Below are 111,695 nucleotides of genomic sequence, written 5' to 3' on the forward strand. Positions count from 1 at the left end.
ATCGAACGGCGGATCGCCCAGGCCGGTAGCTATGCGGCCTGCGTAAAGTAGCGACGTTCGCCGGCATAACCATTCCCTATGCCTTTTCGACATTTTCATATTGGGCCGGTGTGTTGAAAAGCGGCTAGAATCGCTGCGCCTGGTTGGAGAGGGATGTCGCCGCCAGAGCCCGAAGAGCGTTCAGCTCTCGGATTTGGGAGGGAAGTTACAATGCAGCCGTTTCGGACACGGTTAAGCTTGCTCGCCGCGAGCGCTCTGGCATTCGTCCTGCCGCAATTCGTCCTGCCGCCTGCGGCTTCGGCGGACCCGGTTTCGGATTTCTATGCGGGCAAGGTCGTGACCATGCTCGTGCCGGCCAGCGTCGGTGGCGATGTCGATGCGCGCGCCCGCCTGATCTCGCGTTATATGGGCAAGTATATTCCCGGCCATCCGACGATCCTGCCGCGCAATATGCCGGGCGCCGTGGGCTTGCAGGCGGCGAACTGGCTCTACAACATCGCGCCGCGCGACGGCACTGTTCTGCACGCGGTCATGCAGAGCATGCCGACGCATCAATTGCTCGGTGGCCAGGGCGTGCAATTCGACGCCAGCAAATTCATCTGGATCGGCAATACGAGCGATGAATCCAACACCATCGTGTCGTGGGCGGCTTCGGGGGTGAAATCCTTCGCGGATCTGAAGGACCGCGAGGTGACTGTCGGCGCGCCGGGCACATTCACCAACTGTGTCTACTATCCGTTGCTGATGAATGCGGTGCTCGGCACCAAGTTCAAGATCATCTCCGGTTATCCAGGTGGCAATGAAGTCAACCTGGCGATGGAGCGCGGTGAAGTGAGCGCGCGCGCCTGCCAGGCCTGGTCGGCCTGGGCAAGCACGAAGCCTGACTGGCTGGCGGACAAGAAGATCAACATTCTCGTCCAGGTGCGCCGGGAAGCGAGCCCGGAACTACCTGGTGTTCCGTTGTTGGCCGATCTCGCCAGCAATGAGGAAGACAAGATGATCCTGCGGTTCATGTCGATGGACAATTCCTATGGCCGACCGTTCGCGACCACGCCGGATGTGCCGAGCGACCGCGTGAAAGCGCTGCGCCAAGCCTTCGACGAGACGATGCGCGATCCCGATCTTCTGGCTGAGGCGGTGAAGTCCGATATCAAGCTGACGCCTTCGAGCGGTGAGGACGTGCAGCGCCTGATTGCGGAGCTGTTCGCGACGCCCAAGAGCGTCATTGAGAAGACCAAGGCGATCCTGGCTGAAACGGCCCATGTCGCGCGGGTCAAATAGGCTAAAGCTGGGATTTCGGAGAGTCATATGAACGAACATGCCATCCGCGCGCCTGGCGCAGAGGGGGAACTTGCCGATCGGGCACCGCAGCTGCCGCGTGGCAGTTGCGACTGTCAGCTGCATGTCTATGCGCAGGACCGCTCCGCCTATCCGATCCGGCATAACAGGCCGTTGTATGATGCGCCGGTCGCCGAATTGTCCGATGCCCTCCGCATGCACGAACAGGTTGCTCTGGATCGTCTCGTGCTCGTGCAAGCGACCGTCTACACGACCGACCATGCCTTGCTGCTCGACTCCTTGGCGAAATTGACGCCGGCGCGGGCACGTGGCGTCGCCATCATCGATGATAGCGTGACGGATGATGAGCTGAAGCGCCTCGACGCGGCGGGCGTGCGCGCCGCGCGTTTCAATTTTCAGCCGCGGCTTGGGCTTGTTCCGAGCCTCGATATGTTCCGGCGATCGGTCCGCAGAGTTCAGGATCTGGGCTGGTTCATCAAGATCTTTGGTGGTCCGAGCGAGCTAGCCGAGATCGCTGATGAGATCAGGCGATGCGAAGTTCCTGTCGTCATCGACCATATGGGCCATCTGAATCAGGGCGGCGCCATTCATGAAGCCGGTTTGAAGCTGCTGCGTTCGACCCTCGAACAAAAGGATCGCTGGGTGATGTTGTCCAATGGTCATCGTCTCTCGGCGCGCGGCTATCCTTGGGATGATGCCGTCGAGGTCGGGCGGCTGCTTTATGAGACTGTGCCCGATCGGTGCATCTGGGGCAGCGACTGGCCGCATGTGGGGTCTTTGGGCGGGCCCATGCCTGATGACGGGGATCTGGTGCGCCTGCTGCTGCGCTATCTGCCAGACAATGAGGCGATTGAGCGGGTGCTGGTGACCAATCCGACGAAGCTGTTTGGGTTCTGAGCTCTAGATCTAGATCGCGGACGATGCGGCCTGGAACTGCTCCCATTCTATCAAGTTTGGATTTTTCCAAATCACATTCAAATTGGTTATGGTAATCTGGCTTCGCCCATAGCGTTGGATTTGGCGGAAACGCCAAACAAAGACGCGTCAAAACAAAACCAAGGGCAAAGGTGCGTTTCAAAACGCAATTTGTTTTAGGGAGCGGAGCCACAATGGATCTTAGGCATCTCAGAAATATGCTGGCTGTCATCGAGGAGGGCAGCCTGGGCAAGGCGGCGCAGCGTCTGAATATTTCACAGCCGGCTTTGACGAAGAGCATTCAGCGGCTTGAGGAGCATCTGGGCGTTAAGCTGTTCGAGCGCGTCAGCCGCGGCATGAAGCCGACGTTTTATGCGCAGAGCCTGCAGGGGTATGCGAAAGCCGCCTGCGTCGGCATGGCGGAAGCACAAAGCCGCATCGCCTCCCTGCGTAATGGGACCGAGGGCCTTATCACGGTCGCAGCGCCGCCGCAGATCGCGACAGAGCTTCTGCCGCGGCTGCTTGTGCGGCTGGCGCGGGAACGGCCGAAGCTGCATGTGCGGATCGTCTCGCAGAACAAGGATTTGTTCCTGGACTTGCTGGACGGGCATTTCGATGTGGTCATCGCCATGATGTACAACGAATTTCCGAACGAAGGTTTGGAGCGCGAATGGCTGTTCGACGATAAGCTGGTGCTGGCGATGCGCGCCGATCATCCACTTAGCGAGAAAGCCAATCTCCGGCCGGAAGACCTGCTCGATCAGAAATGGGTGTTCGCGGACAGCAACACATGGAACCAGCATCGTCTGCGGCTCTATTTCGAACAGCTGGGACTGCCGGTGCCCGTGGCGCAGATGGAATGCCGTGACCCGGCCGTGCTCAAAGCCGTGGTTTCGACGAGCGACTATATCAGCGTCATCGCGAATCTCGGCATCGAGCGCGAGGTGAAACGCGGTGTACTGCGGGCGATGGAAATTCCCTCGCCATTAATGCAGCGCCCGATCGGCATCATCCGACGCTCGGGCGAACAGATGTCGCCCGCCATCAAATCCTTTGTCCAAATCGCCCAGGACATGTGCGGGACTCACGCTGTTGCCGCTCATTGAGCATAGATCATAACCTCGAGTTATGAGGCGAAGACATCAAGTGACTAGTACGGCTTGGCCTCGGCGATGCATGATGGCCCAGAACACTGAATATCAAATCAAGAGGTTCTTGGGAGGATAACTGCATGACTGCGTCGGGCACGGATAAGGTGCTGCCCCTGCGTGAGCCCAGTGTCACACTGGCGCTGCCGCGTGGATCAAGCATCATCGCGCAAGTGAAGAAAGCCAATGTTCAATATGTGCTCTCGGTCCCCGACCAGCACACGTCTGTTGGATTGTTGCACCCCATCGCCGCGGACCCCGACCTGAAATTGGTGCGGGTGTGTAAGGAGGACGAGTGCTTCGGCATTGCGGCCGGTCTCACCTATGGCAACCTCCGCTCCTTGATTCTGGTGCAATACACAGGCTTCCTTTACGCGGTGAATGCCGTTCGCGGCGTCGCGGTCGAACAGAAACTGCCGATGTGCTTCATGGTCGGCATGCTCGGCAAGGAGCCTGGCGTGCCGGCCATGGAAGCGAAGAAATTTGGCCTGCGTCTCGTCGAGCCGATTCTCGATGCGATGGGCATTCAACACACGACCATCGAGACCGAAGATGACGTACCGAAAATTTCGGGACTTATCGAGGCCGCATGGCGTGATTCACGGCCGCAGGCCATCCTTCTCGGCGGGCGTCCGGAGGCAAAATGATCAACCGTAAACAAGCTCTTCAAGTGCTGGCCGGCAAGGTCACCGATCAGATCGTTGTGGCGACCTATAGTTCGGCGACCGATTGGCTCGATATCGTCGACCGTCCTCTCAACTACTTCTCATCCGGTGCCATGGGACTTGCCTCATCGCACGGCCTCGGCCTGGCGCTGGCGCGCCCGGAACGCCGTGTTATCGTGCTCGATGGCGACGGCTCGCTGTTGATGAATCTCGGTACGCTGGTGACGATCGCCCAGGTGGCGCCACGCAATCTCACCCATCTGGTATTCCAGAACGGCACCTATGAGGCGAACGGCGGTCATCCGATTCCCAATCAGGGTGTGGATTTCGAAGCGCATGCGCGCGCCGCCGGCATCCGCGATACATTCACGGTGTTCACCTTGAAGGATTTCGAGAGCCGGATCGATGCGGTCCTCTCGGCGGACAATCTTCTGTTTGGCTGCGTCAAGATCGAGCAAGGGCCGCTGGGGCCGCGCAGCTATAAGGACATGTACCGTCATGAACGCCGGGCGGCGCTCAGGGAGGCTTTGGCGCAGTAAAGCGCGCGCGCGCGTCGCGCGGCGGCGCCAGTCTTCATCGGTCTAACCCTCCCTCCGTGATAGACCGATCCTAGACTGGCGCCGTCACTCCCTACTATAGTGAGCCGGGTTTCCGCGTTCTGTGACCATGATGTGAGATGATGCGATATGGCCCTCAGATATAAGATCGGCGATATCGAGATCGTCTGCATCAGTGATGGGATGCTGAGAAGTTCCCTCGACTATGTGATCGGGCTGGAACGCGGGATTGCCCGACGCATTTCCGACGCGCCGGCGGATGATGTGCTGACCATCCCGGTCAATAATTTTGTTTTCGAACGCGAAGGCGCCCGCATCCTCATTGATGGGGGATCGGGCACCAAGATGCAGGCAACGCTCGGCCGTTTGCCGGCGGAATTGCGCGAGGCCGGATATCCGCCTGAAAGCATCACTCACATCATCCTTACCCATCTGCATCCCGATCACGCCGACGGGCTTATCGATGATGAGCTGAATGCGGTCTTCCCGAATGCAGCGCTGCTGCTGCATGAAAAGGAATTCGCCTTCTGGATGGGCGAGGCCGGCGCGGCGGAAAGCGATCACGTCAAGCGGCGACGCGCCCGCAACCAGGCGGATGTGAAGCCTTATCTCGATCGCATTCGATTGATGCGGGATGGCGAAAGCTTTCTCGGCTGCTCGCCCATTCTGGCGCCGGGGCATACGCCAGGTCACACCTGTTGGCGCATCGAAACCGGGGCGCAGGATTTGATGGCCTGGGGCGATGTCGTCCACTTTTCGTCGATCCAGTTTCCGCTGCCGGAGACGGCGGTGAAATATGATCTCGATCCCGATCTCGCCAGAGACACCCGTATGCGGCTGCTCGATCTGATCGCCACGCAAGGTTCGATCATCGCCGGTGTTCATGTGAGTCCGCCAGGGATCGGCACCATCGTTCGCGACGGTGCGGGTTATCGCTTCGTGCCAGCGCGGGCGTCTTCGATTTAGCGGCTTCACGCCGTTCGCATTCGGGAAGCAGGCCAACGTCCACAGTGCCTGTACCCAAAGGGAGAGGGTAATGATGCGTTTGATCGGACCCATCGCTGGGGCGATGGTGAGTTTGCTCGCTTGCGATATCGCGGCTGGACAGACGCTTGCTAAACTCAAGATCGCCATCGGCGGCAAGGGGCTTGGCGAATCGGCGGTGTCGGAAGCTGGCCAGAAGGTCGGGATCTTCAAGAAGCATGGGCTCGAACTCGACATCCTCTACACCGCTGGCACGGGCGAAACGCAACAGGCGGTGATTTCCGGCAGCGCCGATATCGGCATTGGCGTCGGCGTGCTTGGTGCGCTGGGCGCCTATGCCAAGGGCGCGCCTCTTCGGGTGATCGGCGCCAGCTACACTGGCGATTCAAACTTGTTCTGGTATGTGCGGGCGGACTCGCCGATCCGCGAACCGAAAGATGCGGCGGGAAAGACTGTCGCTTATTCCACCACTGGGTCTTCCGGCCACAATGTGGTGTTGCAGATGCAGAAATATCTTGGCGTTGCCTTCATGCCCACGGCAACCGGATCGGGAGCGGCAACCTATACGCAGGTGATGAGCGGGCAGATCGATGTCGGCTGGTCGGGTGCGCCCTTCGGCGTGGAGGCGTTGGAAGCAGGCAAGATCCGCGCGGTGTGGCGCGCTTCGGATGTTCCGATTCTGGCGCATCAGACATCGCGCGTGATCATCGCCAATGCATCGTTTCTTCATGCGCGTGCCGACGCGGTGAAGCGCTATATGGCGGCATATCGCGAGACGGTCGATTGGATGTATGCGACGCCGCAAGGCGTTGAGGCCTATGCGGATTGGGCGTCGATTCCCGTAGAAATCGCGCGGCTGACGATGAAGGACTTCGTCACCAAGGACGGGATCAATCCGGATAAGGTTTCCGACCTCGAAGGCGCCATGAAAAGCGCGGTGGAATTCCGTTATCTGCCGGCCCCGCTGAACGCGGCGCAGATCAAGGATTTCGTTCAGCTCCCGCCACGGGATTGATGTTGAATTCTCGTGTCGGCGGACCGGTCAAAGCCGGCGGGGGAAGGAAACATGAAAAGCAGAAGCCTGATTGTTGTCGTTCCTATGGTCGGCCTGTTTCAGGGGCTGGCCGTGGCGGCTCTCGCGCAACAGAGCGCGGAGGATTTTTATCGTGGCAAGAGGATCGACATGATCGTCGGCTATTCGCCCGGCGGCACCTATGATCTCTATGCCCGGCTGGTGGCGCGCCATCTGGGCAATTATCTGCCCGGCAATCCGTTGATCGTGCCGCGCAACATGCCGGGCGCCGGCAGCCGCACGGCGGTGTCCTGGGTCTATAGCGTGGCGCCGCGTGACGGCACGGTGCTGGCCACCGCCGATCAATCGCTTTCGGTCGAACAGGCGATGGGCGACAAGCAATTGCGGGTGGATGCGCGCGAGCTGATCTACATTGGCAATCCGAGTGCGGACAACAACACGACGGTCACTTGGCACACCAGCCCGGTGAAGACGGTTGACGATGCCAAGCGCATCTCGGTGCCGCTGGGTGCAACCGGCGGGACGACATCGTCGCAATATCCAAAGGCGATGAATGCGCTGCTCGGCACGAAGTTTAAGATCATCGTTGGCTATCCGGGCGGCAATGATGTCAGCCTGGCGATGGAGCGCGGCGAAGTCGCGGGGCGCGGTTCGAACGCCTGGGGCGCCTGGAAGGCGACGCGGGCCGATTGGCTGCGCGACAAGAAGATCAACATCCTTGTTCAGATCGGGCTGACGAAGGCGCACGATCTGCCGGATGTGCCGTTGCTGATGGACCTGGCCAAAAACGACGACGACCGCGCCGTGCTGAAACTGCTTTCCGCCTCGACGACGATCGGCCGGCCGATCTTTACGACGCCGGCGGTGCCGGGCGAGCGGGTGAAGGCGCTGCGCGAGGCTTTCGAGCGGATGGTCGTCGATTCCGTCTTTCTGGACAGCGCCAAGAAGGAAAACCTCGAAATCGAGTCCGTGTCCGGTGAAAAGCTGCAGAAGATCGTCGCCGACATTGTCGCCACGCCGAGGCGGATCGGCGATCGGCTGCAGGAGGTCATCGGCGGCGCTGACTAGGCGCCGAACAGTCCAAACCGGGCTGTAAAAGGCGCCTGAAGGGCGCCGGCGGCCGGCGCTGTTCGCCCATCCCCTTTGGATCGCGTTTCCGTCCCTTTTCGAGGGGCGTGGATGGCTGCCCCCTTGACTGTTGCCATTTCATGCATAAAAATAATTTTTGTGCGTACAGGATGACGCGCGACAGAGGCAGGGCCCATGTACACGATCGCCGCAACTTTCGACGTCAACCCGCCGGGGGAGCCCGTCATCATCAGCCGAGAGCAGATGTGGAAAGGGCTCGTCCAGAAGGCGGAATATGCGGTGCCCTTCGTGCCGGCCATGGACGACTGCCGGATCATCGAGCGTTTTGAGGATGGTTTTATCCGCGAGATTCATCTGCGTGGCACGGTGATGCGCGAACGCATCGTGTTTACGCCGAATGTGCAGGTGCATTTCCAGCGCATCGATCCTGCCGACGGCGGCTGGATCGCCAATATCATGAGTGAATCCGAACATGGCCTGCTGCTCACCTTCCTCTTCGCTTTGACGTTTCCGGGAGTGGCAGCCGGATCAAGCGAGGAGAGCCGTCGTGGCGATGAGGTGAAGGCGAGCTATGTGGAAGCCATTACCGCGACGATCGCCGAGACCCGGCGGCGGGTCAGAGAGGGCGTAGTTTAGCGCTGGCTTCGGCATTTTTCGATGGCTGCGGATGGATGAGCGAGCAAGAGCGCAGAGAATGAGCACGGTTGACTCTGATATGGTCCGAAATCCTTCGGCTGAACGGGGCGATAAAGCGCCGCCGCTGTCAGAGCAGGCTTTTCGCATTCTCCGGCATCAGATTCTGCGCGGCGAAATCGCGCCCGGCGAGAAGCTGCGCATCGAGGTTTTGCAGAAAGAATATTCGTTCTCGAGCAGTCCTCTGCGTGAGGCGCTGAACCGCTTGGTCGCCGAAGGGCTGGTGACGGCCGATGATCACCGTGGCTTTCGCGCCGCCGCCATGTCGCAGTCCGACCTTCAAGACATCACCAATTTTCGCCTGGTGGCGGAGCCTGCTGCCTTCGCTCAGTCCATTGCTGCCGGCACCGACGAATGGGAAGGGCGTGTCGTCGCTGCCCATCATCAGCTGGAGCGGATCGAGGAAAAGATTGCCCGCGAAGAGGCGCATTGGAACGAGGAATGGACCTTGCGCCACAAAGGCTTTCACATGGCTTTGGTGTCGGCTGCCGGCTCGGTCCGGCTGATCGCCACCTGCTCGAGCCTGTTCGATCAAGCCGAACGCTATAGGCGCTTTTCCGCGCGCAATCGCATCAAGCCGCGCAACACCCAGGACGAACATCGCCGGTTGATGGAGGCCGCCATCGGCCGCCAGGCCGAGCTCGCGGTGGCGCTCCTGAAAGAGCATCTGACCTTGACCACCCGCAATGTGATCGACCTTCAGAGGGGCGACGGGTGAGTTAGACGAGCTATGATTGCATGAAATGATATTTTCTGCATAAAATAGGGAACGACGAGAGGGAGGACGGCATGTGGCATTTCAAGAAGCACCTCATTGGGGGTGCCTTTGCGGCGCTGGGCGCGCTGGCGTCTTTTTCTGGCGCTTCGGCGCAGACGGTTAAAGTCGGGGTGATCGGCCAGTTCACCGGCCCCTATGCGCTGGCTGGAAAGCAGCTGCGCGAGTCGATCGATTCCTACGTGGCCCAGCACGGCACCAAGGCTGGCAGCCAGAACATCGAGTTCGTCTATAAGGACATCGGCGGGTCGAACCCGGCGCTGGCGAAAAGCCTGGCCGAACAGCTGATCGTCAAAGACGGCGTGTCGATCCTCACCGGTTTCTTCCTGTCGCCGGAAGCAGCGGCCGTGGCGCCGGTGATCAATGAAACCAAGACGCCGTCGGTTCTCTCGGTGGCCGCTTCGCCGCCGTTGCTGAAGATGTCGCCATGGTTTGTCCGCGCCGGCCAGAACCTGTGGCAGCCCGCCATCATCCAGGCCGACTTCGCCGCCGACAATGGCAAGAAGCGCGCCTATGTCGCGGTGGCTGACTATGCGCCGGGGCATGATGTGCAGGAGGCTTTCGTCAAGCGTTTCAAGGAGCGCGGTGGCGAAGTTGTCGCGGTTGATCGCATTCCCCTCAACACCGTTGATTTTGCCGCCTTTGCCGAGCGCATCGCCAATGCCAAGCCGGATATCGTCGCCACCTTCCTGCCCAATGGCGCGCCGGCGATTGGCTTTTTCAACGCGCTGGCGGCGCGTGGTGTGACCAAATCGGCGATGATCATTGGCATCGCCGAGACCGATGATCCGGATCTGCCGTCCTACAATGACAATATCGTCGGCGTTTACACCGCGATTTTCTATGCGGGCGGCCTCACGAACCCAGAGAACGTCGCGCTCAAAAAGGTCATGACAGAGAAGTTCGGGGCCAATCATGCGATCGGCGTCAACAACGTCTCGCCCTATGACGGCATCAGCCTGATCTATCGCATGGTCGAGGTGCAGAAGGGCAAGTTCGATCCCGAAGCGGCGATGACTGCGGTGAAGGGCTATGCCTGGAACAGCCCGAGCGGCCCCAAGCAGATCGATCCGGAAACCCGCGAGATGATCCACAATATCTATGTGCGGCAGGTGCAGAAGGTCGACGGCAAGCTGACCAATGTCCTGGTCAAGACCTACGAAAAAGTCGGCGTTCCTAAGCTGTAATGTGATTGGGCGGTGCCTCGCGCGGGCATCGCCCATTCTTTTTGATGCGTTTCATTCCATCCCTTGATGACCGGAAGGCACGATGGATTATTTCGTTTCGTCGCTGACCTTCATCGCCATCTATGGCGTCTCCTATGGGATGGTGATCTTCCTGATCTCGGTTGGGTTGGTCATCACCATGGGCCTGATGCGCGTCATCAATCTCGCCCATGGCGCTTTCGCGGCGATTGGCGGCTATGTCTGCACCGCACTGGTGTCTTCCTATCAGCTGAATTTCTACCAGGCCGCCATTGTCGCGACCTTGATCGTGGCAGCGCTGAGCCTGATCATCGAACGTGGGATCTATCGACAGATCTATCGCAAATCCGAACTCGATCAGGTGTTGCTGACGATCGGTCTGGCCTTCATCACCGTGGCCTCGCTGAATTTCCTGTTCGGCCCCAATGTGGTGCCCTCGCAACTGCCGCCGTCGCTGTCGGGCACGGTTGCGATGCTGGGACGTGACGTCCAGATGTATCGGCTGTTCGTGGTCGCCGTCGGCCTCGTCGTCGTCGCGGCGCTGTGGGTCCTGTTCAATTGGACGATGTTTGGCGCCAGCCTGCGTGCCGCCGTCGACAATCCGTCGATGGCGCAAGCGGCGGGCATCGACGTCTCGCGACTGTTCACCATCGCTTTCGCATTAGGCAGCGGCCTTGCCGCCCTGGGCGGCGCTGTCGGCTATGGCATGTTGCCCTTGGAGCCGCTCTATCCGTTCAAATATCTCATCATCATCATGATCGTGGTGGCTCTGTCGGGCTTCGGCAATATGCGCAGCGCGGCGGCCGTCTCGATCGCGGTCGGCGTTGTCGATACGGCCGGCCGCTACTTCTTCCCGACCTATGGGGCCTTCATCATCTACATCTTCGTGATCCTTTATCTCCTGGCCCAGATCGAAGGCAGTCCGCTGCGGAGAAAGACGTGACCATGGATCGTGCCTTCTACAATGTCGCGGAACGCAACCGGTTTGGGCTGCTGGAGATTCTATTCTGGCTCTGCCCGATCGCCGCTTTCTTTCTGTTCCCGACCAGTCTCTCCTTCGCCACCCATGTGCTCATCATGGCGTTGTTCGCCATGTCGCTCGGGTTGATTTTGAGCTTCGCCGGGATCGTCACGCTTGGTCATGCGGCCTTCTTCGGTCTCGGCGCTTACGTGACGGCGCTGCTCTCCCTGGCGGGATATCAGGAGCCGATCAGCGCCACCTTTCTGGGAGGCGCCGCCGCCGCCGTGCTCGCCTTCGCGATTGGGCCATTGCTGCTGCGCCTGACCGGCTTGCCGCTCATGATGGTTACTTTGGCGCTCGGCGCGGTCATGTTCGAAGCCGCCAATAAACTCGGCTGGCTTACCGGCGGGGAGAATGGCCTTGGTGATCTCAAGTACCAACCGGTCCTGGGTCTATTTCGCTGGTCGATCTATGGCCAGACCGCCTATTTCTACACGCTGGCGTGGCTGTTCGTTCTATTCCTGCTGACGCGCTCTCTCGTTGCCTCGCCTTTTGGCCTGGCCCTGCAGGGCATTCGCGAAAACCCGCTGCGCATGCATTTGATCGGCGCGCCGGTCACGCGCCATCTTGTCCGCGTCTATATGATCAGCGCCTTTATCGCAGGTATCGCCGGGGCGCTCTCGGCGCAGGCCACCGGCTTCGTCGGCCTCGATGTTCTCTCCGTCGATCTCTCGATCAATGCGCTGGTCATGCTGGTGCTCGGCGGTGTCGGCAGTATCTATGGTGGTCTAGTCGGCGGCGCGCTTTACATCGTGCTGCGCAATCTTGCCTCCGATTGGAATCCCTATCACTGGATGTTTGTCATCGGCGCCTTTCTGGTGATCGTTGTTCTACTGGGTCAGAATGGCGTGATCGGCATTGTTGAGCGCATTTCGAGCCTGATCACAGGGAGGCGCAAGGAAGCATGACAGCGCCAGCTCTCACCGTCCGGTCGCTCTGCAAAAACTATGGTGGCATCGCCGTGACGCGTCATGTCGATCTCGAATTGCCACGCGGCGCGCGCCACGCCTTGATCGGCCCGAATGGCGCCGGCAAGACCACATTGGTTGGATTGATGTCGGGCGCTATTTCAGCCGACTCCGGAACCATTGAACTGTTCGGCCGCGACATCACAACGATCTCCGCCGCGCAAAGAGTTAAGCTGGGGCTCGTGCGCACCTTCCAGGTGAACAGCCTCTTCCCGCATTTGAGCGTGTTTCAGAACGTGTTCCTGGCGTGTAGCGAGGCTGATGGCGTGAGCCGGCGGATGCTGCGCCGGACCTCTGGGCAGAAACAGGTGATCGAGCAGGTGAATGGCATTCTCGATCGGCTTGGGCTGCTCCCAGATGCCGGTCGCCCCGTCGCCACCATTGCTTACGGACGGCAAAGGCTGGTTGAGCTGGGGATTGCTCTGGCGCTGGAGCCCAGCGTGCTGCTTCTCGATGAACCGGCGGCCGGCGTGCCGAGCGTCGAAGTGCCGTTGTTGATCAACGCCATCGATCAACTCGGCGATGACATTACAATCCTGCTGATCGAACATGACATGCAGATCGTGCAACGTTTCGCCCGCACGATGACCGTGCTGGCCGAAGGCGAGGTGATCGCCAGCGGCTCGCCCGACACGGTGATGGCATCGGAAAAGGTCCGTTCGGTTTATCTCGGCAAGTCCGGGCAGCAACGTTTTGAATCCGGGAAAACCGATGCTTGAAGTGGCCGCACTCACCGGTGGCTGGGGACAGACCACCATCGTTGAAAATCTGTCGCTGAGCGTGCCGCGTTCGATCAGCCTCGCCATTCTGGGGCGCAATGGCGTCGGCAAGTCGACCTTGTTCGAACTGCTGGTGGGGCGAGCCAACCGCCGTTCCGGCTCCATCGTGCTCGATGGCGAAGACCTGTCCGCGCGCTCGATCCATCAGCGTGCCCAGGCCGGGATTGGCTATGTGCCGCAGGCGCGTGAGGTGTTTCCGAGCCTGTCAGTGCGCGAGAACATTCTCGTGGCGGCCCGCAAGGGCTTTTGGAGCGAGAAGCGCATCTTGGAATTGTTTCCCTCCCTGGGGCGGCGGATCAACAATCCGGCCGGCAAACTGTCTGGCGGAGAACAGCAGATGCTGTCGATCGCCCGCGCCTTGAGTGCCAACCCGAAGCTGTTGCTGATGGACGAGCCCTCGGAGGGCTTGGCGCCGATCGTCGTCGAGCAGTTGGTCGACGCTATCAAATCGCTGGCGACGAGCGGCAATCTCGCCATTGTCCTCGTGGAGCAGCGCGCCGATATCGCCCTCAACCTGTCCGACCGTTGCATCATCATGGACCGCGGTCAGATCGTTCATAGCGGCGCGAGCGCCGATTTGGCTGCCGACGAGCAAGCGCTGACGGCGCTGATGGGCTTGACGGCGCAAAGTCATCTGTAAGGAGTTTTGGTGATGACGGATCATTCCCGCAGTGCTGAAAATCCGCAGCCGATTGATTTCGGTCGTCTGTCGTTGCAACAGGGATTTCGTCTCGTCGTTGTCGGCAGCAATGGCGGCATTGGTTCGGCCTTGTGCCAAAATGCCTTGGCGCTGGGCGCCGATGTTGTGGGACTGGATACGGCGGCGGCGATCGCCGAGCGTCCGCTTCCGGGAAAGGTGTGGTCGCTCCCCGTCGATGTCCTCGATCCAACCTCGATCGCGACGGCCTTCACAAAGATCACCGAACGTTTTTCCCAAATCGATGGGCTTGTCTATGTCAGCGGCATTGGCGAGCGGCCGATGGCGGCCTTGGCCCATTCGGCCGAGCAATGGGACAGGACGCAGGACGTCAATCTGCGCGGTGCTTTCCTGGCGGCAAAGGCGGCCGCGCCCATTCTGCAGCCGTTTGCAGGTTCGATCGTTTTCATTTCCTCCGGCCTCGCCGTGAATGTCGAGCCTGGCTTTGCCGCTTACAGCGCCTCCAAGGCGGGGCTGATCGCCTTCGCCAAGGTTCTCGCCAAGGAATTGGCTCCAGCCGTTCGCGTCAATGTGGTGGCGCCGGGTCTGGTACTGACGCCGTTTCTGGCGGGCGGAACCGGCAGTGGTGCGGCGGAGGCTTCGGCTTCCGTGACCGATTGGTTCGGCAGCCCCGAGCGCGGGCAGGCGATGCGGGACGCTATTCCCCTGAAGCGGATCGCTGTGCCCGACGACATCGTCGCGCCGATCTTTTTCCTGCTTGGCTCAGGCGCGCGCTTCGTCACCGGTCAGACCCTGCATATCAACGGTGGCCGCTATCTGCCGTGATGGCGGGCGTCAGATCTCAATTCTTCGAAGATTGAGCGATCATAAAAATATTATCGACTTTAAATTTTTAGTTTCTAGGGGATATAGCCCGCGCCGGTATGATGGCTGCTCCTGCCAGGATCGATCGCTTCCGCTCCGTAAGGCAGAGGGAGGGGTAGAAATGGGGCTGAGCAGAAGGGCGCTGATCGCCGGTGGAATGGCCGTATCAGCGAGTGGGTTGGCGAAGCCAGCGCTGGCTCAGTCAAACGTCATCAAGGTGGTGTATCCTTACGCGGCTGGTGGCGGGGCCGATACTATCGCGCGCTTTCTCGCCGAGCAGCTCAGAGTAGCCTTCAATGAGCCGGTGATTGTCGAGAATCGCGTTGGCGCAGATGGACGCATAGGTGTCCGCTCCGTCGTTGATGCGCGGCCGGATGGGCGCACCTTTCTCTTCACGCCTTTTGCCGCGATTGCCCTGCATCCGACCGTTTACGACAATCTGCCTTACAATCCTCTTGTTGATCTGGCGCCTATCGCCCAAGCCTGCGTTTTCGATTTCGCCCTTTCGACAGGGCCGATGACGAAGGCGCGCAACCTCGAAGAATTGGTGATGTGGCTGCGTCAAAATCCAGACAAGGCTGCCTTCGGTTCACCAGCGAGCGGTTCGATTCCGCATTTTTCCGCCATTCTCTTCGCCCAGGCGGCGAAGGTCGAATTGCGTCATGTGCCGTTCCGTGGTCCTGCGCCCGCGCTCGCTGATCTCGTGGCGGGGCAGATTGCTCTGGCCTCGACATCGGCATCGGATGTGATGGAGTTGCACAAGAGCGGCAGTCTGCGGGTTCTGGCGACGACAGGCAGCAAGCGAACAACCGGCATGCCGGACGTGCCGACTTACAAGGAGCAAGGCTACGACATCGTCGCCGAAGGTTGGTATGGCATGTACGCGCCGGCCAAGACGCCTCAGGCCATTGTCGATCAAGTTGCTGCGGTTGTGGCCGACACGGTGAGGAAGCCGGAAGGCCGGGATTTGATGTTGCGGCTCGGCCTCACGCCGTCCGGTCGCCCGGGTGCGGAGTTGGCTGCGATCCAACAGAGAGATTTCGAGTTCTGGCGCGGGCCGATCAAGGCCTCTGGCTTCAAGCCGAGCGACTGAGAGTTTAGCTTGAAGTTCTCTTGATCAGCGAGCGGGAAACGATAAGCTTCGGCATGTGATTTTAAATTTCCTCTCTGGGATATCGCCGTAGTGCGGCAGACGGCTGGAACCGAACCGACTTGGATGCGGCGGTTGAAGATCCGCCATCTTGAGGTGTTCGTCACCCTTGTGGAAACGGGGAGCCAGAGAGCGACCGCGACGCTTCTCCATGTCACGCAGCCAGCGCTTTCCAAATGGCTGCGTGAACTCGAGGAGGACATTGGCGCGCCGCTGTTCGAACGTGGGCGCCGCCTTAAGCCGACCTCCTATGGCGAAGTCGTGTTGCAATACGCGCGACGGGTGCTGGGCGACACGGCTCGCATGGGCGACGAGCTGCAGACGTTTCGATCCGGCCAGTCGGGGTGTGTCCGTGTTGGACTGCTGCGTTCGGCCGCCGCGGAGCTGATTCCGAAGGTGATTGCGGCCTATCGCCAGACGAGCCCGGATGTCCGTATTTCACTGTTCGAAGATACGCTCGACAATCTGTTGCCGCTTCTGGAGCGCCGGGAGTTGGATTGTATTGTTGGTCGATTGCAAGGCAAGGTGCTGTCGGCCGAGATTTTTACGGAAGCCCTCTACGACGAGCCGGTGTGCGTTATCGCTCGTGCCAAACATCCTCTGCTGGGTAAGCGAAATATGACGTGGCGAGATGCGCTCGCCTTTCCCTGGATTGTGCCGCTGCCCGAGACGCCGATGCGCCAGCTGTTGGATGCGGAACTGGGAACGATGGGTCTGTCCTTGCCGCCGACAACGATCGAATCTTCCTCGTTTCTCGCTATCGAACGTTTGCTGCAGACAACGGATATGCTCAGTTTCGTCTCTCGGCAGCTGGCTCTCTATCACACCAAGACAAAGTCGCTCGCAATTCTGCCGCTGGTCTTGTCGCATGCCCGGCTTGGGCCGCTAGGCCTCTTGTGGATCGATGCTTATCCAACCGTTGCGGTTCAACGCTTTCTTGATCTGGTGCGGCAGGAGGCGGTGCGCTTTACGCAGGCCAGGCCGGCGCGCAAACCCGCTAGCCGCAGGAAGCCGCGTTAACTGGCGGGCAGTTCTTAAGCGCGATGTTAAGCGCTTGGTCCGAGCCCCATCAGGCGCAAGGCGGCGCGGCCGAGTACGCCATAGGGATTGCCTAGCGTCTCGGCGATTTCGAAGTGATTGTAGTGAGGCGCTACGATCAGCTCGACCGGCTTGCCGGTCGCTTTGACGGCGGCGGCGAACTCTTTTGTCTGGCGGATGAATTCCGGTGATTCATTGGTGCCATACACCAGTATTACCGGGCAGGAGAGCCGGTCGAGATGGCGCATCGCCGACAGTTCGTTCTCGGTGGCGTCGGTGAACTTCACATATTCGGACCGCTTCGAGAGCCGCACCGGCGCCAGCTCATACATGCCGCTGCACAGCAGCGCGCCCTTGATGAAAGTCTGCGGCAGGCCGAAGCGGTTCCAATCGGTGGTCAGCATGCAGCCGCCGAGATGAGCGCCGGAGGAGTGGCCGGTGAGATAGATATGATCGGGATCGCCGCCGAAGCTGGCGGCATTCTTGCCGACCCAGGCAACGGCGCGGCGCACCTGTTCTGCCATGGCGAGCAGATCGCCGTGGTGCTCATCGATATTGTCGAAGTCGAGCACGGCAAGGTGAGCGCCGGCGCGCGTGAACGTTTCGGCCAGTGCGGCGAAATCGGCGGCCCGGCCGCGGCGCCAGGCGCCACCGTGCACGAAGATCGCCACAGGCGCATTGGCGACATCGGCTTTATAAATGTCGATCTTTTCGATCTCGGCGCTGCCATAGGCGACACGCTGTGGCGGCGGAATGAGCCCTCGTGCTTCGGCGCTGAGTGATTGGCGACGATCGGCCAGGATCTGCTGATTGGGCGCCCAACAGGCCTGGTCATAGGCGGCATCGAGCGCCTGCTGATCCATATCGCCCCAAACCAGAGGGCCCTTGGTGCGGGCGTCCGCTATCGCAGTCATGATTGCCTCGTTGAAAGTTGTGCTCGGAGTTTCAGGATCCTGTCGTCGCCAGCTGGTCGCCGATGCCGTCGAGACCGATCATGAAATCGGTGCCGGCGCGGATGACATGTTCGGCGGCGAGTTCGGCGGCGGCGCGTTCATCGCCGGCGACGATGGCCCGCAGAATGGCGGCATGTTCACTCCAGGAGCGGGCCTGGCGGCCGGGATCGCGCGGTGCAAACAGAGTCGCCGTGCGGTCGCGCAGGTTTTGCAACATGTCGCCGAGCACGCGGTTCTGTCCGGCATTGGCCAGTTCGGTGTGAAACTGCTGGTTCAGATCGAAGAGCTGATCGTATTGCTCGGCGGCAACGGCCTTGTTGCCTTTGTTCAAAATGCTCTCGATCCGCTTGATGGTTTCCTTGTCCTGGCGGCGTGCGGCCAGGCGGGCGTTCTGCCCTTCAAGAAGGGCGCGGACCTCGACCATCTCGCGCGCTTCGCGGTCGGAGATGGAGGCGACCGAGGCGCCCCGGCGGGCCGTCACTTCGACAAGGCCTTCGGTGGCAAGCGCCCGGATGGCTTCGCGCACCGGATTGCGGGAGACGCCGAGCTCTTCGGCAAGCCGGCCTTCGACAAGCCGCTCGCCTGGCTTCAGCCGTCCGGTGAGGATGGCCTCGCGCAGTTCTGAGATAACTTGCCCGTGCAGCGACGAATGTTCCTCGCCGACGCGGCGTTTGAAAGATCCGATGCCCGAAGCCATGACCAATACCCGCTGAAAACCCAAATCGTGTGACTAGGCCTAGCGCTACCACCCTACAAAGCCAAGCGAGTCAGATGTGGCGATCCGTCTCAACTTTGCAATGGATCAAAGGCGTTTACGTAAGTGTTTCACCTGTTTGAGACATCTCTCCATCAGGTTCCGATAACCAAGGGCGCCGTCAGCTTGCGCAGAGCGGCGATGACCGAGAGGGCCGTGATACGACCGGTTGCCGGGTTCTCACTGGGGACGTTCTCCATGGTCATGGAGAAGCTTGCCGAATCGGCCGCCACCCGGATCTGGTGGCAATTGCGTGTCAGGGTGGGGTCGGCCCAGACCTCCACCAGAGTGCGATCGGGGCCGATGCCGGCAAGCGACAGGGCGGCGACCACATTGACGTTGGATGGGAAAGCCACGGCCGCCTGGCGCGCCGTGCCTTTGAAAACGCAAGCGGGCTCGGTCAAGCCATCGATCTGGATGGCGTTCTCGACCAGATAGGGTGCGCCGACCAGCCCCTTGGGCGGCTTGCGCGTGATGATCTCGACACTGTGGATCACGCCCTGCGCGGCAGCCGACACCGCGTCGAAGCCGACGAGGGCGCCGGTCGGGACAATGATCTTGCCGCCGGTCGAGCGGGCGAGGTCGACCAGATCGGTGCATGGCAGCAGAGCGCTGGCGCTGAGCACCATCACCTGCTTGCCGGCCTGCAGCATCGGCGTGACGATCTGGTCAAGAAGCGTCGGCGGCGCGCATTCGATTGCCATGTCGGCCATCCGCGGCAGGGCGTTGAGGCTCGTGAGCGGGCAGTCGATGCCTTCCTGGGCGAGCCAGGCCCGGGCTTTTTCGTGATCGCGCGTGGCGATGGCGGCAAGGGTCAGGCCGGGAAGGCCGTCGGCGAGTTTGCGGGCGACGGTGCGGCCGACGGCGCCGAGGCCGGCGATGGCGATGCGCATGGCTTATGGCTCCGTCGCGGCCGGCCGGGCAGCAGGGCGGCGCTCGGCGAGCGGCACCCAGGAGACGCTGACGTTGCCGTTCAGAAAAGTCTGGCAGGCCATGCGATAGCCTTGCTGCAGATCTTCCTCGGTCAGATGTTTGCGTTCCTTCGGTTTGACGGCATCGGTCTGGTCAAGGCCGCTTTCGATCCGGCAGCGGCAGGTGCCGCAGATACCGCCACCGCATTTGAACGGAATGCCACCTTTTTCGCGCAGCGAGACGCGCAGCAGATTGCTGTTCTCGGGCGCGTCGACCGTCTTGTTGTCGTTGGTGATGAAGGTGACCTGAATCATCTTGTGCCTGCAAATGAACTGGAATCAGCCGGCCGAAACAGCGGTCTTGCGCAGCACCGTGTCCATCTGGCCGAATGTGGTGAGATGTTCGAGCTCCTTATAGGCGCGCTCGGTGGTTTCGAATTTTTCCAGAAATTTCGAGGGCACGTCGTTGACGACATCGCTGCCGTCTTCGATGACGCGAATACGGGCGCTTTCGTTCGTCAGTTCGGCGATGACGAAATGCGCTTTCTTCTGGCCGTAGTAGAAATAGTCATAGGCTTCCAGCGGGCGCAGCCCTTGGCCGATCTCGGTTCTGAACTGTCCGGGCTTGCTGGTCAGGATGACATACATGGATGGATCCCCTCCGTTGGGGTGGGGTGATTAGTCCGTCGCCTGTGGCGGCTCGTCTGTCTTGTCGTTCTGCCCGAGCGCATCAGCGGGCGCGCGTGGCAGTGGCAGCAGCGGCGCTGTGGGTTGATCGAGCTCGATGTCGTGGAACAGCCAGAGCTGGCAGATTAGGCGGAAGCCATCGTTCAGCCGCTCGTCGCCCAATTGCTTCTTTTCTTTCCAATTGGGCTCGGGCAGATGCTCGGCGCCCTTGAGCACGCGGCAAGCGCAGCGGGCACATTTCCCCATGCCGCACCCATAACGCAGGTTAGGGTAGGGGAATTGCCGGATGCCGGCCTTGACGACGAGGTTGGTGTTTTCACCGACCTCGCCTTCAAAGGTCTTGTCACCGCGATGTATGATGACGGTCGGCACGATCAGGCCGCTTTACGCTCGATCGCTTCCAGTTCCTCGATCGGGATTTCCTTGGCGACATAGTCCCAATAGAGCGCGGTGGTGTAGAGCAGACGCATCTGGGCGCCGATCTCACAGATCTTCAGGCAGCGCTGCTGCAACTCGACCGTATTGGCGTGTTCGAGCACGATCTGATAGCCGCGTTCGCCGTGGATTTCGTCGGAGACGATGTGCAGGTCGAAGAATTCGACTTCCTCGTCGGTGAACTTGTATTTGTCGCGCAGGGTCGGGGTCTGCTTGCGATAGATCGAGGGCACCTGCGATTCCAGGCCGACGACCAGGCCAGCCACCGCGACGATCGGATCTTCGCGCATCGCCACCGAATAGCACCAGCTCTGCAAGCCGCGTGTGGTGGGCGACATATTGTCGGGATCGACAACGCGTTCGCGTGTCGTGCCGCAGGATTCAGCGAAACGGATCAGGAGGTCGGTGTGGCGGTCGCCGCCGATCTCTTCCTCATACATATTGGCGAGCAGGAAGTCCTTGGCCTCGGTGTAACGCTCCGGCATGCGGGCGTAGATATAGGCCAGATAGTCGGCGAACGGGCCGACGTAATGGAAGTGATTTTCAGCCCAACGCGCCAGATGCGGACGGCTCAGCTTGCCGCTGGCCCAGGCGATGCTGAACGGGGCCTTGTTGGCGCTTTTGCCCTTGATGGCTTCTTCAAGGGCGGCTCGGAAATCAACGTGGTTCATTAATTCGGGCATATCGCGCTCCCTTTGCCGCAGGTTGACCATGGCGCGCTGGGCGGGATCGCCCCTTTCGTGCGCTAAAGATTGTATACTATATACAAATTTTAGCTGTCAACGGCAATCCGAAGGATGCCGTTATTTTCCTCTGTTTCTGCCTTAAGCAGAGCAATTGCTGATATTTTATGCGCCTCGATTTGGGGAGTTGACAAATTTCGGATTGTATAAAGTATACAAAATCGGGGCTAGGCCAATCTTTCTCGGCCAATTCGGAAGGGGAACATCATGGGACAGAGCGTAACGCTCACTGCGGCGCATTGGGTTTATGTCGTTGGCGTTTTGGCGGTCGTGCTGACAATGATCATGCGCGCCAATGTCGTCGTGCCGTCCATCCTCGCCACATTGGCGGTGACATGGGCCTGGACCGGCAGTCCGGTCACCGCGCTGAGCAGCATCTTCAATGCGAGCTTCGTGGCAGCCAAGGAGCTGTTCAACATCTTCCTGGTGATCGCCCTGATCACCGCACTCCTGAATGCGCTCAAGACTCTGCGCTCTGATGTGCGCATGGTGCAGCCGTTCCGGGTCATCATGACCAACGGCCATTCCGCTTATTTCATTCTCGCGGCGGTCACTTATGTGATCTCGCTGTTCTTCTGGCCGACGCCGGCAGTGCCGCTGGTCTCCGCCGTGCTCTTGCCGGCGGCTATCGCGGCAGGCCTGTCGCCGCTTGCCGGCGCCATGGCCATCGCCATCGCCGGCCAGGGCATGGCGCTGTCGTCCGACTATGTGATCGGCGTCGCACCCGCCATCAGCGCCAAGGCGGCCGGCATCGCCGTCAGCGCGTCGGCGGTGGCCGATCGTGCCCTGGCTCTCTCGTTGATCACCGGCGGCATTGCGCTGGTGCTGGGTTATCTCTCCATCCGCAAACAGATCCTGCCGGGCAGTGAGCTCCTGTTGGAAAAGTGGCTGGGGCAATCGTCCACCATGGATCCCAAGATCGAAGCCACCGGCAGTTTCGACAAGGCGGAACTGGCGCGGGGCACCAGCTACGCGCAGCCGTCGCGGATCGACAAGCTGCTGCGCCAGCATTTGCCGCTGGTCGGTGCAGGCCGCGAGTTCTGGTCGAAGCTCTTCGCGATTTTGACGCCGATCGGCTTTGCCGTGGTCATCGCCATCATGGTGCTGCCGAAGCTCGGCACCGGCCTGCCTGAACTGAAGGGCGGCGATGCGGCGGCCCTGGTCGGTGGCATGGGCGCCGTGCTGATGATCCTGGCGACTTTGGCGGCGGAAGGTTTTCGTAAAAGCCTCGACGTCTGCGCCGAACATATCACCGAGGGCTTCGTCTTCGCCTTCAAAGCCATGGGCTCCGTGCTCCCCATCGCTGGCTTCTTCTTCGCCGGTGCTGGCGGTGAACTGGCCGCTGGTGTTCTCAACGTGCCGGTCGGGCAGGCGCCGTCGCTGCTGTTTGAACTGATCAATGCGGCGCAGGCGTTTCTGCCACAGAACCATTATCTGGTCGCCTTCGGCGTCCTGATCGTCGGCATGGTCACCGGTATCGATGGCTCCGGCTTCGCCGGTCTGCCGCTCACCGGTTCGCTGTCGGGCGCGCTCGGGCCGGCGGTCGGTCTGAATGTCGCCACCCTCTGTGCGATTGGGCAGATGGGCGCGGTGTGGACCGGTGGCGGCACGCTGGTCGCCTGGTCTTCGCTGATTGCGGTGGCGGGCTTTGCCCGTGTGCCGGTGCTCGATGCGGTGCGCATGCTGTTGATGCCCGTCCTCGTCGGTCTTTTCGTTTCCACCTTATGTGCCGTCATCTTCTGGAGTTAGAGATGAGTCAGTCTGCATCGCTTCGCGCCACCGTCGCGCCGCCCGTCGAAGAGTTCAAGAATTATATCGATGGCGCCTGGGTGGCGGGCTCCACCGGCGAATGGCTGGATGACGTCAATCCAGCCGACGTCGAGGATATCGTCGGCCGCTTTCCAGCTTCCAGTGCGGGGGACGGGGAAGCAGCGGTGCGCGCGGCCCAGGCGGCTTTTGCCGCCTGGCGCAAAACGCCGGTGTCGGCGCGGGCAAAAATTCTCAACCTGGCCGCGGATCATCTGGAAGCCAACGCGGCGCGTTTCGCCGCCGAGATGACGCGCGAAATGGGCAAGCCCCTGGCGCTCGCGAAGGATGAGTTCCTGCGTTCGGCCCAGACCTTGCGTTTCTATGCTGTGGAAGGCCAGTCCTTCACCGGCGAGACCTATCCGCAAGACGACGTCAACATGACGGTCTATTCCGAGCGCGAGCCGGTGGGCGTGGTGTCGGTGATTACGCCGTGGAATTTTCCGGTCTCGATTCCGGCGCGCAAGATCGCGCCGGCTTTGATCACCGGCAATACGGTGGTTTTCAAACCGTCGTCCGATGCGCCGCTGTCGGGCTATCGTCTGGCCGAGGCTTTCGTTGTCGCCGGCGTTCCCAGAGGCGTTCTTAATTTTCTCAGCGGCCGCGCCGGCGATGTCGGCACGGCGATCACCGTGCCGCCGGTGGTGCGCGCCATTTCCTTCACCGGTTCGACGTCGGCAGGAGAGCATATTCACCGCTCCGTGAGTTTCACCACGCGCACGCAGATGGAACTCGGCGGCAAGAATCCGCTGATTGTCATGGACGACGCGGATCTCGATCAAGCGGTCGATCTCACCGTCAAGGGCGGCCTGTCGCTCTCAGGGCAAGCCTGCACCGGCACCAGCCGCGTTTTGGTGATGAACACGGTGAAGGCCGCTTTCACCGAAAAACTCCTTGCCCGGGTGAAGGCGCTGAAGATCGGCAGCGGCATGACGCCAGGCATCGACATTGGGCCGCTGGCGACAGCGCGCCAGCTCGACACGGTGCTGCGCTATATCGAGATCGGCAAAGGTGAAGCGACCTTGCTGTGCGGTGGCGAGCGTTTGAAAGGGCCTGATTTCGATCGTGGCTTCTATGTCTCGCCGGCGATCTTCACCGATGTGACCCAAGACATGCGTATCGCGCGCGAGGAAATCTTTGGGCCGGTGATCGCGCTGATCGAGGTGACGTCCTATGAGGATGCCATCGCCAAAGCGAATGACACCGAATATGGCCTGTCGGCTGCGATCGCCACGCGCAATCCGCGTTTGATGCATGCGTTCGCGCGTGACATCGAAGCTGGCACCGTCAAGATCAATCGCACCACCACGGGCAATCTGATCAACGCGCCTTTCGGCGGGCTCAAACGTTCGAGCACGTCGACTTTCCGTGAGTCCGGCCGTGTCGGGCTCGAATTCTACACCCAGATCAAAACCGTCTACCGTGGCGTCTGACGGACAGTTGAGGACATATTGATATGAGACAGACCATGAAGCTCGAACTTCCGGAAGCCAAGCGCATGGCCGAGGCCGCCTTGCGCAAGGCGGAGGAGCTGAAGGTGTTCGAGACCGTGTGTATCGCCGATGATGGTGGCTTTCCGCTTGTCATCGAGCGCATGAGCCGGGCGCGCGTCACCGGTCCGCAGATCGCCTGGAACAAGGCGTTCACGGCGGCTGGCCACAAGCGATCCACCCATCTGTTCAATCAAGCGCCCAATGGTCCGGCGCTGCCAGGCAATGAAGCTTTTGGCATTCAGCTGAGTTTCGAAGGCAAGTTCGCGGTCTTCGTCGGCGGCTTCCCGATCGTGGTCGATGGCGAGGTGATCGGCGGCATCGGGTTGAGCGGTGGCAATGGCGAGCAGGACACGGCCTGCGGCGTCGCCGCCATGCAGGCCCTGCAGGATTTCCTGGGCGCGGCTCACAAAGTTACCGTGCAGGCCGATATCAAGCTTTAAGCCATAGATCCGAGATTGGCCGTCGCTTCTGCTGGACGATTGTCCACCAGAAGCGGACGGCTGATCCGCGCGCGCGCCAGTTGGCGCGCTATTCTGGCCGCCACTCATGGGAGGCCAGAATGATCTATGCCGATGACGGTTCGCTGTCCGAAGAACAGCGCCTGATGCGCGACAGCTGCCGCGCCTTTGTCGATGACGTGGTCACGCCTTTCATCCGCACCCACTGGCAGAAAGAATGGGACATGTCGCCCGCTGGGCGGCTGCCGCCGTCCATTCTTGAAGGCGCCGATGCCATCGGCATCCGGACGCTTGGGGTGCCGGAAATCTTCGGTGGCGTGGAGCTCGATTCCCAAAGCGAGGTGCGCACGTTCGCTTTGATCGCCGAAGAGATCGCGCGCGGCGATTCCGGCCTGGCCGACAAGCTGGTGCAGAATTGGAAAGTCTCCATCGTTCTCAGAGAATTCGCGCCCAAGCACTTGCAGGAGAAATGGTTCCCGAAACTGGTGGGCGATCCGCAATTCCTGCTCGCCCATTGCCTCACCGAGCCGCGCGGCGCCTCAGATCGCTGGCTGCCCTACAACGTGCCGGAAGCCGCCATGCACACCAAGGCCGTGCGCGATGGCGACCATTGGGTGATCAACGGGCGCAAGCAATTCATCTCCAATGGGTATGATGCCAGCCTCTATGTGGTCTATGCCAATACCAATTCCGCCGTTGGCATGCTGCAGGGCACATCGAGCTTCCTGGTACCGCGCGACACGCCGGGCCTGACCGTCACCAAGTGCAATGAAACGATCGGCTGCCGTTTCATGAACAATGGCGAGCTGGTGTTCGAGGATTGCCGTGTGCCGGCCGATCATCTGCTGGTCGAAAGCAAGGGGCTACAGAGCGCCGGGCAATATTTCCGCGCCGGTAAGATCATCCAGGCGGCTAAGAACATCGGCGTCGGTGTCGCCTGTTTCGAGCGCACGGCGGACTATGTGCAGAACTATGTCCAGGGTGGCCGTATCCTGATCAAGCACCAAGCGGTGGCGCTGCGGCTGGCCGATATGGCCACCCGCATCGAGGCGGCACGTGCCTTGATCGAGCGTGCGTCCAAGGCGGTCGATGAGAACCATCCCGATGCGGACGTGCTGTGCAACATGGCCAAGGTCTATACGTCCGAGGAAATGATGAAAGTGGCGACGCATGCCATCGAACTGCATGGTGGCAATGGCGCCATGCTGGAATTCGGCGTCGAGAAACTGTTCCGCGATGCGGCGATCTTCCTGCATATGGACGGCACCGTCGACGTCAGCCGCATGAAGATCATCAAGGCGATGTTTCCGGCGACGGCCGGGAAATATGCAGGCCCTGAAAGCTGAGGGTTTGGCCTGCCGCCCCGGAAGGTGCGATAAGGGCTCAAGAGCCAGGCAAGGAGGCTTGGCAAGGGAGGCCAGATGGCGGGAAGGCAGGCGCTGCGGTCAGTCGAACGGCAGGGAAGGGCGGAAGCGCCGTTCCGCTCCTATGCGCCCGAGCGCAATGGGGCGCCGCGCTTCAGCATCCGCATCGTCGAGCGCACCGAGCGGCTCTATCCGGCCCATAAGCACGATTACTTCCAGATTCTCTATTTCATGTCGGCGGCGCCTGTCCTGCGCATTGGCCTGACCTCTCATAAGCCGAAAGCCGGATCGATTTATTTTGTCGCGCCGATGGTGTCGCATCAGATCCGTTTCGATCAGCGCACCCGCTGCATCGTTGTCTATTTCGATCTGGATTTTCTGCATCCAGGCCTGTCGCGCTCCTATCCGATTTCGGAACTGGTGCGCCTGCTGCCCGAACTGATGCCATTCGCCTGGCAGAACTATGTCGATTTCAACGCCCGGCGGAAACAGGCCGATCGGATCGAAAGCCTGATCACCTCGATGAACCGCGAGAACGACTCAGGCGGCATGTTCGCGCAGGAAATGATGCGGGCGGAACTGTCTTTGTTGCTGGCGTCCATCTGCAAGGATCACGAGGCGGAGTTTTCTCGGCTGACGACACGTCTGCCGGCTGTTGGTCGCGACAGCGGCCATATGCGGCGCATCTCCGCCTTCATCGAAGACAATTATGTGCGCGGGCCGGGGCTTGATGAGGCGGCTAAAACCGTTGGCCTGTCCCGCAGCAGGCTCTGCGCCCTGATCCGGCAATATACCGGCAGCACGTTCAATCTGCTGATCCGCGACATGCGCATGGAGGATGCCTGCGAGCGGTTGGCGCTGACGAGCGAGTCCATCAGCCAGGTCGCTTACCGGGTCGGCTACAATGACGAAAAATATTTTTTGCGCGCCTTCAAGACGGCGATCGGCATGACGCCGTCGGCCTATCGCCTGAAACAAGGGACCAGAGCCGGCGTGGCGGGCGCCGAGATAATCGGGAAGTCCGCATAAGATCAAAGGCCTGCTCTCATCTACCCGGCGCGGATCAGTTATCAGGGTCACTGCAAATCAAACAGGGGCGCTTTCTGCCAAGCCCATGCCTGAAATAATTTGTTACACAGCGGCAATCGCCGGGATGCATCATCATCCCCATATGTCGAACTAGGTGACAGGTTCTGTCGCTGGGTGCTGGTTGTCTCGCTACCTCCTGATCCTCCCCGGGCCGCTCTGCGGCCGGACAGGATAGGAGGTGTTGGCGCGTCTCGGATTGAACTTATGCAGATTGAAGCCTCCCAAAACTTCGTGAACGACCATGGCCATATCGGCGTGGTCGATGACGACCCCCAGATACGTCTGCTCGTCACCCAATATCTCCGTCGCCACGGCTTTCAGGTGTCGGCGGCGGGAGATGCGAAGGCGGCGATGGAGCTTTTGCAGACGACGCCGGTCGATCTGCTGATCCTCGACGTGATGTTGCCCGGGCGCAGCGGTCTCGATCTCTGTCGGGAGATCCGGGCGACGCTGTCATTGCCCGTGATCATGCTCACGGCCCGTGGCGATGAGGATGACCGCATCGTTGGGCTTGAAGTCGGCGCCGATGACTACGTCACCAAGCCGTTCAGCCCGCGTGAACTGCTGGCGCGGATCCGGGCCGTGCTGCGGCGGATTCGCGGTGACGACAAGCCAGGCGCGATCGAGCGCGATGACGTTGTCCGCTTCGATGGCTGGAACCTCGATCTGCGCCGGCGCGAATTGGTGTCGCCGTCCGGCACGCTGGTCGATCTGTCCACCGGCGAATTCGATCTCCTCAATGCTTTCATTGAACATCCGAACCGCATTCTCACCCGCGACGCGCTGCTGGAATTCGCCAAAGCGCGTTCGGCGGATACGACGGATCGGGTGATCGACGTGCAGGTCAGCCGGTTGCGCAAGAAACTGGCACAGGAATCGGCCGACCGGCCATTGATCAAGACGGTGCGCGGCGTCGGCTATATGTTCGCGCCAGGTTCCCACGGTCCATGAAACGCCTCGCTTGCTTCTTTTTGCCGGATACGGTCGTTGCACGCGCGGTCGCCGTGCTGTTGCTCGCGCTGCTCGTGGTCAACGCGGTTGGTTATGTGACTTACCGCATGGGCATCGACGCGATTATCAGTGCTGCCCGCGAGCGGGAACTGGCGGAGCGTATTTCATCCATCGCGAAAGCCGTTAACGAGCTGCCGTCGGCCGCCGAACGCGATCGGGCGGCTCATGCTCTGTCGACCCTGACGCTCGAAGTGCATTGGGGGCATACCGCACCGGCGATCGAGAATCCCGAGCCGGATGCGATGGGTCGGTCGTTGGCGGAGCGGTTGAAGAAGCTTTTGGTGCGCAACAGTTCATCGCTGGCTGTCGGCTATGTGCCCCATGATGATCATGGTTCGGATGGAACGGGTCAGTTGAACGGGCCAGGGCGCAGTCCGGGGAGCGACCTGGGGGATACGTCCTACAATCTGCAGGTCTCGGTTCGGCTCGATGACAATTCCTGGCTCTGGTTTCTCTCCTATGTGCCGGGGACCGCACCCTATATTTCATGGAGCGCCCTGCTGGTGCCCCTCTATATGTGCGTGGCGATCATTCTCATCGCGGTTCTGTCGCTGCGCTGGGTGACGCGGCCGTTGCGGCTGTTCGCCGATGCCGCGGGCAAGTTCAATCTCGATACCGAAGCGCAGAAAGTGCCTGAATTCGGGCCGGTCGAACTGCGCACGGCGGCGCGGGCGATGAACGCCATGCTGGAACGCATTCAATTGCTGGTGCGGGAACGAACCGCGGCGCTGGCGGCGCTATCGCACGATCTGCGCACGCCCATCACCCGCATTCAGCTGCGCAACGAGCTGACGGAAGACGATACGTTGCGCGGGGCGACCGAGGCCGATCTTGCCGAAATGAACGAGATGATCCAGTCGACTCTCGAATATCTGCGCGTCGGCGCGGGCAATATGCCGCGCCGGGCGATCGATATCGGGGCGATGTTACACACGATTTGTGACGAGCAGGCGGATATCGGCCATGACGTGGCGCTGAATGCGCCGCCGAACATCCTGATGAGTGGTAGCCCCAATATCATCAAGCGTGCTCTCACAAATGTGATCGGCAATGCCTGCAAGTACGCCGACAAGGTGAGAGTCGATCTCACCACAAGAACTGGTTACATGCAGGTAACCGTGCGCGATGAAGGTCCCGGCATTCCTGAGCAGGATTTAGAACGGGTCTTCGAACCGTTCTATCGCGTTGAAAGTTCAAGAAGTCGGACGACGGGCGGGACAGGTCTTGGCCTCACCATCGCGCGCAAAGTGATCGAAGGCCATGGCGGTTCGGTGACCTTAACCAATCGCCCGACAGGCGGTCTTGAAGTCGTCGTGGCGTTGCCGCTGTGCTCAATGCCCCATGTCGCGCTGCCGGTGAAATAATTTGTAACAGAGCGGCAATGTCGTTGATACACAGCGATCCCATTTCCTCCTTGTGAAAGCGAAGATGCTTCGCTGGAAAAGGATGAATGTCATGACTAAATCGAAATCCGTCGCAGCCGCTCTGTTCGGTGTTGCCGTTGTCGCTCTTGCTGGTGGTTCGGCGATGGCGCAGTCCTATCGCACCGATGCTTATGCCTCGTCGTCTTATGATCAGGCCCAACAGCGCGCCAATGACGTGAAGGAACTCAACAGCGATTCGGGCCTCGCCGCTCATCGCGAGATCCTGAACCCGCGTTCGTTTGCGACCCAGGGCCAGGACAGCCGGTACATTGGCCAATACAATCGCGACTAATCGCTGATTGATTTGAATTGATGTTTTGAACATGGGCGTCCCGTCATGGGGCGCCCCAATCATTTTGACCTACAAGATTCAAGAAGGCGCCTGGTTCAACGGGCGCCTTTTTTCTTCAGGGTGCTGCGTGACACAATTTGTAATCGAAGGGCAAAACGGCGGATACGTTGCCGGCCTATGTTCTTTTTGTGAAGGCGAAATGCTTCACAGAAGATAAGGATCAAGATCATGACTAATTCGAAGACTCTTACTGCCGCCCTGTTCGGTGTTGTCGTTGCGGCTCTTGCTGGTGGTTCGGCGATGGCGCAGTCCTATCGCACGGATACCTACGCTTCTTCGTCCTATGACCGCGCCCAGCAGCGCGCCAACGACGTGAAGGAACTCAACAGTGATTCGGGCCTTGCCGCCCATCGCGATCTTCTGAGCCCGCGCTCGTTCGGCAACCAGGGCCGTGACAGCCAGTACATCGGCCAATACAACCGCGACTAATCTCGCGACCAATTTAAGTCTGATGTTTGAACTTGGGCGCTCCGTTTTGGGGCGCCCCAATTTTTTTGGCAAATGACATTCAGGGGATCCTGCAGGAGGATCCTGCAAAGGGGATCTTGCAAGGGTATCTTGTTTGCCGATCGCCCTTTTATCTTTAGAAGAGCGATCGATATAATTTGTAATCGTCGAGCAAAACAACGGATACGTGGAGGGACCATCTCTTCTTTGCGAGGGCGAAATGCTTCGCAAAAGAAGGATGAATGTCATGACCAAGTCGAAATCTGTTGCCGCCGCTCTGTTCGGCGTTGCCGTTATGGCGCTTGCCGGTGGTTCGGCGATGGCGCAGTCCTACCGCACCGATACTTACTCGGGTCTTTCGTCTTATGACCGCGCCCAACAGCGCGCCGATGATATGAAGGAACTCAGCAGCGATGCTGGTCTTGCGGCCCATCGTAATCTCTTGAGCCCGCAAACCTACGCGAACCAGGGTCGCGATCGGCAGTTCATCGGTCGTTACAATCAAAACTAATCTTGCATGGTTATTCGCGCGGTTCACTGCGTGATTGATCGAGTTTGGATTTGGAAGATCGGGCGCTCCGCACGCGGAGCGCCCCAATTTTTGCCGGATAGGGTCGGAACCAGGCGATACAATTTGTAATTGAGCAGCAAAACAGCGGATACGCAGGCTCTCCATCTTCATTCTTAAGGAAGCAACATGCTTCCATGCAGAGAGGATGAGGATCATGAATAGTTCGAAGCCGCTTTTTGCCGCGCTGTTTGGCGTTGCCTTTGTCACGCTTTCGGGTGCCGCGATGGCGCAGACGGTCAACGGCCATAGGTCCAGCGATCACACGTTGGATTCGACGAACCACCCCTACGAAGCACTCTATACCGATGTTGAGGTTCGCCAGCCCGCGACGAACGGCTTTACGACCATCTCGCCGCGCGACCGTGAATTGCAGCGGATCGACGATATCAAGCGGCAGAGAAGCGATGGCTTTGTTGCCAATACCGGTCCTCGCGGTTCTGAGCCGATTTTGAGCCCGCGTGATCGCGAGTTGCTGCGTCTGGGCGCGGAACGTGACCGTCTGATCGGCGGTTGATCCTTATCGCCGAAAAGGCGTCGGGCGCTTCGCTTCGGGGAGCGCCCGATGGCCCGCAGGGAAGGGGGAGCCGTTTCTGGAAAACCGGAGGGGGATTGATCATGGGTTCACATTTCTTTGACCGCTTTACCGGGTGTTTCGGACGGTATGGAAACGGTCACGATCGCCGCCATGGCGGTTCCATCAATGGCCAGACATCTCCGTCTCGGTCTTCCGAGGCTTGGTCGGTCGAGACGCGGCAACCGACGCGCATGTTGGTTTGTCCGCGATGCTGGGCTGATAACAAGCCGGATGCCCGCTTCTGCAATGCCTGCGGGTATGCGCTTGGTCAGGCCGATATCGTCTGCGTCGAATGCGGCCATGTTCTCGCGGTCGGCGCGAAGGTCTGTGCGTTTTGTGGCCAGGACGTCACTTGAGGTTGACGTCACCTGAGGTTTAGGCGGCGCATCTAGAAGCGGTTGGGATGTTCGGCCTCGCGCAGCGACTGATCCTCGATCTGGATCGTCGTATGGGTGAGGCCGAATTTTTCGTCCATCGCCTCGTTGGCGGCGATAAGGATCGGGCGGGCCTGGTTCATGTCTTCGACCACCAGATGGCAGGTCATGGCATCAAGGCCCGACGTCAATGTCCAGACATGTAAGTCGTGGACGACCGTTACGCCCTTGATGTCCAAGAGGGTCTTTTCCAACAGTGCCATGTCGACTTCCGGCGGCGTGCCTTCCAACAGGATGTGAACGGCCTGTTTCAGCAAAATCCAGGTGCGTGGCACGATGAACAGGCCGATGCCAGCGCCAATGATCGGATCAGCCAGCTTCCATCCGGTCAACATCACGAATAGAGCGGCGATGATGACGCCGAGCGAGCCGAGCATGTCGCTCAGCACTTCGAAATAGGCCCCCTTGACGTTGAGGCTTTCAGACGAGGCACCGGCCAAAAGGCGCATGCTGATCAGATTGACCGCAAGACCAGCCACGGCCACCACCAGCATGGGGCCGCCGAGAATATCAGGTGGGTTGAGAAAGCGCTGATAGGCCTCGTACAGAATATAGATCGACAGCACGAGCAGCACGACCGCGTTGGCCATGGCGGACAGCACTTCGGCGCGCACATAGCCATAGGTGCGCTGTGGCGTGGCCGGGCGTTCGGCGAAGCGGATGGCGATCAGCGCCAGGGCCAGGCCGCCGGCGTCCGTCAGCATATGGGCGGCATCGGCGAGCAGGGCGAGGCTGCCCGTCCATAGGCCGCCGATCACTTCCACCACCATGAAGCTTGTGGTGAGCGCCAGCGCCCAGCGCAGTTGGTTCTTGTGCTGCCCGGCTGCGGTGAGGGGAATCGCGCCGTGAGAGTGGCCGCCCGCCATATGGATCTCCGAATTCCGTGTTGGCACGCCAGAATATGCGGCTTGCGGACGAACACAATTACAGCGCGGCCCTGCACGGTCGATGGCGGGAACACGCTTTATGTTTTCTTTACGTGATGGCCCGGTTTCACCATGGAGATTTTATGGCCTTGTCGCCGTTTATGCGCGTCCGGCAGCCCAGAGCTGCCAATGCAGAAACGGAGCCGTGCCGTGAAACAAGAAGAACCTCCTTTGTGTAGTGCAGTTGTTTTTCTGGGCCGCGATCACAGCGGCCGTTGGATCGTGCGCGAAGAGAACAATGTGTTCGGCGGCATGTTCGTCAACAAAGCGACGGCACTGCGCTACGCCTTGTTCGAGAACGGGAATCATCCCGAGGCCATTGTCTCCTGCGCGGCACCTCTCGAATTCGAATGGCCGGCGTTGCGCCGGGCCTGATCGTGCTCCCAGTTCGATCACAACAGGATCCCTCCGTGCAGACGTTGCCTTGGCTCATGGGGTATATCCCCGATCTCCCGTCCCCGTTTGATCGACATGGCGCGCTTGATGAGGCAGCGTTTCGTCGGATCTGCACGCGCCAGATCGAGGCCGGCGCGAAGGCCCTTGTTGTCGGCGAGACGACCGGCGAATTTTCCACCCTGGCGCCGCAGGAGCATGAGCGGCTTGTGCGTCTGGCGGTCGAGGTCGCGGCCGGTCGGGCGGCGGTGATCGCGGGGGCTGGATCGAATGCGTCGGCGCAGGCGGTGGAGTTGGCGCGCAGCGCTTGGAAAAGCGGCGCGCAAGCGATTCAGTCGGTGACGCCCTATTATAACAAGCCGATGCAGGCCGGGATCGTCGCGCATTTCGAAGCGATCGCCGCTGCGGTACCCCTGCCGATCATCCTGCATGATGCGCCGGCGCGCAGCCTGCGGCCGCTAAGCGATGAAACGGTGGTGCGGCTGGCCGCTTCCACTCAGTTCGTCGGCTTAGCCGATTCTTCTGGCGATATTTCCCGTATCGCCCGGTTGCGTGCGTTGCTACCGGCGCGGTTCCGCTTGTTTTCTGCGGACGAGGCGACGGCGGTTTCGTTTTTGCTGCAAGGCGGCGATGGGTGCATTTCAGCGACGGCCAATATTGCGCCGGTCACCTGTCGCAGCCTCTATGCAAGCTGCCGCCGCCGCAATTTGCGCAGCGCTCTGGCGCTGGCTGCACGACTGGCGCCGCTTTGCGATGCCGTGCACTTCGATTGTGCGCCCGCGGCGGTGAAACATGCCTTGGCGATGTTCCATTTGCTATCGCCCGATGTTCGCCTGCCGCTCACTGAACTTTCAGGAGCCGCCAAAACAGCCCTGGAACTGACCATGATGGGCTTTGGCGCCAGCGAACACGTCTCCGTGGCTCCAGCGGTTCCTTCGCCTGGTGTGACTGGCTTGCGACGAGCCGTGCGTTAGGTTGTCAGCCGATGCTGCCGGCGAAACGCTCGGCCAGACGTTGCTCGCGGAATGCGTCGACGATGAAGTCGATGAAGGCGCGGGTCTTCGCTGGCAACAAAGTGCGATTGGAATAATAGAGCGAGATCGCACCGATGTCGGTGTACCAGCCTGGCAGAAGACGCAGGAGCGCGCCGCTTTCAAGATGCGGCAGGGCATCGGGCACGGAAATCATGGTGACGCCGAGCCCTAAAGTGGCGGCGTGGCACATGGCGGCGGGATCGCTCAACACGATGCGCTCCGGTTGCGCGAGCTGCATTTCCGTGCCGAAGGCATTGCGCATCAGCCGCTGCAACACGCGGCCCGTGACGGCCGAGCGCATGACGATGCCGTCGAGCTCCGCCAATCCCTCCGGATCAGCCGGTGGCGTGCGGCCTTTCATATAGGCGGGCGAGGCGACGGCGATGAGATGTGCTGGCGTCAGCCGCCGCGCGACAATGCCGGACGCGAGTTCAAAGCCGCCGCCGATCGCGGCGTCATAGCTTTCGGCGATGAGATCGATGGGGCGGCTTTCGAAGCGCCAATCGGCCCGGATCTGCGGATAGCGGGCGAGGAAGGCCGGCAGCATCGGCAGGATATGATTGATGCCGAAGGCGAGACTCATGCTGACCTTGACGACGCCTGTCGGTTCGCTGCGATCGGCGGCGACGCTGGCGATGGCCGCCTGCAGATCGGCGAGATTGCCCTGGATGGAGAGTAGGAAACGTTCGCCAGCTTCGGTCAGGGTCAATTTGCGGGTGCTGCGCTGGAACAGGCGCACGCCGAGATTGCGCTCCAGCATGGCGACGTTACGGCTCACGGCTGCGGGCGTGAGCCCCAGTCGTCGGGCAGCGGAGGAGAAGCCAGCGGCCTCGGCGCTGCGGACGAAGGATTCGAGATTGGCGAGGGTCTCCATGCCAGTATTCTAAAGCATTCATTGAAAATGAATCCAGCTATTTCCAACTAATTTTTGATCTATCGATCGGCAATAACCACTCCGTCGAAGCCGCTGGCCCTGCCGCCAGCCCAACAATCGGAGTGAAACATGTCGAGCGCCGCCCCCGCCAAGAACGGTCTGAATGCCCTGCTGACGCCCCAGGATTCGGTCGTGGTCCTGATCGATCACCAGCCGTTCCAGTTCGCCAATTTGCACAGCCACGAGCCGACGATGGTGGTGAACAATGTCATTGGGCTCGCGAAGGCGGCCAAGGTCTTTGGTGTTCCGACCATCCTGACGACGGTGCTGGAAGCGCGCGGCGGCCTGCTTATCAAGGGCCTGCAAGATGTCTTTCCCGAGCAGAAGCCGATCGATCGGACCTTCATCAACACCTGGGAAGACGCGCGCGTCGTCGACGCGGTGAAGAAGACCGGCCGCAAGAAGCTGATCCTCGCGGCGCTGTGGACCGAAATCTGCCTGGCCATGCCGGCGATCCAGGCGGCGGGCGAAGGGTATGAAGTTTACGCGGTCACCGATGCCTCCGGCGGCGTGAGCCGTGAAGCGCATGACATGGCGGTGCAGCGCATGATCGTGGCCGGGATCACGCCGATCACCTGGATGGCGGTGATGGCTGAATGGCAGCGCGATTGGGCGCGACAGGAAACGGCCGCGAACCTTGGTGACGTACTCTCCCCTTACGGTGGTGGCAGCGGCATCGCGCTCGCCTGGGAGCTGCAACTTCTCGCGACAGCGCCCGGCGGCGGCGTCTGATCATCCGGATCGTTGCCGGCGGATTGGTTCGGGGCCCTGCAATTAGGTCCGAAATCCGCCGGTGACGGTGCGCCGCCGAACCTCTCCCACAGTCTGAAAGGAAAGAGTCATGAGCAGCATTGGCATTATCGGTTCGGGCAATATCGGCGCATCGATCGCGCGGCTTCTCGGTCGCGCTGGCATCGCGGCGACGCTTTCCAACAGTCGCGGGGCGGAGTCGCTCCGCGAGCTGGTGCGGGAGCTCGGCCCTTCGATCAAGGCGGGCAGCCGCGCGGAAGCAGCACAGGCCGATATCGTCTTCGTTGCTGTCAATTGGACGAAGATCCCGGCGGCACTGGCGGGTCTGCCGGATTGGAAGGGGCGCATCGTCGTCGATGCCAACAATCCGATCGAGGGGCCATTGTTCAAGCCGGCTGAATTGAATGGTCGGGCTTCGAGCGAAGTGTTCGCCGATCTGGTTCCCGGCGCGCGCGTGGTGAAGGCCTTCAATCACCTCGTGGCTGCCGTGTTGGCCGGCGATCCGCACGCCGAGGGTGGCCGGCGTGTCCTGTTCTATTCGGGCGATGATGCGAGGGCGAAGGCCGAAATCGCCGCGCTGATCGACAGGCTCGGCTTTTTCGGCATCGATCTGGGCGGGCTCGCTGTTGGCGCCCGGCTGGTGCAATTTCCCGGCGGTCCTCTGCCGGTGCATAACCTCGTCAAGTTCGGCTGAACATAGCTGGCACGCGCTTGGGCATATCGACATCGGCCGGCTTTTCCATTGTGATGCCTTGATGATTGGGGCATCGGGTGAGGAAGGCCGGTCGAATGCGCGCGATCCAGACTGCATCGCATTGGGGTGTTTATGACGTGATCGCCGATGACAAAGGCGATCTTGTCGGGACCCAGCCGCATCAACGTGATGCCAATCCCTCTCCGCTGGCCTCGGGCCTGCCTGATATCGTGCGCGATCCATTGCGGATCGACAGGCCCTATGTGCGCGAAGGCTTTCTGCGCCATCGCGGTGCGGCGCGTGCCGGGCGCGGCGGTGACAGGTTCGTCGCCGTGAGCTGGCCGCAGGCGCTCAGCCTGGTCAAGGAGGAGTTGCTGCGGGTCAAGTCCGATCACGGCAATGAAGCGATCTATGGTGGCTCCTATGGCTGGGCCAGCGCCGGGCGGCTGCATCATGCGCCGAGCGTGTTGAAGCGCTTTCTGGGCTTGCACGGTGGCTATGTCGACAAGATCGGCAACCACAGTTTCGGCGCTGCCATGCATATCGCACCCTATGTGATCGGCCGTGGTGACATTCCGAATTTGCAGACCGCGTGGCCGGTGATGGTCGAACACACGCGGCTGCTGGTTCTCTTCGGCGGGGCGCATTTGAAGAACGCGCAGATCCATCCGGGTGGACACCCGCTGCATGATGTGCCGGATTGGTTCGAACGCGCGCGCCAGGCCGGGATGGAGATCGTCAACATCAGCCCGTCGCGCGCCGATGTCGGCCGTCATCTGACGACGCAATGGCTACCGATCCGCCCCAATACCGATGCGGCGCTGATGTTGGGCCTGGCGCATACGCTGGCGAGCGAGAACCTGCACGACCGGGCTTTTCTTGATCGCTATTGCGAAGGCTATCCGCGCTTCGAGGACTATCTGCTGGGCCGCAGTGACGGCCAGCCGAAGGACGCCGATTGGGCGGCTCAGATCACCGAGATCGATGCCGAAACCATCCGCGCGCTGGCGCGGCGCATGGCGGCGACACGCACATTGGTGGCCACAAGCTGGTCGATCCAGCGCGCCGATCATGGCGAGCAGCCGGTCTGGGCGACCATCGCGCTCGCTTCGCTGCTGGGACAGATCGGTCTGCCGGGCGGCGGTTTCTCGTTTGGCCTGGCAGCAACCGGTGGATTTGGTTTGCCGGCGCCAGCCAATCTGCCGAAGCCGACGCTCGGTCTTGGCCCCAATGCGGTGAAAACCCATGTGCCCGTGGGCCGCATCGCCGATCTGCTGCTGCGGCCGGGTGAAGAGCTGCAATACAACGGCCGGACGATCGTCCTGCCGGATATCAAGCTGGTCTATTCGATTGGCGGCAATCCGTTCCACCACAATACCAATCTCAATCGTTTCGTCGAAGCCTGGCGGCGGCCGGAGACCGTGATCGTTCACGAACCCTGGTGGAGCCCGGCGGCGAAATTCGCCGATATCGTTCTGCCGGCAACGACGACCTTGGAGCGCAACGACATCCAGGCGTCGGATGCGAGCCGGTTCTATATGGCGATGCGCCAGGCGATCGCGCCCGTCGGGCAGGCGCGTAACGACTTTGATATTTTCGCCGAGCTGGCCGACGACATGGGCTTTGGCGCCGATTATCATCTTGGTCGCGACGAGATGGGCTGGTTGCGGCATATGTACGACGAGGCGGCGCAGCGCGCCGGCAGCCTCGGCTACAACCTGCCGGACTTTGATCACTTCTGGGCGGAAGGCGTCTATGAATTTCCTCAGCCGGTGCAGTCGGCTCCGTTGTTGAAGGCTTTTCGCGACGATCCCGACGGCAACCGGCTGGCGACGCCGTCCGGCCGGATCGAGCTTTATTCGCAGACCATCGCCGGCTTCGATTACGACGACTGCCCAGCGCATCCGACATGGCTCGAACCCTCGGAATGGCTCGGCGGCGCTGAGAGCGCGCGCTATCCCATTCATCTGTTGTCGAACCAGCCATCGGTGCGCCTGCACAGCCAGCTTGATCCGGCGCCGATCAGCCGTGCCTTGAAGATCAAGGGGCGCGAGCCGCTGCGTATGAATGGCGCGGACGCGACGGCGCGGGGCCTTAAGAATGGCGATCTCGTGCGCGTCTTCAACGATCGCGGCGCCTGTATCGCCGGTGTGGTGATCACCGAGGACTTACGACCCGGTGTGGCTCAGATCGCCACCGGCGCTTGGTATGACCCCGAGAAGCCCGGTGAAAGCGGCAGTCTCGACAAGCACGGCAATCCGAATGTGCTGACCCATGATCAGGGCACGTCGCGGCTTGGCCAATCGTCGGCGGCGCAGACCGTGCTGGTCGAGATCGCGCGTTGCGACGAGCCACCGGCGCCCTCGGCTTTCGATCTGCCCCGACGCGGATAAACCGTCATTGCGAGCGAGCGACGCAATCCAGGAGTCAAGGTGTAGGATCTTGGGCGCAAATGGGATTGCACCACAGGTATTCTTGACACTCTACCGCGCGCCCCTGGATTGCTTCGTCGCTGCGCTCCTCGCAATGACGGTATGGCGCTCGGCGATTCCATTGATCTGAATGTCTATCTGACGAAACTATAAGACTTCGCGATGCGCTCGATCTGATGACAGTGCGCCGTCTTCTGCGATGTCGACATGTCCTTGAGTTCTTCATTGCGGAAGAACAGGGAATTGGTGAGTTCGGTGGGGAACTGCATGTCGTTGGCGGGCACCTGTTTGTCGATAAAGCGCCGGATCGCCTCCTGATTGTAGGCGAGATCGCACGGCGTCTCTGAGGCCAGCAGTGTTGCGAGCGATCTGGCCAAAGTGCTGCGCTCCGCTTCGTCCCAGGCGAAGGCCGTCCCGCAGAGCAGCCCGCACAGGCAGGTGGCCAGGAGCGGTTTCAAGAGCGGTTTCAAGAGTGGTTTGCAGCCTCGCTTCATCGTCACCTCAGCGTTCGCCGCCGCGCTGCCAGTCTAGCGGGTGCCGCCGTGCCAGCAAGTTAGCCAACAGGCTGAGAGCCGGCTCGCATCATCGCCTGCAGGATATCGGCATCGCCGATGTGCTCGGGCGGTTTATCGATGTGCAAAGAGAGCGTCGGTCGGTCCGGGATGAACAGCAACACGGTTGTCTGTGGTTCGGTGCAGGCGGGGGCTGCGCAATGGGCGTGGCTGATCGAGACGGCGGTTTCATCCGACAGGTGCAGGACATGGCGCACGCGGACTTTCAACGCGCGGCGCGCCTTGTCCGGATCTCCCGCGCGCCGCTTGCGGAGCCCTAAAGCGAACATGGCGGCCTCGAAATACGGGCGCTGAAAAGCGGACAGAGGACGGCGCAGAAGGCGCGCCGCCCGGTCGGGGCTTGGCGTTTGACATTGTCGTTGGCGTTTTTCCACCGGCTCTCAGGCCCGGCAAGGCTTGCCTGATGCGGCTGCTCTACGCGCCTTTCTGGCAGCTTTTCTCTGATTTCCTGCAAACTCCACCTCGTGGGGCTGGCCAGGCCCGCGTTGGCCTGCTAGATATGTTATAGTATAACATTACAGGAAAGCGCAATGGCTTTTGAAACTATCGCGGGCCGCCGGCTGCCGGTCACTGTTCTGTCGGGCTTTCTGGGGGCGGGGAAGACGACCCTGCTCAACCACGTTTTGAACAATCGCGAGGGGCGCAAGGTCGCCGTCATCGTCAACGATATGAGCGAGGTGAACATTGACGCCGATCTGGTGCGCGAGGGTGGCGCCGATCTGTCGCGCACCGACGAGAAGCTGGTGGAGATGACCAATGGCTGCATCTGCTGCACCCTGCGCGACGATCTTCTGTCGGAAGTCCGCAAGCTCGGCGAGAGCGGTCGTTTCGATTATCTCCTGATCGAGGGCACCGGCATCGCTGAGCCGCTGCCCGTCGCCAGCACGTTTTCGTTTCGCGACGAGGCTGGCGTCAGCCTGTCGGACATCGCCCGCCTAGACACGATGGTGACCGTGGTCGATGCGGCCAATCTGCTGCGTGACTATGGCTCCAATGACTTTCTGCGCGACCGCGGCGAGACGGCCGGTGCGGGCGATGATCGCACCCTGGTCGATCTCCTGGTCGAGCAGATCGAATTCGCCGATGTGATCGTCATCAACAAAGTGACTGACGTGTCGGCGGAAGGTCTGCGCCTGGTGCGCCATGTGGTGCGCGCCCTGAATGCCGATGCGCGGATCGTCGAAACCGATTTCGGCCAGGCGCCGCTCGATGCCATTCTCGATACGGGCCTTTTCGATGAGGAGAAGGCGCAGCGCCATCCGCTGTGGTTCAAGGAACTCTATGAGCCTGAAAAGCACGTGGCGGAGACGGAGGAATATGGCATCGGCAGTTTCGTCTATCGGGCGCGCCGGCCGTTTCATCCGCAAAAGTTCAAAGCGTTTATCGACAGCACGTGGCCGGGCCTGATCCGGGCCAAGGGTCACTTTTGGCTGTCGACGCGGACACGGTGGGTGGGGGAGTTCTCGCTCGCCGGCGCTGTCGCGCGCGTCAGTGGCCTTGGCTATTGGTGGGTAGCGGTCAATAAAAGCGAGTGGTCGCGCGAGCAGATCGAGGCGCTGCATCGCAATCCCCATTGGCATGAGATCTGGGGCGATCGTCGCCAGGAACTGGTGTTCATCGGCATGGAAATGGATGAGCGCGCCATACGCGCCGCGCTCGATGCTTGCCTCGTTGGTGCTGCCGATACGCAGCGCCTTACGAAGGCTGATTTCGCCGAGGCCTTCGACCCGTTTCCGTCATGGGAGCCTGCGGTGGAAACCGTCGACTAAGATAGCGGTTGTTCATGGATCATCGATGGCGGCCTGGAGCCGCCATCGATGCCTGGTCGTTCACACAGCCTTGCCGGCATAGGCGGCCTGCAGGGCGGCGACGTCGAGCTTCACCATTTTCAGCATCGCTTGCATGGCTCGTTGCGCCTTGGTGCGGTCGGGATCGCTCAGCATTTGCAACATGGCTTTGGGAACGATCTGCCAAGGAATGCCGAAGCGATCTCTGAGCCAGCCGCATTGTTCGGGTTTGCCGCCGCCTTCCAACAGTTTGTCCCACAGGCGATCGACCTCGGCCTGATCCTCGCAATCGATCTTGAACGACACGGCGTGGGTATATTCCACGTTCATGCCGCCGTTCAGCGCCATGAAGCTTTGACCGGCGACGACGAAATCGACCACCAGCACGGTGCCGTCCTTGCCGCCGGGTGTGTCGCCGACATTGTGCTGCACTTTGAGAATGCGGGAATCGGGCAGAAGCGACACATAGAAGTTCGCCGCTTCCTCGGCTTGGCCGTTGAACCACAAACAGGGGGAAATCTTCGACATGACGATTTTCCTTTGATCGGTTGTCGCGGTTTGGTTCAGGCGGGTTGAGTGCTCGCGGCGAGGAAAGCGTCGACATCCATCCACATCACCTCCCAGATATGGCCGTCCGGGTCCTCGAAGCTGCGGCCATACATGACACCATAGTCCTGCGGCGCGATCGGATCGATGGCGGCGCCGGCGGTCTTGGCCTTGGCGATCGTGCTGTCGACATCGGCGCGGCTGTCCTCCGACAGGCAGATCAGCACTTCGCTGTGGGTCTTCGCATCGACGATTTTTTTGCTGGTGAATTGGCGAAACTTGTCGTGGGTCAGCAGCATGGCGTGGATTGTGTCGGAAAACACCACGCAGGCGGCGGTGTCGTCGCAGAAACGCGGATCCTTGCGGGCGCCGATCGATTCATAAAAGGCGATCGAACGGGCGAGATCGGTGACTGGCAGGTTTACGAAGATCAACTTGGACATGGCACACTCCTTGGGGTGCTGCGGGGCACGCTCCTAGGACGAAGCGCCGGCCGGCAATCCGACAGGGTCGATGAAAAAATCTGTCGGCGGGGCCAGGCCGCGTGGTCGCTTAGTCGACAAGCTTATGATAGGACTTGGGTTATCGGCCCTCTGCGGACTGTCGGGGCGGCCACGCGCGATGGAGTTTCGCCCATGACTGGCTTGATTTTTCTGGGTCTGATTGTCGTCATCGCCCTATGGCTCATCGCCAGCTACAACAGCCTTGTCGGGCTGCGGCAGCGCACCAACCAGGCTTTCGCCGACATCGATGTGCAACTAAAACAGCGTCACGATCTCATTCCCAATCTGGTCGAGACGGTGAAGGGTTATGCGACGCACGAAAAGGGCACGCTCGAAGCGGTGGTCCAGGCGCGCAATGCGGCGCTGAACGCCACCGGCACGGCCCAGCAGGGCGCGGCCGAGGCGGCGCTGGGCGGGGCGCTTGGCCGGCTCATCGCGCTGGGCGAAGCCTATCCCGATCTCAAAGCCAATACCAATTTTCAGCAATTGCAGACCGAGCTGTCGGGCATCGAAGACAAGCTGGCGGCGGCGCGGCGCTTCTACAACAATGCGGTGAGCGAGTTCAACGCGTCGATCCAGGCCTTCCCCGCTGTGCTCTATGCTCGGTCGATGGGCTTTGTCGAGCGCACCTTCTTCGACGTCGGTGATACCGAGCGCAAGCAGATCGAAGTGGCCCCCGAGGTGAAGTTTTGAGTGAAGTTCAGCATGAACTTCTAAAAGCCTGGGGTCTGATCTCGCTTGCCGGAGCCTGAGCCATGATGCCGGTCTTCGGTCTCTACACCTATATCAGGGCGAACCGTATCCGATCGCTGTTTCTGATCGGGGCGCTGTTCGCGCTGATCTATGTGTTGACCTTTGCCGGCGCGCTTGCCGCCGAAGCGCTGCAGGCGGGCGATCTGCCGCTTGATCGCATTCTGGCGCGGGCGGTGGGTGATCTTGGCTCTGCTTTCCCGATCGTCACGCTCGTTACAGTGGTGTGGGTGTTTTTCTCCTACCGCTTCAACCAGAGCATTATCGGCCTGGCGCTGTCGGCCAATGCGGTGACGCGGCAGCAAGAGCCGAAACTCTACAGCCTCTTGGAAAACCTCTGCATCTCGCGCGGTGTGACGACGCCACGCCTGGAAATTCTCGAGACCGACGTACCGAACGCCTATGCGACGGGCGTCAACGACAAGCAATATACGATCACCGTGACGCGCGGCTTGATGAACCTGCTTGACGACCAGGAGATGGAATCGGTCCTCGCCCATGAACTGACCCATATCCGCAATGGCGACGTGAAGATGATGATCGTCGCCATGGTGGTGGCTGGTGTGGTGGCGTTTTTCGCCGAGATGTTCTTTCGTATGAGCCTTTCCGGACGATGGTCCTCCTCCTCGTCATCGAGCGGTTCGTCGGACAGCCGGGAGAAGGGCAAGGGCGGCGGCGCCGTGGCGGCGTTGGCGATCGTGGCGATGATCGTTGCGGCCGCCTGGGTGCTGTCGCTGATGATCCGGCTGGCGCTGTCGCGCTCGCGCGAATTTCTCGCCGATGCCGGATCGGTGGAATTGACGAAAAACCCCGATGCGATGATTTCGGCCCTGCGCAAGATCGACGGCAAAGGCGAGATCAGGAACGCGCCGTCGGGGATCATGGAAATGTGTCTCGACAATCCGCGCTCAGGCTTTGCCGATCTGTTCTCGACCCATCCACCGATCGAAGCGCGCATTGCCGCGCTGAAGAATTATGCCGGTGGGCGCGAAGAGATTGTCGACAATAGCCAGAGCCCGGCTGCGGCGCCACCTGTTCCGCCAGAGCCGGCCGCGCCGCCGCAAGAACGGCGCCGGGGCCCCTGGGGCTAAGACCGGCTCGAAGACTGATCGTTCGTAGATGTAATCACGGCAACGTGAGATGAAACGGTTACATTGGAACCGTCATCCTTTGTGAGTTACGCTCTCGCCGATACGGTCCGGAGAAGGAGAGCAACATGGATTCCACCGAGAAACATGTCACGACCGTTGAGGCGCTGATCAGCGCGACGAAAGACAGCGGTGTTAAGCGCATCGCGATCACCGGTCGTCTCAATCAAACGCCGTCCTTTCGGCTCTCCCCTGGTCAATCCCTGCGCGGCACGGATGAGAATGCTTGCATTGCCTTCGTACCTGGAAGCGATGGATTGCAACTCTCCACCGATAATCGTGTCCATAGCCTGCGTCTCGAAACCGCCATCGAAAAGCGCGCGATCTTTAACGATACGGGCGTCGATCATCTGGGGCGCATTGAACTGCGCGCGGTGACCACGGTGGGGCGCGTGCAGATTTTGGCGCGCGACAAGGTTCGTGGCGGTCATGTTGATGTCATCGGCCTCGATATCATCGGAGCTGACGCGCGTGGCGAAAGCGAGCGTCCGCAAGGCTACGGTGTTTATGTTTTGCAAGGGGCCTTCACGCTCTGGAACATGCAGAGCGACGAGGATGTCACGATCAGCGCTGATCTGGCTGGCCTCGGAGCCGGACGCGATGGCGCGCCGGTGCGCGGCAGCGGTATTTTTGTCAGTGGCGCCGGCGACAAGGGCGGCCGCCTCAATGTGCGGCGTCTCGAAACCGAGGCGGTCTATAGCGATGGCGGCATTGCGCTCGGCACGCCTGACCAGATCACCGGCGGCGTTTTCACGGTTTATGGCGCGCATGTCGATGTGGTGCGAAATCGTGGCCCGGTCACCACCTATGGCGTCAACGATATGGTGCTCGACAATTGGGGCATCGTCGACCGCTGGACCGCTGAAGAAAAAATCACCTCCCATGGCCCTAGCGGCATTGGCTTCGTCAATTTTGGCATCGTGCATGAGTTGAAGGTCAATAAGACGATCGAGACCTTCGGCAAGGGCGCACGCGGATTCAATGTCTATACGGGCACTGTGAATCTGGCTGAGTTCGACCGGGTGGTGACCCATGCCGACGGTGCGGTCGGGATCCAGGTCAGTCAACCGGTCGGACGTATTGTCGTACATCGCGGCATTGAAACATTTGGCGGCACGGGTGATTCTTTGGTTAAGGGTGTGGTGCTGAAGCTCTCCGCCATTGCGCTCAGCATCAAGCCGGGCGGCTCGGTTCGCGAGATCGAGATCGCCGGCGGTGTTAAAACCAACGGCCCCGGTATCGCGCCGATTGAACAACATGGCGCGATCGAAACGATGCGGGTCGCCGGCGGATTCGTCGCCAAGGGTGGCGGCTTCGATAAAATTTAGAGCGCGGCTTTATTTCGCCTCGAGACCGAGTTCGCCGGCCAGTTTGCGCATGTCGGCCTCGGTCTCAGCCACCACCTGCGCAAACTCTTCGACCGAACCCGCATAGGGCGTGACGCCGGTTTTCTCGACCACTTCACGATAAGAGGGCGAGGCGACCGCGCTGCGGACTTCCCGGTTGAGCTGGGCGATGATCGCCGCCGGCACGCCGGCTCCAGCGCATACGCCAAGCCAGCCGTTGTCGGTGATGCGAAAGCCTTGTTCGGACGCGGTCGGCACTTGCGGAAAAGCCGCCAGGCGTTCCGGACTGGTCATGCCGATATATTTGACCGAGCCCGCATCCAACAGCGGCTGGACGACGATCAGCGGCGCCACCATGAAATCGAGCCGGCCACTGGCGAGATCCATCGACGCTTCAGCGGTGCCCTTGTAAGGCACGCCGATCATCTTGATGCCGGCGGCCTGTTCAAACCGTTTGGCGACCAGCTCCGGCATGGAGCCCGCGCCGACATGGCCGTAGTTGAGCGCGCCAGGCCGGGCTTTGGCATGGGCGGCGAAGGAGGCGAGATCCTGCACCGGCAAGGTGGTGGGCACCGTAAAGGCATAATAGGCCCTGGTGATCTGCGAGATCGGCGCCAGATCGGCCAGCGTATAGCCCGGGTTCTTCAGCAGCACCGTATTGGTCGCGTCGATATAGGTGCATAGCGACAGCGCATAGCCGTCGCGCGGTTGCGAGAGCATATAGTCGAGCGCAATCTTGCCGCCGGCGCCCGGACGGTTCTCGACGATGATGGACTGGCCGAGGGCGCCGCGTAGTTTTTCAGCGACAAGCCGTGCCGGCGTATCCGTGGGGCCACCGGCGGTGAAGCCGACGATCAGTTTGATGGGGCGGTTGGGGTAGTTCTCTTGAGCCTGTGTTGCGGTCGCCGCAAGCACCAAGAGCATAGCAAAAGCAATTCGCGCGCAGCCCATCCGTATCCCCCCGTCAGGCACGACGCACATGCGTCAGCCAAGCCCCCATTGCTGCGGACGCTACAGACTTTCTTCGAGGTCAGTCAATCGGGCTATCAGGACTGGAACAGCATCAGGACGGCTGGCCCCGTCTTGGTCTCGACGATGCATTGGCCGCGAAAGCCGGCATTGCGATAGGCGTTGCGAGCGCGGACATTGTCGACGTCGGGATCGATAGCGATGGTGCCTGCGCCATCGCCGCGCAGGCGCAGCGCCAGCTGGCGCAGAAAGGCCGAGCCGTGGCCTCTGCCGATCATGTCGGGCTCGCCGATGAAAGCATCGATGGCGCACGCGTCTTGCGGCAGGCGGGTGAAATGCGGCTGCGGCCAGGCCTGCACCGGATAATGCTGCGCATAGGCGAAGGGGCGTCCTTCATGCAGCACCACCCACATGCTGATGTCTGGCTCATCGAGGTCTTCGTGCAGCAGCGCTTTCCGCTTGGCGGGATCGCCCCACCAACGCTTGACTTCGGGCGTGCTCAACCAGGCGCGCAAGAGTGAGAGATCGTCGCGCGTGGCCGGCCGGAATGTATAGGCGTCTGCGGACATGGACCGCAGAAGACAAGGAAATTTTGGCGATTGCAGGGCGTCAGTCATGTTCGAGCGACAAAGGTGGCGCGACACTCTCGAGTGGTTTGCGTTCGCTGTCGATGCCGAGCCAGGCTGCGAGAATGGCGGCGAGCGCCATCAGACCAGCGCCAATGAGATAGCCGATAAATACATGATCGCGCGACCCTGTCTCGATCAACAGACCGAAGAACCACGGTGCCACCACACCACCGATGCCGGTGCCCAGAGCATAGAAAACAGCGATGGCCAGAGCTCTGATTTCGAGCGGAAAACTTTCGGCGACGACGAGATAAGCAGCCGATGCAGCGGCCGAAGCGAAGAAAAAGGTGATGCTCCAGGCCAAGGTCTGGCTGCGCGCATCGAGTAAACCTTGCTGGAACAGGTAGCCTGTTATGGCGAGCAGCAAAGCCGACATGGCGTAGGTGAAGACGAGCATCGGCCGGCGGCCAATCGTGTCGAACAACCGACCGAGCAACAGTGGACCCAAGACGTTGCCCAGCGCGAAGGGGAAAATGTACCAGCCGACATCACTGGGCGACACGCCGTAGAAATCCGTCAGCATCATCGCATAGGTGAAGAAGATGGCGTTGTAGAAAAACGCCTGCGCGCCCATCAGACCTAGGCCGAGAACGGTACGGCGTGGATAAAGTTTGAAGAGAACGCGAAACACTTCGCGCAAAGGCGTCGAGTGGCGGGTGCGAATGCGCACGTGGTCTCGCACCTCCTCAAGACGATCGTGGCCGATATCGTCTTCGATCTTGGCGATGATGGTTTCGGCGCGAGCTGGCTGGCCGTGAATGATGAGCCAGCGTGGGCTTTCGGGGATGTAACGGCGCAGGAACAGGATGACGAGGCCGATGGCCGCGCCGCAGAAGAAAGCCAGTCGCCAGCCCATCTCCGGATCGACAATGCGGGGATCGAGCAGGATGAGCGAGGCGAAGGCGGCGATCGCCGCGCCGGTCCAGAAACTGCCGTTGATGGCGAGATCGGTCCAGCCGCGGCGGCGCGCCGGGATTAGTTCCTGGATGGCGGAATTGATCGCGCTATATTCGCCGCCAATGCCAGCGCCGGTGAAAAAGCGCATGAGCGCGAAACTCGGCAGATCCCAGGTGAAGGCCGTGGCAGCAGTCGCTGCGAGATAGACGATCAGAGTAACGCTGAACAATTTCTTGCGGCCGATGCGGTCGGTCAGCCAGCCGAAGAACAGCGCGCCGCTGACCGCGCCGGCGAGATAGGCGCTGTTGGCGAGGCCGACATCCGCGGCGGTGAATTGCAGGGTTGGGCTCTGCCGCAAAGCGCCGGCGATGGAGCCGGCGATGGTCACTTCCAGCCCGTCAAGACTCCAGGTGATGCCAAGCGCGAAAACGACGAGCCAATGAAAGCGCGTCCAAGGCAGCCGGTCCAGCCGCGAGGGAATGTCGGTTTCGATGATGGCAGGCGCGGCCGCTGGCCTGATCGGTGTTTCGCTCGGCCTTTGATCCACCCGGCGTTCCCCACCCTGTTCTCGTGCCGCTGCAGCACGTCAGGTGTGAAATGTCCCAGCCGCGCCTTTGGTTCCATCGCAGGCTGCGGAGGGGCGTGCTGATCCCGAAGGACGGGGATCAAACGTCGGGATCATCAATCGTGCTGACATGGGCAGCGACGATGCGCCAGCCTTCGGGCAGGCGCGCCCAGGTCTGCATCTGGCGGCCGACTTTGCCGGGAGCATTGCGGGGATGGTGATGCAGCGAGGCCGTCGCATAATCCTTGCCATAGGTGGTGATGATGAGACGGTCGAACGTGCGGGTGAAGCTGCCTGATTTGCGCGCCGCGCGAAACTGCTGGATGGCGGCGTAACCATAGAGGTTTTCGGCCGCGCCATAGCGCAGGGCGCGATCATCGTTCCAGAAGAAGCTATCGAGCGCTTCGACATCGTTGGTCGTGAGCGCCGTTTCATAGCGCTCGAAGGCGTCCGTGACCTCGCGCAGGGTTTCGGGATCGTTGATAACCACAAGATGTCCTTTCAAGCTTTGGCAAGCGGCGCGCGGGCGATGCCGGCGGCTTCGAGATGCTGGGCGACGCGCAGCACGATGTCTTCGCGCCACGGCGCGGCAACGATCTGTACGCCGATGGGCAATTGGGCGCCCTCAAGCCAGATGGGCACGGCGGCGACGGGCAGGCCGATGAAGGAGAAAGGCTGCGTGAACATGCCGAGATTGGCGCGCACCGGCATATCGACGCCAGCAAGCGTCATCATCTTCTGGCCGAGGCGCGGCGCGAAGCAGGGCGTTGCGGGCGCGATGATGACATCGACCGTTTCGAACAGCTTCAAGACTTGCGCGCGATACCAGGTGCGGAATTTTTGCGCCTGATTGATCCAGGCCGCAGGCACCATGGCGCCGGCGATGAGCCGGTCCTTCACTTCGGGGTCGAAATCGTCCTGGCGTTTGCGCACGCGATCGAGATGCAGGCTGGCGCCTTCCGCCATGGTGATGAGGAAGGCGGCGGCGCGGCCTCGGCCGGCTTCGGGAATGTCGATGCCCATCGTTGCACCCAGCGTCGCTGTCACGATATCGACGGCGCTATGGGCTTCCGGTTCGCCGCCCTTGTCGAAATAGCCGGTGGCGCGGGCGACGCGCAGGCCATCGAGGCCTTTCGCAAGAGTGGGAATGACCGGTTCGACGGGGCGATCGTTCTGGGCATGATCGGCGGTGTCGCGGCCTTGCATGGCCTCATAGGCAAGGGCGAGATCCATCACCGAGCGCGCCATGGGTCCCAGATGATCGAAAGCGGAGACAAAAGGATAGGTGCCGAAGCGCGATAGGCGTCCGTATGTCGGTTTGAGGCCGAACAGGCCGCAAAGCGACGAGGGCACGCGGATCGAACCATTGGTGTCGGAGCCCAAAGCAATCGGCGTCATGCCGGAGGCGACGGCTGTGCCGGAGCCGCCGGAGGAGCCGCCGGCCATGCGTTCGGGATCATGCGGATTGCGCGAGGCGCCATAATGGGCGTTCTCGCCGGTGAAGTCATAGGCATATTCGCCCATGTTGAGGCTACCGACGAGAATGGCATCGGCGGCTTCGAGCTTGCGCACCAAGGTCGCATCGGCGCCAGCCGGCAGATTGTCGGCATTGATCTTGGAGCCGGCCAAGGTCACCACCTCCTCGACATCGAAGAGATTCTTGACCGAGAAAGGAACGCCGGCGAGCGGCCCAAGCTGACCGCCGAGGCGACGGCGCGCATCGATGGCGTCGGCGCGGGTCAAGGCGCGTTCGGAGACGACCTTGGTGAAGGCGTTGAGTTTCGAGTTTTGCTGCGCGATGCGTACGAGACAGGCTTCGACGATGGCGCGCGCCGTTACTTTGCCTTCGACAACCGCCGCAGCGATCTCATGGGCGGCCATGGTTTCATAGGCGATGGTCATGCGCCAAACACCGGGGCTGGTTCTTCGCGTTCGTCGAGGGGGAAGTCGGCCACCAGTTTCGCCATGCGCGCGGCGACTTCCAGATTGGCGCGCACGATGGGGCGCGACGCTTCGCTGACGGTGATGTCCATAACTTTTGCCGAAGCGGCGATAAAGGCGTCCCAGTCGATGTTATCGTCCATGTCGCTGTTCCCGTGTTTCAGGCGATTTGGTTCAGGCGATTTGTTGCATATAGGCGCGCCAGCCGCCGTGGTGCGAAATATCGCGCGCACCGGCTGTCGCCTGGCTTTCAACGATAAAGCCTTTCGGTTGCGTGCCATCGGCAAGCAGCGTCGTGCCGATGCCAAGCGGCGCGGGAACGCTGTCGACGAAGGTGCCGAAGGACTCTGGTGTTAGCGCCCAGACTTCCGTCTCGATGGCATGGCCTTCTCCCGCTCCAACACGCAGGAGGCCCGGCCGATAGGGCGGGCCGCCCGGCAGGGCAAAGAGGCGATAGTCGGGCAGGGTTTTGGCGGTGCGCAGGAAGCGGGCGCCGCGTAATGTCAGTTCGCCGTTCAAAGCCATGCCGGAGAGATGGGCGCCGACGACGCAGAGTTCTATTTCATGAGAGAGCGCGCATGTCGTTGGCGTGGCGGCCGGTGGTTGTGGCTTGCCTGTCGCGCCAAGGGGTTGGCCGGTGATCGCCTGCAGGCGAGCGCCAAAGGCGGCGATGGTGCCATCCTGTCCGGCTGGTGCGATCAAGGTGACGCTGGAGGGAAAGCCATCATCGCGGAAACGAGATGGCACCGCCAGGGCGCAGAGATCGAGCAGGTTAACGAAATTGGTATAGGTGCCGAGTTCGCTATTGGGCGCGATCGGATCAGCCTCCAGATCGGCGATGCTGCACGGACGCGGATAGGTCGGCACCATCAGCATGTCGCAGCCTTGCCATGTCGGTGCCGTAATGCGGCGCAGCTTGGCCAGACGGTAGAGCGCATCGAAAGTGTCGGTGGCGGAAAATTTTGCCGCATTGCCGATGATGGCAGCGGTGACGGCGAGCATGCCTTTTGGGTCGCGTGCGATGAAATCGCGCACCGCATGATGACGCTCGGCGACCCAGGGGCCTTCGTAGAGAAGGCGGGCGACATCGAAGAAGGGCGTCAGATCGATTTCCTGGACGGACGCGCCGAGTGTGGCAGCGTCGTCCACCGTTTGCATAAAGGCGCGCTCGGATTGCGCGTCGTCCGCGAAGATCCGGCTTTTGGCATCGGGGATGGCGAGGCGCAGCTGGGGTGGCGGGCTCGTCAACGGGCCAAAGGTCCAGGGCCGGGCGTAGGAATCCAGCGGATCGAAACCGGCCATGGTGGAGAAGACGTCGTAAGCGTCGGCAACCGTGAGCGCGAAGATCGATACGCAATCGAGCGTGCGGCAGGCAGGCACGACGCCGCGTGTCGAAATCGCGCCGAGGGTTGGCTTGAGACCAACGAGATTGTTGAGGCCAGCGGGGACGCGGCCGGAGCCTGCCGTGTCGGTGCCCAAAGCGAAAGTGACGAGGCCCTGCGCGACAGCGATCGCAGAACCGGAGCTTGAACCGCCCGGCACCATTGCGGCATCGAAACTGTTGCACGGCACCGGATAGGGCGAGCGCACACCGACAAGGCCAGTGGCGAACTGATCGAGATTGGTCTTGCCGATGGGGATGGCGCCGGCGGCGATCAGGCGGGCCACCGCATGGGCATGCTCATCGGGCGCATAAGCGAAGCCAGGACAGGCGGCGGTCGTCGGCAGGCAGGCGAAATCGATATTGTCCTTGATGGCGAAAGGCACGCCCCAGAGCGGGCGCTGTGGATCGTAGGCGCCAAGCGCCGCGGCGAGGTCTTGAGCTTTGGTTTCCGGCAATAGCGAGATGAAAATGCCGGGATCATCGATGGTGGCTATGCGGCGATAGACTTCGCTGACGACAGCCTGCGGGCTGAGGCCCTGGGCATAGGCCCGGCGCAGGCTTGTCAGATCGAAACTGAGATTAACCAGAGAGGAATTCATACGAGCTTTGTCTCAGACGGGAGGGTGGGGAATCGCGTCGATCAATTCGCGCGTGTAATCGGCTGTCGGTGCTTCGAGCACCTGTTGCGACGTGCCTTCTTCGACGATGCGGCCGGAGCGCATGACGATGACCCGGTCGCAGAGTAGGCGCACCACGTGCAGGTCGTGGCTGACGAAGAGATAGCTCATGCCGAGCCGCACTTTCAGATCCTGCAAGAGATTGAGCACAACGGCCTGCACCGAGACATCCAGCGCCGCCGTCGGCTCGTCGAGGATGATGAGATCGGGATTGAGCGCGAGCGCACGGGCGATGCCGACGCGGGCTTTCTGGCCGCCGGACAATTGATGCGGCAGGCGATCAAGAAATTCGGTCGGCAGGCCGACCAAGCTGGCGAGTTCCTCGCAGCGGGCGCGCAGGGCGTCGTTGCCGAGCGACTTTTCGCTGCGCAGAATCGGATCGGCGATGGCGCGGGCGGCGGTGAAGCGTGGATTGAGGCTGTCGGTTGGATCCTGAAAGACCAGCTGAATGCGCCGACGCATGGGGTGCAAAGCGAAGTCGCGCGCCGGAATGGCGGAAATCTCTTCGCCGGCAAAGGTGATCTTGCCGCTGGTGGGATCGATCAGGCGCATCACCATCATCGACGTGGTGGACTTGCCGCAACCGGATTCGCCGACCAGGCCGACCGTCTCGCCGCGCTTGACCTCGAAGCCGATGCCATCGACGGCGCGGAACGGCGCCTCCGGCTCCTTGGCTGTGCCGCCGAGAAACTTTGGCCAGAGCAAGTCGCTGTTGGCGCGGGGATATTCCTTCACCAGATGTTCGACGCGCAGTAGCGTCTCGCTGGCCACCGCCTGTGTGGGCAGAACCGGCATCGCCGCCGCGACTTCAGCCGGCAGCAGATCGCGCAGCGTCGCACCTGGACGCGGCGTGGCGCGCATCAGCTTGCGCGTGTAGGCATGCTCCGGGCGGGCGAAGATGTCTTTCGATAAGGCGGTTTCCACCACCTTGCCTTTCTCCATCACGACGACACGGTCGCAATAGGTGGCGGCGAGTCCCAGATCATGAGTGATCAGGATGGTCGACATGCCCCGTGCGCGCGTCAGTTCGGTGACGAGTTCCATCACCGCCTTCTGGGTGGTGACATCGAGGCCGGTGGTTGGCTCGTCGGCGATGAGCAGCTGCGGCCTGCAGGCCAGCGCCAAAGCGATGACGACGCGCTGGCACATGCCGCCCGACATTTCGAATGGATAGGCGTGGTAGCGTTCTTGCGGCCGAGCGATGCGCACCTGCTCGAGAACTTCGATGGCTTTTTGCTTGGCCTCGGCGCGCGTCGTCTGCACATGTTGGAGCAGCACGTCCTCGATCTGCTTGCCGACGGGACGGATGGGATTCAACGCGGCGCGCGGGTTCTGAAAGATCATCGCCATTTCGCGGCCACGCAGATCGCGCAATTCGCGATCGCTGGCGGCCGATACGTCGATGCCGGAATAGATGATCGAGCCTTTAGCGATACGCCCGGCGCGGTCGAGAATGCGCATCACCGCATAGGAGGTGACCGATTTGCCGGAGCCGGATTCGCCGACGATGCCCAAGGTCTCGCCCTTGGCGAGCGCGATATCGATATGTTCGATGGCACGCACGGTGCCACGCCGGGTGGCGAATTCGACGGTGAGATCGCGCACATCGAGCAGGGATTGAGCGGTCATCTCAGCCTCACGTGCGGCGCAGGGGATCGACGATGTCACGCAGACCATCGCCCAGCAGGTTGAAGCAGAAGACGGCGAGCATCAACATCACACCCGGAAAGAAGGCGATCCACCATTCACCCGAAACGATGAAGGCGGCGCCTTCAGCCACCATGATGCCCCATTCGGGCGTCGGCGGGCGCACGCCAAGGCCGATGAAGGAGAGGCCGGCGGCATTGAGGATGGCGTAGCCCATGGTCAGCGAGATCTGCACCATCATCAGCGGCATGATGTTGGGCAGGATGAAGCGGAAGAGGATGCGCGGATCGCTGTTGCCCGAGAGGCGGGCGGCGTGGACGTAGCCGGCTTCGCGGCGGATGTTGGCCTCGCTGCGGGCCAGGCGGGCATAGAGCGGGAAATTGATGATCGCCGTGGCGATGACGATGTTGGTCACCGTATTGCCGAGCGCCGCGACAATGCCCATGGCCAGCACGAACAAAGGAAAGGCCATGATCGTATCGGAGATGCGGCCAACGATCCGGTCGGTCCAGCCGCCGTAAAAGCCCGCCGCTATGCCGGCTAGCCCGCCGAGCATGAAGACGAGAACGACCGAGGCGATGGCGATGATCATGTCGAGGCGGGTAGCGACGACGACGCGGCTGAAGATGTCGCGGCCGAGTTGGTCGGTGCCGAACCAATGCTGCGCCGAGGGCGGATGCAGGGCCGAAGCCGTGTTGCTGGCGAGCGGATCGTAAGGCACCAGGCTGGGGCCGGCGATGGCGGCGAACAGAAACATCACGAACAGGATGAATGAGCCTGCCGTGACCGGATTATCGGCGAGCACGTATCGGATATGACGTAGTTGCGCGCCAATCCCCTGCGCTGTTGTGGGCATGGCTGCAACGGGCTGAGAAGCGGGTTTAGGCTCGGAGAGGGCGGTCATGCTTCCACCTTCACGCGCGGGTCGATGGCGCTGTACAGGAGATCGATGCACAGATTGATCAGGACGTAGAGCACGGCCATGGTCAGCACGAAGCCTTGCACCGGCGCGAAATCCGACGCGATAAGCGCTTCGACCGCATAAGAGCCGATGCCAGGCCAGGCGAAGACTTTCTCGACCAGAACATTGGCGCCGAGCAGGAAGGAAAACACCATGCCCAGGGTGGTGATGACGGGCAGCATGGCGTTGCGGAAGGCGTAGGTCATGATGACGGTGGAGGGCTTGAGGCCGCTGGCGCGTGCGGTGCGGATGAATTCGGAGGCGAGCACCGCGAGCATCGAAGCGCGGGTGATGCGCGCGATCGGCGCCAGCGAGAAGACAGCGAGGGTGATGGCCGGCAGAGCGATCTGCGCCAAGGCGGCGCGGAAGGTCTCGAAGTCGCGCGCGATCAGGGCATCGATAAGGTAGAAGCCGGTGACGGTGGCGGGCGGCGACGTAAACACATCGAGGCGGCCAAGCGGCGCCGGCGACCAGCCGAGGATGAAGTAGAAGACATAGACGAAGATGAGACCGGTGAAGAACACCGGCAGCGAGACGCCGGCGGTGGCGACGATGCGGCAGGTGTGGTCAACCCACGAGCCCTGGCGCACGGCGGCGACAATCCCTAAGGGCACAGCGATCAGGAGCGCAAGGATCAGCCCGAACAGGGTGAGTTCGGCGGAGGCGGGCAGGCGCGCGGCGAGTTCGGTGACCACCGGCCGTCCGGTGGTCAGCGATGTGCCGAGATCGCCGCGCGTCAAGTTGCTTACGTAGCTGACGAACTGTTCCGGTAGACTGCGGTCAAGCCCGAGCTGCTTGCGCACTTCCTCTATCGCTTGCGGTGTCGCCGCCGGCCCGGCGAAGAACGAGGCCGTGTCGCCGGGCAGGACCCGCGTCAGCAGGAAGGTGACGACGATGACGCCGATCAAGCTCGGAATCGCGGTCGCAATGCGTTTGCCGATGGTGCGTAGCATGAGCCGTGCCTCGCAAGAACCATGCCGCTACCCTTTGACGAAGGCGCGATAATCGAGCCGGCGGTGGAACCAATATTGGTAGCCGCTGATATTTTTCTGCATCGCCACGTTGGAATAGGGCTGGAACAGCGGGATGCGGGGGATGTCGGTGAAGGCGAGGTCGATGAAGCCTTTGACGTCCTTCTCGTAAGTGGCGTCGTCGCGATTGGCGGCGGCCGTGCGGGCGCCATCGATGAAGGCGTCCATCTGCGGCGATTGATAGCTCATGGTGTTGAAGACGGAATTGGAGCCGTGATAGCACCAGAAGAAGAAATATTCCGGATAGTCGAGCCAGCCCGAGAAGACATTGGTGTAGAGCGGCATCACCTTCTTGTTCAACTCGGTGCGCCAGTTGGCGCCCGTCACCTTGTTGATGGTGGCCTTGATGCCGATCTGGCCCAAGCTCTCCTGGATCAGCACGCACAGCGGCTCGTTGACGACGGAAAATCCGAGATCGAACGATAGAGTGGTCTCGAAGCCGTTGGGATAGCCGGCTTCGCTCAGCAATTGCCGGGCCTTGGCGAGATCGAGATTGTAGGCGTGCGCCACCGGCCAGGCGGCCGGCGGCGGTGCGGTGGCGCCGAACAACGGCGTGCCGAGACCGTAGAGCGCCGCGTCCATGATCTTCTGATAGGGAATGGCATAGGCCACCGCCTGGCGCACCTTGAGATTGTCGAAGGGCGGCTGGGTGACGTTCATGCCGAGATATTGGCAGCCGTTGGAGAAGGGTGTCGAGACGACCGACAGCTTGCCGGAATCCTTCAGTTCGACGAAATCCTTATTGGGCAATTCATAGGAGACGTCGGCGTCGCCGCGTTCCAAAAGCGCCCGGCGATTGCCGGCTGAGGGCACCATGCGCCAGATCACGCGTTTGATCTTTGGCAGCGGGCCGTTCTTCCAGTCGTCGTTGCGGTCGAGCACCACTTCGGTGCCCGGTGTCCAGCGGCTCACTTTATAAGCGCCGCCGCCGGCAATGTTCTGCTTGGTATAGTTGAGGCCCCAGGGATCTTCGGCCGTGGCGTTCTTCTTGACCAGTTCGGAATTGTAGATGGCGGGCACGATGACGGCGAGATCGGGGATGGTGAGCTTGTCCTTGCGCAGGAAGTCGACCCGCACGGTGTTGTCATCGACGACAACGAACTGCTCGGACTTTTCCAGCGAGCCGGCCTTCATCTGAAAGGTCGGAAAGCCGCCGACGGTGACGGCGCGATCGAGCGACCATTTCACGTCCTTGGCGGTGATGGGCGTGCCGTCGTGGAAGATGGCGCCCTTGCGCAGGCGGAAGGTCGCCGACATGTCGCCGATGTTCATGTCATCGGCCAGTTCCGGCTTGAACTTGTCGCGATCGTAATAGGGCACGCCGTTGGGGCCCGATTTCATCTCATGGCTGATGAGCCGGTCGTAGCAGTTCCACGACACTTCATAGCCGGGCACATTGGTGCCGACGCCATGGATGTCGATGTTGTTGGGGCCGCTTTCGGAGACGACGAGCAGGGTTTCCTGCCGGCTCTGCGCCTTGGCGGGCGACCAGACGGCGGGGGCCGCGACGCTGGTCGCCACAGCGGTGGCGGCGGTGGATTTGAGGAAACCGCGTCGATCCAGATGTCGGGCCATTGATCATCTTCCGTGGTTGCCGCTCCCCAGGAGCGCTTGCATGTGATGTAGAAATATTGCATACAAATATTAGAAATTGCATGCCTATAGATTCAGCGGCGCTGCACAAATTTTGCTTGTCCTGCATCTGTGCTGTGCAGAATCGTTGTGAGATGAAAGTGGATCGGGCCGATGGCAGGTGACGGCAGAACCCGTTCGGACGTGCTCGCAGGGCAGATCGCCGACGAAATCCTGGCCGGTGGTTTCGTTCCCGGTATGCGGCTCGACGAACACATGCTGGCGGAACGGTTCAAGGTCTCGCGGACGCCGGTGCGCGAAGCGCTGCGTCAACTGGTGGCGACGGGTTTGATCGACATGCAGCCACGGCGCGGTGCGCATGTCGCCGCCATCACCGCCGATCGGCTGAGCGAATTGTTCGTGGCCATGGGCGAGGTCGAGGCGACTTGTGCCCGTCTCTCAGCGCTTTCCATGAATCCGATCGAGCGTCGTCGTTTGCAGGCCATGCATCAAGCCATGGCCGGCATGGCCGAAGCAGGCCATGAGGCTGATTATGCCGAGGCCAACCGGCAGTTCCATGTGGCGATCTACGCGGGCGCCCATAATGCCACCATGAATGATTTTGCCGTGGCGTTGCGCCGCCGCCTCGATCCGTTCCGCCGCGCTCAGTTTCGCGCGCCCGGCCGGCTGGCGAAGTCCCATGCGGAGCATGATCGGGTCGTCACCGCGATCCTCTCAGGCGATTCAGCCACCGCGCACGCGGCGATGCTCGACCACGTCAATCTCGTCGAGGATGCGTTCGAGCAGATGAGCCACGGTGCGCGCCGCACCGCCAAACGCTAGCGCCAATCTGCCCATTCTGGAGAGAGTGCTGAATTAGGCCGCGATTTCAGGCTCCCTGCTGGCCTGGTGGCGCCTGCTCCTGGCGGGGGCTATGAAAGAAGCGGGACCGGCGCTGGCCGGGGTCGGCGTGGGCATGAAGCTTGCCTGCCTGGCCAAGTACCGCAGCTTTTGGGAAATCAGCAGCTTGGCACTCAACGTCGCGCTCCATCACGCCACCAGCTACAAATATGACCGGGCGATTTCGCTGGGTCCGCAGGTCATCCGTCTGCGCCCGGCGCCCCATTGCCGCACGAAGGTCGCCAGCTATTCGCTGAAAGTCGTTCCCGAAAATCATTTCATCAATTGGCAGCAGGACCCGCACGGCAACTGGCTGGCGCGTTTCGTTTTCCCGGAGAAGACGACGAAGTTTTCCATCACGGTTGATCTCGTCGCCGAAATGGCGGTGGTCAATCCGTTCGACTTTTTCGTCGAGCCCTATGCGGAAACATTCCCCTTCGCCTATTCGGATGAATTGCAGGTTGAACTCGCTGCCTATTTGGAACTCGAGCCAGCAACGCCGCTGCTTGATCAGTTCATTGCCGGGTTGCCACAGGGGCGGACGCGCACGGTCGATTTCATCGTCGATCTGAATGCGCGGCTGCAACAGAAGATCCGTTATGTGATCCGCATGGAAGCCGGCGTGCAGATGCCGGAGGAGACGCTTGAACTGGGCACAGGCTCGTGTCGCGATTCCGCCTGGCTTCTGGTGCAGATCCTGCGCCGGCTGGGCCTGGCGGCGCGTTTCGTCTCCGGCTATCTCATCCAGCTCAAGGCCGATGTCGATCCGATCGATGGCCCTCAAGGCACGCAACAGGATTTTACCGATCTGCACGCCTGGGCTGAAGTTTATATTCCCGGCGCTGGCTGGATCGGTCTTGATGCAACGTCTGGCATGTTGTGTGGTGAAGGCCATCTGCCGCTGTGCGCCACGCCGCATTATCGTTCCGCCGCGCCTATCACCGGCCTCGTCGATCCCGCCAATGTCGAATTCCACTTCGACATGCATATCAACCGCATCAACGAAGTGCCGCGGATCACGCTGCCGTTCTCACCCGAAGCCTGGCAGTCTCTCGACGCGCTCGGTGATGCGGTTGATCGCGATCTCGTCGCGCAAGACATGCGCCTGACCATGGGCGGCGAGCCGACATTCATTTCAGTCGATGATTTCGAAGCGCCGGAATGGAACATCGCCGCTGTCGGCCCAACCAAGCGGGCGCTGGCGGATCAATTGATCCGTCGCCTGCAGGATCGTTTCGCGCCCGGTGGCTTCCTGCATTACGGCCAGGGCAAATGGTATCCGGGCGAAAGCCTGCCGCGCTGGGCTTTCTCGCTCTATTGGCGCAAAGACGGCAAGCCGCTGTGGGGCGATGCCAGTTTGATCTCGACCATGGACAATGGCGGGCGCGCCACGGTCGAGCAGGCGGCGAAACTCGCCGATGGTATTGCCGCGAAACTGGGCGTCGATCAGGCTTTCGTGCTGCCGGCATACGAAGACAGTGCGCATTGGATGGTGCGTGAAGGCAATCTGCCGTTCAATGTCGATCCGTCCGATCCGAAGATAGACGATGCGGAAGAACGTGCCCGCATGGTGCGCACGTTCGAGAGGGGTCTGTCGCAGCCAAGTGGTTTCGTGCTGCCGGTGCAGCGCTGGAATGCGCAGGCTGCACCACGCTGGCGCAGCGAGAAATGGGCGCTGCGCCGTGGCAAGCTGTTTCTGGCGCCAGGCGATTCACCGATCGGTCTGCGCCTGCCGATGGGGGCGCTGCCCTGGGTGCCGCCGGCGGCCTATCCCTATACCAATGAGCAGGATCCGCTGGAGCCGCGTGGACCTTTGCCTGATCCGGAGCATTTGCAGCAGGCGCTGGCGGTCGATAGCGGCGGTGGCGATCGGCAGACTGTTATCGAGCAATCGCCCATCGAAGGCGCCGTGCGCACGGCGCTGACGGTGGAGGTGCGCGACGGCCTGCTCTGCGTGTTCATGCCGCCAGTGGAAAAATTCGACGACTATGTCGAGCTGCTGGCCTCCGTCGAAGCGGTGGCGCGTGAGAAGCAGCTACCGATCCACATCGAAGGTTATACGCCGCCGTTCGATCCGCGCGTCAACCTCATCAAAGTGACGCCCGATCCTGGTGTCATCGAGGTCAACATCCATCCGGCCACCTCCTGGCGCGAGGCGACCGCGACGACGATGGCTCTGTATGAAGAAGCGCGGCTGACGCGGCTCGGCGCCGATAAATTTCTAACCGATGGGCGCCACACCGGCACGGGCGGCGGTAATCATCTGGTGTTTGGCGGCAGTACGCCAGCCGATTCTCCCTTCCTGCGCCGGCCCGATATGTTGCGCAGCCTGGTGCTTTACTGGCAGCGCCATCCGGCTTTGTCTTATCTGTTCTCCGGCATGTTCATCGGCCCGACCAGCCAGGCGCCGCGCGTCGACGAGGCGCGGCATGACTCGCTTTATGAACTGGAGATCGCGCTGGCCAATACGCCAATGCCAGGCGAGGGCGCCTTTCCGACCTGGCTGGTGGACCGGCTCTATCGCAATCTTCTGGTCGATGTCAGCGGCAACACCCATCGCGCTGAAATCTGCATCGACAAGCTCTATTCACCCGACAGTTCCACCGGCCGTCTCGGCCTGGTCGAGTTCCGCGCGTTTGAAATGCCGCCTGATGCGCGTATGTCGCTGGCGCAGCAATTGTTGCTGCGCGCGCTCATGGCTTGGTTCTGGCGCGAGCCGCAGCAGGGCAATCTCGTGCGCTGGGGCACGTCGCTGCACGATCGCTTCATGCTGCCGCATTTCATCTGGGAGGATTTTCTCGGCGTGCTGCGCGATCTCGGCGGCGCTGGTTATGAATTTTCGCCGGAATGGTTTCAAGCGCAGTTCGAATTTCGCTTTCCTGCCTATGGCACCATCGAGCATGGCGGCGTGACGTTGGAGGTGCGGCAGGCGCTGGAGCCTTGGCACGTACTGGGCGAACAGGGTGCATCTGGCGGCACGGTGCGTTTTGTCGACAGTTCAGTTGAACGCTTGCAGGCCAAGGTGAGTGGTTTCGTGCCGGGCCGGCATGTGATCGCCTGCAACGGCCGGCGTATGCCGATGACCTCCACGGGCGCTGCCGGCGAGGCCGTGGCTGGCGTGCGCTTCAAGGCGTGGCAGCCGGGCTCGGGCATGCATCCGACGATCGGCGTGCACGCGCCGCTGACCTTCGACATCATCGATTCCTGGAATGGCCGTTCGCTCGGCGGCTGTGTTTATCACGTGGCCCATCCAGGCGGTCGCAATTATGAGACATTTCCGGTGAATTCTTATGAGGCGGAGGCCCGGCGACTGGCGCGGTTCCAGGATCACGGGCATACTCCGGGGCGTGTCGAGCCGCCGCGCGAGGAAATTCCAGGGGAGTTTCCGATGACATTGGATCTGCGGAGGAAGATTGGCAGATGAGCTCCTGTCCCCCGTGCGCACGCCACAGCGCGCACAGGCGTGGACACAATCCTATGCACCGCTGCCAGGTATTCCCGATGAGTTCATAGGACCTGACGGGAAGCCGCGCGCTTATTGGCATGGCTTCCTCGACGCGCTCGGCCAGTTCGATCAGGAGGATCTTGATCAACGCTTGGCGACCGCCGAACGGCGCATGCGCGAAGGCGGGGTGTCCTATCGCATCCAAGGCGAGAGCCACGAACAGTCCTGGCCGCTGAGCGGATTGCCGCTTTTGATCTCGCAGGCGGAATGGAACGACATTTCCGCAGGCGTGGTGCAGCGCGCCACCTTGCTCGATCGTATCACCGGCGATCTTTATGGCGAAGGCCGGCTGGTGCGCGATGGCGCGTTGCCGGCTGCTGTGGTCGCCGGCTCGCCGGAATTCCTGCGGCCGATGGCAGGTACCAAGCCTTTTGGCGGACATTGGCTGCATTTCTATGCCGCCGATATCGGGCGCGGTCCTGACGGGCGCTGGTGGGTGCTGGGCGATCGCACGCAAGCGCCTTCGGGCTCTGGCTATGCGCTCGCCAACCGCCTGGTAACGTCGCAGGCTTTCCCCGGTCTTTATCGCGACATGAACGTGCAGCGGTTGGCGCCGTTCTTCCGCGCGCTGCGGGACGGGCTGGCCCATGCGGCTGAGCGCTCCGACCCGCGCATCTGTCTGTTGACGCCGGGCGCGTTCAGCCAGACCTATTTCGAACAGGCCTATCTGGCCCGCTATCTCGGCTTCCTTTTGGTCGAAGGCGCTGATCTCGTTTGTGCCGACGGCAAGATCTATGTGCGCACCATCGCAGGCTTGAAACGCGCCGACGTGATCTGGCGGCGGATCGATTCAGAATGGTGTGACCCACTTGAACTCAACGGCGCCTCGCGCCTGGGCGTGCCGGGTCTGCTCGACGTAGCCCGGCAGGGCAAGGTGACGATGGCGAATATGCCGGGCACTGGCCTGCTTGAAGCGCGCGCCTTCCAGGCCTTCATGCCGTCGTTGGCGCGCCATCTCTTGGGCGAAGATCTGCGCCTGCCCAATATCGCGACGTGGTGGTGCGGGCAGGAGCGGCAACGCCGCGAAGTGCTCGAGCAGATCGATAATCTGTCGGTCTCGGGCGCCTTCGCCAATCAATTGCCGGGATTCGATGGACGCCACAGCGCGCTTGTCGCCGAACTGCCGCGCGCCGAGCGCGACAGGCTCGTCGACGCGATAGCAGCGCGCGGCATGGATTATGTCGGCCAAGAAGTGGTGCGTCTGTCGACGACGCCGGCCTGGGATACAAGCCAGGGCCAGGCGCGTCTGGCGCCAAGGCCTTTTGTGCTGCGCGTGTTCGCGGCGGCGACGCCCGATGGCTGGCAAGTGATGCCCGGCGGCTTCTGCCGTGTCTCCGATCAAGCCGATGCGCGTGCCGTGTCGATGGATGCAAGTGTCCGTTCGGCCGATGTGTGGGTGCTGGCGGACAAGCCGGTGGAGATGGAAACCTTGCTGCCGTCTGGCGACGAGGTGCGCATCGTGCGCCTGCTCGGCAATCTGCCGAGCCGTGCCGCCGACAATCTCTATTGGTTTGGCCGTTATCTCGAGCGGGTCGAAGCGATCTTACGCATCGTGCGTGCTCTGGTGGCGAAGTCGCTGGATCCCGATGCATCAGCGCGAGTCGATCATGGCCCGGCGGAACGTTTGCAGCGGCTGCTTGTCTCCTGGGATGCGGCGCCGCGCGTTGTAGCAAGCAGTCTGTCTCTCGACATGGCGCAGGCGGCGCTGCATGACGAGAACAATTATGGCTCGGCCTTGTCGAACACGATCGCGGCACGGCGCGCGGCCTCGTCGATCCGCGAACGGCTTTCGCCCGATGTCTGGCTGTTGATCGCGCGCCTGGAGGCTATTCTACGTGCGCCCTTGAAGCAGAGCGCCGTCGAGGCAGGCGTTCTCGAGCAAAGCGAACTGGCCTTGCAGGTGATCGCCGCTATCGCCGGTTTTGTGAACGAGAACATGAACCGGGTGGCGGGCTGGAGCTTCCTCGATATGGGCCGCCGGATCGAGCGCGGCATCAACACCTTGCGTTTCGTCAGTCAGTTCGCCGGCGATGATGCCGATCTTGAATTGCTCGATGTGCTGCTTGACCTGATCGATTCACAGATCACCTATCGCTCGCGTTATCTCACTGGCGCCACACTGGCGCCGGTGCGCGACATGGCGATGCTGGATGCGTTCAATCCGCGCTCCGTGGCCTTCCAGGCCGGGCGGATCGAGGAACATCTCGCCGGCCTGCCGCTGCTGCGCGAAACCGGCATGCTCGAACAGCCGCGCCAGATCGCGCTGAAGCTGAAGAGCGATCTCGAGGTGGAGGATGCCCGGAACCTCAATGGCCAGGCGATTCATGACTATGAAAACCGACTCATCGCGCTCGCCATCGCCGTTGCCGATCGCTATTTTCTGCACGATGCCAGCGAGCCGAGCCCCGGCAAAGTGATAGGTCTCGCGTGATTTACGACGTCACTCACCTCACCAGTTATGAGTACGAGCTGCCGGTGGCCTCGGCCGATTTCATGCTGTGCCTGACGCCGCATGAGGGCAATGGCCAGCATGTGATCAACACGCGCATCGAGATCGATCCGCCGGCAATGGATTTGCAAGCGCGCCAGGATTTCTTCGGCAATCGCACGACGGTGCTGAAAATCGCCCGGCCGCATCAGGCGCTGGACATCCGCACCGTGTCGCGGATCCAGGTGGACCGGCCACAGGCGCCGGCGGCGGCTCTGACGCGCCCCTGGGAAAGAGTGGCGCAGGACGCGCTGAATGCGCCGTCGCTTGGCCCGCAATCGCCGGTGCATTTCCTCTATGCCAGCCGGCTGGCGCATCTCTATGCGCCGGCGACCCAGTTCGCGCGCGTCAGCTTCATGCCCGGCCGCCCGGTGCTCGAGGCTGGCATTGAACTGATGACGCGCATTCGCGACGAATTCCGCTATGTGCCGGGCACGACGGCGATCTCGACGCCGTTGGCGCAGGTCTTCGATCAGCGCAGCGGCGTCTGTCAGGATTTCGCCCATATCATGATCGCCGGCCTGCGTGGCCTTGGCCTCTCGGCCGCTTATGTGAGCGGCTATATCCGCACCATTACACCGCCGGGACGACCGCGCTTGCAGGGCGCTGACGCGTCTCACGCCTGGGTGTCGTTGTGGTGCGGCGCCGAATTCGGCTGGATCGGCCTTGATCCGACCAATGCCCTGTTGATCGGTGACGATCATGTGGAGGTGGCCACCGGCCGCGACTATAGCGACGTGTCGCCGGTGAAAGGCGTGTTCATTGGCTCGGGTCGCGACAGTCTGACGGTTAGCGTCGATGTGGCGCCGGTCTAAGTCTGAATAGTTTATATCTCAAGATGATCTGATCGAACGATCTCGGCCAAGCGATATGTCAAAGGATGATGATGCAGAGTTTTTCTTTAACAGAGCCAGCTACTATCTTCTGGCGTGACAATCTCGAAGAGATGAAGATTCGTCCTGAGTCTCGTTATTTTCCACAAGTTCAGGACGCAATAATCTGGGCGTTCGAAACTCTATCTACTGATCAGCGCTGGTCAGCTAAGTTGAGGCTTGAAAAGGATCAACGGGAACTTCCACTAACGGAGACTGAGGAAATCTATAAATCCTTCAAGTCGAACTAAGTGGCCATAAAGATGTTTCGTATTTGCGCAGGGCGCTAGAATCTGTAATCCCCGCGTCAGCAGGTTGAGCGCGCGGGGCGGCGGAAGCGAGAATGGCCAAGACTTCTCAAAACAAGACTTCTCAAAAGACCTATCGGCTGAAACTCGGGGAATCGGCGATCCATGGGCGCGGCCTGTTCGCCGCCGAGCGAATTCCGGCCGGCGCCTGGATCATCGAATATACCGGGCAGAAGATCTCCTTGGCCGAGGGACGGCGGCGCGACAAATTCTATAATTCCATCGGCTATACGCTGCTGTTCAAGCTCGACGGCCATTATGTCGACGGGCTCGTTGGCGGCAATGAGGCGATCTATATCAACCATTCGCTGACGCCGAATGCCGATGCGATCATGCACCGCGGTGGCGTCTGGATTCGTGCATTGTGCGATATCGCACGCGGCGCGGAACTGACTTACGATTATGGTTTCGATCCGGCCAATCCGCCGGGGACGAAGCGTCGGGGCAGCAAGCGTAAGAAGCCAGCCTAACGATTTCTCGGTGGGCTCTACGCTAAGGGACGGTGACACGTGATTGTTTCATCCTTGAGCGGCTTGCCGGCATTCGCTGCCTATCTGGTTGCCGCCATCGGCTTCTGCGCCTTGTTCCTTCTCATCTATACGAGCATCACCCCGCATCGCGAATTCAATTTGATCGTCGAGCATCACAATGCTTCGGCGGCGGTGGCGTTGGGCATGAGCCTCATCGGCTTCGCGCTGCCGTTGACGGCGGCGATCCGCCATTCGGCCGGCATGATCGATTTTGCGATCTGGGCGCTGGTCTCGCTGGTGGTGCAGGTGGCTGGCTATGGTCTGGCGCGCCTGGCGCATCCGAAACTGTCGCAGAGCATCGAAGAGAATTCGATTGCCTCGGCGATTTGGCTCGGGGCCGTCTCTTTGACGATGGGGATCGTCAGCGCCAGCAGCATGACGCCATGAGGCCGACATGAGCGCCGATCCCATCAAACCTTCCGCACAGCGCCCGATTAATCTGGGCAAAGCTGGCGCGCTCCCGTCCGGCCAGGTGGGCAAGCCGCGCATGTCGGCTGGGCGTAAGAGCACGCTCGCTGTCGGCCTCATTGCGGCCGGTGGCATTTCGATCTTTGCCTTCTTGCCGGGCGAGCAGTGTGAGGCCGATCCGGTGACCGGCCAGCAGCAATGCAGTTCGCGGAGTTCATCGAGTAGTTCGTCCCACGGCGGGGGCGGATCGTCTCACTCCTCGTCGTCTTCGGGATCAACGAGTTCGGACGCCGGATCGGGCACCAGCTCGGTCGCGCGCGGCGGTTTTGGATCAAGCGGTGGGCTGCATTTCTTCGGCGGCGGTTAGATGAGACGCCAGCGTATCGCGCCGCGTCCTGACTTCGCCGATTACGCGCAAAAAATCGGTTTCACCTATCACGCGGCCGATGGGCAGCCCTATTGGCAGGACGAAGCCTATTATGCGTTTACGCTCGATCAGATCGAGAACCATCTTGAAACGCCGACGCAGAATCTTGCGGCACTCTGCCTTGATGTGGTGAGCCGCATCGTCAGCAGCGAAAAGGATCTGACGCGGCTGCGGATTCCGGCCCATGCCTGGCCGCTGATCCTCGACAGCTGGCGTAAACGCCAACCTTCGCTCTACGGCCGTTTCGATCTGGTCTATGACGGACGCGGCCCGGCGAAACTGCTGGAATATAATGCCGACACGCCGACCTCGCTGTTTGAATCGGCAGTGGTGCAATGGCATTGGCTGGAGAATGGCCGCCAACGCGGCGCCTTGCCCGAAGATGCCGATCAGTTCAATTCGATCCACGAGGCGCTGATTGAGCGCTGGAAAGTGATCGTCGGCGCTGGCCATGTGCATTTCTCCTGCATGAAGAACACGCCGGAAGATGAAGGCACGATCGGCTATCTGGCCGATTGCGCGGCGCAGGCCAGGCTTGGCGTCTCGTCGATCTATATCGACGAGATCGGCAACGATGGTGCGCGCTTCGTCGATCTGGCCGAGAAGCCGATCGACTGGCTGTTCAAGCTCTATCCGTGGGAATGGATGCTGGTTGAGGAATTCGGCCGGGCGCCGGCGATGCAGGCCACCCGCTTTCTCGAGCCGCCGTGGAAGAGCGTTTTGTCGAACAAAGGCCTGCTGGCGTTGCTATGGGAGGCGGAGCCGGGCCATCCCAATCTGCTGCCGGCTTATTTCGCCGATGAGCCGGGCGCGGCGAAGCTCGCGCGCAATCATGTGCGCAAGCCGATCTATTCGCGCGAAGGCGCCAATATCGACATGGTCGATCGTGGCCGCACCATTGCCCAGTCCGAGGGGACTTATGGGGCCGAGGGTTTCATCGTGCAGGAGCTGGCCATGCCGCCGCGCTTCGATGGGCTCTACGTGACAACCGGCAGCTGGATCGTCGGCGACAAGGCCTGCGGCATCGGTCTGCGCGAGGATGCAACGCCGATCATCGGCAATATGTCACGCTTCGTGCCGCACGCGATCGTCGGCTGATCAAAACCCGCGACGCGTAAAGCGCCGCGGGCGCATTTCATTTGATCCGGTGATTACATCGCCGGCAGAACGGCCATGTCGCGGATCGTGCCGTTGACGCCTGTCAGCGCGCCGGCGCTGGTGGCCTTTGCCGTCGTCAAATCGACTTTATAGAGGGCATTGCCGGAGATGAGCCAAGCCTCGTTGCCACCCTTGCCATCGGAAGCGATGTCGAAGGCGGTCGCCTTCTCCGTCAGGCCGAGCTTGCCGATGGTGGTCAAAACGCCGTCATTCGGCGGTGCCTGCTTCACGAGGGTCCAGTCGGTGCTGTCGATATTGTAGAGAGTGGTTTCCTTGGCGCCCTTCATCGAGTTGACGTAAGCGCCGGCCACGACCTTCGGCGCCTTGCCTTTCATCGCGTCGGTTTCAGCGAAGTTGAGTGGCTTGTCGGTGGTGACTTTGCCGTCATCGACATTGGCGCGCAGATTCATGCCGTCCGAGCCGATGACGCGCAGGCGATCGGCAACCGGGTTGAAATCAACCGTCGCCATCGTGCCTTTTGGCAGCATCACGTCGAGCTTCGATTTCACGGTTGCCTTGCCGCTGGCGGTGTCGATGGTGACGACGGTGCCATCCTCGAGCAGTCCATAGAGCATGCCGTCGGCCGGCCGCACATCGATGCCGGCCAGTTTGCCGGTGACGCCGGAGACATTCCAGGTCTTGGCGGCCATCTTGCCGGAGGGATCTACGACCGTAATGGTGGCATCGCCGGTGAGGATGGCGACAGAGTTGGCGCCGGCTTGGCTGGCGAATGCCACGGAACCGAGCAGTGCGGCAGCGAAAAGCGAGGTTTTGTACGACGCATGGTACATGGGTGTCTCCCGTTTACAGAGGCAGCTTGAAGCCACACTCGCAGGGGATACCCACCGCGCAGGCGCGCCGATGCAGCAAACAGGGCAAGAATATTTTTTCTTTTCGCCGCATCCAATCGAATGTGCCGTGCGTATAAGCGCTTGAGCGGACGTGTGCGTTGAGTGCGCGCTTGGCTATGCAAGAGGCTTGCCTGTGAAAGAGGGAGTGTGCGGATGACGGTCTCGGTCGTCGTCGATCTCGATGAGCTGATCCAGGCCTGTGCTTCAGGCGACCGTGCCGCCTTGCGCGCGCTTTACGATATGGAAGCTTCGAAGATGATCGGGGTCGCGCAACGGCTGCTGAAGCGCCGCGCCTTGGCCGAGGAGGCCGTGCAAGAGGCTTTCGTCTCGATCTGGAATAAGGCCGATACGTTCGATGCGACGCGCGGCGGCGGGAGAACCTGGATCTATGCCATTTTGCGCCATCGCGCCCTCAATATGTTGCGCGGCGAACAGCGCCTGGAGTTTTCCGATGCCCCGGTGGGAGAGGAACAGGCCAGCGAGGATGATGATCCCGAAGTGATCGTCACCCGGCTCTCCGATACAGCGGCACTGCGCCGTTGCCTGCAAGGATTGGCGGCTGAGCGCCGCGCGGCCATTGTTCTGGCTTATGTGCATGGTCTGTCCCATTCCGATCTCGCGACCAAACTCAGTATGCCGCTGGGGACCGTGAAATCGTGGCTGCGGCGCAGCCTTATCTCCCTGCGGGAGTGCATGGGATGAGCGATCCGGTGGAAACGCCTGAAGAGGCCAGGGATGCTCTCGCCGCCGAATATGTTCTTGGCCTTGTCGACGCGGTTGATCTGCCACGTCTGGAGACGTTGATGGAGACAGATGTCGATTTAGCCCGTCGCGTCGGCGCGTGGCGGCAGAGGTTGGGCGCGTTGGACGAGACGGCTGTGCCTGGTCGCGCCAATGAGGCCCTGTGGTCGCGGATCGATGTGGCGCTCAATCCACGGACGGCGACGGCCGTTGCGCGTCGTCCCGTGGTGGCGCCATCGCGATGGGCGGCGCTATGGGACTCGCTGGCTTTCTGGCGTATGACGGGTCTTGCCGCTGTCGCGGCGGCCCTCGTGCTGGCGGTCGGCATGGGCTATTTCGCCCATCAGGCCGGTCAACAGCCGGTGCTGGTGGCCGTGTTGATGACCGATCAGAACGAGGCTGCCGCCGTGGTTCGCGCCTTCGCCAATGGCCGCGCCGAATTGCAGGCGATCAAACCGATCGCGATTCCTCCGGGCCGGGCGATCGAAATCTGGACCTTGTGGGATCGCACGGTCGGGCCGAAATCGATCGGCCTGATCCAGAACGTCTCGGGCAAGATCGATCTGCGGCTCGATGGCCTGCCGCGTCCAACAGCAGGCCAATTGTTCGAGATGACGCTTGAACCGGCGACTGGCTCGCCGATCGGCCGCCCCACCGGACCGATCCTTAACAAGGGCAACGCGGCCGTTGCCCTTTAGATTGGCGCGCGCTCTGGTGCTTTGCTGGCGAGTACCAGAGGCAGGCCAACGAGGACGACGACGATGCCGACAAGCGCACCCCAGCCGGTATAGGCCAGGCTCGAATAGAGCAGATAGGCGCAGATGCCGACGAAGATCGCCGGGGTCAGCGGATAGAGCGGTACTTTGAACGGCCGCACGCGCTGCGGCTCGCGGATGCGGAAGACGAACAGCGACAAGCCGGTGAGCAGCAGGAAGAACCAGAAGACCGGCGCGGTGTAGTCGACCATGGTGCTGAAGCCGTCACGGGTGATCGTTCCCAGGCCGACGAGGGCGAGCGAAATCGCGCCCTGCAACAGCAGCGCATTGGCGGGATTGTCGCCGCGTTCGCTCCAGACGCCCAGGCGCGCGATCAAAGGCAGATCGCGGCCGAGCGCGTAATAGACGCGCGCGCCGGTGAAGATCGTGCCGTTGAGGGTCGACAGCGACGACAGGCAGACGGTCAGGGCGAGGATGGCGACGCCGGTGCTGCCCAAGGCGATCTGCATGAGATCGGCGCCGGGCGCTTTGCTGGCGGCAATGCCGCCGATGCCGAAGGCTTTCAGGAGAGCGAGGTTGAAGGCGACATACAGCACGGTGACGACGGCCGTGCCGATCAGAATCGCGCGGGTCATGTCGCGCTTCACGTCGCGCAATTCGCCGGAGAGATAGGCGATCTCGTTCCAGCCGCCGTAGCTGAGCAGCACCAGCACCATGGCCAGGCCGAGCATGCCGCCGGCATTGGGGCCGGCGGGTTTGGCTTCCGCGCCGCCGACGGTGAAGCCAACGACGACGACCACGATGATGGCGAGGACAGTGCAGGTTTCGAGCAGTTTCTGCGTGCCAGCACCTGGCTGGGTTCCGGCAATGTTGACGGCGGTGAACAGGATGACGGACAGCGCTGCATAGATCGCCGGGCCATTGGGGCCGAGCGGCAACAATTGCTGGGCATAGTCGCCGAAGACGAAGCCGACGAGGGCGATGGCGCCGGTCTGAATCACCGTGCCGCGCGCCCAGGCAAACAGGATCGCGAGTTTGCGGCCATAGGCACGGGACAGAAACTGATATTCGCCTCCGGCATCGGGATAGGCCGCCGCCAGTTCGGCATAACAAAGCGCGCCGATCAGGGTGGCGAGACCGCCTGCAATCCAGGCGCCGATGAACAGGACTTCGCTGCCGGTGGCTGCGGCGACGATGGGCGGCGTGCGGAAAATGCCGACGCCGATGACGATGCCAACGAAAAAGGCGACGGCGTCGGTGACGGTCAGCACGCGGCGCGGGGCGGCCGCTGTTTCAGAAGTCATCGGAGATTCCGTTACTGGGGGATGAGAGGAGAGCGATGCGAGGGGGTACAAGGGTTGTCTATTTGGTGCGCGTGGCGCTCCACTCGCGGGCGACGTCGGTGGCTGCCGCCATGTCGAAACGCATTGCATCACCATCTACCTTGCCGAGGAAGATACGGTGGCGGCCGTCGGCTGGCTCAAGTGTGAAGCGGATGCGGTCGCCGATCAATTGGCCGCCGGTGACTTTCGCAGCGGCGCCATTGACCGTGGCGAGGCCATCGAACGTCTGGTATTTCTGCTTCAGGTCGAGCGTATAATTGTCATTGCCTTCGCGCACCGTCCATTTGCCTTCGATCGGCGCCGGCACGACCCAGAAATAGAAGTCGCGCACGCCCACCTGGCCGCGCTGGTCCGGTTCCCAATCGCCCATCATGAACGCATGGGAGACGATGCGCGAGCCAGGTTTCATTTCCTGGAGGATGCGCGGGCGCAGCTTCAGGTTGACGTCGGGCAGCAGATACATGGTCAGCACCGAGGCTTTGCCGATCGGCGTGTCGAACAGATTGCGGACTTCGAAAGTGACCTTGTCGGCGACGCCGGCTGTCTTGGCGTTTTCATTGGCCTCGAGGATGCGCTCGGGATTGATGTCGACGCCAAAACCGGCGGTGCCGAATTTTTTCGCGGCGGTGACGAGCATGCGGCCGTCGCCACAGCCCAGATCCATGACAAAGTCGTTGCCGGTCACTTTGGCCATGTCGAGCATGCGGTCGACCACCTCCTGGGGCGTCGGCACATAGGGCACGTCGAGGCGCGGGCGCAGCCGGGGCTCCTGCGCCTGGACGGGCAAGGCAGCAGGCAAAGCAGCAGCAGGCAGAGCGAGAGCTGTGCCGATCAGGCCGAGAGCGGTTCGTCTGTTCGGACTAAAGCCTGCTGCCTGCATGGTTTTCCTCGTTTTGCCGGGGCGGGCGAGCCCAGGATGGTTGATTGTTCTGGGGAGCATCGCCTGTGGCTCTTGTCCTGGCGTCGGTAATTCTACGGGGACTCACGGAAAATTCATCATTAGGGCGCTAAGCCTTGGCTATGACCGTCGTCCGCGCCCCGATCTTTGGACGCCGCGGCCAGAGAGCCGCCCCGGCGGTGCGGCCCCCGGTGGGCGCACCGGTCGATGGCGTGCCTTTTCGTCCCAAGCCCACGGATGAAAATTTCACCGTTCTGGCGCGGCAGATGCTGCGCGAGGGCGATAACGTGCAGTATTCCGCGGAGCGCCCGGGCGAGGTGCCGTGGTCAATGACCGCCGCCACGCTGGCCGGCGTCGCCGGCAGTTGCCTGCTGGCCGGGCTCTATATCGTTGCCGCCAAAGGGCCGGTCGAGATCATTCCCGGACTGAAAATGACACTTGGTGGCAGTTCGCAAATGCTGCTGCTGGCGATCGTGCTTGGGTTGTGGAACGGCGCGCAGATCGCCGTGACTGCGACGATGGTGAGCCATATGGCGATGCGCTTCGTCCAGATGACCAGCCCGACCGCCTATGCGATCGCCGGGGGCATCAGCGGCGCCGTCTATGATTATGGCATGGCGATGCTGACCGGGGAGTCCAGCAATGTTCTGGTCACCGCCGCGACCGGTCTGGCGGCGGGCTTTCTTTATCGGCGGTTCGCGGGCTTACGCTCCGGATAAAACCTGCACTGCTGACAAAAACTGACAGGATTGCGGCTTTTCCCAAGGCCTGACTCCCCCCATATTGCCGGCATGGCCAAATCACCCAGCAAGTCTCCGAAAAGCCCCGTGCGGCCGACGCGCGCCAAGGCGTCGCGTCCCGACGTCCAGCCGCTCGACGAGCATCTCGCCAGCCTGCTCAATCCAGCGTTGAACGAACCGCGCGGCGGCTTCGGCGAGGCGCCGCAAAAAGGCTTCGATGCCGGGACGGCCGAGGGCATCGATCCGACCCTGGCCAAAACCTTCCTGCCGCAGCCCACTGGTCGTTCGCGTTCGCGCAAGCCGGAACTGACCGGCGCGACGGCGACGGTCGAGTCCCTGAAGGAATTGCTCGAACAGGGCGATCCGAACCTGCGCGAGGAAAAGCCCTGGACGCCGCATCGCCCGGCCCGCCCGGAAAAATCGGAAGGCGGCATCCCTTTCAAACTGGTGTCCGAATATGAGCCGAAGGGCGATCAGCCCAGAGCCATCACCGAACTCGTGGCCGGTGTCGATGCAAGGGAACGCGATCAGGTGCTGCTCGGCGTCACCGGCTCGGGCAAGACATTTACGGTGGCGCAGGTCATCGCCCGCACCAATCGGCCGGCGCTGGTGCTGGCGCCCAACAAGACCCTGGCGGCGCAGCTCTACGGCGAGTTCAAGAGCTTCTTTCCCGACAATGCCGTCGAATATTTCGTGTCCTACTACGACTACTATCAGCCGGAAGCCTATGTTCCGCGCACGGACACCTATATCGAGAAGGAATCCTCGATCAACGAACAGATCGACCGCATGCGCCACGCGGCGACGCGGTCGCTGCTCGAACGCGACGATGTGATCATCGTCGCCTCGGTCTCGTGCATTTACGGTATCGGCTCGGTCGAGACCTATACGGCGATGACCTTCTCGCTGAAGCTCGGCGAGAAGATCGATCAGCGCCAGCTCATCGCCGATCTTGTCGCCCTGCAATACAAGCGGTCGCTTGGCGATTTCTCGCGTGGTCTGTTCCGCGTGCGCGGCGATACGATTGAAGTGTTTCCGGCGCATTATGAAGATCGCGCCTGGCGCATCGGCTTTTTTGGCGACGAGATCGAGACCATCGCCGAATTCGATCCCTTGACCGGACACAAGACGCAGGATCTCGAGTTCGTCAAAATCTACGCCAATTCGCATTACGTGACGCCGCGTCCGACGCTGATCCAGTCGATCGCCGGCATCAAGTCCGAAATGAAACAGCGGTTGGGCGAATTGTATAACGGTGGCCGGCTGTTGGAAGCGCAGCGGCTGGAACAGCGCACTATGTTCGATCTGGAAATGCTGGAGGCGACGGGGTCCTGCGCCGGCATCGAGAACTATTCGCGCTATCTCACCGGCCGCAAGCCGGGTGAACCGCCACCGACCTTGTTCGAATATCTGCCCGACAATGCGCTGGTCTTCGCCGACGAGAGCCATGTCACCGTGCCGCAGATTGGCGGCATGTATCGCGGCGACTTTCGCCGCAAGGCGACATTGGCCGAATATGGCTTCCGCCTGCCGTCGTGCCTGGACAACCGGCCGCTGCGCTTCGAGGAATGGGAAGCGATGCGGCCGCAGACCGTGCATGTCTCGGCGACACCGGGCAGTTGGGAGATGGAGCAGACCGGCGGCGTCTTCACCGAACAGGTGATCCGCCCGACCGGCCTGATCGACCCGCCGGTGGAGGTGCGCCCGGCGCGCGCCCAGGTCGATGATCTCTTGGGCGAAGTGAAGGAGACGGCGCTCAAGGGTTATCGCACGCTCGTCACCGTGCTGACCAAGCGCATGGCCGAGGATCTCACCGAATACCTGCACGAGAACGGCGTGCGCGTGCGCTACATGCATTCGGACATCGATACGATCGAGCGCATCGAAATCCTTCGCGATCTGCGCCTGGGCGCTTTCGATGTTCTGGTGGGCATCAACCTGCTGCGCGAAGGCCTCGACATTCCCGAATGCGCTTTAGTCGCCATTCTCGATGCCGATAAGGAAGGCTTCCTGCGCAGCGAGACCTCGCTGGTGCAGACCATCGGCCGCGCGGCGCGTAACGTCGACGGCAAGGTGATCCTCTATGCCGACAAGGTGACGGGCTCGATGGAGCGCGCCATGGCCGAGACGACGCGCCGGCGCGAGAAGCAGCTCGCCTACAATAGCGAGCATGGCATCACGCCGGAATCGATCCGCCGTGGCATTCAGGACATTCTTGGCTCGGTCTACGAGCAGGATCACGTCACGGTCGATACCGGCGTGGCGAAGATCGCGCTGGTTGGGCACAATCTCAAGGCGACATTGGCCGATCTCGAACGCGAGATGCGCGAGGCAGCGTCCAATCTCGACTTCGAGCGTGCGGCCCGCATGCGCGACGAAATCAAGCGCCTGCAGGCGACGGAGCTGATCATCGCCGAGGATCCGCTGGCGCGCCAGCAGGCGGTGGAAGACGCGGCCGGCGCCTATCAGGGCGAACGCAAATATGGCCGCGCCGCCAACACGCCGGCTACGTCGCGCATCCGCAAACCGACGGACGAGGACATGGGGCCGCATAATTTCGGTGGCGGCGAAGCGCGACCGAAGAGCACCGGCGGTAAACCAGGTTCGCGCGGTGGCAAATCGCGGCCGTTCCGGCGGTGATTGTGGTGTCATACCGGACACGCCGCAGGCGTGATCCTGTGGGCGTGCGGTAAAACTGACGACGATGACTACATCGGCCCGCTGCCGGCGCGCAGCGGCCGTTCCTTGATGAACAGCATGCACAGGGCGGCGGCAAGCGAAAGCACGGCGCCGAGCACGAAAATGGACGAGAAGCCATTTTCGATGATGCTGCGATAGGCATCCGCCTCGCTGGCCGAGAACAAGCGGCTCGCATCGCCGCGCATCAGTGCGATGCCGGGATCGGCGCCCAGCTTCTCGTGGCCGGGTATGGTGATCGCGCCTGCCGTCAGCGCGCTGATCAGAAAGGTGGAGAAGACGGCGACACCGAAGGCGCCGGCGAGAGAGCGGAAAAACGTCATGCCGCCGACACCGGTGCCCATGTCGTGGATTTCCAGGCCGTTCTGCACGATGACCAGCATGGGATTGATCTGCCAACCGATCGAGCCGCCGAGCAGAGCGATGGCAGCGATGTCGAACCAGGTGAAACGACCCAGTCCAATCCAGGCAATGAGCAGGCAGAGCGTGGCGGCGGACAAGCCGCCAATGATCGGAAAGATACGGGCGCGGCCGAGGCGGGAGATGGCGGAGCCGCAGATGAAACTACCGGTCGCCATGCCGCCGGTCAATGCGATCAAATGCAGGCCGGCGACGTCGGCGGGCATCTTCAGCACGATCTGATAGTAGAGCGGCAGCATGACGATATAAGCGGTCATGACCATGGAAGGAATGAAGATCGCCACATTGCCCAGGCTGAAACTGCGATTGGCGAAGAGATGCATCGGGATCATCGGATCGGTGGTGCGCAGTTCAACCAGCACCAGAATCACGGTGAAGGCGAGACCGATGGCGATGGGCGTGAGGACGCTGGCGTTGAGCCAGCCGCCGACTTCCTCGACCCGGCTGATGCCGAGCATCAGCGGGATCGTGGAGAGGAGGATGAACAGGGCGCCGAGCCAGTCGATGCGCGCCTTCCGCGTCGGCAAGGTCAGTTTGCGCAATTGCCGGTCGATAACGACATAGGCGATCGCGCCGAGCGGCAGATTGATCCAGAAGGCCCAGGTCCAGGACAGATGTTCGGCGAAGAAGCCGCCGAGGACAGGGCCGAGCGCTGTCGAGACGAGAAAGTTGGTCGACAAATAGCCCTGATAGCGGCCGCGATGGCGCGGCGGAATGATATCGGCGATGACGATCTGGGCGATCGAGCGCAGGCCGCCGCCGCCAATGCCCTGCAACACGCGCGCCGCGATCAACGACTCCATCGAGTAGGCGAGGGCGCAGGCGGCGGAACCGACGACGAACAGGGCAATCGAGACGAGCAGCATGTTGCGCCGGCCGTAGAGATCGCTGAGGCGGCCGTAGATCGGCGTCATGGCGGTGGAAGCGATCAAATAAGCGGAAATGATCCAGGGGAGCAATTTCCAGCCGCCGAGATCATTGGCCATCGCCGTGAGACAGGTGGCGACGATCGTTTGATCGAGACTGGCGAGAAACATGGCCAGCATGAGCCCGAACATGATCGGGGCAATATTCTGCGGCTCGACTTTGGACACGCGCTGGCGTTCTCCCACGGGGGTATTCGTTCCATATAGCATCGCCAAGCGCCACGTCGATGCGCGCCGACAGGGATACGGCCATGAGGCGGCCGCGCATGACAACCTTGGCCTGGCGCGCTACACCAGAGGGGTAACAACGGGGAGGGCCCATGGCCAAGGGACATGCGGGTAAAATCGCCGTGATTACTGGCGCGGCGGCTGGAATTGGGCAGGCGGTGGCGGTGCGGCTGGCGGAAGATGGCGTCGATATCGCCATTGCCGATCTGCAGCCGGCGGATGAAACCGTGCGGCGCATTACGACGCTGGGGCGCCGGGCCATTTCGCGGGCCTGCGATGTGTCCGATCCCGCCGACGTGCAGCGTTTCGCTGAACATGTGACGCGTGAGCTCGGCGGTTGCGATATTCTCGTCAACAACGCCGGCTTCTTCAAAACGCGTAAGTTCGAGGATCTGACCTTCGCCGATTGGCGGCAGACCATGGCCGTCAATCTCGATTCGATGTTTTTGATGACGCAAGCCTTCATCGGCGGCATGCGGGCGCGTAAATGGGGCCGCATCGTCAATGTGGCGTCGAATTCGCTCGGTTCGGTCTCACCCAACCATGTCGATTATATTGCCAGTAAGGGTGGTGTGGTCGGTTTCACGCGCGCGTTGGCGAGCGAGATGGGCGTCGACGGCATTACGGTGAATGCGCTCTCGCCGGGGTTGACGCGCACGCCCGGTACGCTCGAAGGTCAGTTCCGGCCGCGTGGCCTGCCGATCGAACAGGCCTTTGATTTCGTCTCGCAGGCGCAAGCGATCAAACGGCATCAGACGCCGGAGGATCTCGTTGGCGTCGTGTCGTTTCTCACTAGTGATGACGCGGGTTTCATGAGCGGACAAACATTGGTCGTCGATGGTGGATTGGTTCGCGTGTGATCCGTTTCATTTATTGCTTTATAGCGTTTCACAGCTCGACGGAATCGTCGAACGCCATGAAGACGGGTTCAAATAAGAGGATCTAAGCAAATCGTGTTTCTACCGAAACGTGATTTGCTCTAGGTGATTGCGAAAACCCAAGGAGTTCTCGTGATACAGAGAGTTCTCGTGATGCGGTCGATGGTTCTGAGCGCGGCCTGTGTCGTCGCGCTGACTTTGACGATTCCGGCTCTTGCGCAAACACCATCCGCGCCGTCAACGCCATCTGGGCCATCGGCGGCATCAAGCGGGGTGATGACCGAGGGCGTTTTGATCGAGGCGATGCTCAAGGGGTCGGCTGAGAGCCGAGATGCTGCCGCCAACTATGTCATGGCCCATCCCGAGGCGATCAATCCGCTCTATCTGTCCGCTCTGTCGCTCAGCCTGTGGAAGCGGGGCGACCGCGCCCAGGCCGCCTTCTGGTTTTACGTTTTCCAGGTGCGCTCGCGGGCCTGGATCAATGCCGACAAATCGGCGGCGCCGCTGCGCGCCTCTCTCAATCAGCAGGTTGGCGCCATGATCAATCCCTGGATCGGCAGCGATCTGAACGCCTGGTACGACATCGCCGGCCGGGCGCTGGCCTATGAAAAGAAAATTCCGCTGTATCCGAATCCGCCGGCGCAGCTCACGCCGCAGCAATGGCAGGTCGTGATCGCCAAGGCGCGGCAGGAGAACGACGCCCAGTTCCAGGAAGTGTTTGGCGGTTTCCGCAAGGATCCGCAGGCGTTTGCGGCGAAACGGCGCGAGAACAAATTGCCTGTCGGGCCGCTGCAGGATCCGGGTGCGGCTTTGCCAGCAACTTGGCGCTAGAGACTTGGCGCTAGAGTACCGTCATTGCAATGACGGTTGGATGCTCGCACGTGTATCTGGGGGCCATTCTCGGATGCGGTCTCCGTGTCATACCGGACGCGCGCAGCGTGATCCGGTATCCAGTGGCGTGCGGTAGAGCCTTCACTCACAGTGGCATCGCACGTGCTGCAAACAGCATTCGTCACACGCCCCTGGCTCCCGGATCGCCTGCGGCGTCCGGGATGACACCCAGGTGATGGATTGTCTCAACGTGAAAGAGAGCGGGATCGTCTCCCGCTCTCCGATCAGCCTGCGCTGTTTTTTAATTCGCAGCGAAACAATACAACAATCCGTTGCCGCCGGTGCGGATCAGCGCCGGGCGGTCGCACCCGGCGGACGGATGCGCGGCATTCCATGAACGCGCCGCAGCATCATCGCTCAAGCCCATGCGGTCGTTATGGCCGACGATCGCCGAGCCTTCGCCATTCTTCGTCCAGTTGCCGCAGGTGAGATCCTTGCCGGGAGGTGGCGCGGTGCCGTCCGCGTTGGATCCGGTGAGAATGTCGTGCTGGTTGATGGTGAAGAGACGGCTGGGAATACGCTTGCCGGTTTCGGTCAGGCCGGTCTCGGTGCTGATCCGATTACGGTAAGCGTTGTGCAGGTCTTCCACATTGGCGGCGATCAATGTGCCTTCCGCATTGGCCCAGGGGCCCTTGCCGATACGGTCCTTGGCGTTCACCGCCGGCTTGCCGTTGGCTTCCTGCTGGCTGAGATAGGCGCGCCAGGTCTTGGCGCCGGCGCCAGCCTTTTCGGCGAGGCCCTGGCAGAATTTGTCGGCGCCTTCGAGGCCGCCGAAATTAGCGCCATCAGGGCCAGGCTGGCTGGTGATGAAGAAGGTCATATTCGGATATTGTGGTTGTTGCTGTTGTGCTTGAGCCGCGCCGGCAAAGGTCAGACCGAGCGCAGCGGCCAAGGCGATACGAAAACCTGGCAACATATTTCCCTCCTCAAGCCGCCCCGGCGAATGTTTCGCTCGGATTAAGGCGGCGAGGGCAGAGTGTCAGACCTCTCGCCCGTCGCAACGGCGCAATTGGTCGTGGTCAAGCAAATGTGCGTGATCGGCGGCCGGCATTAACCGCACGCCGAAGGCAAGAGGCATTTCTGTCGAAACGCATTTTACTTTAATCGCCGACTTCGCCCTCGGGGACGAAAGCACCATCGTCGCGAATGGAGCCGCGCTGGACACGCGAGGCTTGCGGCACGGTCATCGGCGCGCCGACGTCGAGTTCGCCGATGCTGTTGATGCTGCGCGGCGGCCGTGATGAAGCCAATCCCGTCATCGGCGGCAGCGCGCCGCGTGAGATCGGCGCCGATGCGGATTGCTGTTCGCTGTAGGGACCCCGGGCCAGCGCCATCGCGTTGCGCGCATTGGGATTGTTGCGCGCCATATCGATTTCGGGCTCGAGTTCCGGCGCATCGGGCAGATTGTCCTGCCGCGGCGCCGGCGCGATGTCCTTGATGATCGGGCGGCAATAGCGGCGCAGGCCGCGTGACGACGAGCCGTGCATCGCCAGATCGACGTGAATATGGTTGTAGTGGAAGGCGTTGGAGCCAGGCCCCAGCACGGTGGTGAAGTGTTCGCAGGCGCCCGCATGCACTTCGCGCAAGAAGGCCTGTTCCTGCTGGTCGCCGCGCGTCCAGCCTTGAACGACCGTGATCTTGCGACCATCGGCGAGGCGGAAGCCGCCGATGTCGATGGCATTGCCATAGGCATGTTCGGACAGTTTGCCGCCAGCGGTGTTGTTGATCGGGCGGCAGGAATAGGCGCCCATGGAGTCGATCTGCGCCACCGGCTGGCCGAAGCGGGCCATGGCGGAGGGTTGCACGACCGCCTGGATCCATTGCTCGAGCGCTTCGGTCATCGGACAGCCGAGCGTCTGGGTCGAATTCAGCGTGACGGCGCCGTCGAGCAAAGCGGTGGTGCGCAGCGGCAAGGTGAGGCCGCAGATACTGGGGCCGTCGATGGCCTTCGCCTGCTGGATATAGGCGGAGAGCTTGACGCCGCGGCGGGCGAAACAGGCTTTCTCGGCGGCTTCACGCCAGGCAGCACGCTGCGGGCGCTCAAACACGCCGCATCCCGAGATCGTTGCCAGCAGGGCTGCCAGAACGAGATATGGCCAAACGCTACGCGCCATTCATTACAAATGTGCGGGATTTCTTAACCGCCGTTAAAGGCCGATGGTTAACGATTTGTTTCGCGACGATTTTTGCGCCGTGTGGAGACCGGGCAACGGGGTTTTTCGGCGTCTTCAAAAGTTTTTGATCCGAAACGTCCCGGGCTCCCTTGCCAAGCTCATCGGTTTGCGATTAAAATCTATAAATCTTATAGACAATATAGGAATTATAGAATGAGTGACGCGTCCAGCCTGTACACCTTCACCATTTCGCCGAACGGCCCGGTTTTCGATCTGCCGCTTTATGTTGCCCGCGACGAGGGTCTGTTTGAGAAGCACGGGCTGAAGGTGGAGTTCGCCAAGGCGTTCGACCCGCTGAACAGCTCCAAGGATCCGTTCCAGCGTCAGAAGGAAGTGCTGTACGAATCGGGCAAGGCCAGCGCCTACAATCTGTGCGAATGGGCCGGGCTCGACCGCTCGGAAAAGAGTGGGCGCGGTAGCCGCGTGTTCAGCCTGCGGCCGGCGGTGGCGGCTCAGGCCCTCATCACCTTCGACGAAGACATTCAGGAGCCGCGCGATCTCGAAGGCGTCGCCATCGGCATCAACGAACTCACCGGCTCGCACTACACGACCCTGCAGCTGCTCGAAGGCACCATTCCGCGCGACGGCATCATCCTCGAACACGCCGGCTCGCCGCATGTGCGCTACGACGCGTTGAAGCGCGGCGAGATCAAGGTCATCGCCATCATGGAGCCGTTCATCAGCCTGGCGCTGAAGGAAGGCGCTCATATCGTCGCGGTTAACTACTATCGTGGCTCGGAAGTGATCTCGCCGGATGTGCCGGAGCAACATCGCGAGGCCTATGTGGCGGCGGTGAATGAAGCCGCCGATCGGATCAAGGCGAACTTCGACAAGTACAAGCACCACATCGTCAAGCAGGTGGAAGGCAAGCTGGCGCCGGAAGAACTGCTGTCGCATTTCGTCCACTACACCCGCTCCAAGCCGCTCGATGAGAAGCGCTTCGACTACACCTATGAGTGGATGAAGACCTGGAACCTGACGCCGGGCATCAACAACTACCACGCGCTGGTGGCGTGACATCCGATGGCTTCATTCAAAATGACCCGGCGGCAATTTGCCGTCGGCGCGGGAAGTGCTGCACTCGTCCTCCCCGGGGCAGCGCTTCCCGCTCCTTCCAACGCCTATCGGGCCCGCCTGAGTAAATCTCTGGCGGGCACGGCGGGCACTTTGCAAGATGGCATGATCCGTAAGTTTCCGGAGTTGTCGCAAGGGCTCGAGATCGACTGGGTCGATGGCGATCCAGGCCAGCTCCAGGTGTTCATCCTGTCAGGCGCGCTCGATTCTGGTCCGTTCGGCGCGCTCGGCCTGGCTGAGGCAGCGCAGAAGGGCGCCGATCTGGTGATGTTTGGGCCACGCCTCAACAATCACGGCTCATGGATCGTGCGCGCCGACAGTCCGTTCAAACACCCTTCCGATCTGAAGGGCCGCAAGATCGCGACGCAATTGCCGACCAGCGATACCTATCGCCATGCGCGCATGGCGGCGGCGTTGCACAAGCTCGATCTGCAAAAGGATTTCCAGGTCATCTTTGGCTCGTCGATCGCCAACATCGCGCTGTTCAATCGCGGCGATGTCGATGCGGTGATCGCCATCGAGCCGACGTCGACGCGTCTGATCGCGCAAGGGCATCGCGAGATCGCCCGTGTCGCCGATCAGTGGAAAGAGGCGACGGGTGACGCAGCGCCGCTGTCGCTCGTCACCTGTGCGGGCACACGGCAATGGGTCGAGAAAAACCCGGAGACGGCGCGGCGTGTCGGTGCGCAGGCTCAGGCGATCAATCGTAAATTCGTGGCCGATCCGACGATCGTGCGCGATCCCGATATTTACCGGCCCATGGGCTTCAAGGAGAGCGACACGGCGATCATCGATCTGCTCGTCGAACGCTTACCGCGCGTCTATGCCACGGAATGGAACAAGGCAGTCTTCGATGGTTTCGATCGACAGCTCGAAGTCGCCCTCTCTCTCGGAATCATCGAGAAGAAGCCGGCCAAACGTTACTATCAAGAGCTTTAACGGGCCGGCGATCAGCACGCTGCTGCTGCCGGCGCTGTTTCTTGTCGTGCTCGCCGTGGCCTGGGAGGTCATGGCGCGCACGCTCGCCAATCCGCTTGTGCCGCATGTGGCGGAGATCGGCGCCGAACTGGTGCGCATTTTCAGCGATGGTTCGTTCTTCCGCCAGGTGCAGGTGACGCTCGGTCGGGTCGGACTGGGCTTCGTCTTCGCCTTCGTTCTGTCCTTGGCACTGGGCATCGCCATGGCGCGCAATAAATATGTCCAGCGCTTCGCCGAACCGGCGGTGCTGATCGGTCTCACTGTGCCAGGCCTGGTCTGGGCGCTGCTCTGTGTCATCTGGTTTGGCATTTCGCTGACCACGTCAACGGTCGCGGTGGCCTTGAGCCTAGCGCCGCCGCTGACGCTCAGTGTCGCGCAGGGCCTGAAGACCGTCAGCGCCGAATTGCAGGAGATCACCGCCGTCTATCAATTGTCGCTGCGGGCGCGGCTGCGCTTCCTGTGGCTGCCGACGCTCTATCCGTTCCTGCTCAACGGCATTCGCATCGGCCTGTCGATGGCGTGGAAGGTGATTGTGCTGGTCGAAATCTTCGGCCTCTCAAGCGGCGTCGGCTATCGGCTCAACGTCGAATATAGCTCGATGAATGTCGCCGGCGTGCTCGCCTGGACCATCGGCTTCGCTCTGGTGATGGCCATTCTCGAATACGGTTTCATCGGCGGGCTCGAGCGGCGGTTGACGCGCTGGCGGCGCGTAGCGGCGGTGTGAGGATATGATGTCAGTGGTCGATTCCTTGGCGGCCTTGGTTGCCACACCACCGGTCCCCCTCGCACCGGCGCTGACGGTCGAGCATGTCTCGAAACGGTTTGTCTCGCGCGCCGATACGGTCGTGGCGCTCGACGATGTGTCGTTGACGCTTGAGCCTAATGAAAGCTTGGGCATCGTCGGACGCAGCGGTTGCGGCAAGTCGACCTTGCTGCGGCTGGTCGGTGGCCTTGATCCGGATTTTGAAGGCCGCATCCGTTTCGAAGACCAGGACATCGTCGGGCCGGGGCTTGATCGCGGTATCGTCTTTCAGGACCATCGGCTGTTTCCCTGGCTGACCATCAGCCAGAATGTCGGCATCGCTTTGCATGAGGCCGACATGCCGGAGGCGCAGAAGCGCCGCCGCGTTGCCGAGCATATCGAACTGGTTGGCCTGTCGGGCTTTGGCGATGCCTTCCCGCATCAATTGTCGGGCGGCATGTTGCAACGCGCCGCGATCGCGCGGGCGCTGGCCGCCGATCCGCGCCTGCTGCTGCTCGACGAGCCGTTTGGCGCGCTCGATGCCTTCAACAAAATTCATCTGCAACAGGAACTGCTGCGCATCTGGCGGATGCGCAATATTCCGATGATTCTCGTCACCCATGATCTCGAGGAGGCGATCTATCTGTGTGACCGCATCGTGGTTCTGTCGCCACGACCGGGGCGTATCCAGAGCATCGTGCCCGTCACCTTGCCGCGACCGCGCGATCGCACCTCGGCGGAGTTCACCTGCATCCGTAAGGAGCTGCTCGGCCAGCTTGGGTTTTAGGATTTTTGTTTTGACGCATTTTCTGCACGCGAACCGGCAGCCACTTCGCTCGAAAATGCTATGATGTAAACCATCAAGTTTATTTACTTGACCACCCTCCCGTCGGCACGCGACAGTGCGCGCGTTAAGACGGGGAGGAATTTATGCTGACACGCCGCCAGGCTTTGGCCGGTTCGCTCGCGGGCGCCGCCACTTTGGGCTTCCATCAGGCTTTCGCGCAGGCGATCGGCAAACAGGCGACGATGATCGTCGGCTTTGCCGCCGGCGGCAGCACGGACGCAACCGCCCGTTTGTTCGCTGAGCAATTGCGGGCGTATGCGCCCACTGTCATCGTCGAGAACAAAGTCGGCGCCGCCGGTCGCATCGCCGTCGACTATGTGAAGAATGCCGAGCCCGACGGCAGTACGCTGCTCTACACGGTCGATTTCCCGCTGACCCTCTATCCGCACATTTTCAAGAAGCTCAATTACGATCCGATCCGCGATCTGACGCCGGTGGCGCCGCTGACCAAGTCGGCGCTGGTGCTGAGCGTCGGCCCCTCGGTTCCAGCCAGCGTCAGGACGCTGCAGGATTTCGTCGCCTGGTCTAAGGCCAATGGGTCGAAAGCGAGCTATGCGACGACGGGCGCCGGCGGCACGCCGCATTTTGTTGGGGTGATGCTGTCGAACGCCAGCAAAGTGCCGATGACGCCTGTGCATTATCGCGGCGGCGCGCCGGCCCTTCAGGATCTTCTCGGTGGTCATGTGGCGGCCAGCATCAATCCGATTGGCGAGGCCTTGCCGCTGGCACTCGATGGCCAGATCCGCATGCTGGCGGTGGCCAGTTCGCAGCGCTCGCGCTTTTTGCCCGAGATCCCGACCATGCGCGAGGCGGGATATGACGCCGTGGTCGACACCTGGACCGGCATGTTCCTGCCGGCGAAGGCTGATCCGAAAGTGGTGGCGACCCTCAGCCAGGCGCTGGAAAAGGCCGTCCAATTGCCGGCGATGATCGAGGCGCAGGCCAAATTCGCCAACGAGATGTTCTTCCTGCCGCAGCCGCAGTTCGCCCAGCAGGTGAAGGGCGACCTGGAACGCTGGGGGCCGATCGTGCAAGCCTCGGGGTTCGTGCCGGAAGAATAGCGTCGTTTATCGCTGGAATTCAGTTTCGGTATCGGCGGTTGAGACGGCGATTTTGTGCTGGTATGGGGGAGTGGATTGTTATACTATAACAGTACATTTCCTCGTTCCGGCAGTTTGGCGTGCACGATCACCATCATTCCTCCGCTTCCGGCCATGGGCACAGCCACGAACATGCCCATGACCATGCCCATGAGGCCGCCGTTCTGGCGCCGGTCCATGCGCGGGCGGCGATTCCGGGCTTTTCGCTGCTGCGGCTGTCAGCCGGCCAGCGTCTGGCCGGAGCAGGGTTGATCGTCATCGCCCTGTGGGCCGCCGTCTTCTGGGCTCTGAAATAAGCATGAGTGCTGCCATTACATTCCGCGATCTGACGCTCGGTTACGACCGGCATCCGGCCGTGCATCATCTGTCGGGCCGGGTCGAGAACGGCGCGCTGCTCGCCGTCTGCGGCCCCAATGGCGCCGGCAAGTCGACCCTGTTGAAGGGCATCGCCGGGGCGCTGAAGCCGCTCGGTGGTGCGGTGAAGCTTGAGGGCTGCCGGCCGCGCGACATCGCCTATCTGCCGCAAGCGGCCGAGATCGACCGTTCGTTTCCGATCAATGTCTTCGATCTGGTGGCGATGGGCGCCTGGCGCTCGGCCGGCCTCTTTGGCGGCCTTGGACATAAGGCGCGCGAACGCACCTATGAGGCGATCGCTGCCGTCGGCCTCACCGGTTTCGAGGATCGCGCCATCGGCACCTTGTCGGGCGGCCAGATGCAACGTGCTTTGTTCGCGCGGGTGCTGTTGCAGGACGCGCCGATCATTCTGCTCGACGAGCCTTTCAATGCCATCGACCAACGCACGGTCGCCGATCTGGTCGATCTGATCAGCCGTTGGCATGGCGAAAAGCGCACGGTGCTCGCCGTACTGCATGATCTCGATCTGGTGCGTAAACATTTCCCACAGACCCTGCTGATGGCGCGCGAAAGCATTGCCTGGGGTGACACGGGACAGGTGCTCAGCGCCGAGAATCTGCTGTCGGCCCGGCGCATGGCGGAAGCTTTCGACCGCCAGGCGCATGAATGCGAACGCGCCGCGTGACGACATGATCTACGACACGCTGATCGGCCCCTTCGCCGAATTCGATTTCATGCGCCGTGCACTTGTCGGCGCGGTGGCGCTCGCTCTGTCGGGCGCGCCACTCGGTGTCTTTTTGATCCTGCGCCGCATGGCTTTGACCGGCGATGCCATGGCCCACGCGATCCTGCCGGGCGCGGCGCTCGGCTATCTCGTTGCCGGCCTGTCGCTGCCGGCGATGACCTTGGGCGGCCTTGCCGCCGGCTTCACGGTGGCGCTGTTGGCGGGTGTCGTGGCGCGCTTCACCGCGCTGCGTGAAGATGCCTCACTCGCTGGCTTCTATCTTCTGTCTTTGGCGCTGGGTGTCGTCATCGTGTCGGTGCGTGGATCCAATGTCGATCTGCTGCACGTGCTGTTTGGCAGTGTGCTGGCGCTGGATGACGCCACCTTGCTGTTGCTGGCCACCATCGCCACGATCACCTTGGTGGTGCTCGCCATCGGCTATCGCGCACTGGCGCTGGAAACGCTCGATCCGGGTTTTCTCGCCTCAGTCAGTGGGGCGGGGGCGCCAACGCAGCTGGTGTTTCTCGCGCTCGTCGTGCTCAACCTCGTCGGCGGCTTCCACGCGCTGGGCACCTTGCTGGCTGTCGGCCTGATGATGTTGCCGGCGGCGGCCGGGCGGCTGTGGTCGGCCGATATCACGGTGATGACGCTGGTCGCCGTCACGATCGGGCTCTTCTCGAGTTATGTCGGCCTGCTGCTGTCTTATTACTACGGTCTGCCGGCGGGCCCGGCGATCATTCTCGTGGCCGGCGTGGTGCATCTGGTTTCGCTCGTCTTTGGACGCGCGGGCGGATTGATCCGTCATGTTTCCATTGGTCGTCATCTCGAAGCATAGGAAGACCATGCGACGTCTTGTTCCGACGCGGCGCCAGGCTCTGGCGCTGGCTTTCTCGCTGTTTGCCGCTCCCGTCTCGACATCGGCTTGGGCGCAGGCTGAGACAAAACAGGCCGAGACAAAACTGCCGGTCGTGGCGTCGTTCTCGATTCTTGGCGATCTGGTGCGTCAGGTGGGGGGCGACCGTGTCGCGCTCGACGTTCTGGTGGGGCCGGGGGCGGACGCCCATGTCTACGCGCCGACGCCGAATGACGCGAAGAAATTGACCTTGGCCAAAGTGGTCTTCGTCAACGGCATCCGCTTCGAGGGCTGGATGGACCGGCTGGTGCGCTCCTCCGGCACGAAAGCGCTGGTGGTGACGGCGACCAAGGGCGTGAAGCCATTGACCATGACGGAACGCCACGCCGGGCATAATCATTCGGCCTCCGATCCGCATGCCTGGCAGGATGTGGCCAATACGAAGCTCTATGTCGCCAATATTCGTGATGCGTTGATCGATGCGGATGCGGCGGGCGCTGAGGGCTATCGCGCCCGTGCGGAGGCCTATCTGAAACAGCTCGACACGCTTGATGCGGATGTCCGCACGGGCTTGGCGGCCATTCCGGCGGAGCGCCGCCGCATCATCACCACCCATGATGCGTTCGGTTATTTCGGCGCCGCCTATAATATGACGCTGATTTCGCCCCAGGGCGTCTCGACCGAGAGCGAGGCTTCGGCCCAGGACGTGGCGCGGATCATCCGCCAGATCCGGCAGGAAAAGGTGCCGGCGGTGTTCGTCGAGAACATCTCGGACCCACGCCTGGCCGAACGCATCGCCGGGGAGACCGGGGCGCGGATCGGCGGCACGCTCTATTCGGATTCCCTGTCGGTGGCCGGCGGCCCGGCGTCGACTTATATCGAAATGATGCGCCACAACCTCGGCGAATTGGTCAAGGCGCTGAAACCCTGACCGGATCGCGGTTTAACGGCGGGATTCTCCCGATTTTCCCGTCGGATAGATCCCAGCTTGTCAGCGGCCGAGCGGCCGACTATCTCTCCGGTCAGATTTAGCCTTTCAGGCCCAAAAATGTCGCGCCGCGTAGAACGGCCGGCCGGAGACCTCCATGACCGCACCCAACGAAAAGATTCCCGTTACCGTGCTCACCGGCTACCTCGGCGCCGGCAAGACGACCTTGCTGAACCGCATTCTGACCGAGGACCACGGCCATAAATTCGCGGTCATCGTCAACGAATTCGGCGAAATCGGCATCGACAACGATCTGATCGTCGGCGCTGACGAAGAAGTGTTCGAGATGAACAACGGCTGCATCTGCTGCACCGTGCGCGGCGATCTGATCCGCATCATCGAAGGTCTGATGAAGCGCAAGGGCAAGTTCGACGCCATTCTGGTCGAGACCACGGGCCTCGCCGATCCGGCGCCGGTGGCGCAGACCTTCTTCGTCGACCAGGACGTGCAGGACCAGGCGCGGCTCGACGCGGTCGTCACCGTCGCCGACGCCAAATGGCTGTCGGAGCGGCTGAAGGATGCGCCGGAAGCCAAGAACCAGATCGCCTTCGCCGACGTTATCCTGCTCAACAAGCAGGATCTCGTCTCGCCGGAGGAATTGCGCGAAGTCGAGGCGCGCATTCGCGCCATCAACCCCTACGCCAAGCTGCACAAGACCTCGCGCTGCGATGTACCGCTTGACGCAGTGCTCGGCCGCAACGCCTTCGATCTCGACCGTATCCTCGAAATCGAGCCGGATTTTCTTGAAGTGGACGACCACGATCATCATGATCATGACCACCACGATCATGGCCACGGCCACCATCACGACCATGGTCACGGGCTGAAGCATTATCACGACGAAGAGATGCAGTCGGTCTCGTTTCACATTGATGGCGATGTCGATCCGCACCGCTTCATGCCGTGGATCAACCATATCGCCCAGACCGAGGGCCCGAGCTTGCTGCGCTACAAGGGCATTCTGGCGTTCAAGGACGAGCCGAAGCGTTTCGTCTTCCAGGCCGTGCATATGATCCTGGATGGCGATCTGCAGCGCGATTGGAAGCCGGGCGAGAAACGTGAATCGAAGATCGTCTTCATCGGCCGCAAGATCGATGCTGATTTGCTGCGCGAAGGCTTCATGGCCTGCAAGGCTTGAACGCGTTTCAATCTGCGGCGCGAAAGCTTAATCCTTAGGGCGGACGGCGCGATGCGCCGTCCCTTGCATGACAGAACCCGGACACATGCTCACCACTTACGATCAGTCCCTGACCACTCACGTGCAACCGATCGAGACGGGGGCCGAGGCTGTCGCCGCTGCTTTTCCCGATGGTCGCCCGGCGCTGGCGCTGGCCAATGGCGAAGTGCTGTTTGCCGATAATGGCGAACGGGTTTTCGCCCATCCGGATGCGGCGATCCTCTGTACGGCTGCGACCCGCGATCGGTTCGTGACCGGCGGCGATGATGGCCGTGTGGTTGAGACGCGCGGCAATGGCCAGACGACGGAGCTCGGCAACGAAAAGGGCAAGTGGATCGATGCGCTCGCCCTGCGTGAGGACGGCGCGACGGCCTGGTCGGCTGGCAAGGACGTGCGGGCGCGCGATCCCAAGGGCGTAGTCAAGAGCATGCAGGCGCCCTCAGGCGTGCGCGGGCTCAGCTTTATGCCGAAGGGCTATCGCCTGGCGATGTCTCATTACAATGGCGCCAGCCTGTGGTTCCCCAATATGGTGGCAGAGCCCGACCAGCTGCGCTGGGCCGGTTCGCATCTCGATCTCACCGTTTCGCCGGATGGCCAGTTCTGCGTCACCGCCATGCAGGAAAACGCGCTGCATGGCTGGCGCATCGCCGACAAGAAGGACATGCGCATGACCGGCTATCCGGCCAAGACGCGCTCCTTCTCCTGGTCGCCCGATGGCAAGTGGCTGGCGACCTCGGGTGCCGATGCCTGCGTCATCTGGCCGTTCGAATCCAAGGATGGACCGATGGGCAAGGCGCCGCGCGAATGCGGCGTGCGCCCGGCGCGCATCAACCGTGTTGCTTTCCATCCGAAGGCGCCGATCGTCGCGCTTGGCTATGACGATGGCTGGGTGCTGATGTGCCGGATCACCGATAGCGCCGAACTTTTGGTGCGCAAGGGGCTCGAGGAGACCGACGAGGTGGATGCGCGCAATCGGCCGCGCGCCCCGGTTTCGGCTCTGGCTTGGGATGCGGAGGGCAAGCGGCTGCTGTTCGGGCTTGAGACCGGCGAGGCCGGATTGCTCACCCTGCCGACCGTTTAACGTCGCCTCCCGCGCCATTCGTGGCTTCATTGTGGGGTGCTCGTTCCCGGGATAAGCTTCCGGCATGCGCCCCACGATCGCTCGTCTCCTTAGCCTCGTAGCGTTTCTCAGTGCCGGCCCCATGGCCGTGGCGCAACCGGCCGTTGCGCCGCCGACGCCCGTTACGACTTTGATCAGCGACGCGCCGCTGTTGGCGGAACTCGATCGCGACAAGAGTGCGCCGCTGTCGCTGCTCTCGCTCTTCAAGCGCATTCATGACGCGCAGAAACTGTCGTCGCCGGCCGTTGTCACGGCACCAGGGCCGACGCGCGCGAGCGATCTCGCCAGGTTCAGCGATAGCTATGGGAGGTTTGCGACCGTCATGTCGGCTGACATCAGCCGGATGATCGCGGAACTGGGCATCGACTGGGAAAAGGACATTCTGAAGACCTATGTGCCGTCGGCCGCGAAAACTGAAGCCGGAAAACGGCTGCGGCAGAACGGTAATGTCATGCGCGTCTTCAACGATAAATGGCTCGACTCGCCGGACGGCGCGTTCATTCTGGCTGGCATCGTCAATCGCATCGATCGCCGTGATTTCGATCCCGGTCGTTGCGGTGAGGTGCGTTTCATTTATCGTCTTGGCTATGATGTGAAGATGAATGGCAAGACTTATGCCTCGCGCATGCCGTTCACCGTCAACATGGTGTTCAGCTCCGATGACGATGGCGACAATTGCCGCAGCGTCGCCGCGCGTTGGCGGATTGAGGGCATTGGCAAGGACGCTGCCACGGTGATCGCTCAGCGGTTGCTGCAAGGACCGCTCGACTTTTCGAAACTGACGTTCAAGCAGATGGAAATCAATGCGCAGGTGGCGCGGTTTCCCTCCGACCTTGAGAATATGGAGAACCGCAAGCTCGCCGGCCAAGCGATCTATTGGATGCGCATCTTCGCCTTCCGCGATGGCAGCTTTCGACCGATCGGCCTGGAGAATACGCCGGATGTACAGGCGATCCTGAAGGAGCCTGCCAAGCAAAAGCAATTGCAGGACTATCTATCCAGCCATCTGACGGAGATCGACACCGGCGCGTTCAAAATGCCCGACGAGCTGACGGCGGATATCGCACTCAGCTATTCCACGGCGGGAAGCGCGCGCGTTGCCAATCGGCCGTTCGATCTCGTCGTCAGCAAGGAGCTGGCGGACAAGATGGTCAGTGCCTGGGGCACGGCTGAGCCGTCACGCCGGTTCGTGCGCACCGGTGCTGCGCTGCTGGAGCGTCTCAACACATCGTCCTGTATGGGCTGCCATCAATCATCATCCACGGCGGGCTTTCATCTCCTCGGCGTCGATCGCTCCGATTTCGGTGGCGATGCGCAGGCTGTGCAGGCGGCGCTCGATGGCAATCGGCTGCAGCTGCCGTTCTCGCCGCATGTCTATGCGGAGCTGCCGCGCCGCAAGAGCTATGTCGAACATCTGGCGCGCGGCGAGACGCCGGATCGTTTCCGGTCGCATCCCTCCGCGCCGGCAGCCGATTGGGACAAGAAGGCGACACCAACCACTGCGGCGGCGGGCGACAACATGGCTTGTCCCGTGAATAGCGATCTGGCGAGCGAAGCCAATTGGAGCTGCCGCAGTGGCCTGACCTGCCAGGCGATGACGACCAATACGGCGGCTTCTTTTCATCTGGGCCAATGCGTTCCGCCGCAGAAAAACATCTATGCGGGCTTAAGTTGCCGGGCCAATGTCATCGACGATGCGACGCCGAAGACCGCTGCGGGCAGCAAGCTCAGTTTCAACGTGCGCTCGTTCAGCGACCGCGTCACCCAGGAAGCGCTGATCTACAAGGTGCCGGAAGGCAAGTTGAGCGGCTATGAGAACAATTGCCGCCCGAGCCGGATCGGTGTGCCCCTTGGCCGTCTTTCACGTCCCTGCAGTCCGGAGGAAGCGCGGCTGGCTGCCTTCCTGCCGGGCAAAGCCGCGAACGAGATCTGCGCCATCGTCGGTGGCAAAGGCTTTGAGCAGATGGCCAAGGGTTATTTCGACAGCGCGGCATTTGCCGCCAGCGTTGGGCGCGGCATGCTCGACACCTGTTCGCCGACGCGCTTCTGCCGCGAAGATTATATCTGCCAGGCGATGCCTGATGATCTGACGCGCGGGGCGATCAAGCCGAGCCCGCAAGCGCTGAATGTTTTGAAGAGCGAGAAGATCGGTTTCTGTACGCCGACTTATTTCGTTTATCAGCTGCGCTTGGATGGGCATCCCAATCCCAAGTGAGGCGGCAGCATTCTACCGCTCGGTCTGGATCCCCGCTCAGCCGCACTGCGGCTGTCGGGGATGACACTGAGGACTCTTCTGCGCTGCTGTTAGGCGATCTCGCCGCGTGCGCTTTCGGCCGCCTTGCGGATCGCCGCGATATTGCCGGCGAAGGCGTTCTGGCCGCCTTTGAACACGGCCGAGCCGGCGACGAGATAATTGGCGCCGGCGGCAACGCAGGCGGCGGCCGTTTCAGCGGTCACACCGCCGTCGATCTCGATGTCGATGTCGCGGCCGGCGCACATGGCGGCGATGCGGCGCACTTTGTCGAGCACGGGATAGATGAACTTCTGGCCGCCGAAGCCCGGGTTAACGGTCATAGCCAGGATCAGGTCGACATCGTCGAGCACGGGTTCGACGACGTTCTCGGGCGTGCCCGGATTGATGGCAACGCCGGCGCGTTTGCCGAGCTTGCGGATCGCCTGCAAGGTGCGATGCAGATGGGGGCCGGCCTCAGCATGGACGGTGATGATGTCAGCGCCGCCATGGGCGAAGGCTTCGAGATAGGGATCGACCGGCGAAATCATCAGATGCACGTCGAACGGCTTGTCGGTGACGCCACGAATGGAGCGCATCACATCGGGGCCGAAGGAGATATTGGGGACGAAATGGCCGTCCATGATGTCGACATGGACGAGATCGCCACCGGCCTCCATCGCCGCCCGCGTGTCATCGCCGAGCCGGGAAAAATCGGCGGCAAGGATCGAGGGCAGGATTTTCAACGGGCGCATTTGCGGTCTCCAAAGTCTATGCGGCGTGGCTTATCGCAGGTTCCGCCGCGATAAGGAACGACATTTGGAGACAAAATCCCAGAAAATCGGCCGTTTTCGGGCTTATTCCGCTGCGGATGCCGGGATAGAGGCTACTTCGCGGTCCTGGCGCAGCAGTTCGTCCATGATGCGGCGGAAGCGCGTCGGGCCGGCATCGACCTCCAGGAAAATCGGCCGCTCCTTGTCGATGGCCGGATCATCCATATTGCGCTGCTGGCCTTCGATCATCACCCGGTCCTGTACGTCGAACGCCTCGTGGCGCAGTTCCGAGAGCAGGGCGCGCAATTCGCTGTCGATCGGCTCGCCCCAGGTGCGCGGGTTCTGTCGGACGGCGGCGAAATGATAGAGCGTCGTCGTTTCTGTTTCCGGCGTCAGGAAATGCGCGCCGAACACGCCGGTGCCGTCCGCGCGCTTGCCACCTGGAGACGTCGCGCCGGTATCGTTCAACAGGTTCGAGGGCGCGTGCCAGAGGATGCTGGCCCAGATGTCGACGGGCGCGTCGTCGCGCTTAAACAGGAGATTGTAGAGCTGCGGCGGCGGCACGTTCTCGTTAAGGCGCGAAACGTTCAGGGTCGCGCCGTTCTGCTCGACGCTGACTTTGGCCGGGATCATCTCTTCATTGCCGAGCACGCCTTCATGCAGAACGGTGGCGTGGCTGAGATCGAGCAGATTTTCGACGATGCGATAATAATGCGCCTTCATGCGCATCCATTCCTTGCGCGAGACGGTCGCCGGATCGGCGGTATCGAACAGAGAGAAGTCGGGAATGGTTAAAGGATCAGCCGCGCTTTCGCCCATCCACACCCAGACGAGCGTGTGTTTTTCCACCACAGGGTAAGCGCGCACCTTGGCGTTGGGCGGAATGCGCCCCGAGGCATGGGGATTGCGCACGCAGGCGCCTGAGGTGTCGAACTCAAGGCCATGATATTGGCAGCGCAATCTGTCACCGACGATCTTGCCGAGATGCAGCGGCGCTTGCCGATGCGGGCAGGCATCGGTCAAGGCGCAGAGCTTGCCATCCGCCGTGCGAAAGAAGACGAGCGGCTCGTCGAGAATGCGGCGTGGTTGGGGAGCTTCGCCGAGGTCTTGCGACCACATGGCCACATACCAGGCATTGCGCAGAAACGTCATGGTGATCCTCCCTCACGTGAAGCTAGGCAGATGCGCGGGGACGGTAAAGCCGCTCAAAGGCACATGCTCACATTGCGATACGAAATTTTCGCTTGGCGGGCAGGTCGGCGTCTTTCAAGTGTCAAACGCCATGCTACGCTTCTGTCATTGAACGGGACCTGGGAGGGAACATGTTCGGGAAGCTGTTTGCGGCTGGAGCCGCCGTGCTGACCTTAACGAATATCGCTGCAGCACAGGGCGCGGCGAACTGGCCGCAACGACCGGTGACGATGATCGTCTCGCAAGCGGCGGGTGCGAGTCCGGACGTGATGGCGCGCCTCATCGCCGAAAAGCTCGGCCGGGAGCTTGGCCAAGGCGTTGTCGTCGAGAACAAGCCGGGCGGCGGCAATGTGGTTGGCGCGGTGGCGGCAGCGCGCGCAACACCTGACGGCTATACCTTCTTCTTCGCCACGTCGGCGGCGCTGGCCAACAATGTCTTCATGATGAAGGACCTGCCGTATCATCCACGCAAGGATTTCGCGCCGGTGGCGCTGGTGACGCGCAGCAATCAGGTGATCGTGACGACGCCTGATCTGCCGGTGAAAAGCCTGTCCGAACTCGTCGCGCTGGAGAAAGCAGCACCGGGCAAATATTCACTGGGTGTCGATGGCCCGCGCAATCTCGCTGGCGTCACCGCGCAAGCGCTTAACAAGCGCACCGGCACGACCTTCGTTCTGGTGCCTTATCCCAATATCAACAATGCGGTTCAGGATACGATCGCCGGACGTCTGCAAGTCGGCGTGTTCTCGGTGTCGATCGTCGAGGCGCAGATCCGCGCCGGATCGATGCGGGCCATCGCCATGGCCTCCGCCAAGCGGGTGGCGGCGTTCCCCGATCTGCCGGCGGCGGGTGAAACCGTGCCGGGCTTCGATTTCGCCGGCTGGTTCATGCTGATGGCGCCGGCGGGCACGCCTGCCGACATCGTCCAGAAGATGAATGTGGCCATCGACAAGGCGACCCGCGATCCGCAGGTGCGCGAGATGGCGCCGAAACTTGGCTTCGATATCAATCCGGAGGGCGTCGGATCACCCGTCGATGCGGCGAACTTCCTTGGCGAACAGCTCGTGCTGTGGGAAAAGACGACCAAGGAATTGGGGATCGAGCCGCAATAGTAAGAGGGGCGAAAGTGAGACGGGATGGAGCCACGATATCTGCGGCAACTGGCCGAAATCGTTGAACTGGGCTCGCTGTCGCGGGCCGCGGAAGCGCTTCACCTCACCCAGCCCACACTCAGCCGCAATATGAAGAGTCTTGAGGCGCAGGTTGGTGCGCCTCTCTTGAAGCGTGGGCGCTATGGCGTTGCGCCCACGGTGATTGGCGCGGCGCTGGCGCGGCAGGGACGTCTGATCCGCGATGCCATGGATCAGGCGGAAGGCGAAGTCGAGCGATGGCGGCAGGGACAGGATGGCAAGCTGCGCATCGCCGTCGGCGCCATGCTGGCGCGCTCGATCATGCCAGGCTTTGTCAGCCACATTCTGCAGTCGAAATGGAATGTCGGTTTGCGCGTGTCGGTCGACGGCGCCGAGCGCCTGCTCGATCGGCTGCGGCGCGACGAGCTCGATATTGTGCTGGCGCCGGGCCAGCGGCATTTCGCGGCCGACGATCTGATCCATGATGTCATGTTCGAAGATCATATCGGTCTGTTCGCCAGCGAGAAACATCCGTTGGCGCGCCGTCGCGAGGTGAGCGTCGCCGATCTAACCGCCGCCACCTGGACGACCGTGGGCGTGCTCTCGGGCGCGCGCGATACGACGCGGGAAATTCTCTCGCGCATCGGCGTTGATGGCGCGCGCACCGTCATTGAATTCTCCGGCGATATTTCGATCGCCCTCAGTCTGGTGAGTAGCGGCAACTATCTGATGGCAGCGCCCAGCTTTCTGATGCGCCATATCGATGATCCACGCCGCTTCGTCGAGCTGCGATTCAAGGCTGAGATGCCGCGCCGCGACGTCGCCATGTGGCGGCGTCAGGACATGAAGGATCATCCGCTGATCGAGGAATTCAAAGGGCGCTTCGAGGCCTATGTGCGGGGCCTGGCCGGCAGCAAGTCGGGCTGAGATATACGTTTTTGGTATGATTGTCGGCATAATTGTTGTTTCCGAATAAATAAAACCTCTCCACAATGCGCCCGACGCGTCAGCCGGCAGCTCAGCCGCGGCCGTCTTCGAGGGGAGTGGATTAACAATGATGATGCGGAAAATCGCCGCCGCCGCGTTCTGGCTGGCGGGGGCCATGGCTGTTGCCGCGCAAACGCCGATCGAGCAAATCCCGGCGGGGCCGATCACGATCATCGTGCCGCTGGCGCCAGGCGGGCCGGCCGATGCCATCGCCCGTATTTTGGCTGAGCGTCTCGGTCAGGATATCAAGCGCTCGATCATCGTCGAGAACCGCACGGGCGCTGCCGGCAATGTGGGCGCCGCCTTCGTCGCCAAATCGGCGCCGGATGGGGCGACCTGGCTGTTTTGCCCGGATTCGATCGTCACCGTGAATCCAAGTGTCTATAAATCGCAGGGGTTCGATGCGGCGCGCGATCTGGTGCCGGTTGCCAAGGTCGGCCAAAATCTGCTGCTGCTCGCCGTCAACGCCAACTCGGTTCCGGTAAAAAGCTTCAAGGAATTGGTTGAATACGGCAAAACCCATGAGCTGAATTTCGGTTCGGCCGGCATCGGCTCGCCAGGCCATCTGGCGCTCGAATATCTGAAAATGGTGAGCGACCTGCGCGCCGTACATGTGCCCTATCGCGGTGCGGCCCTGGCTTTGCAGGATTTGCTGGCCGGCAATATTCAGGCGAGCTTCATCACCGCCGGCGTGCTCATCCCCCATGTCAATTCGGGCGCGCTGCGGGCGCTGGCGGTTTCGGCCAACGAGCGCGTGCGCTTTGTTCCCGACGTGCCGACGGCGGAGGAAGCGGGCATCAAGGGCTTCGAGGCGCGCTTCGTCAATTACATGTTCGCACCGGCGGGCATGAAGCCGGAACTGCGGGCGGCCTTCGGCAATGCCGTTCGGGAAGCGTTGAAGAATCCCGAGGTGCGCGCGCGCATCGAGCAGCAGGCCACCGATCCGATCAGCGCCGATGAAGCATCGTCCATCGCGCAGATCGCCAAGGACCGCCAGAAATGGGGCGAGGTCATCGCCAAAGCTGGTATGAAGATGGAATAATGTGTCGCCGCCGGTTGCTGCCGGCGGCATTAAGATCGCTTGGAAACAAAGATCGTTTGGAAACGCTGATACGAGGCCTCTATGTCGCGCCCTAATTTTCTGTTTTTCATCACTGACCAGCATCGCGCCGATTATCTCGGCTGCTCCGGCCATCCCATCGTCAAGACGCCGAATATCGATGGGCTCGCCGCCAATGGCACACGCTTCGATCGCTTCTATGTGGCTTCGCCTGTGTGCATGCCCAATCGCGCCTCGCTGCTGACGGGGCGCTTTCCCAGTGCTCATGGCTTGCGCCACAACGGCTGCGATCTGTCTATGCGCGCCAACACTTTCACCGACGTGCTGCGGGCCGGCGGTTATCGCACGGCGCTGATCGGCAAGAGCCATGTGCAGCCGATGACCGGCATCGACTCGCAGAAGCGCTATAAGCCGGACGAACTCGGTGTCATCAAGGAAGCCTGGAAGGAGGATGACGGCGATTATGATCAGGAAGATCCGTCGCGTTACGCCAGCCCGGAATTCTTCAAGATCAGGACGCCATATTACGGCTATGACCATGTCGACATGGTCACCAACCACAGCGACCAGTGCAACGGCCATTATTATCAGTGGCTGAAATCGAAAACCAACCAGGCCGATTTCTGGCGCGACAAGGCCAATCAGCTGCCGCATGACTATGTCTGCCCGCAGGCGGTGCGCACGCCGATCCCGGAGGAGCTTTACCCGACGTCCTTCATCCGCGATCGCGCCATCGATTATATCAATGCCGCCAAGGGTGACGATCAGCCATTCTTCGCCTTCGTCTCTTTCCCCGATCCGCATCACCCGTTCACGCCGCCGGGCAAATATTGGGATATGTACGATCCTAAGGATTTCCATCCGCGGCTGCCCTATGAAGCCCACAAAAATCCGACGCCGCCGATGCGTTGGCTGCACGACCATTGGACCAAGGGCACGCGGCAGGCGCAGACGCAGGAGGCTTTCATGGCCAACGAGCGCGAGACGCGCGAGGCGATGGCTTTGTCCTGCGGCATGATCACCATGATCGACGATGCCATCGGCGAGGTGATCAACGCGCTGAAAGCCTCCGGAAAATATGAGAACACGGTGATCGTGTTCAATTCCGACCACGGCGACTATCTCGGCGACTTCAATCTGATGTTGAAGGGCGCGATCATGCTCGATTCCATCAACAACGTCTCGATGATCTGGTCCGATCCGGCGGATCGCACGGCGCGGGTGTCGCACGCTCTGTCGTCGACCATCGATTTGGCGCCCTCGATCATCGACAGGGCCGGCCTGAAACCCTATTGGGGCATTCAGGGCAAGAGCCTGCTCGGCAATGTCGCCGGGGCACATGAGCTGCGCGACGAGCTGGTGGTCGAATATGAGGACACGCAGCCGCGCATGGGCTTCGAGAAATCGGCCGTGGTGCGCACGCTGATCACCGCCGATCATCGGCTGACCTTGTACAAGGGCATGCCGTGGGGCGAACTCTACGATCGCCACAAGGATCCCGATGCGACGCACAATGTGTGGGACGATCCGGCCTATGCCGCGGTGCGCGCCGAACTCACCGAGCGCCTCGTTCACGAGCTCTTGGAAAACGTCGATAAGAGCCCGCACGCGCGCCGACGTGCATGAGGCTTTTGGCATAAGGCGCCTGCAAAAATCGCGTTTCTATCGAAACGCGATTCGTTCTAAGACTCGTTCAGCGACAGAGAGCTGTCGCTGAGGTGCCGGTCCGGATCAGCCGCCGGACCGGGGTGGGGACGATGAGCAGCGAGCAGGGAGCCAAGACGGCGCCGGGAGAAAACCGGATCATCTGGGGCGTTGCCATTTCTCAGCTGATCGCTATCGGCGTGCTCTGGCATTCGATTGCTCTGTTTCTGAAGCCGCTCAACCAGGAGTTCGGCTGGAGCGCCACCGAAGTGGCTTCGGCCTTCACTCTGGCTCTGGTGGTGGCCGATATTTTCGCCATTCCCTTCGGCTATCTGATGGATCGGCGCGGCGGCCGCTGGATCATGACCGGCGGCGGGCTCGTCGGTGCGGTGGCGCTCTCCAGCGTTCCGCACATCAGCAATTTGACCGAACTCTATGTGACTTTCATCGGCGTCGGCATTTCGCAGTCGATGCTGCTGGGCAATATTCCCGCCTCGGTCGTCACCGCCAATGTGAAGGATTTCCGCCGGGGTCTCACCTATGCGGCGATCATTGGCGGTCTGTCCTCGGCGGTCGTGCCGCCTGTGGTCGGTTTGATCATGGGGGCCTATGGCTGGCGCGCCGGCATGATGGCGCTGGCGGCCATTCTGGCTTTCGGCCCGACACTGATCTGCTTCTTCACCCTGCGCGGCACGGTGGGCAGCCGCACGGGAGAATTCGAGCGTCGCAAGCTGGCGCTTTCGGAGGGGCGTTTGCCGTCGGCGCCGCAAGGTGTGTCGCCCTTGCGGCGGGCCGTGCGCACCGGCGCCTTCTGGACATTGGCGATCGCCTTCAGCGTGCACTGGTTCGTCATGTCCGGCATCACCATTCACCTGGTGCCGCTGCTCGACGAGCGCGGCCTGCCGCAGACCCTGGCGGTGGTGATCTTCTCGATGACGGGCCCGGCGGCAGTGGTCGGGCGGATCATCACGCATGTGCTCGATCCGGTCGGGTCGGCGCGCCGCACGGGGCGGATCGTGTTTCCGATGTTTGGCGTCGGCATGTTGATCCTGATTTTCGCGGGTTCCTATGGCGCCACGGGCAATTTCCTCTTTGCGCTGGTGCATGGCGCGGCTGGCGGCGTCATCATGATCGTCCGCCAGACGGTGATTGCCGAAATCTTCGGCCTGCGCGGCTATGCGGCCGTGTCAGGCGCGATGACGACGGTGTCGATCCTGCCGCGCACCATGTCGCCCGTGGTGCTGGCGCTGCTGCACGATTTTTACGGCACCTATCTGCCGGTGCTGTGGTTCCTGTTCGGGCTGATCGTGGTGGGCACGATCGCCTATTTTATTGGAACCTCGGACCGGATGGCGCCGCGCCAGAAGGGCTAGCTCGATTAAGCGACCTTGTTGCCGCCGAGGCCGCTGTCGGGCGCGGCACTCTTGAGGCCGGACATGCGCATCAGCTTGCCGATCGCGCGCAGCGAGTAGGCTAAGAGCAGCGGCATGGAATGGCGGCAGTAGGCGAGTTTGCGCACATAGTTTTCAATGCGCCAGGTCGCCCAGGTGCCGCTGGCGAAGAAGGCGACTTCTCCGGGTTTCAGCACGCGGACCGAACCGTCCTGCGCGGTCACTTCGACCTCGCCCTGCAGGATGTGCACGGTCTCGTCGACACCGAAATACCATTTGAACGTTCCCGCCGTGCAATCCCAGACATTGCAGGTGGCTGCGCCGTCTGGACTACGGAAGATCTCCACCGAGCGGGCCAGGGGGGCGCCGGTGACGATCCATTCGGGGTTGATAGGCGCCGGCTCGAGGACGACCGCGTCGAGCGCGGCGGCGGCGAAGTCGGGCGATGACATTAAAAAAGCCTCCTGTTTGTACAGGAGGCACTATCGCCGGGAAGTCTTCACGAAAGCTCAATCCAACAAGCTGAATTCAAGAAAGCTCAATCCAAGAAAACTCAATTCAAGAAAACTCAGTCTTGGTATTCGGCCGGGATCTTGCGAATTTCGTCCACCGCATTGGTCATCGCCGCGCAGAAATCGTTGCGGTCCGCGACGGTCTCATATTCGAGCTTGGAGAAAACCTCGTCGAGGGCTTCCTTCGACATATCGACGCGGCGCTCGACATAGCCGATGGCATCCTCAAGGCGGATCATTTCTTCGCCCGTGGGGAGAACCTGGTCGCAACGGTCGATGGCGAGATCGAGACGATAGAGATCGTTCAGGAGTTCGGGCCAGTTCGTGGCTTGCGCCTGTTCCTGCTGGATCGGCTCTTGAGCGTAAGCCGGCGCAACAGCAAGCAACATCGCTCCAACGATCGCGATTTTTGCAAGTTGCCTCATCTCTGAGCTCCCGGACCCGACATTCGCACGTTTTACACTCGCTATTGCGGCGCAACCATGGCGTGATCGTCTTGTCACGGACATGTGAAGCAAAAGCCGCGCCATCTCAGTAGTTGTTCGGATGCGATAGCATTGCGCGGTTTGGCGGAATCGCCAAACTGCACAAAGACGCATCAAAATAGAGATTCAAATCAGATCGCATTTCGATAGAAATGCGATCTGATTTAGTTCGTGTGTGAAACATCGCGGTTAACAAAACGTTCCCGCCAAGACGGTTTCACACCAGGAATTTTTGGGCTTGGCGCCGCGGCGAAAATGGCGCGCGCGATGGCGCGTGCCAGGCAATCGGCCGCAGCCTGACCGATTTCAATATGATCGCGCGCATCTGGCACTTTTGGCGCGCGGCCGGTGGCGGCGGCAAAGATCAAATCGCCGTCCATCGCCGCATGCGAAGGGCGCAAGGCGCGACCCATGCCGTCATGGGCCATGACGGCGAGCCGGCGGGCGCTGCCTTTCGTTAAGAGTGCATCGGTGGCGACAATGGCGATGGTCGTATTTTCGGGCGCCGGGGCGGCCGCCCCCTTGATGACGAGATCGAGATCGGCCGGCTCGATCCGTTGTGGCAGGCCAAGGCCACCGAATTCCTCGTTCTGTTCGTAAGGGGCGGCCCAGAAATGCGGTCCGGAGCCGATGGTGGCGCTGCCGATCGCATTGGCGGCGACCAGCGCGCCGACGGTGAAGCCGCCGGCCGTGCGGCAAGAGGCCGAGCCGAGGCCGCCGCGCAGATTGGCGGTGGTCGCGCCGAAACCCGCGCCAGCCGAGCCAATGGCGAAATCCCGGGCCGCCGCCTGTGCCGCCGCATGGCCGAGTTCCCAATAGGGCGGCATGCGCGGCCAGTTTTTATCGCCGCCGTTCAACAGGTCGAACAGAATGGCGCCGGGTACGATCGGAATTTTGACGGAGCCGACGGCAAAACCGCGCCCCTGGGCACGCAGCGCCGCCTGTACGCCGCCTGGCGCATCGAGGCCGAAGGCGGAACCGCCGGAGAGAACCAGGGCGTCGATCCGCTCGACCGTCATGTCCGGCTCGAGCAGGGCGGTATCCCGCACCCCCGGCGCGCCGCCGTGGATGGCGATGGAGGCGACCGCCGGCTCGTCGAAAATAACCGCCGTGACCCCGGAAAGCAGGGTTTCGTCATGGGCATTGCCGATTTTCAGGCCTGCGACGTCGGTAATCAGGTTCAGCAAGGGGTTAGCTCCATCAGGGCTCGATCACGGCGGGATCACCTCTTGATCACCTCTTGGCGAGGTGGCGTTCCGCCGCTTTGCATGGCCAGCGCCTAGGTTTTAAGCAAGAGGGCTGATCTAGCATGTTCGCGCCACGGGTGCGCGGGCGGCTTCTGCGTTGTCGCGCCCTCAGGCGCATCGGATGTGTAATGTCGGATATTTCTCTGCCTGCCGCCTTGATCGCCGGTCTGTTGTCGTTTCTCAGCCCGTGCGTGCTGCCGCTGGTGCCCCCCTATTTAACCTTCATCGCCGGAACGACGGTGGAGGAGCTGGCCAGTGACCGGGCCGGGCGGACGCGGCGTGACGTGTTGCTGGCGGCGGTGCTCTTTGTCCTCGGCTTTTCGACGGTGTTTGTCGGGCTCGGCGCCACGGCCTCGCTGTTCGGCCAGCTCATCCGGCAATATTTCGGCCTGCTGTCGGCTCTGGCGGGTGTCGCCATCATTGCCATGGGGCTGCATTTTCTTGGCGTCTGGCGCCTGGCGCTGCTGTATCGCGAAGCGCGGCTTGAGGTGCGCAAGCCGGTCGGGCTGTGGGGCGCCTATGTGATGGGCCTCGCCTTCGCCTTCGGCTGGACGCCGTGCATCGGGCCGATCCTGGCGGCGATCCTGACGATCGCGGGCGCAGAGGGCACGGCAGGGCACGGTGCTTTGTTGCTGGCGGTCTATTCGGCTGGCCTTGGCATTCCGTTTTTGATCGCGGCTTTCGCCATCGAGCCGTTCATGGAATTTCTCGGTCGCTTCAAGCGCCATCTCGGCACGGTGGAGAAAGTGGTCGGTGTGTTGTTGATCGTCACCGGCGTCGCTTTCCTGACCGGCAGCATGCAGGCGGTATCGTTCTGGCTGCTTGACGTTTTTCCCGGACTCGCCACGTTCGGCTGATTTCGTATTCAGGAGAGACGCATGGAAGAGTTGAACGGCCGGATGCTCGCCTGCCAGATTCTCATCACCGGGCTGGTCGCGCATGTCGCCAATTCTTCGCCCGATCCGCTGCGCTTCCTCACCGGCTTTCGCGACGAGATCAAAGCCGTCATCGCGGGCATCGACATCAGCGGCGCGGACACGTCCGAGCGGATCAGGGCCGTGGCGCAGCAGTCGGTGGATGAATTGTTCGCGCTGATGAAGCCGCCGAGCCAAGAAGCTTAAGCAAGAAGTTTAGGCAAAGGACTTAAGCGCGCGCTGATGTCGTGTGGCCCAACGGCAACGATGAATAAAATTGTGATGGTCACTGACGGCGTCTGTGCAAGCCACGGCGCGTCTCGACAAGGCTGCTGGTTTCCAGCCTCGCCCATCGACGTTGGCTGATCCTGCGCAGCAATCGCGCGGGAATAACTTTGCTTTCGCCGCTTCTTTAATTTGGAAGAAATCTAAACTGAGATCGATGGGACGTTGCTGCTGCCCGCTGTGACGAACGGAAGCGCGGCGACGAATGATAATCGTTCTAAAACAGAGTCTTTGACCGTCATCTTTCCTTCTGCAATGACCGACTTGGTATTTACGCCAGTATTTCTACAGGTGGCCGGGGTTGCAGATGACTATTGGAAAAACGCCGCGTTCGCTGCGCGCGAATGTCGTGGGCGCGTCTTTGGGCTCGTCGTTTCGTGTCGGTATCGATCCATCAAGCCTCGTGACGACGGCGGCCGCCGTTCTCATGACGGCGGGTTCGGTGGGCAATGCCGAGGCGCAGCAGAGCGAGCCTTTGCCGTCGGTCACGGTCGATGCGCCAGTGGTGCATCACCGCAGCGCGCCGCCACGCCAGAGCGTGGCCCATACACGCGCACGTGTTGCTCTGCGCCGTGCGGCGCCGCGCACGCCGCCAGCCCCCGCGCAGCCGACATCCTCTCCCGCCGGCGCCACGAGCGTGCCGACATTCGCGCGCCTGCCTGGCAGTAATCCTTATGCCGATGCGGCGGCGCCCTATAAGGCGGATCGGCTGGCCTCGTCGAAATTCGCCGAGCCTCTGCTCAACACGCCGAAGACGGTGACCGTTCTCACCAAGGAAATCATCGAAGACAAGAACGCGACATCGTTTCGCGATCTGGCGCGCACGACGGCGGGCCTGACGCTGGGCACGGGCGAGGGCGGCAATGCCTTCGGCGATCGCTTCTTCATTCGCGGTTTCGATGCGCGCAATGACGTTTTCGTTGATGGCGTGCGCGATCCGGCGGTGAGCATCCGCGAGAATTTCTTCACTGAACAGGTCGAAATCCTGCGCGGCCCGTCGTCCTCCTTCGCGGGACGCGGCACGGCGGGTGGGGCGGTCAATATCGTCACCAAACAGGCGCAGGATCAGAATTTCTACAAAGCCGATGCGACGGTCGGCACGGATTCAACACGGCGCCTGACCTTCGACGTCAATCAGGTGATCTCCCCGGCGCTGTCCATCCGCGCGGCGGGCATGGGCCAGCAGGCCAATGTCGCGGGCCGTGACTTCGTGTTCGACGATCGCTGGGGCGGTTTGCTGGCCGTGGCTTTCAAGCCCAACGACCAGTTGAAGGTCACCGCCAACTATATGCATATCGACTTGAACATGCTGCCGGACTTCGGCGTGCCATATAACACCGCCGCTGGCGCGCCATTCACGGAAACCGGCGTGCCGCGCAACACCTATTACGGCTTCGTCAATCGCGACTTCCAGAAGGTCAAGCAGGACATCCTCACCCAGAACACCGAATATGCGGTCAATGAGCATCTGACGGTGAGCAATAAGTTCCGCTATGAGCGGTCGGTGCTCAACTATCTCGGCACCATCCCGGAATCGCCGAACCTGACCACGCTGACCTATACCGGCAATCCGCAGAGCCGCTATCAGGTGACGACGGTGTTGGCGGATCAAACCGACGCGACGTTCAAATTTGACGTGGGCCCGGTCAAGAGCACGACATCGGTTGGCACCGAATTCTCGCGCGAACAGGTGAGCTACGACACGTATAAGGGGCTGTCGTCGGAGGCGCTGCCTGGGGGCTTCAGCGGCTCTGGCTCGGTGATGAATGCCTCCATCTTCAATCCGCCGAACCTCTTGCCATTCTCCGGCTCGCCGGTTCTCACTGGCAATCCCATCGCCACCAGGGTCGATACCAAAAGCGTCTACCTCATTCAAAACGTCAATTATCAGGATCTGGTCATCCTGAACGGTGGTCTGCGTTACGACAATTACAACATCAGGTCGTCGCAGGCCGGCAGTACGGTTGGAACCACGTCGGGGCTTGTCAATTACAACGCCGGCATCACCATCAAGCCGCTGCCTTATGCCAGCGTCTATGCCGCCTACGCCACGTCGTCCAATCCGGTTGGATCGGCGCTCGATGGTTCGTCGCTCGCCTATGGCGGGTTCAATCCGATCGCTCCGGTCAATCAGGTCTTCGCGCCACAGCGCAACAAAGCGTTTGAGATCGGCACCAAATGGGAGCTGTTCGATCGGCATCTCTTGCTGACGGCGGCGTTGTTCCACACCCGTGTCGACAATGCGCTTGAATCGATCACGTTGAACGGTGTGCGCAACACCATCGTGCAAGGCGCGTCCTATCACGTGCAGGGTATCGATCTGGGCCTGGGCGGCAAGATCACGCCGGAGTGGAGCGTCTTCGGCGGCATGACCTTAATGGAATCGCGCGTTGATCAATCGGCCGTGCCGAGCAATGTCGGTCTGAAGCTGGCGAATGTCGCGCATCAGTCGTTCAACCTGTTGAGCAAATATCAGGTCACGAACTGGCTCGAGATCGGCGGGCAGGCGACCTATATGTCGCGGATCTACGGCGGCACGCTGCTGGCCGCCAATCAGGGAACGTCGATCCCGTCCCATTGGCGGTTCGATACGTTCCTGGAAGGCAAGATCAACGACAAGCTGACGTTGAAGCTGTTCGTGAACAACATCTTCAACACGCGTTACTACGATGCGCTGTATCAGAGCGCCGCGCCCTTCGTCTTCATCGCGCCGGGCCGCTCCGCTCAAATCATGCTGTCAGCAAAGTTCTGATCAAATAAAATGGCCGGGCAGATGCCCGGCCATCATCATTCTTGCTGGTGCAATCCGCGCCGTTACGGCGAGCTCTGCATCTCTTCGAAGATCAGCTTGCCGTCGGCCGCCTTCTTCCAGATGTACATGACATAGTCAGAGTCGGTCCGGTCGCCCTTGGCGTCGTAGGAGATGTGGCCGATCACCGTGTCGAAGCTTTTGCCCGAATGCATGAATTCAGCGACCTTCTTGGGATCGGTCGACTGGGTGGCTTCCATCGCCTGTTTCAGAATCTGCACGGCCGCGTAGGTATAGAGCGTGTAGGATTCCGGATTGATCTTCTTGTCGATGAATTTCTTGACGATGGCCGCGGCATCCGGGCGCTTGGTCGGGTCCGGGCCATAGGTCATCAGCGTGCCCTCGACGCCGGGGCCGCCGACAGCGGCGAACTCGGCCGAGGCGATGCCGTCGCCGCCCAGCAGCACGGAGTTGACGCCCTGGTCGCGCATCTGGCGCACGAGCAGGCCGCCTTCCGGATAGAGGCCGCCCCAGACCACCAGATCAACACCCTGCTGGCGCAGCTTCGACACCAGCGCCGAATAATCTCTTTCGCCGACATTGATGCCTTCGTAGAGAACCTCGGTCACGCCGCCGCTGTTCATGTTCTTCTTGATCTCGTCGGCGAGACCTTTGCCGTAGGGCGTCTTGTCGTGGATGACGGCGACCTTTTTGCCCTTGAAGTTCTCGGCGATATATTTGCCGCCGACCGCGCCCTGCTGATCGTCGCGGCCGCAGGTGCGGAACACGTTCGACAATTTGCGCTCGGTGAACACCGGATTGGTGGAGGCCGGCGTGATCTGCAGGATGCCGTTTTCCTGATAGACGTCGGAGGCGGGGATCGAAACGCCGGAATTGAAATGGCCGACGACGAACTTCACGCCGTCGCCTGCGAATTTATTGGCGACGGAGACGCCCTGCTCGGGGCGCGAGACGTCATCGCCGAGGAATAATTGAATTTTCTGACCGAGAATGCCGCCGGCGGCATTGATGTCCTCAACCGCCTGTTCGGCGCCGTTCTTCATCTGCGAGCCGAAGACGGCGCTGCCGCCGGTGATGGGGCCGCCGAGGCCGAGTTTAATCTGCGCCTGCCCCGGGCCAGCGGCCGCGAACGTTGCGGCGACAGCGGCAAGGAGTCCCAACCATGTTCTTTTCATTCGAGTCCCTCCGGACAGTTGCGTGGCCGTCTGCGCCCGACGCCATCAGTATGATTATTTCCCTGAATTGCGCATGAAGTCATCAGTAAACATCCGGAGCCAGAGCGGCCCGCTCATTTCGTTGGGTCGGCTTGGAACCCGTATTGGCGCCGCATCTGCCGGGCCCGCGTCACGGCATAACCGGCGGCGGCGAACAGGAATATGACGAGGCAGATCACGGCATAATAGCGCAGCGCGGTTGCCAGGGCCGTTGCATCCCGCGCGCCGATGGCGGCGATGATCGTGTCGAGCGGCACCGTGTTTTCGTGGAACAGCACATAATGCAGGAAGCCGACCACGGCGGCGAGCGCCAGGGCGTAGGGCACGATCTGCCAAAGTTGGCGCCAGGTCATGGCCAGGATGCGCCCCGTCGCCCAGCCGGTGGCGCCGCCGAGCAGCACGGTTAGGGCGAGAAAGGTCCAGGGCGCATTGGCCGAGGGGGCATAGAGCAGCCCTTCCATCAATGGCCTCCCTCGAGATAGGCGGCGCGGATTTCCGGCCGGGTGAGGAGTTCCGCGCCGGTGCCGGTCATGGTGATATGGCCGTTGACCATGACATAGGCGCGATGGGCGAGGCGCAGGGCGTGGAAGGCGTTCTGCTCGACCAGGAAGACGGTCAGGCCGTCGCGCCGGTTGAGGTCGCGGATGACATCGAAAATCTGTTTCACGACCAGGGGCGCCAGGCCAAGCGAGGGCTCGTCAAGCAGCAGCAGCCGGGGCCGTGTCATCAAGGCGCGGGCGATGGCGAGCATCTGCTGTTCGCCGCCCGACAAGGTGCCGCCGCGTTGATGCAACCGCTCCTTGAGACGGGGAAAGATGGCGAACATCCGCTCAAGGTCATCGGCGCGTTTGGCCGGATCGCCGAGCGCCGCGCCCATCAGCAGGTTTTCCTCGACGCTCATGCGCGGGAAAATACGGCGGCCTTCGGGTGATTGGGCGATGCCAAGGCGCGCGACGTCATGGGTTGGCATCTGGGTGATGTCGCGGCCGTCGTAGACGATACGGCCGCTGCGGGCGCGCGGCGAACCAAAGATCGTCATCATCAAGGTCGACTTGCCGGCGCCGTTGGCGCCGATCAGGGTGACGATCTCGCCTTGATCGACACGCATGTCGACGCCTTTGAGGGCGATGATCTTGCCATAGCCGGATTCGACCCCGGTGAGTTCGAGCAGGGGGGCGCTCATGCCGCCGGCCCTCCCTCTTCGTCCTCGTCGCCGGTGCCGAGATAGGCGGCGATGACCTTGGGGTCCTCGCGCACGGCGGCGGGCGTACCATCTGAAATTTTCACGCCATGGTCGAGCACGACCAGATGGTCGGAAATGTTCATGATGACGCTCATGTCGTGCTCGATGATGAGGATCGAGACGTCGTG

At 61.6% G+C, this 111,695-nt stretch carries 113 protein-coding genes (2 of these 113 running past the window's edge); 72 read left to right on the forward strand and 41 right to left on the reverse strand.

Going from position 1 to position 111,695, the window contains the following annotated elements; all coding sequences use genetic code 11:
• The 19 genes from mtgA to BLW50_RS25510 all read left to right on the forward strand — a co-directional run.
• A protein-coding gene (gene mtgA, locus BLW50_RS25420) for a monofunctional biosynthetic peptidoglycan transglycosylase (protein ID WP_090707628.1) crosses the window boundary here: on the forward strand, positions 1-51 show its 3' end. The gene continues 657 nt to the left of window position 1, outside the view; 51 of the gene's 708 nt are visible here — the last part of the coding sequence; its start codon lies off the left edge, out of view; it ends in the stop codon at positions 49-51.
• Between the two features lie 159 nt (positions 52-210).
• Positions 211-1,281, forward strand: coding sequence for a Bug family tripartite tricarboxylate transporter substrate binding protein (locus tag BLW50_RS25425; protein WP_090707629.1), 1,071 nt, complete (start codon positions 211-213; stop codon positions 1,279-1,281).
• Between the two features lie 27 nt (positions 1,282-1,308).
• Positions 1,309-2,196, forward strand: a complete 888-nt coding sequence (locus tag BLW50_RS25430) for an amidohydrolase family protein (RefSeq protein WP_090707630.1) — start codon at positions 1,309-1,311, stop codon at positions 2,194-2,196.
• Positions 2,197-2,408: 212 nt separating this feature from the next.
• Positions 2,409-3,320 carry a LysR family transcriptional regulator gene (locus BLW50_RS25435; RefSeq protein WP_090707631.1) on the forward strand — a complete coding sequence of 304 codons (912 nt, stop codon included), beginning with the start codon at positions 2,409-2,411 and terminating at the stop codon, positions 3,318-3,320.
• A 125-nt stretch (positions 3,321-3,445) separates the two neighbouring features.
• Positions 3,446-4,009: a decarboxylase gene (locus BLW50_RS25440; RefSeq protein WP_244544388.1), complete on the forward strand. Its 564-nt coding sequence runs from the start codon at positions 3,446-3,448 to the stop codon at positions 4,007-4,009.
• On the forward strand, positions 4,006-4,566 hold the full coding sequence (locus BLW50_RS25445) for a thiamine pyrophosphate-dependent enzyme (protein WP_090707632.1): 561 nt from the start codon (positions 4,006-4,008) through the stop codon (positions 4,564-4,566). Before BLW50_RS25440 ends, BLW50_RS25445 begins: the two co-directional genes overlap by 4 nt.
• Positions 4,567-4,713: 147 nt before the next feature.
• A complete protein-coding gene (locus tag BLW50_RS25450) occupies positions 4,714-5,550 on the forward strand; it encodes an MBL fold metallo-hydrolase (RefSeq protein WP_090707633.1) in 837 nt (278 codons plus the stop codon).
• Positions 5,551-5,620: 70 nt separating this feature from the next.
• Positions 5,621-6,583, forward strand: a complete 963-nt coding sequence (locus BLW50_RS25455) for an ABC transporter substrate-binding protein (protein WP_090707634.1) — start codon at positions 5,621-5,623, stop codon at positions 6,581-6,583.
• Positions 6,584-6,634: 51 nt separating this feature from the next.
• Complete coding sequence (locus BLW50_RS25460) at positions 6,635-7,669, forward strand: Bug family tripartite tricarboxylate transporter substrate binding protein (RefSeq protein WP_139267736.1); 1,035 nt, start codon at positions 6,635-6,637, stop codon at positions 7,667-7,669.
• Positions 7,670-7,864: 195 nt separating this feature from the next.
• A complete protein-coding gene (locus tag BLW50_RS25465) occupies positions 7,865-8,326 on the forward strand; it encodes an SRPBCC family protein (RefSeq protein WP_090707636.1) in 462 nt (153 codons plus the stop codon).
• A 58-nt stretch (positions 8,327-8,384) separates the two neighbouring features.
• The gene (locus BLW50_RS25470; protein ID WP_210186128.1) at positions 8,385-9,101 is read left to right on the forward strand and encodes an FCD domain-containing protein; all 717 of its coding nucleotides are present in this window, start codon (positions 8,385-8,387) and stop codon (positions 9,099-9,101) included.
• A gap of 71 nt (positions 9,102-9,172) precedes the next feature.
• Positions 9,173-10,345 carry an ABC transporter substrate-binding protein gene (locus tag BLW50_RS25475; RefSeq protein WP_090707638.1) on the forward strand — a complete coding sequence of 391 codons (1,173 nt, stop codon included), beginning with the start codon at positions 9,173-9,175 and terminating at the stop codon, positions 10,343-10,345.
• 82 nt (positions 10,346-10,427) lie between these two features.
• A complete protein-coding gene (locus tag BLW50_RS25480; protein ID WP_090707639.1) occupies positions 10,428-11,306 on the forward strand; it encodes a branched-chain amino acid ABC transporter permease in 879 nt (292 codons plus the stop codon).
• 2 nt (positions 11,307-11,308) lie between these two features.
• Positions 11,309-12,292, forward strand: coding sequence for a branched-chain amino acid ABC transporter permease (locus BLW50_RS25485; RefSeq protein ID WP_090707640.1), 984 nt, complete (start codon positions 11,309-11,311; stop codon positions 12,290-12,292).
• On the forward strand, positions 12,289-13,071 hold the full coding sequence (locus BLW50_RS25490) for an ABC transporter ATP-binding protein (protein WP_090707641.1): 783 nt from the start codon (positions 12,289-12,291) through the stop codon (positions 13,069-13,071). Before BLW50_RS25485 ends, BLW50_RS25490 begins: the two co-directional genes overlap by 4 nt.
• Positions 13,064-13,771, forward strand: a complete 708-nt coding sequence (locus BLW50_RS25495; RefSeq protein ID WP_090707642.1) for an ABC transporter ATP-binding protein — start codon at positions 13,064-13,066, stop codon at positions 13,769-13,771. Before BLW50_RS25490 ends, BLW50_RS25495 begins: the two co-directional genes overlap by 8 nt.
• Before the next feature lie 12 nt (positions 13,772-13,783).
• Positions 13,784-14,614, forward strand: a complete 831-nt coding sequence (locus BLW50_RS25500) for an SDR family NAD(P)-dependent oxidoreductase (RefSeq protein ID WP_090707643.1) — start codon at positions 13,784-13,786, stop codon at positions 14,612-14,614.
• A gap of 160 nt (positions 14,615-14,774) precedes the next feature.
• Positions 14,775-15,746, forward strand: a complete 972-nt coding sequence (locus BLW50_RS25505) for a Bug family tripartite tricarboxylate transporter substrate binding protein (protein WP_090707644.1) — start codon at positions 14,775-14,777, stop codon at positions 15,744-15,746.
• 132 nt (positions 15,747-15,878) lie between these two features.
• Complete coding sequence (locus tag BLW50_RS25510) at positions 15,879-16,823, forward strand: LysR substrate-binding domain-containing protein (protein ID WP_210186130.1); 945 nt, start codon at positions 15,879-15,881, stop codon at positions 16,821-16,823.
• A gap of 26 nt (positions 16,824-16,849) precedes the next feature.
• On the opposite strand, the gene BLW50_RS25515 is transcribed toward BLW50_RS25510, so the two are convergent.
• The 7 genes from BLW50_RS25515 to BLW50_RS25545 all read right to left on the reverse strand — a co-directional run bounded on the left by BLW50_RS25515 (position 16,850) and on the right by BLW50_RS25545 (position 21,264).
• Positions 16,850-17,755, reverse strand: a complete 906-nt coding sequence (locus tag BLW50_RS25515; protein WP_090707646.1) for an alpha/beta hydrolase — start codon at positions 17,753-17,755, stop codon at positions 16,850-16,852.
• A 31-nt stretch (positions 17,756-17,786) separates the two neighbouring features.
• Entirely contained in the window at positions 17,787-18,491 is a 705-nt protein-coding gene (locus BLW50_RS25520) for a GntR family transcriptional regulator (protein WP_090707647.1), read from the reverse strand.
• Positions 18,492-18,643: 152 nt separating this feature from the next.
• A complete protein-coding gene (locus BLW50_RS25525; protein WP_090707648.1) occupies positions 18,644-19,441 on the reverse strand; it encodes an aspartate dehydrogenase in 798 nt (265 codons plus the stop codon).
• Between the two features lie 3 nt (positions 19,442-19,444).
• On the reverse strand, positions 19,445-19,774 hold the full coding sequence (locus BLW50_RS25530; protein ID WP_090707649.1) for a 2Fe-2S iron-sulfur cluster-binding protein: 330 nt from the start codon (positions 19,772-19,774) through the stop codon (positions 19,445-19,447).
• 24 nt (positions 19,775-19,798) lie between these two features.
• A complete protein-coding gene (locus BLW50_RS25535; RefSeq protein WP_090707650.1) occupies positions 19,799-20,107 on the reverse strand; it encodes a ferredoxin in 309 nt (102 codons plus the stop codon).
• A 30-nt stretch (positions 20,108-20,137) separates the two neighbouring features.
• The gene (locus BLW50_RS25540) at positions 20,138-20,518 is read right to left on the reverse strand and encodes a 2Fe-2S iron-sulfur cluster-binding protein (RefSeq protein ID WP_090707651.1); all 381 of its coding nucleotides are present in this window, start codon (positions 20,516-20,518) and stop codon (positions 20,138-20,140) included.
• 2 nt (positions 20,519-20,520) lie between these two features.
• Positions 20,521-21,264 carry a TenA family transcriptional regulator gene (locus BLW50_RS25545; protein ID WP_090709706.1) on the reverse strand — a complete coding sequence of 248 codons (744 nt, stop codon included), beginning with the start codon at positions 21,262-21,264 and terminating at the stop codon, positions 20,521-20,523.
• A 267-nt stretch (positions 21,265-21,531) separates the two neighbouring features.
• On the opposite strand from BLW50_RS25545, the gene BLW50_RS25550 reads away from it, so the two are divergent.
• From BLW50_RS25550 to BLW50_RS25590, 9 genes are all read left to right on the forward strand, one after another.
• Entirely contained in the window at positions 21,532-23,073 is a 1,542-nt protein-coding gene (locus BLW50_RS25550; RefSeq protein ID WP_090707652.1) for a hypothetical protein, read from the forward strand.
• A gap of 2 nt (positions 23,074-23,075) precedes the next feature.
• Complete coding sequence (locus BLW50_RS25555) at positions 23,076-24,563, forward strand: aldehyde dehydrogenase family protein (protein WP_090707653.1); 1,488 nt, start codon at positions 23,076-23,078, stop codon at positions 24,561-24,563.
• Between the two features lie 35 nt (positions 24,564-24,598).
• Entirely contained in the window at positions 24,599-25,063 is a 465-nt protein-coding gene (locus BLW50_RS25560; protein ID WP_244544389.1) for a GlcG/HbpS family heme-binding protein, read from the forward strand.
• Positions 25,064-25,182: 119 nt separating this feature from the next.
• The gene (locus tag BLW50_RS25565; protein ID WP_090707655.1) at positions 25,183-26,427 is read left to right on the forward strand and encodes an acyl-CoA dehydrogenase family protein; all 1,245 of its coding nucleotides are present in this window, start codon (positions 25,183-25,185) and stop codon (positions 26,425-26,427) included.
• 75 nt (positions 26,428-26,502) lie between these two features.
• On the forward strand, positions 26,503-27,474 hold the full coding sequence (locus BLW50_RS25570; protein WP_090707656.1) for a helix-turn-helix domain-containing protein: 972 nt from the start codon (positions 26,503-26,505) through the stop codon (positions 27,472-27,474).
• Between the two features lie 264 nt (positions 27,475-27,738).
• On the forward strand, positions 27,739-28,485 hold the full coding sequence (locus BLW50_RS25575) for a response regulator (protein WP_210186131.1): 747 nt from the start codon (positions 27,739-27,741) through the stop codon (positions 28,483-28,485).
• On the forward strand, positions 28,482-29,909 hold the full coding sequence (locus BLW50_RS25580) for an ATP-binding protein (RefSeq protein ID WP_090707657.1): 1,428 nt from the start codon (positions 28,482-28,484) through the stop codon (positions 29,907-29,909). The genes BLW50_RS25575 and BLW50_RS25580 overlap by 4 nt, the downstream gene beginning before the upstream one ends.
• A 91-nt stretch (positions 29,910-30,000) precedes the next feature.
• Positions 30,001-30,261, forward strand: a complete 261-nt coding sequence (locus tag BLW50_RS25585; protein WP_139267737.1) for a hypothetical protein — start codon at positions 30,001-30,003, stop codon at positions 30,259-30,261.
• Positions 30,262-30,489: 228 nt separating this feature from the next.
• On the forward strand, positions 30,490-30,750 hold the full coding sequence (locus tag BLW50_RS25590) for a hypothetical protein (protein ID WP_139267738.1): 261 nt from the start codon (positions 30,490-30,492) through the stop codon (positions 30,748-30,750).
• Positions 30,751-30,904: 154 nt separating this feature from the next.
• Here the strand turns inward: BLW50_RS25590 and BLW50_RS30500 are convergent, their stop codons facing one another.
• Positions 30,905-31,495: a hypothetical protein gene (locus BLW50_RS30500; protein WP_139267739.1), complete on the reverse strand. Its 591-nt coding sequence runs from the start codon at positions 31,493-31,495 to the stop codon at positions 30,905-30,907.
• On the opposite strand from BLW50_RS30500, the gene BLW50_RS25600 reads away from it, so the two are divergent.
• On the forward strand, positions 31,494-31,853 hold the full coding sequence (locus tag BLW50_RS25600; protein WP_139267740.1) for a hypothetical protein: 360 nt from the start codon (positions 31,494-31,496) through the stop codon (positions 31,851-31,853). The genes BLW50_RS30500 and BLW50_RS25600 overlap by 2 nt on opposite strands.
• Positions 31,854-31,960: 107 nt before the next feature.
• Here BLW50_RS25600 and BLW50_RS31150 read toward each other — a convergent pair whose 3' ends face one another.
• Both BLW50_RS31150 and BLW50_RS25610 read right to left on the reverse strand, forming a co-directional pair.
• Complete coding sequence (locus tag BLW50_RS31150) at positions 31,961-32,215, reverse strand: hypothetical protein (protein ID WP_244544390.1); 255 nt, start codon at positions 32,213-32,215, stop codon at positions 31,961-31,963.
• A gap of 86 nt (positions 32,216-32,301) precedes the next feature.
• Positions 32,302-33,213 (reverse strand): cation diffusion facilitator family transporter, encoded by a 912-nt coding sequence (locus tag BLW50_RS25610; protein WP_090707663.1) that lies wholly within the window; start codon positions 33,211-33,213, stop codon positions 32,302-32,304.
• A gap of 210 nt (positions 33,214-33,423) precedes the next feature.
• Between BLW50_RS25610 and BLW50_RS30505 the strand changes: the two genes are divergently transcribed.
• Both BLW50_RS30505 and dapA read left to right on the forward strand, forming a co-directional pair.
• A complete protein-coding gene (locus BLW50_RS30505) occupies positions 33,424-33,648 on the forward strand; it encodes a hypothetical protein (protein ID WP_139267742.1) in 225 nt (74 codons plus the stop codon).
• A gap of 35 nt (positions 33,649-33,683) precedes the next feature.
• Positions 33,684-34,640, forward strand: a complete 957-nt coding sequence (gene dapA, locus BLW50_RS25615; protein WP_244544391.1) for a 4-hydroxy-tetrahydrodipicolinate synthase — start codon at positions 33,684-33,686, stop codon at positions 34,638-34,640.
• A 4-nt stretch (positions 34,641-34,644) separates the two neighbouring features.
• Here dapA and BLW50_RS25620 read toward each other — a convergent pair whose 3' ends face one another.
• Positions 34,645-35,574: a LysR family transcriptional regulator gene (locus tag BLW50_RS25620; protein WP_090707665.1), complete on the reverse strand. Its 930-nt coding sequence runs from the start codon at positions 35,572-35,574 to the stop codon at positions 34,645-34,647.
• Between the two features lie 129 nt (positions 35,575-35,703).
• Between BLW50_RS25620 and BLW50_RS25625 the strand changes: the two genes are divergently transcribed.
• The 3 genes from BLW50_RS25625 (at position 35,704) to BLW50_RS25635 (ending at position 39,471) form a co-directional block, all read left to right on the forward strand.
• Positions 35,704-36,366 carry a hydrolase gene (locus BLW50_RS25625; protein WP_090707666.1) on the forward strand — a complete coding sequence of 221 codons (663 nt, stop codon included), beginning with the start codon at positions 35,704-35,706 and terminating at the stop codon, positions 36,364-36,366.
• Between the two features lie 109 nt (positions 36,367-36,475).
• Positions 36,476-37,078: an NADPH-dependent F420 reductase gene (locus tag BLW50_RS25630; RefSeq protein ID WP_090707667.1), complete on the forward strand. Its 603-nt coding sequence runs from the start codon at positions 36,476-36,478 to the stop codon at positions 37,076-37,078.
• A gap of 95 nt (positions 37,079-37,173) precedes the next feature.
• Complete coding sequence (locus tag BLW50_RS25635) at positions 37,174-39,471, forward strand: molybdopterin-dependent oxidoreductase (RefSeq protein WP_090707668.1); 2,298 nt, start codon at positions 37,174-37,176, stop codon at positions 39,469-39,471.
• Between the two features lie 173 nt (positions 39,472-39,644).
• On the opposite strand, the gene BLW50_RS25640 is transcribed toward BLW50_RS25635, so the two are convergent.
• Both BLW50_RS25640 and BLW50_RS25645 read right to left on the reverse strand, forming a co-directional pair.
• On the reverse strand, positions 39,645-39,968 hold the full coding sequence (locus BLW50_RS25640; RefSeq protein WP_139267743.1) for a signal recognition particle: 324 nt from the start codon (positions 39,966-39,968) through the stop codon (positions 39,645-39,647).
• A 95-nt stretch (positions 39,969-40,063) separates the two neighbouring features.
• Positions 40,064-40,351, reverse strand: coding sequence for a hypothetical protein (locus BLW50_RS25645; RefSeq protein WP_090707670.1), 288 nt, complete (start codon positions 40,349-40,351; stop codon positions 40,064-40,066).
• A gap of 261 nt (positions 40,352-40,612) precedes the next feature.
• On the opposite strand from BLW50_RS25645, the gene BLW50_RS25650 reads away from it, so the two are divergent.
• Positions 40,613-41,851, forward strand: coding sequence for a GTP-binding protein (locus BLW50_RS25650; protein ID WP_090707671.1), 1,239 nt, complete (start codon positions 40,613-40,615; stop codon positions 41,849-41,851).
• A gap of 60 nt (positions 41,852-41,911) precedes the next feature.
• On the opposite strand, the gene BLW50_RS25655 is transcribed toward BLW50_RS25650, so the two are convergent.
• Positions 41,912-42,397 carry a VOC family protein gene (locus BLW50_RS25655; RefSeq protein ID WP_090707672.1) on the reverse strand — a complete coding sequence of 162 codons (486 nt, stop codon included), beginning with the start codon at positions 42,395-42,397 and terminating at the stop codon, positions 41,912-41,914.
• Between the two features lie 35 nt (positions 42,398-42,432).
• Positions 42,433-42,858: a VOC family protein gene (locus BLW50_RS25660; RefSeq protein WP_090707673.1), complete on the reverse strand. Its 426-nt coding sequence runs from the start codon at positions 42,856-42,858 to the stop codon at positions 42,433-42,435.
• Between the two features lie 192 nt (positions 42,859-43,050).
• Between BLW50_RS25660 and BLW50_RS25665 the strand changes: the two genes are divergently transcribed.
• The 3 genes from BLW50_RS25665 to BLW50_RS25675 all read left to right on the forward strand — a co-directional run bounded on the left by BLW50_RS25665 (position 43,051) and on the right by BLW50_RS25675 (position 46,144).
• The gene (locus BLW50_RS25665) at positions 43,051-43,611 is read left to right on the forward strand and encodes a LemA family protein (RefSeq protein ID WP_090707674.1); all 561 of its coding nucleotides are present in this window, start codon (positions 43,051-43,053) and stop codon (positions 43,609-43,611) included.
• Between the two features lie 62 nt (positions 43,612-43,673).
• Positions 43,674-44,759 (forward strand): M48 family metallopeptidase, encoded by a 1,086-nt coding sequence (locus BLW50_RS25670; protein WP_090707675.1) that lies wholly within the window; start codon positions 43,674-43,676, stop codon positions 44,757-44,759.
• Positions 44,760-44,884: 125 nt separating this feature from the next.
• Positions 44,885-46,144 carry a hypothetical protein gene (locus tag BLW50_RS25675; RefSeq protein ID WP_090707676.1) on the forward strand — a complete coding sequence of 420 codons (1,260 nt, stop codon included), beginning with the start codon at positions 44,885-44,887 and terminating at the stop codon, positions 46,142-46,144.
• 9 nt (positions 46,145-46,153) lie between these two features.
• Here BLW50_RS25675 and BLW50_RS25680 read toward each other — a convergent pair whose 3' ends face one another.
• The 11 genes from BLW50_RS25680 to BLW50_RS25730 form a co-directional block, all read right to left on the reverse strand.
• Positions 46,154-47,086, reverse strand: coding sequence for a Bug family tripartite tricarboxylate transporter substrate binding protein (locus BLW50_RS25680; protein WP_170850350.1), 933 nt, complete (start codon positions 47,084-47,086; stop codon positions 46,154-46,156).
• A 122-nt stretch (positions 47,087-47,208) separates the two neighbouring features.
• Positions 47,209-47,700: a GNAT family N-acetyltransferase gene (locus tag BLW50_RS25685; RefSeq protein ID WP_090707678.1), complete on the reverse strand. Its 492-nt coding sequence runs from the start codon at positions 47,698-47,700 to the stop codon at positions 47,209-47,211.
• Between the two features lie 40 nt (positions 47,701-47,740).
• Entirely contained in the window at positions 47,741-49,204 is a 1,464-nt protein-coding gene (locus BLW50_RS25690) for an MFS transporter (protein ID WP_090707679.1), read from the reverse strand.
• 118 nt (positions 49,205-49,322) lie between these two features.
• Entirely contained in the window at positions 49,323-49,712 is a 390-nt protein-coding gene (hpxZ, locus tag BLW50_RS25695) for an oxalurate catabolism protein HpxZ (protein WP_090709710.1), read from the reverse strand.
• Positions 49,713-49,723: 11 nt separating this feature from the next.
• Positions 49,724-51,124: an AtzE family amidohydrolase gene (locus BLW50_RS25700; RefSeq protein ID WP_244544392.1), complete on the reverse strand. Its 1,401-nt coding sequence runs from the start codon at positions 51,122-51,124 to the stop codon at positions 49,724-49,726.
• Entirely contained in the window at positions 51,121-51,306 is a 186-nt protein-coding gene (locus BLW50_RS25705; protein WP_090707680.1) for a DUF4089 domain-containing protein, read from the reverse strand. Before BLW50_RS25705 ends, BLW50_RS25700 begins: the two co-directional genes overlap by 4 nt.
• A 31-nt stretch (positions 51,307-51,337) precedes the next feature.
• The gene (gene atzF, locus BLW50_RS25710) at positions 51,338-53,146 is read right to left on the reverse strand and encodes an allophanate hydrolase (RefSeq protein ID WP_090707681.1); all 1,809 of its coding nucleotides are present in this window, start codon (positions 53,144-53,146) and stop codon (positions 51,338-51,340) included.
• A gap of 12 nt (positions 53,147-53,158) precedes the next feature.
• On the reverse strand, positions 53,159-54,853 hold the full coding sequence (locus tag BLW50_RS25715) for a dipeptide ABC transporter ATP-binding protein (protein ID WP_090707682.1): 1,695 nt from the start codon (positions 54,851-54,853) through the stop codon (positions 53,159-53,161).
• A 7-nt stretch (positions 54,854-54,860) separates the two neighbouring features.
• Positions 54,861-55,727, reverse strand: coding sequence for an ABC transporter permease (locus tag BLW50_RS25720; protein WP_090707683.1), 867 nt, complete (start codon positions 55,725-55,727; stop codon positions 54,861-54,863).
• Positions 55,728-55,771: 44 nt separating this feature from the next.
• The gene (locus BLW50_RS25725; RefSeq protein ID WP_090707684.1) at positions 55,772-56,785 is read right to left on the reverse strand and encodes an ABC transporter permease; all 1,014 of its coding nucleotides are present in this window, start codon (positions 56,783-56,785) and stop codon (positions 55,772-55,774) included.
• 27 nt (positions 56,786-56,812) lie between these two features.
• Positions 56,813-58,426 carry an ABC transporter substrate-binding protein gene (locus tag BLW50_RS25730; RefSeq protein WP_090709714.1) on the reverse strand — a complete coding sequence of 538 codons (1,614 nt, stop codon included), beginning with the start codon at positions 58,424-58,426 and terminating at the stop codon, positions 56,813-56,815.
• A gap of 183 nt (positions 58,427-58,609) precedes the next feature.
• Between BLW50_RS25730 and BLW50_RS25735 the strand changes: the two genes are divergently transcribed.
• The 8 genes from BLW50_RS25735 to BLW50_RS25775 all read left to right on the forward strand — a co-directional run bounded on the left by BLW50_RS25735 (position 58,610) and on the right by BLW50_RS25775 (position 68,971).
• Positions 58,610-59,278, forward strand: coding sequence for a GntR family transcriptional regulator (locus tag BLW50_RS25735; RefSeq protein ID WP_090707685.1), 669 nt, complete (start codon positions 58,610-58,612; stop codon positions 59,276-59,278).
• A 184-nt stretch (positions 59,279-59,462) separates the two neighbouring features.
• Complete coding sequence (locus BLW50_RS25740) at positions 59,463-62,759, forward strand: transglutaminase family protein (protein WP_090709716.1); 3,297 nt, start codon at positions 59,463-59,465, stop codon at positions 62,757-62,759.
• Positions 62,749-65,271 (forward strand): circularly permuted type 2 ATP-grasp protein, encoded by a 2,523-nt coding sequence (locus tag BLW50_RS25745; RefSeq protein WP_244544393.1) that lies wholly within the window; start codon positions 62,749-62,751, stop codon positions 65,269-65,271. The genes BLW50_RS25740 and BLW50_RS25745 overlap by 11 nt, the downstream gene beginning before the upstream one ends.
• The gene (locus BLW50_RS25750) at positions 65,268-66,143 is read left to right on the forward strand and encodes a transglutaminase family protein (protein ID WP_090707686.1); all 876 of its coding nucleotides are present in this window, start codon (positions 65,268-65,270) and stop codon (positions 66,141-66,143) included. Before BLW50_RS25745 ends, BLW50_RS25750 begins: the two co-directional genes overlap by 4 nt.
• Positions 66,144-66,543: 400 nt before the next feature.
• A complete protein-coding gene (locus tag BLW50_RS25760; protein ID WP_090707688.1) occupies positions 66,544-66,978 on the forward strand; it encodes an SET domain-containing protein in 435 nt (144 codons plus the stop codon).
• Positions 66,979-67,017: 39 nt separating this feature from the next.
• Positions 67,018-67,425 carry a DUF350 domain-containing protein gene (locus BLW50_RS25765; protein WP_090707689.1) on the forward strand — a complete coding sequence of 136 codons (408 nt, stop codon included), beginning with the start codon at positions 67,018-67,020 and terminating at the stop codon, positions 67,423-67,425.
• Positions 67,426-67,432: 7 nt separating this feature from the next.
• Positions 67,433-67,813 (forward strand): hypothetical protein, encoded by a 381-nt coding sequence (locus BLW50_RS25770; protein ID WP_090707690.1) that lies wholly within the window; start codon positions 67,433-67,435, stop codon positions 67,811-67,813.
• On the forward strand, positions 67,814-68,971 hold the full coding sequence (locus BLW50_RS25775) for a glutathionylspermidine synthase family protein (protein WP_090707691.1): 1,158 nt from the start codon (positions 67,814-67,816) through the stop codon (positions 68,969-68,971).
• 53 nt (positions 68,972-69,024) lie between these two features.
• Here the strand turns inward: BLW50_RS25775 and BLW50_RS25780 are convergent, their stop codons facing one another.
• Positions 69,025-69,822: a DUF4394 domain-containing protein gene (locus BLW50_RS25780; protein WP_090707692.1), complete on the reverse strand. Its 798-nt coding sequence runs from the start codon at positions 69,820-69,822 to the stop codon at positions 69,025-69,027.
• A 213-nt stretch (positions 69,823-70,035) separates the two neighbouring features.
• Between BLW50_RS25780 and BLW50_RS25785 the strand changes: the two genes are divergently transcribed.
• Positions 70,036-70,584, forward strand: a complete 549-nt coding sequence (locus BLW50_RS25785) for a sigma-70 family RNA polymerase sigma factor (protein WP_090707693.1) — start codon at positions 70,036-70,038, stop codon at positions 70,582-70,584.
• A complete protein-coding gene (locus BLW50_RS25790) occupies positions 70,581-71,321 on the forward strand; it encodes an anti-sigma factor (protein WP_090707694.1) in 741 nt (246 codons plus the stop codon). Before BLW50_RS25785 ends, BLW50_RS25790 begins: the two co-directional genes overlap by 4 nt.
• Here BLW50_RS25790 and BLW50_RS25795 read toward each other — a convergent pair.
• A complete protein-coding gene (locus tag BLW50_RS25795; protein ID WP_090707695.1) occupies positions 71,318-72,643 on the reverse strand; it encodes an APC family permease in 1,326 nt (441 codons plus the stop codon). The two genes, BLW50_RS25790 and BLW50_RS25795, sit on opposite strands and share 4 nt — an antisense overlap.
• 58 nt (positions 72,644-72,701) lie before the next feature.
• Positions 72,702-73,562, reverse strand: coding sequence for a class I SAM-dependent methyltransferase (locus BLW50_RS25800; RefSeq protein WP_170850352.1), 861 nt, complete (start codon positions 73,560-73,562; stop codon positions 72,702-72,704).
• A 134-nt stretch (positions 73,563-73,696) separates the two neighbouring features.
• Here BLW50_RS25800 and BLW50_RS25805 point away from each other — a divergent pair, with 134 nt between their 5' ends.
• Entirely contained in the window at positions 73,697-74,299 is a 603-nt protein-coding gene (locus BLW50_RS25805) for a hypothetical protein (protein WP_139267744.1), read from the forward strand.
• A gap of 72 nt (positions 74,300-74,371) precedes the next feature.
• Positions 74,372-76,960 carry an excinuclease ABC subunit UvrB gene (gene uvrB, locus BLW50_RS25810; RefSeq protein WP_090707698.1) on the forward strand — a complete coding sequence of 863 codons (2,589 nt, stop codon included), beginning with the start codon at positions 74,372-74,374 and terminating at the stop codon, positions 76,958-76,960.
• A gap of 68 nt (positions 76,961-77,028) precedes the next feature.
• On the opposite strand, the gene BLW50_RS25815 is transcribed toward uvrB, so the two are convergent.
• On the reverse strand, positions 77,029-78,531 hold the full coding sequence (locus BLW50_RS25815; RefSeq protein ID WP_170850353.1) for an MDR family MFS transporter: 1,503 nt from the start codon (positions 78,529-78,531) through the stop codon (positions 77,029-77,031).
• Positions 78,532-78,683: 152 nt separating this feature from the next.
• Here BLW50_RS25815 and BLW50_RS25820 point away from each other — a divergent pair, with 152 nt between their 5' ends.
• The gene (locus BLW50_RS25820) at positions 78,684-79,451 is read left to right on the forward strand and encodes an SDR family NAD(P)-dependent oxidoreductase (protein WP_090707700.1); all 768 of its coding nucleotides are present in this window, start codon (positions 78,684-78,686) and stop codon (positions 79,449-79,451) included.
• A gap of 294 nt (positions 79,452-79,745) precedes the next feature.
• On the forward strand, positions 79,746-80,300 hold the full coding sequence (locus BLW50_RS25825; RefSeq protein WP_090707701.1) for a hypothetical protein: 555 nt from the start codon (positions 79,746-79,748) through the stop codon (positions 80,298-80,300).
• A 301-nt stretch (positions 80,301-80,601) separates the two neighbouring features.
• On the opposite strand, the gene BLW50_RS25830 is transcribed toward BLW50_RS25825, so the two are convergent.
• Complete coding sequence (locus BLW50_RS25830) at positions 80,602-81,276, reverse strand: hypothetical protein (protein ID WP_090707702.1); 675 nt, start codon at positions 81,274-81,276, stop codon at positions 80,602-80,604.
• Positions 81,277-81,460: 184 nt separating this feature from the next.
• Entirely contained in the window at positions 81,461-82,474 is a 1,014-nt protein-coding gene (locus BLW50_RS25835) for an extensin-like domain-containing protein (RefSeq protein WP_090707703.1), read from the reverse strand.
• Between the two features lie 213 nt (positions 82,475-82,687).
• Between BLW50_RS25835 and BLW50_RS25840 the strand changes: the two genes are divergently transcribed.
• The 12 genes from BLW50_RS25840 to BLW50_RS25895 all read left to right on the forward strand — a co-directional run bounded on the left by BLW50_RS25840 (position 82,688) and on the right by BLW50_RS25895 (position 94,706).
• Complete coding sequence (locus BLW50_RS25840; protein WP_090707704.1) at positions 82,688-83,551, forward strand: ABC transporter substrate-binding protein; 864 nt, start codon at positions 82,688-82,690, stop codon at positions 83,549-83,551.
• Between the two features lie 162 nt (positions 83,552-83,713).
• Positions 83,714-84,547 carry an ABC transporter substrate-binding protein gene (locus BLW50_RS25845; protein ID WP_170850355.1) on the forward strand — a complete coding sequence of 278 codons (834 nt, stop codon included), beginning with the start codon at positions 83,714-83,716 and terminating at the stop codon, positions 84,545-84,547.
• Positions 84,462-85,310 (forward strand): ABC transporter permease, encoded by an 849-nt coding sequence (locus BLW50_RS25850; protein WP_210186132.1) that lies wholly within the window; start codon positions 84,462-84,464, stop codon positions 85,308-85,310. The genes BLW50_RS25845 and BLW50_RS25850 overlap by 86 nt, the downstream gene beginning before the upstream one ends.
• 7 nt (positions 85,311-85,317) lie before the next feature.
• Positions 85,318-86,115 (forward strand): ABC transporter ATP-binding protein, encoded by a 798-nt coding sequence (locus tag BLW50_RS25855; protein ID WP_090709723.1) that lies wholly within the window; start codon positions 85,318-85,320, stop codon positions 86,113-86,115.
• A gap of 143 nt (positions 86,116-86,258) precedes the next feature.
• Entirely contained in the window at positions 86,259-87,236 is a 978-nt protein-coding gene (locus BLW50_RS25860; protein ID WP_090707706.1) for a Bug family tripartite tricarboxylate transporter substrate binding protein, read from the forward strand.
• Positions 87,237-87,355: 119 nt separating this feature from the next.
• Positions 87,356-87,571 (forward strand): hypothetical protein, encoded by a 216-nt coding sequence (locus BLW50_RS25865; protein WP_090707707.1) that lies wholly within the window; start codon positions 87,356-87,358, stop codon positions 87,569-87,571.
• Between the two features lie 2 nt (positions 87,572-87,573).
• The gene (aztA, locus tag BLW50_RS25870) at positions 87,574-88,314 is read left to right on the forward strand and encodes a zinc ABC transporter ATP-binding protein AztA (RefSeq protein WP_090707708.1); all 741 of its coding nucleotides are present in this window, start codon (positions 87,574-87,576) and stop codon (positions 88,312-88,314) included.
• 4 nt (positions 88,315-88,318) lie between these two features.
• Complete coding sequence (locus BLW50_RS25875) at positions 88,319-89,188, forward strand: metal ABC transporter permease (protein WP_090709724.1); 870 nt, start codon at positions 88,319-88,321, stop codon at positions 89,186-89,188.
• Positions 89,189-89,195: 7 nt separating this feature from the next.
• Positions 89,196-90,137 (forward strand): metal ABC transporter substrate-binding protein, encoded by a 942-nt coding sequence (locus BLW50_RS25880; protein ID WP_090707709.1) that lies wholly within the window; start codon positions 89,196-89,198, stop codon positions 90,135-90,137.
• A 154-nt stretch (positions 90,138-90,291) separates the two neighbouring features.
• Positions 90,292-91,332 (forward strand): CobW family GTP-binding protein, encoded by a 1,041-nt coding sequence (locus BLW50_RS25885; protein ID WP_090707710.1) that lies wholly within the window; start codon positions 90,292-90,294, stop codon positions 91,330-91,332.
• 67 nt (positions 91,333-91,399) lie between these two features.
• Complete coding sequence (locus BLW50_RS25890) at positions 91,400-92,452, forward strand: WD40 repeat domain-containing protein (RefSeq protein ID WP_244544394.1); 1,053 nt, start codon at positions 91,400-91,402, stop codon at positions 92,450-92,452.
• Positions 92,453-92,516: 64 nt separating this feature from the next.
• Positions 92,517-94,706, forward strand: a complete 2,190-nt coding sequence (locus tag BLW50_RS25895; RefSeq protein WP_139267745.1) for a hypothetical protein — start codon at positions 92,517-92,519, stop codon at positions 94,704-94,706.
• Positions 94,707-94,795: 89 nt separating this feature from the next.
• Here the strand turns inward: BLW50_RS25895 and rpe are convergent, their stop codons facing one another.
• Together rpe and BLW50_RS25905 are read right to left on the reverse strand one after the other, a co-directional pair.
• Positions 94,796-95,476, reverse strand: coding sequence for a ribulose-phosphate 3-epimerase (gene rpe / locus BLW50_RS25900; protein WP_090707713.1), 681 nt, complete (start codon positions 95,474-95,476; stop codon positions 94,796-94,798).
• Positions 95,477-95,578: 102 nt separating this feature from the next.
• Positions 95,579-96,646, reverse strand: a complete 1,068-nt coding sequence (locus BLW50_RS25905) for an aromatic ring-hydroxylating dioxygenase subunit alpha (protein WP_090707714.1) — start codon at positions 96,644-96,646, stop codon at positions 95,579-95,581.
• A 170-nt stretch (positions 96,647-96,816) separates the two neighbouring features.
• On the opposite strand from BLW50_RS25905, the gene BLW50_RS25910 reads away from it, so the two are divergent.
• The 5 genes from BLW50_RS25910 to BLW50_RS25930 all read left to right on the forward strand — a co-directional run bounded on the left by BLW50_RS25910 (position 96,817) and on the right by BLW50_RS25930 (position 102,879).
• Positions 96,817-97,797, forward strand: a complete 981-nt coding sequence (locus BLW50_RS25910; RefSeq protein WP_090707715.1) for a Bug family tripartite tricarboxylate transporter substrate binding protein — start codon at positions 96,817-96,819, stop codon at positions 97,795-97,797.
• A gap of 24 nt (positions 97,798-97,821) precedes the next feature.
• Positions 97,822-98,742, forward strand: a complete 921-nt coding sequence (locus BLW50_RS25915) for a LysR family transcriptional regulator (protein ID WP_090707716.1) — start codon at positions 97,822-97,824, stop codon at positions 98,740-98,742.
• A gap of 127 nt (positions 98,743-98,869) precedes the next feature.
• A complete protein-coding gene (locus BLW50_RS25920) occupies positions 98,870-99,844 on the forward strand; it encodes a Bug family tripartite tricarboxylate transporter substrate binding protein (protein WP_090707717.1) in 975 nt (324 codons plus the stop codon).
• Positions 99,845-99,925: 81 nt separating this feature from the next.
• Positions 99,926-101,488, forward strand: coding sequence for a sulfatase family protein (locus BLW50_RS25925; RefSeq protein ID WP_090707718.1), 1,563 nt, complete (start codon positions 99,926-99,928; stop codon positions 101,486-101,488).
• Positions 101,489-101,619: 131 nt separating this feature from the next.
• Positions 101,620-102,879, forward strand: a complete 1,260-nt coding sequence (locus BLW50_RS25930) for an MFS transporter (protein ID WP_090707719.1) — start codon at positions 101,620-101,622, stop codon at positions 102,877-102,879.
• A 5-nt stretch (positions 102,880-102,884) separates the two neighbouring features.
• On the opposite strand, the gene BLW50_RS25935 is transcribed toward BLW50_RS25930, so the two are convergent.
• The 3 genes from BLW50_RS25935 to BLW50_RS25945 all read right to left on the reverse strand — a co-directional run bounded on the left by BLW50_RS25935 (position 102,885) and on the right by BLW50_RS25945 (position 105,081).
• Positions 102,885-103,349 carry a cupin domain-containing protein gene (locus tag BLW50_RS25935; protein ID WP_090707720.1) on the reverse strand — a complete coding sequence of 155 codons (465 nt, stop codon included), beginning with the start codon at positions 103,347-103,349 and terminating at the stop codon, positions 102,885-102,887.
• A gap of 116 nt (positions 103,350-103,465) precedes the next feature.
• Positions 103,466-103,834 carry a hypothetical protein gene (locus BLW50_RS25940; RefSeq protein ID WP_090707721.1) on the reverse strand — a complete coding sequence of 123 codons (369 nt, stop codon included), beginning with the start codon at positions 103,832-103,834 and terminating at the stop codon, positions 103,466-103,468.
• A 224-nt stretch (positions 103,835-104,058) separates the two neighbouring features.
• A complete protein-coding gene (locus BLW50_RS25945; protein WP_090707722.1) occupies positions 104,059-105,081 on the reverse strand; it encodes a P1 family peptidase in 1,023 nt (340 codons plus the stop codon).
• Between the two features lie 188 nt (positions 105,082-105,269).
• On the opposite strand from BLW50_RS25945, the gene BLW50_RS25950 reads away from it, so the two are divergent.
• From BLW50_RS25950 to BLW50_RS25960, 3 genes are all read left to right on the forward strand, one after another.
• Positions 105,270-105,998 (forward strand): cytochrome c biogenesis CcdA family protein, encoded by a 729-nt coding sequence (locus BLW50_RS25950; RefSeq protein WP_090707723.1) that lies wholly within the window; start codon positions 105,270-105,272, stop codon positions 105,996-105,998.
• Positions 105,999-106,019: 21 nt separating this feature from the next.
• Positions 106,020-106,262 (forward strand): hypothetical protein, encoded by a 243-nt coding sequence (locus BLW50_RS25955; RefSeq protein WP_090707724.1) that lies wholly within the window; start codon positions 106,020-106,022, stop codon positions 106,260-106,262.
• A 385-nt stretch (positions 106,263-106,647) separates the two neighbouring features.
• Positions 106,648-109,092, forward strand: a complete 2,445-nt coding sequence (locus tag BLW50_RS25960) for a TonB-dependent receptor (protein ID WP_090707725.1) — start codon at positions 106,648-106,650, stop codon at positions 109,090-109,092.
• Between the two features lie 62 nt (positions 109,093-109,154).
• Here the strand turns inward: BLW50_RS25960 and BLW50_RS25965 are convergent, their stop codons facing one another.
• From BLW50_RS25965 to BLW50_RS25980, 4 genes are all read right to left on the reverse strand, one after another.
• The gene (locus BLW50_RS25965; protein ID WP_090707726.1) at positions 109,155-110,285 is read right to left on the reverse strand and encodes a branched-chain amino acid ABC transporter substrate-binding protein; all 1,131 of its coding nucleotides are present in this window, start codon (positions 110,283-110,285) and stop codon (positions 109,155-109,157) included.
• A gap of 113 nt (positions 110,286-110,398) precedes the next feature.
• Positions 110,399-110,785 carry a DUF6867 family protein gene (locus tag BLW50_RS25970; protein ID WP_090707727.1) on the reverse strand — a complete coding sequence of 129 codons (387 nt, stop codon included), beginning with the start codon at positions 110,783-110,785 and terminating at the stop codon, positions 110,399-110,401.
• Positions 110,785-111,507, reverse strand: coding sequence for an ABC transporter ATP-binding protein (locus tag BLW50_RS25975; protein ID WP_090707728.1), 723 nt, complete (start codon positions 111,505-111,507; stop codon positions 110,785-110,787). Before BLW50_RS25975 ends, BLW50_RS25970 begins: the two co-directional genes overlap by 1 nt.
• A protein-coding gene (locus BLW50_RS25980; RefSeq protein WP_090707729.1) for an ABC transporter ATP-binding protein crosses the window boundary here: on the reverse strand, positions 111,504-111,695 show its end. It continues 708 nt past the right edge of the window; 192 of the gene's 900 nt are visible here — the last part of the coding sequence; its start codon lies off the right edge, out of view; it ends in the stop codon at positions 111,504-111,506. The genes BLW50_RS25975 and BLW50_RS25980 overlap by 4 nt, the downstream gene beginning before the upstream one ends.

Source organism: Beijerinckia sp. 28-YEA-48 (assembly GCF_900104955.1).
Taxonomy (GTDB): domain Bacteria; phylum Pseudomonadota; class Alphaproteobacteria; order Rhizobiales; family Beijerinckiaceae; genus Terripilifer.

What these genes read in the sequence shown, in the direction of transcription:
- BLW50_RS25835 (WP_090707703.1), bottom strand. Translation starts at nt 82,474, where the DNA reads ATGGCGCGTAGCGTTTGGCCATATCTCGTTCTGGCAGCCCTGCTGGCA.
- BLW50_RS25570 (WP_090707656.1), top strand. Translation starts at nt 26,503, where the DNA reads ATGGCGGGAAGGCAGGCGCTGCGGTCAGTCGAACGGCAGGGAAGGGCG.
- BLW50_RS25890 (WP_244544394.1), top strand. Translation starts at nt 91,400, where the DNA reads ATGACAGAACCCGGACACATGCTCACCACTTACGATCAGTCCCTGACC.
- BLW50_RS25680 (WP_170850350.1), bottom strand. Translation starts at nt 47,086, where the DNA reads ATGCTCTTGGTGCTTGCGGCGACCGCAACACAGGCTCAAGAGAACTAC.
- BLW50_RS25965 (WP_090707726.1), bottom strand. Translation starts at nt 110,285, where the DNA reads ATGAAAAGAACATGGTTGGGACTCCTTGCCGCTGTCGCCGCAACGTTC.
- BLW50_RS25445 (WP_090707632.1), top strand. Translation starts at nt 4,006, where the DNA reads ATGATCAACCGTAAACAAGCTCTTCAAGTGCTGGCCGGCAAGGTCACC.
- BLW50_RS25715 (WP_090707682.1), bottom strand. Translation starts at nt 54,853, where the DNA reads ATGACCGCTCAATCCCTGCTCGATGTGCGCGATCTCACCGTCGAATTC.
- BLW50_RS25650 (WP_090707671.1), top strand. Translation starts at nt 40,613, where the DNA reads ATGGCTTTTGAAACTATCGCGGGCCGCCGGCTGCCGGTCACTGTTCTG.
- BLW50_RS25915 (WP_090707716.1), top strand. Translation starts at nt 97,822, where the DNA reads ATGGAGCCACGATATCTGCGGCAACTGGCCGAAATCGTTGAACTGGGC.
- BLW50_RS25530 (WP_090707649.1), bottom strand. Translation starts at nt 19,774, where the DNA reads ATGATTCAGGTCACCTTCATCACCAACGACAACAAGACGGTCGACGCG.
- BLW50_RS25505 (WP_090707644.1), top strand. Translation starts at nt 14,775, where the DNA reads ATGGGGCTGAGCAGAAGGGCGCTGATCGCCGGTGGAATGGCCGTATCA.
- BLW50_RS25515 (WP_090707646.1), bottom strand. Translation starts at nt 17,755, where the DNA reads ATGACTGCGATAGCGGACGCCCGCACCAAGGGCCCTCTGGTTTGGGGC.
- BLW50_RS25780 (WP_090707692.1), bottom strand. Translation starts at nt 69,822, where the DNA reads ATGTACCATGCGTCGTACAAAACCTCGCTTTTCGCTGCCGCACTGCTC.
- BLW50_RS25555 (WP_090707653.1), top strand. Translation starts at nt 23,076, where the DNA reads ATGAGTCAGTCTGCATCGCTTCGCGCCACCGTCGCGCCGCCCGTCGAA.
- BLW50_RS25800 (WP_170850352.1), bottom strand. Translation starts at nt 73,562, where the DNA reads ATGCAGGCAGCAGGCTTTAGTCCGAACAGACGAACCGCTCTCGGCCTG.
- BLW50_RS25895 (WP_139267745.1), top strand. Translation starts at nt 92,517, where the DNA reads ATGCGCCCCACGATCGCTCGTCTCCTTAGCCTCGTAGCGTTTCTCAGT.
- BLW50_RS25625 (WP_090707666.1), top strand. Translation starts at nt 35,704, where the DNA reads ATGTCGAGCGCCGCCCCCGCCAAGAACGGTCTGAATGCCCTGCTGACG.
- BLW50_RS25520 (WP_090707647.1), bottom strand. Translation starts at nt 18,491, where the DNA reads ATGGCTTCGGGCATCGGATCTTTCAAACGCCGCGTCGGCGAGGAACAT.
- BLW50_RS25920 (WP_090707717.1), top strand. Translation starts at nt 98,870, where the DNA reads ATGATGATGCGGAAAATCGCCGCCGCCGCGTTCTGGCTGGCGGGGGCC.
- BLW50_RS31150 (WP_244544390.1), bottom strand. Translation starts at nt 32,215, where the DNA reads ATGGCCGCATTCGACGCAGACGATATCGGCCTGACCAAGCGCATACCC.
- BLW50_RS25635 (WP_090707668.1), top strand. Translation starts at nt 37,174, where the DNA reads ATGCGCGCGATCCAGACTGCATCGCATTGGGGTGTTTATGACGTGATC.
- aztA (WP_090707708.1), top strand. Translation starts at nt 87,574, where the DNA reads ATGAGTGCTGCCATTACATTCCGCGATCTGACGCTCGGTTACGACCGG.
- BLW50_RS25460 (WP_139267736.1), top strand. Translation starts at nt 6,635, where the DNA reads ATGAAAAGCAGAAGCCTGATTGTTGTCGTTCCTATGGTCGGCCTGTTT.
- BLW50_RS25850 (WP_210186132.1), top strand. Translation starts at nt 84,462, where the DNA reads ATGGTTTCGATCGACAGCTCGAAGTCGCCCTCTCTCTCGGAATCATCG.
- BLW50_RS25470 (WP_210186128.1), top strand. Translation starts at nt 8,385, where the DNA reads ATGAGCACGGTTGACTCTGATATGGTCCGAAATCCTTCGGCTGAACGG.
- BLW50_RS25670 (WP_090707675.1), top strand. Translation starts at nt 43,674, where the DNA reads ATGATGCCGGTCTTCGGTCTCTACACCTATATCAGGGCGAACCGTATC.
- BLW50_RS25975 (WP_090707728.1), bottom strand. Translation starts at nt 111,507, where the DNA reads ATGAGCGCCCCCCTGCTCGAACTCACCGGGGTCGAATCCGGCTATGGC.
- BLW50_RS25620 (WP_090707665.1), bottom strand. Translation starts at nt 35,574, where the DNA reads ATGGAGACCCTCGCCAATCTCGAATCCTTCGTCCGCAGCGCCGAGGCC.
- BLW50_RS25720 (WP_090707683.1), bottom strand. Translation starts at nt 55,727, where the DNA reads ATGCCCACAACAGCGCAGGGGATTGGCGCGCAACTACGTCATATCCGA.
- BLW50_RS25465 (WP_090707636.1), top strand. Translation starts at nt 7,865, where the DNA reads ATGTACACGATCGCCGCAACTTTCGACGTCAACCCGCCGGGGGAGCCC.
- atzF (WP_090707681.1), bottom strand. Translation starts at nt 53,146, where the DNA reads ATGAATTCCTCTCTGGTTAATCTCAGTTTCGATCTGACAAGCCTGCGC.
- BLW50_RS25685 (WP_090707678.1), bottom strand. Translation starts at nt 47,700, where the DNA reads ATGTCCGCAGACGCCTATACATTCCGGCCGGCCACGCGCGACGATCTC.
- BLW50_RS25770 (WP_090707690.1), top strand. Translation starts at nt 67,433, where the DNA reads ATGAGCGCCGATCCCATCAAACCTTCCGCACAGCGCCCGATTAATCTG.
- BLW50_RS25880 (WP_090707709.1), top strand. Translation starts at nt 89,196, where the DNA reads ATGCGACGTCTTGTTCCGACGCGGCGCCAGGCTCTGGCGCTGGCTTTC.
- BLW50_RS25575 (WP_210186131.1), top strand. Translation starts at nt 27,739, where the DNA reads ATGCAGATTGAAGCCTCCCAAAACTTCGTGAACGACCATGGCCATATC.
- BLW50_RS25950 (WP_090707723.1), top strand. Translation starts at nt 105,270, where the DNA reads ATGTCGGATATTTCTCTGCCTGCCGCCTTGATCGCCGGTCTGTTGTCG.
- BLW50_RS25860 (WP_090707706.1), top strand. Translation starts at nt 86,259, where the DNA reads ATGCTGACACGCCGCCAGGCTTTGGCCGGTTCGCTCGCGGGCGCCGCC.
- BLW50_RS25600 (WP_139267740.1), top strand. Translation starts at nt 31,494, where the DNA reads ATGAATAGTTCGAAGCCGCTTTTTGCCGCGCTGTTTGGCGTTGCCTTT.
- BLW50_RS25655 (WP_090707672.1), bottom strand. Translation starts at nt 42,397, where the DNA reads ATGTCGAAGATTTCCCCCTGTTTGTGGTTCAACGGCCAAGCCGAGGAA.
- BLW50_RS25775 (WP_090707691.1), top strand. Translation starts at nt 67,814, where the DNA reads ATGAGACGCCAGCGTATCGCGCCGCGTCCTGACTTCGCCGATTACGCG.
- BLW50_RS25725 (WP_090707684.1), bottom strand. Translation starts at nt 56,785, where the DNA reads ATGCTACGCACCATCGGCAAACGCATTGCGACCGCGATTCCGAGCTTG.
- BLW50_RS25960 (WP_090707725.1), top strand. Translation starts at nt 106,648, where the DNA reads ATGACTATTGGAAAAACGCCGCGTTCGCTGCGCGCGAATGTCGTGGGC.
- BLW50_RS25910 (WP_090707715.1), top strand. Translation starts at nt 96,817, where the DNA reads ATGTTCGGGAAGCTGTTTGCGGCTGGAGCCGCCGTGCTGACCTTAACG.
- BLW50_RS25560 (WP_244544389.1), top strand. Translation starts at nt 24,599, where the DNA reads ATGAAGCTCGAACTTCCGGAAGCCAAGCGCATGGCCGAGGCCGCCTTG.
- BLW50_RS25500 (WP_090707643.1), top strand. Translation starts at nt 13,784, where the DNA reads ATGACGGATCATTCCCGCAGTGCTGAAAATCCGCAGCCGATTGATTTC.
- BLW50_RS25735 (WP_090707685.1), top strand. Translation starts at nt 58,610, where the DNA reads ATGGCAGGTGACGGCAGAACCCGTTCGGACGTGCTCGCAGGGCAGATC.
- BLW50_RS25700 (WP_244544392.1), bottom strand. Translation starts at nt 51,124, where the DNA reads ATGACCATCGCCTATGAAACCATGGCCGCCCATGAGATCGCTGCGGCG.
- BLW50_RS25790 (WP_090707694.1), top strand. Translation starts at nt 70,581, where the DNA reads ATGAGCGATCCGGTGGAAACGCCTGAAGAGGCCAGGGATGCTCTCGCC.
- BLW50_RS25485 (WP_090707640.1), top strand. Translation starts at nt 11,309, where the DNA reads ATGGATCGTGCCTTCTACAATGTCGCGGAACGCAACCGGTTTGGGCTG.
- BLW50_RS25940 (WP_090707721.1), bottom strand. Translation starts at nt 103,834, where the DNA reads ATGAGGCAACTTGCAAAAATCGCGATCGTTGGAGCGATGTTGCTTGCT.
- BLW50_RS25550 (WP_090707652.1), top strand. Translation starts at nt 21,532, where the DNA reads ATGGGACAGAGCGTAACGCTCACTGCGGCGCATTGGGTTTATGTCGTT.
- BLW50_RS25760 (WP_090707688.1), top strand. Translation starts at nt 66,544, where the DNA reads ATGGCCAAGACTTCTCAAAACAAGACTTCTCAAAAGACCTATCGGCTG.
- BLW50_RS25545 (WP_090709706.1), bottom strand. Translation starts at nt 21,264, where the DNA reads ATGCCCGAATTAATGAACCACGTTGATTTCCGAGCCGCCCTTGAAGAA.
- BLW50_RS25830 (WP_090707702.1), bottom strand. Translation starts at nt 81,276, where the DNA reads ATGTTGCCAGGTTTTCGTATCGCCTTGGCCGCTGCGCTCGGTCTGACC.
- BLW50_RS25875 (WP_090709724.1), top strand. Translation starts at nt 88,319, where the DNA reads ATGATCTACGACACGCTGATCGGCCCCTTCGCCGAATTCGATTTCATG.
- BLW50_RS25490 (WP_090707641.1), top strand. Translation starts at nt 12,289, where the DNA reads ATGACAGCGCCAGCTCTCACCGTCCGGTCGCTCTGCAAAAACTATGGT.
- BLW50_RS25425 (WP_090707629.1), top strand. Translation starts at nt 211, where the DNA reads ATGCAGCCGTTTCGGACACGGTTAAGCTTGCTCGCCGCGAGCGCTCTG.
- BLW50_RS25645 (WP_090707670.1), bottom strand. Translation starts at nt 40,351, where the DNA reads ATGTTCGCTTTAGGGCTCCGCAAGCGGCGCGCGGGAGATCCGGACAAG.
- BLW50_RS25580 (WP_090707657.1), top strand. Translation starts at nt 28,482, where the DNA reads ATGAAACGCCTCGCTTGCTTCTTTTTGCCGGATACGGTCGTTGCACGC.
- BLW50_RS25925 (WP_090707718.1), top strand. Translation starts at nt 99,926, where the DNA reads ATGTCGCGCCCTAATTTTCTGTTTTTCATCACTGACCAGCATCGCGCC.
- BLW50_RS25610 (WP_090707663.1), bottom strand. Translation starts at nt 33,213, where the DNA reads ATGGCGGGCGGCCACTCTCACGGCGCGATTCCCCTCACCGCAGCCGGG.
- BLW50_RS25840 (WP_090707704.1), top strand. Translation starts at nt 82,688, where the DNA reads ATGAGTGACGCGTCCAGCCTGTACACCTTCACCATTTCGCCGAACGGC.
- rpe (WP_090707713.1), bottom strand. Translation starts at nt 95,476, where the DNA reads ATGCGCCCGTTGAAAATCCTGCCCTCGATCCTTGCCGCCGATTTTTCC.
- BLW50_RS25435 (WP_090707631.1), top strand. Translation starts at nt 2,409, where the DNA reads ATGGATCTTAGGCATCTCAGAAATATGCTGGCTGTCATCGAGGAGGGC.
- BLW50_RS25440 (WP_244544388.1), top strand. Translation starts at nt 3,446, where the DNA reads ATGACTGCGTCGGGCACGGATAAGGTGCTGCCCCTGCGTGAGCCCAGT.
- BLW50_RS25585 (WP_139267737.1), top strand. Translation starts at nt 30,001, where the DNA reads ATGACTAAATCGAAATCCGTCGCAGCCGCTCTGTTCGGTGTTGCCGTT.
- BLW50_RS25455 (WP_090707634.1), top strand. Translation starts at nt 5,621, where the DNA reads ATGATGCGTTTGATCGGACCCATCGCTGGGGCGATGGTGAGTTTGCTC.
- BLW50_RS25590 (WP_139267738.1), top strand. Translation starts at nt 30,490, where the DNA reads ATGACTAATTCGAAGACTCTTACTGCCGCCCTGTTCGGTGTTGTCGTT.
- BLW50_RS25675 (WP_090707676.1), top strand. Translation starts at nt 44,885, where the DNA reads ATGGATTCCACCGAGAAACATGTCACGACCGTTGAGGCGCTGATCAGC.
- BLW50_RS25845 (WP_170850355.1), top strand. Translation starts at nt 83,714, where the DNA reads ATGATCCGTAAGTTTCCGGAGTTGTCGCAAGGGCTCGAGATCGACTGG.
- BLW50_RS30500 (WP_139267739.1), bottom strand. Translation starts at nt 31,495, where the DNA reads ATGATCCTCATCCTCTCTGCATGGAAGCATGTTGCTTCCTTAAGAATG.
- BLW50_RS25525 (WP_090707648.1), bottom strand. Translation starts at nt 19,441, where the DNA reads ATGCGCATCGCCATCGCCGGCCTCGGCGCCGTCGGCCGCACCGTCGCC.
- BLW50_RS25475 (WP_090707638.1), top strand. Translation starts at nt 9,173, where the DNA reads ATGTGGCATTTCAAGAAGCACCTCATTGGGGGTGCCTTTGCGGCGCTG.
- BLW50_RS25935 (WP_090707720.1), bottom strand. Translation starts at nt 103,349, where the DNA reads ATGTCATCGCCCGACTTCGCCGCCGCCGCGCTCGACGCGGTCGTCCTC.
- BLW50_RS25630 (WP_090707667.1), top strand. Translation starts at nt 36,476, where the DNA reads ATGAGCAGCATTGGCATTATCGGTTCGGGCAATATCGGCGCATCGATC.
- BLW50_RS25820 (WP_090707700.1), top strand. Translation starts at nt 78,684, where the DNA reads ATGGCCAAGGGACATGCGGGTAAAATCGCCGTGATTACTGGCGCGGCG.
- BLW50_RS25565 (WP_090707655.1), top strand. Translation starts at nt 25,183, where the DNA reads ATGATCTATGCCGATGACGGTTCGCTGTCCGAAGAACAGCGCCTGATG.
- uvrB (WP_090707698.1), top strand. Translation starts at nt 74,372, where the DNA reads ATGGCCAAATCACCCAGCAAGTCTCCGAAAAGCCCCGTGCGGCCGACG.
- BLW50_RS25665 (WP_090707674.1), top strand. Translation starts at nt 43,051, where the DNA reads ATGACTGGCTTGATTTTTCTGGGTCTGATTGTCGTCATCGCCCTATGG.
- BLW50_RS25660 (WP_090707673.1), bottom strand. Translation starts at nt 42,858, where the DNA reads ATGTCCAAGTTGATCTTCGTAAACCTGCCAGTCACCGATCTCGCCCGT.
- BLW50_RS25535 (WP_090707650.1), bottom strand. Translation starts at nt 20,107, where the DNA reads ATGTATGTCATCCTGACCAGCAAGCCCGGACAGTTCAGAACCGAGATC.
- BLW50_RS25955 (WP_090707724.1), top strand. Translation starts at nt 106,020, where the DNA reads ATGGAAGAGTTGAACGGCCGGATGCTCGCCTGCCAGATTCTCATCACC.
- BLW50_RS25450 (WP_090707633.1), top strand. Translation starts at nt 4,714, where the DNA reads ATGGCCCTCAGATATAAGATCGGCGATATCGAGATCGTCTGCATCAGT.
- BLW50_RS25480 (WP_090707639.1), top strand. Translation starts at nt 10,428, where the DNA reads ATGGATTATTTCGTTTCGTCGCTGACCTTCATCGCCATCTATGGCGTC.
- BLW50_RS25495 (WP_090707642.1), top strand. Translation starts at nt 13,064, where the DNA reads ATGCTTGAAGTGGCCGCACTCACCGGTGGCTGGGGACAGACCACCATC.
- BLW50_RS25855 (WP_090709723.1), top strand. Translation starts at nt 85,318, where the DNA reads ATGTCAGTGGTCGATTCCTTGGCGGCCTTGGTTGCCACACCACCGGTC.
- BLW50_RS25930 (WP_090707719.1), top strand. Translation starts at nt 101,620, where the DNA reads ATGAGCAGCGAGCAGGGAGCCAAGACGGCGCCGGGAGAAAACCGGATC.
- BLW50_RS25905 (WP_090707714.1), bottom strand. Translation starts at nt 96,646, where the DNA reads ATGACGTTTCTGCGCAATGCCTGGTATGTGGCCATGTGGTCGCAAGAC.
- BLW50_RS25970 (WP_090707727.1), bottom strand. Translation starts at nt 110,785, where the DNA reads ATGGAAGGGCTGCTCTATGCCCCCTCGGCCAATGCGCCCTGGACCTTT.
- BLW50_RS25430 (WP_090707630.1), top strand. Translation starts at nt 1,309, where the DNA reads ATGAACGAACATGCCATCCGCGCGCCTGGCGCAGAGGGGGAACTTGCC.
- BLW50_RS25885 (WP_090707710.1), top strand. Translation starts at nt 90,292, where the DNA reads ATGACCGCACCCAACGAAAAGATTCCCGTTACCGTGCTCACCGGCTAC.
- BLW50_RS25825 (WP_090707701.1), top strand. Translation starts at nt 79,746, where the DNA reads ATGACCGAGGGCGTTTTGATCGAGGCGATGCTCAAGGGGTCGGCTGAG.
- BLW50_RS25795 (WP_090707695.1), bottom strand. Translation starts at nt 72,643, where the DNA reads ATGACTTCTGAAACAGCGGCCGCCCCGCGCCGCGTGCTGACCGTCACC.
- BLW50_RS25705 (WP_090707680.1), bottom strand. Translation starts at nt 51,306, where the DNA reads ATGGACGATAACATCGACTGGGACGCCTTTATCGCCGCTTCGGCAAAA.
- BLW50_RS25785 (WP_090707693.1), top strand. Translation starts at nt 70,036, where the DNA reads ATGACGGTCTCGGTCGTCGTCGATCTCGATGAGCTGATCCAGGCCTGT.